Origin of the sequence: Amycolatopsis speibonae, from assembly GCF_042647925.1 — a bacterium.
GTDB lineage: Bacteria > Actinomycetota > Actinomycetes > Mycobacteriales > Pseudonocardiaceae > Amycolatopsis > Amycolatopsis speibonae.
Window position 1 is genome coordinate 1 of the sequence record NZ_JBHRWK010000012.1, and the last position, 111,410, is coordinate 111,410.

Annotated in this window: 112 protein-coding genes (1 of these 112 running past the window's edge); 47 read left to right on the forward strand and 65 right to left on the reverse strand. The window is 69.8% G+C overall.

The features are described 5' to 3' along the window. Nucleotides 1–257 precede the first annotated feature (257 nt). Together ACFOSH_RS05795 and ACFOSH_RS05800 are read right to left on the reverse strand one after the other, a co-directional pair. Nucleotides 258–920, reverse strand: a complete 663-nt coding sequence (locus tag ACFOSH_RS05795) for a response regulator (protein WP_378237633.1) — start codon at nt 918–920, stop codon at nt 258–260. Beyond that, complete coding sequence (locus ACFOSH_RS05800) at nt 917–2,116, reverse strand: sensor histidine kinase (protein ID WP_378237634.1); 1,200 nt, start codon at nt 2,114–2,116, stop codon at nt 917–919. The genes ACFOSH_RS05795 and ACFOSH_RS05800 overlap by 4 nt, the downstream gene beginning before the upstream one ends. A gap of 110 nt (nt 2,117–2,226) precedes the next feature. On the opposite strand from ACFOSH_RS05800, the gene ACFOSH_RS05805 reads away from it, so the two are divergent. Together ACFOSH_RS05805 and ACFOSH_RS05810 are read left to right on the forward strand one after the other, a co-directional pair. After that, nucleotides 2,227–2,814, forward strand: a complete 588-nt coding sequence (locus tag ACFOSH_RS05805) for a hypothetical protein (protein WP_378237635.1) — start codon at nt 2,227–2,229, stop codon at nt 2,812–2,814. Beyond that, complete coding sequence (locus tag ACFOSH_RS05810) at nt 2,811–3,020, forward strand: hypothetical protein (RefSeq protein ID WP_378237636.1); 210 nt, start codon at nt 2,811–2,813, stop codon at nt 3,018–3,020. The genes ACFOSH_RS05805 and ACFOSH_RS05810 overlap by 4 nt, the downstream gene beginning before the upstream one ends. On the opposite strand, the gene ACFOSH_RS05815 is transcribed toward ACFOSH_RS05810, so the two are convergent. Both ACFOSH_RS05815 and ACFOSH_RS05820 read right to left on the reverse strand, forming a co-directional pair. Then, complete coding sequence (locus tag ACFOSH_RS05815) at nt 3,012–4,214, reverse strand: hypothetical protein (RefSeq protein ID WP_378237637.1); 1,203 nt, start codon at nt 4,212–4,214, stop codon at nt 3,012–3,014. The genes ACFOSH_RS05810 and ACFOSH_RS05815 overlap by 9 nt on opposite strands. Beyond that, nucleotides 4,211–5,011 carry a class I SAM-dependent methyltransferase gene (locus ACFOSH_RS05820; RefSeq protein ID WP_378237638.1) on the reverse strand — a complete coding sequence of 267 codons (801 nt, stop codon included), beginning with the start codon at nt 5,009–5,011 and terminating at the stop codon, nt 4,211–4,213. The genes ACFOSH_RS05815 and ACFOSH_RS05820 overlap by 4 nt, the downstream gene beginning before the upstream one ends. Nucleotides 5,012–5,074: 63 nt before the next feature. Between ACFOSH_RS05820 and ACFOSH_RS05825 the strand changes: the two genes are divergently transcribed. Together ACFOSH_RS05825 and ACFOSH_RS05830 are read left to right on the forward strand one after the other, a co-directional pair. Further along, nucleotides 5,075–5,452, forward strand: a complete 378-nt coding sequence (locus tag ACFOSH_RS05825; RefSeq protein ID WP_378237639.1) for a hypothetical protein — start codon at nt 5,075–5,077, stop codon at nt 5,450–5,452. Nucleotides 5,453–5,498: 46 nt separating this feature from the next. Next, a complete protein-coding gene (locus ACFOSH_RS05830; RefSeq protein ID WP_378237640.1) occupies nt 5,499–6,698 on the forward strand; it encodes a hypothetical protein in 1,200 nt (399 codons plus the stop codon). A gap of 30 nt (nt 6,699–6,728) precedes the next feature. On the opposite strand, the gene ACFOSH_RS05835 is transcribed toward ACFOSH_RS05830, so the two are convergent. The 3 genes from ACFOSH_RS05835 to ppgK all read right to left on the reverse strand — a co-directional run bounded on the left by ACFOSH_RS05835 (nt 6,729) and on the right by ppgK (nt 9,750). Beyond that, nucleotides 6,729–7,247: a pyridoxamine 5'-phosphate oxidase family protein gene (locus ACFOSH_RS05835; RefSeq protein ID WP_378237641.1), complete on the reverse strand. Its 519-nt coding sequence runs from the start codon at nt 7,245–7,247 to the stop codon at nt 6,729–6,731. Between the two features lie 94 nt (nt 7,248–7,341). Continuing rightward, entirely contained in the window at nt 7,342–8,742 is a 1,401-nt protein-coding gene (locus ACFOSH_RS05840; RefSeq protein WP_101606600.1) for an RNA polymerase sigma factor, read from the reverse strand. 246 nt (nt 8,743–8,988) lie between these two features. Continuing rightward, on the reverse strand, nt 8,989–9,750 hold the full coding sequence (ppgK, locus tag ACFOSH_RS05845) for a polyphosphate--glucose phosphotransferase (RefSeq protein ID WP_378237898.1): 762 nt from the start codon (nt 9,748–9,750) through the stop codon (nt 8,989–8,991). 67 nt (nt 9,751–9,817) lie between these two features. Here ppgK and ACFOSH_RS05850 point away from each other — a divergent pair, with 67 nt between their 5' ends. Beyond that, on the forward strand, nt 9,818–10,636 hold the full coding sequence (locus tag ACFOSH_RS05850; protein ID WP_378237642.1) for an inositol monophosphatase family protein: 819 nt from the start codon (nt 9,818–9,820) through the stop codon (nt 10,634–10,636). A 5-nt stretch (nt 10,637–10,641) separates the two neighbouring features. Here the strand turns inward: ACFOSH_RS05850 and cei are convergent, their stop codons facing one another. Next, nucleotides 10,642–11,325 (reverse strand): envelope integrity protein Cei, encoded by a 684-nt coding sequence (gene cei, locus ACFOSH_RS05855; RefSeq protein WP_378237643.1) that lies wholly within the window; start codon nt 11,323–11,325, stop codon nt 10,642–10,644. Nucleotides 11,326–11,778: 453 nt separating this feature from the next. Here cei and ACFOSH_RS05860 point away from each other — a divergent pair, with 453 nt between their 5' ends. Continuing rightward, complete coding sequence (locus ACFOSH_RS05860; RefSeq protein ID WP_005164528.1) at nt 11,779–12,087, forward strand: DUF4193 domain-containing protein; 309 nt, start codon at nt 11,779–11,781, stop codon at nt 12,085–12,087. Nucleotides 12,088–12,179: 92 nt separating this feature from the next. Here ACFOSH_RS05860 and ACFOSH_RS05865 read toward each other — a convergent pair whose 3' ends face one another. After that, complete coding sequence (locus tag ACFOSH_RS05865; RefSeq protein WP_378237644.1) at nt 12,180–12,674, reverse strand: DUF3093 domain-containing protein; 495 nt, start codon at nt 12,672–12,674, stop codon at nt 12,180–12,182. Between the two features lie 24 nt (nt 12,675–12,698). On the opposite strand from ACFOSH_RS05865, the gene dut reads away from it, so the two are divergent. Together dut and ACFOSH_RS05875 are read left to right on the forward strand one after the other, a co-directional pair. Next, on the forward strand, nt 12,699–13,181 hold the full coding sequence (dut, locus tag ACFOSH_RS05870) for a dUTP diphosphatase (protein ID WP_378237646.1): 483 nt from the start codon (nt 12,699–12,701) through the stop codon (nt 13,179–13,181). Beyond that, the gene (locus ACFOSH_RS05875) at nt 13,181–13,834 is read left to right on the forward strand and encodes a DUF3710 domain-containing protein (protein ID WP_378237647.1); all 654 of its coding nucleotides are present in this window, start codon (nt 13,181–13,183) and stop codon (nt 13,832–13,834) included. The genes dut and ACFOSH_RS05875 overlap by 1 nt, the downstream gene beginning before the upstream one ends. Here the strand turns inward: ACFOSH_RS05875 and ACFOSH_RS05880 are convergent. Then, nucleotides 13,831–14,538: an alpha/beta fold hydrolase gene (locus tag ACFOSH_RS05880; protein ID WP_378237649.1), complete on the reverse strand. Its 708-nt coding sequence runs from the start codon at nt 14,536–14,538 to the stop codon at nt 13,831–13,833. The genes ACFOSH_RS05875 and ACFOSH_RS05880 overlap by 4 nt on opposite strands. Before the next feature lie 103 nt (nt 14,539–14,641). Here ACFOSH_RS05880 and ACFOSH_RS05885 point away from each other — a divergent pair, with 103 nt between their 5' ends. After that, nucleotides 14,642–15,022, forward strand: a complete 381-nt coding sequence (locus tag ACFOSH_RS05885; RefSeq protein ID WP_020637383.1) for an OB-fold nucleic acid binding domain-containing protein — start codon at nt 14,642–14,644, stop codon at nt 15,020–15,022. 9 nt (nt 15,023–15,031) lie between these two features. Beyond that, nucleotides 15,032–15,772 carry a DUF3159 domain-containing protein gene (locus ACFOSH_RS05890; RefSeq protein WP_378237651.1) on the forward strand — a complete coding sequence of 247 codons (741 nt, stop codon included), beginning with the start codon at nt 15,032–15,034 and terminating at the stop codon, nt 15,770–15,772. Here the strand turns inward: ACFOSH_RS05890 and ACFOSH_RS05895 are convergent. Both ACFOSH_RS05895 and ACFOSH_RS05900 read right to left on the reverse strand, forming a co-directional pair. Beyond that, nucleotides 15,769–16,425 (reverse strand): potassium channel family protein, encoded by a 657-nt coding sequence (locus tag ACFOSH_RS05895; protein WP_007033567.1) that lies wholly within the window; start codon nt 16,423–16,425, stop codon nt 15,769–15,771. The genes ACFOSH_RS05890 and ACFOSH_RS05895 overlap by 4 nt on opposite strands. Next, nucleotides 16,425–17,090, reverse strand: coding sequence for a potassium channel family protein (locus tag ACFOSH_RS05900; protein ID WP_378237652.1), 666 nt, complete (start codon nt 17,088–17,090; stop codon nt 16,425–16,427). The genes ACFOSH_RS05895 and ACFOSH_RS05900 overlap by 1 nt, the downstream gene beginning before the upstream one ends. A 97-nt stretch (nt 17,091–17,187) precedes the next feature. On the opposite strand from ACFOSH_RS05900, the gene ACFOSH_RS05905 reads away from it, so the two are divergent. The 3 genes from ACFOSH_RS05905 to ACFOSH_RS05915 all read left to right on the forward strand — a co-directional run bounded on the left by ACFOSH_RS05905 (nt 17,188) and on the right by ACFOSH_RS05915 (nt 21,085). After that, entirely contained in the window at nt 17,188–19,221 is a 2,034-nt protein-coding gene (locus ACFOSH_RS05905; protein ID WP_378237653.1) for an APC family permease, read from the forward strand. Then, a complete protein-coding gene (locus tag ACFOSH_RS05910; protein ID WP_378237654.1) occupies nt 19,218–20,423 on the forward strand; it encodes a class I SAM-dependent RNA methyltransferase in 1,206 nt (401 codons plus the stop codon). The genes ACFOSH_RS05905 and ACFOSH_RS05910 overlap by 4 nt, the downstream gene beginning before the upstream one ends. Before the next feature lie 317 nt (nt 20,424–20,740). Continuing rightward, nucleotides 20,741–21,085, forward strand: a complete 345-nt coding sequence (locus ACFOSH_RS05915) for a hypothetical protein (protein WP_378237655.1) — start codon at nt 20,741–20,743, stop codon at nt 21,083–21,085. 168 nt (nt 21,086–21,253) lie between these two features. Here the strand turns inward: ACFOSH_RS05915 and ACFOSH_RS05920 are convergent, their stop codons facing one another. From ACFOSH_RS05920 to ACFOSH_RS05935, 4 genes are all read right to left on the reverse strand, one after another. Continuing rightward, nucleotides 21,254–21,775 carry a DUF1062 domain-containing protein gene (locus ACFOSH_RS05920; RefSeq protein ID WP_378237656.1) on the reverse strand — a complete coding sequence of 174 codons (522 nt, stop codon included), beginning with the start codon at nt 21,773–21,775 and terminating at the stop codon, nt 21,254–21,256. A gap of 233 nt (nt 21,776–22,008) precedes the next feature. Then, nucleotides 22,009–23,562 (reverse strand): GMC family oxidoreductase, encoded by a 1,554-nt coding sequence (locus tag ACFOSH_RS05925; RefSeq protein WP_378237657.1) that lies wholly within the window; start codon nt 23,560–23,562, stop codon nt 22,009–22,011. Beyond that, nucleotides 23,559–25,070 (reverse strand): APC family permease, encoded by a 1,512-nt coding sequence (locus ACFOSH_RS05930; protein WP_378237658.1) that lies wholly within the window; start codon nt 25,068–25,070, stop codon nt 23,559–23,561. The genes ACFOSH_RS05925 and ACFOSH_RS05930 overlap by 4 nt, the downstream gene beginning before the upstream one ends. A gap of 16 nt (nt 25,071–25,086) precedes the next feature. Beyond that, a complete protein-coding gene (locus ACFOSH_RS05935) occupies nt 25,087–26,571 on the reverse strand; it encodes an aldehyde dehydrogenase family protein (RefSeq protein ID WP_378237659.1) in 1,485 nt (494 codons plus the stop codon). 217 nt (nt 26,572–26,788) lie between these two features. On the opposite strand from ACFOSH_RS05935, the gene dxs reads away from it, so the two are divergent. Further along, nucleotides 26,789–28,693, forward strand: a complete 1,905-nt coding sequence (dxs, locus tag ACFOSH_RS05940; protein WP_378237660.1) for a 1-deoxy-D-xylulose-5-phosphate synthase — start codon at nt 26,789–26,791, stop codon at nt 28,691–28,693. A 92-nt stretch (nt 28,694–28,785) separates the two neighbouring features. Here the strand turns inward: dxs and ACFOSH_RS05945 are convergent, their stop codons facing one another. Then, the gene (locus ACFOSH_RS05945) at nt 28,786–29,433 is read right to left on the reverse strand and encodes a DJ-1/PfpI family protein (RefSeq protein WP_378237661.1); all 648 of its coding nucleotides are present in this window, start codon (nt 29,431–29,433) and stop codon (nt 28,786–28,788) included. Nucleotides 29,434–29,512: 79 nt separating this feature from the next. Beyond that, complete coding sequence (locus tag ACFOSH_RS05950; protein ID WP_378237662.1) at nt 29,513–30,040, reverse strand: TetR family transcriptional regulator; 528 nt, start codon at nt 30,038–30,040, stop codon at nt 29,513–29,515. A 91-nt stretch (nt 30,041–30,131) separates the two neighbouring features. Here ACFOSH_RS05950 and ACFOSH_RS05955 point away from each other — a divergent pair, with 91 nt between their 5' ends. Further along, nucleotides 30,132–30,947: an oxidoreductase gene (locus tag ACFOSH_RS05955; protein WP_378237663.1), complete on the forward strand. Its 816-nt coding sequence runs from the start codon at nt 30,132–30,134 to the stop codon at nt 30,945–30,947. 142 nt (nt 30,948–31,089) lie between these two features. Here the strand turns inward: ACFOSH_RS05955 and ACFOSH_RS05960 are convergent, their stop codons facing one another. The 5 genes from ACFOSH_RS05960 to ACFOSH_RS05980 form a co-directional block, all read right to left on the reverse strand. Further along, nucleotides 31,090–32,532, reverse strand: coding sequence for a purine-cytosine permease family protein (locus ACFOSH_RS05960; RefSeq protein WP_378237664.1), 1,443 nt, complete (start codon nt 32,530–32,532; stop codon nt 31,090–31,092). An 82-nt stretch (nt 32,533–32,614) separates the two neighbouring features. Then, nucleotides 32,615–34,021, reverse strand: a complete 1,407-nt coding sequence (locus tag ACFOSH_RS05965) for an aminobutyraldehyde dehydrogenase (RefSeq protein WP_378237665.1) — start codon at nt 34,019–34,021, stop codon at nt 32,615–32,617. Next, entirely contained in the window at nt 34,018–35,673 is a 1,656-nt protein-coding gene (locus ACFOSH_RS05970) for a thiamine pyrophosphate-binding protein (protein WP_378237666.1), read from the reverse strand. Before ACFOSH_RS05970 ends, ACFOSH_RS05965 begins: the two co-directional genes overlap by 4 nt. Continuing rightward, complete coding sequence (gene speB, locus ACFOSH_RS05975) at nt 35,670–36,623, reverse strand: agmatinase (RefSeq protein WP_378237667.1); 954 nt, start codon at nt 36,621–36,623, stop codon at nt 35,670–35,672. The genes ACFOSH_RS05970 and speB overlap by 4 nt, the downstream gene beginning before the upstream one ends. A 28-nt stretch (nt 36,624–36,651) precedes the next feature. After that, nucleotides 36,652–38,103: a sodium:solute symporter gene (locus ACFOSH_RS05980; RefSeq protein WP_378237668.1), complete on the reverse strand. Its 1,452-nt coding sequence runs from the start codon at nt 38,101–38,103 to the stop codon at nt 36,652–36,654. Nucleotides 38,104–38,213: 110 nt separating this feature from the next. Between ACFOSH_RS05980 and ACFOSH_RS05985 the strand changes: the two genes are divergently transcribed. The 4 genes from ACFOSH_RS05985 to ACFOSH_RS06000 are packed head-to-tail and all read left to right on the forward strand — an operon-like array spanning nt 38,214 to nt 42,384. Further along, complete coding sequence (locus tag ACFOSH_RS05985) at nt 38,214–39,713, forward strand: PucR family transcriptional regulator (protein WP_378237669.1); 1,500 nt, start codon at nt 38,214–38,216, stop codon at nt 39,711–39,713. Between the two features lie 18 nt (nt 39,714–39,731). Further along, complete coding sequence (locus tag ACFOSH_RS05990; protein ID WP_005156940.1) at nt 39,732–40,409, forward strand: response regulator transcription factor; 678 nt, start codon at nt 39,732–39,734, stop codon at nt 40,407–40,409. Next, the gene (locus ACFOSH_RS05995; protein ID WP_378237670.1) at nt 40,406–41,533 is read left to right on the forward strand and encodes a sensor histidine kinase; all 1,128 of its coding nucleotides are present in this window, start codon (nt 40,406–40,408) and stop codon (nt 41,531–41,533) included. The genes ACFOSH_RS05990 and ACFOSH_RS05995 overlap by 4 nt, the downstream gene beginning before the upstream one ends. 26 nt (nt 41,534–41,559) lie before the next feature. Next, complete coding sequence (locus ACFOSH_RS06000; protein WP_378237671.1) at nt 41,560–42,384, forward strand: aldo/keto reductase; 825 nt, start codon at nt 41,560–41,562, stop codon at nt 42,382–42,384. 79 nt (nt 42,385–42,463) lie between these two features. On the opposite strand, the gene ACFOSH_RS06005 is transcribed toward ACFOSH_RS06000, so the two are convergent. After that, nucleotides 42,464–44,077 carry a histidinol-phosphatase gene (locus ACFOSH_RS06005; protein WP_378237672.1) on the reverse strand — a complete coding sequence of 538 codons (1,614 nt, stop codon included), beginning with the start codon at nt 44,075–44,077 and terminating at the stop codon, nt 42,464–42,466. 90 nt (nt 44,078–44,167) lie between these two features. On the opposite strand from ACFOSH_RS06005, the gene ACFOSH_RS06010 reads away from it, so the two are divergent. Beyond that, nucleotides 44,168–44,701, forward strand: a complete 534-nt coding sequence (locus ACFOSH_RS06010) for a permease-like cell division protein FtsX (RefSeq protein WP_378237673.1) — start codon at nt 44,168–44,170, stop codon at nt 44,699–44,701. 231 nt (nt 44,702–44,932) lie between these two features. Here the strand turns inward: ACFOSH_RS06010 and ACFOSH_RS06015 are convergent, their stop codons facing one another. Both ACFOSH_RS06015 and ACFOSH_RS06020 read right to left on the reverse strand, forming a co-directional pair. Beyond that, on the reverse strand, nt 44,933–47,044 hold the full coding sequence (locus ACFOSH_RS06015) for a 3-hydroxyacyl-CoA dehydrogenase NAD-binding domain-containing protein (RefSeq protein ID WP_378237674.1): 2,112 nt from the start codon (nt 47,042–47,044) through the stop codon (nt 44,933–44,935). Nucleotides 47,045–47,046: 2 nt separating this feature from the next. Continuing rightward, complete coding sequence (locus ACFOSH_RS06020) at nt 47,047–48,279, reverse strand: thiolase family protein (protein ID WP_378237675.1); 1,233 nt, start codon at nt 48,277–48,279, stop codon at nt 47,047–47,049. Nucleotides 48,280–48,465: 186 nt separating this feature from the next. Here ACFOSH_RS06020 and ACFOSH_RS06025 point away from each other — a divergent pair, with 186 nt between their 5' ends. Further along, nucleotides 48,466–48,636: a hypothetical protein gene (locus tag ACFOSH_RS06025; RefSeq protein ID WP_378237677.1), complete on the forward strand. Its 171-nt coding sequence runs from the start codon at nt 48,466–48,468 to the stop codon at nt 48,634–48,636. An 80-nt stretch (nt 48,637–48,716) separates the two neighbouring features. On the opposite strand, the gene ACFOSH_RS06030 is transcribed toward ACFOSH_RS06025, so the two are convergent. From ACFOSH_RS06030 to ACFOSH_RS06055, 6 genes are all read right to left on the reverse strand, one after another. After that, on the reverse strand, nt 48,717–49,304 hold the full coding sequence (locus tag ACFOSH_RS06030) for a D-alanyl-D-alanine carboxypeptidase family protein (RefSeq protein ID WP_378237678.1): 588 nt from the start codon (nt 49,302–49,304) through the stop codon (nt 48,717–48,719). Between the two features lie 367 nt (nt 49,305–49,671). Next, nucleotides 49,672–51,285, reverse strand: coding sequence for an allophanate hydrolase (locus ACFOSH_RS06035; RefSeq protein WP_378237679.1), 1,614 nt, complete (start codon nt 51,283–51,285; stop codon nt 49,672–49,674). Next, nucleotides 51,282–54,848, reverse strand: a complete 3,567-nt coding sequence (uca, locus tag ACFOSH_RS06040) for an urea carboxylase (RefSeq protein WP_378237680.1) — start codon at nt 54,846–54,848, stop codon at nt 51,282–51,284. Before uca ends, ACFOSH_RS06035 begins: the two co-directional genes overlap by 4 nt. After that, entirely contained in the window at nt 54,845–55,456 is a 612-nt protein-coding gene (locus ACFOSH_RS06045) for an urea amidolyase associated protein UAAP2 (protein WP_378237681.1), read from the reverse strand. The genes uca and ACFOSH_RS06045 overlap by 4 nt, the downstream gene beginning before the upstream one ends. Continuing rightward, nucleotides 55,453–56,286 (reverse strand): urea amidolyase associated protein UAAP1, encoded by an 834-nt coding sequence (locus tag ACFOSH_RS06050; RefSeq protein WP_378237682.1) that lies wholly within the window; start codon nt 56,284–56,286, stop codon nt 55,453–55,455. The genes ACFOSH_RS06045 and ACFOSH_RS06050 overlap by 4 nt, the downstream gene beginning before the upstream one ends. 11 nt (nt 56,287–56,297) lie before the next feature. Then, a complete protein-coding gene (locus ACFOSH_RS06055; RefSeq protein WP_378237683.1) occupies nt 56,298–57,764 on the reverse strand; it encodes an amino acid permease in 1,467 nt (488 codons plus the stop codon). Between the two features lie 178 nt (nt 57,765–57,942). On the opposite strand from ACFOSH_RS06055, the gene ACFOSH_RS06060 reads away from it, so the two are divergent. Next, nucleotides 57,943–58,599, forward strand: a complete 657-nt coding sequence (locus ACFOSH_RS06060; RefSeq protein ID WP_378237685.1) for a TetR/AcrR family transcriptional regulator — start codon at nt 57,943–57,945, stop codon at nt 58,597–58,599. A 402-nt stretch (nt 58,600–59,001) separates the two neighbouring features. Here the strand turns inward: ACFOSH_RS06060 and ACFOSH_RS06065 are convergent, their stop codons facing one another. The 3 genes from ACFOSH_RS06065 to ACFOSH_RS06075 all read right to left on the reverse strand — a co-directional run bounded on the left by ACFOSH_RS06065 (nt 59,002) and on the right by ACFOSH_RS06075 (nt 62,478). After that, nucleotides 59,002–60,270: an HRDC domain-containing protein gene (locus ACFOSH_RS06065; protein ID WP_378237686.1), complete on the reverse strand. Its 1,269-nt coding sequence runs from the start codon at nt 60,268–60,270 to the stop codon at nt 59,002–59,004. 68 nt (nt 60,271–60,338) lie between these two features. After that, nucleotides 60,339–61,055: a response regulator transcription factor gene (locus tag ACFOSH_RS06070; RefSeq protein ID WP_034318331.1), complete on the reverse strand. Its 717-nt coding sequence runs from the start codon at nt 61,053–61,055 to the stop codon at nt 60,339–60,341. 859 nt (nt 61,056–61,914) lie between these two features. Next, nucleotides 61,915–62,478, reverse strand: a complete 564-nt coding sequence (locus ACFOSH_RS06075; protein WP_378237687.1) for a DUF3000 domain-containing protein — start codon at nt 62,476–62,478, stop codon at nt 61,915–61,917. 88 nt (nt 62,479–62,566) lie between these two features. Between ACFOSH_RS06075 and hemE the strand changes: the two genes are divergently transcribed. Genes hemE through ACFOSH_RS06100 form a run of 5 tightly spaced genes read left to right on the forward strand, consistent with a single transcriptional unit; the run spans nt 62,567 to nt 67,459 of the window. Further along, nucleotides 62,567–63,640, forward strand: coding sequence for a uroporphyrinogen decarboxylase (gene hemE / locus ACFOSH_RS06080; protein ID WP_378237689.1), 1,074 nt, complete (start codon nt 62,567–62,569; stop codon nt 63,638–63,640). Beyond that, nucleotides 63,637–65,016, forward strand: coding sequence for a protoporphyrinogen oxidase (gene hemG / locus ACFOSH_RS06085; protein ID WP_378237690.1), 1,380 nt, complete (start codon nt 63,637–63,639; stop codon nt 65,014–65,016). Before hemE ends, hemG begins: the two co-directional genes overlap by 4 nt. Before the next feature lie 25 nt (nt 65,017–65,041). After that, the gene (hemQ, locus tag ACFOSH_RS06090) at nt 65,042–65,734 is read left to right on the forward strand and encodes a hydrogen peroxide-dependent heme synthase (RefSeq protein WP_378237691.1); all 693 of its coding nucleotides are present in this window, start codon (nt 65,042–65,044) and stop codon (nt 65,732–65,734) included. A gap of 11 nt (nt 65,735–65,745) precedes the next feature. Beyond that, the gene (locus tag ACFOSH_RS06095) at nt 65,746–67,092 is read left to right on the forward strand and encodes a CoA transferase (RefSeq protein WP_378237692.1); all 1,347 of its coding nucleotides are present in this window, start codon (nt 65,746–65,748) and stop codon (nt 67,090–67,092) included. A gap of 43 nt (nt 67,093–67,135) precedes the next feature. Then, complete coding sequence (locus tag ACFOSH_RS06100) at nt 67,136–67,459, forward strand: hypothetical protein (protein ID WP_378237693.1); 324 nt, start codon at nt 67,136–67,138, stop codon at nt 67,457–67,459. On the opposite strand, the gene ACFOSH_RS06105 is transcribed toward ACFOSH_RS06100, so the two are convergent. The 9 genes from ACFOSH_RS06105 to ACFOSH_RS06145 all read right to left on the reverse strand — a co-directional run bounded on the left by ACFOSH_RS06105 (nt 67,410) and on the right by ACFOSH_RS06145 (nt 74,317). Then, nucleotides 67,410–67,778: a hypothetical protein gene (locus tag ACFOSH_RS06105; protein ID WP_378237694.1), complete on the reverse strand. Its 369-nt coding sequence runs from the start codon at nt 67,776–67,778 to the stop codon at nt 67,410–67,412. The genes ACFOSH_RS06100 and ACFOSH_RS06105 overlap by 50 nt on opposite strands. Next, nucleotides 67,775–68,587 carry a DUF692 domain-containing protein gene (locus ACFOSH_RS06110; RefSeq protein ID WP_378237695.1) on the reverse strand — a complete coding sequence of 271 codons (813 nt, stop codon included), beginning with the start codon at nt 68,585–68,587 and terminating at the stop codon, nt 67,775–67,777. The genes ACFOSH_RS06105 and ACFOSH_RS06110 overlap by 4 nt, the downstream gene beginning before the upstream one ends. Then, a complete protein-coding gene (locus ACFOSH_RS06115) occupies nt 68,580–69,530 on the reverse strand; it encodes a TIGR04222 domain-containing membrane protein (RefSeq protein WP_378237697.1) in 951 nt (316 codons plus the stop codon). The genes ACFOSH_RS06110 and ACFOSH_RS06115 overlap by 8 nt, the downstream gene beginning before the upstream one ends. A 112-nt stretch (nt 69,531–69,642) precedes the next feature. Further along, a complete protein-coding gene (locus ACFOSH_RS06120; protein WP_378237699.1) occupies nt 69,643–70,059 on the reverse strand; it encodes a TIGR04222 domain-containing membrane protein in 417 nt (138 codons plus the stop codon). 2 nt (nt 70,060–70,061) lie between these two features. Beyond that, on the reverse strand, nt 70,062–70,940 hold the full coding sequence (locus ACFOSH_RS06125; protein ID WP_378237700.1) for a TIGR04222 domain-containing membrane protein: 879 nt from the start codon (nt 70,938–70,940) through the stop codon (nt 70,062–70,064). Nucleotides 70,941–71,015: 75 nt separating this feature from the next. Next, nucleotides 71,016–71,444: a peptide-methionine (R)-S-oxide reductase MsrB gene (gene msrB / locus ACFOSH_RS06130; protein ID WP_378237701.1), complete on the reverse strand. Its 429-nt coding sequence runs from the start codon at nt 71,442–71,444 to the stop codon at nt 71,016–71,018. 19 nt (nt 71,445–71,463) lie between these two features. After that, entirely contained in the window at nt 71,464–71,769 is a 306-nt protein-coding gene (locus ACFOSH_RS06135) for a hypothetical protein (protein WP_364038232.1), read from the reverse strand. Nucleotides 71,770–71,842: 73 nt separating this feature from the next. Then, the gene (locus ACFOSH_RS06140) at nt 71,843–73,450 is read right to left on the reverse strand and encodes a serine/threonine-protein kinase (RefSeq protein ID WP_378237899.1); all 1,608 of its coding nucleotides are present in this window, start codon (nt 73,448–73,450) and stop codon (nt 71,843–71,845) included. 180 nt (nt 73,451–73,630) lie between these two features. After that, the gene (locus tag ACFOSH_RS06145) at nt 73,631–74,317 is read right to left on the reverse strand and encodes a TVP38/TMEM64 family protein (RefSeq protein WP_378237702.1); all 687 of its coding nucleotides are present in this window, start codon (nt 74,315–74,317) and stop codon (nt 73,631–73,633) included. 24 nt (nt 74,318–74,341) lie between these two features. On the opposite strand from ACFOSH_RS06145, the gene ACFOSH_RS06150 reads away from it, so the two are divergent. Then, the gene (locus tag ACFOSH_RS06150; protein ID WP_378237703.1) at nt 74,342–74,899 is read left to right on the forward strand and encodes a GNAT family N-acetyltransferase; all 558 of its coding nucleotides are present in this window, start codon (nt 74,342–74,344) and stop codon (nt 74,897–74,899) included. Nucleotides 74,900–74,927: 28 nt separating this feature from the next. Then, nucleotides 74,928–75,947, forward strand: a complete 1,020-nt coding sequence (locus ACFOSH_RS06155; RefSeq protein ID WP_378237704.1) for a DNA polymerase domain-containing protein — start codon at nt 74,928–74,930, stop codon at nt 75,945–75,947. Nucleotides 75,948–76,053: 106 nt separating this feature from the next. Here ACFOSH_RS06155 and ACFOSH_RS06160 read toward each other — a convergent pair whose 3' ends face one another. From ACFOSH_RS06160 to ACFOSH_RS06170, 3 genes are read right to left on the reverse strand one after another with little or no spacing between them, the layout of a single operon-like run. After that, complete coding sequence (locus tag ACFOSH_RS06160) at nt 76,054–77,421, reverse strand: MFS transporter (RefSeq protein ID WP_378237705.1); 1,368 nt, start codon at nt 77,419–77,421, stop codon at nt 76,054–76,056. Then, entirely contained in the window at nt 77,418–77,858 is a 441-nt protein-coding gene (locus ACFOSH_RS06165; RefSeq protein WP_378237706.1) for a MarR family winged helix-turn-helix transcriptional regulator, read from the reverse strand. The genes ACFOSH_RS06160 and ACFOSH_RS06165 overlap by 4 nt, the downstream gene beginning before the upstream one ends. A gap of 50 nt (nt 77,859–77,908) precedes the next feature. Further along, a complete protein-coding gene (locus ACFOSH_RS06170) occupies nt 77,909–78,400 on the reverse strand; it encodes a hypothetical protein (RefSeq protein ID WP_378237707.1) in 492 nt (163 codons plus the stop codon). Between the two features lie 182 nt (nt 78,401–78,582). Between ACFOSH_RS06170 and ACFOSH_RS06175 the strand changes: the two genes are divergently transcribed. From ACFOSH_RS06175 to ACFOSH_RS06185, 3 genes are all read left to right on the forward strand, one after another. Further along, complete coding sequence (locus tag ACFOSH_RS06175; protein WP_378237708.1) at nt 78,583–78,975, forward strand: DUF6221 family protein; 393 nt, start codon at nt 78,583–78,585, stop codon at nt 78,973–78,975. Between the two features lie 40 nt (nt 78,976–79,015). After that, nucleotides 79,016–80,041 carry an LLM class flavin-dependent oxidoreductase gene (locus tag ACFOSH_RS06180; RefSeq protein WP_378237709.1) on the forward strand — a complete coding sequence of 342 codons (1,026 nt, stop codon included), beginning with the start codon at nt 79,016–79,018 and terminating at the stop codon, nt 80,039–80,041. Between the two features lie 151 nt (nt 80,042–80,192). After that, nucleotides 80,193–80,429, forward strand: coding sequence for a S1 RNA-binding domain-containing protein (locus ACFOSH_RS06185; protein ID WP_378237710.1), 237 nt, complete (start codon nt 80,193–80,195; stop codon nt 80,427–80,429). Nucleotides 80,430–80,502: 73 nt separating this feature from the next. Here ACFOSH_RS06185 and ACFOSH_RS06190 read toward each other — a convergent pair whose 3' ends face one another. After that, nucleotides 80,503–82,095: a PucR family transcriptional regulator gene (locus ACFOSH_RS06190; RefSeq protein ID WP_378237711.1), complete on the reverse strand. Its 1,593-nt coding sequence runs from the start codon at nt 82,093–82,095 to the stop codon at nt 80,503–80,505. 129 nt (nt 82,096–82,224) lie between these two features. Here ACFOSH_RS06190 and pruA point away from each other — a divergent pair, with 129 nt between their 5' ends. Next, complete coding sequence (pruA, locus tag ACFOSH_RS06195) at nt 82,225–83,862, forward strand: L-glutamate gamma-semialdehyde dehydrogenase (RefSeq protein WP_378237712.1); 1,638 nt, start codon at nt 82,225–82,227, stop codon at nt 83,860–83,862. A gap of 16 nt (nt 83,863–83,878) precedes the next feature. Beyond that, entirely contained in the window at nt 83,879–84,808 is a 930-nt protein-coding gene (locus ACFOSH_RS06200) for a proline dehydrogenase family protein (RefSeq protein WP_378237713.1), read from the forward strand. Nucleotides 84,809–84,892: 84 nt separating this feature from the next. On the opposite strand, the gene ACFOSH_RS06205 is transcribed toward ACFOSH_RS06200, so the two are convergent. Then, complete coding sequence (locus ACFOSH_RS06205) at nt 84,893–85,249, reverse strand: thioredoxin family protein (RefSeq protein WP_020637318.1); 357 nt, start codon at nt 85,247–85,249, stop codon at nt 84,893–84,895. Between the two features lie 84 nt (nt 85,250–85,333). Here ACFOSH_RS06205 and ACFOSH_RS06210 point away from each other — a divergent pair, with 84 nt between their 5' ends. Continuing rightward, the gene (locus ACFOSH_RS06210) at nt 85,334–85,576 is read left to right on the forward strand and encodes a DUF2630 family protein (protein WP_378237715.1); all 243 of its coding nucleotides are present in this window, start codon (nt 85,334–85,336) and stop codon (nt 85,574–85,576) included. Nucleotides 85,577–85,695: 119 nt separating this feature from the next. Here the strand turns inward: ACFOSH_RS06210 and ACFOSH_RS06215 are convergent, their stop codons facing one another. The 10 genes from ACFOSH_RS06215 to ACFOSH_RS06260 all read right to left on the reverse strand — a co-directional run bounded on the left by ACFOSH_RS06215 (nt 85,696) and on the right by ACFOSH_RS06260 (nt 92,630). Further along, the gene (locus ACFOSH_RS06215) at nt 85,696–87,261 is read right to left on the reverse strand and encodes an alpha/beta hydrolase (protein WP_378237716.1); all 1,566 of its coding nucleotides are present in this window, start codon (nt 87,259–87,261) and stop codon (nt 85,696–85,698) included. Nucleotides 87,262–87,332: 71 nt separating this feature from the next. Continuing rightward, nucleotides 87,333–88,412, reverse strand: a complete 1,080-nt coding sequence (locus ACFOSH_RS06220; RefSeq protein ID WP_378237717.1) for an ATP-dependent DNA ligase — start codon at nt 88,410–88,412, stop codon at nt 87,333–87,335. A 28-nt stretch (nt 88,413–88,440) separates the two neighbouring features. Beyond that, nucleotides 88,441–89,028, reverse strand: coding sequence for an alkaline shock response membrane anchor protein AmaP (locus tag ACFOSH_RS06225; RefSeq protein ID WP_378237718.1), 588 nt, complete (start codon nt 89,026–89,028; stop codon nt 88,441–88,443). Then, a complete protein-coding gene (locus tag ACFOSH_RS06230) occupies nt 89,025–89,561 on the reverse strand; it encodes a DUF6286 domain-containing protein (protein WP_378237719.1) in 537 nt (178 codons plus the stop codon). The genes ACFOSH_RS06225 and ACFOSH_RS06230 overlap by 4 nt, the downstream gene beginning before the upstream one ends. A 14-nt stretch (nt 89,562–89,575) precedes the next feature. Then, nucleotides 89,576–89,932: an Asp23/Gls24 family envelope stress response protein gene (locus ACFOSH_RS06235; RefSeq protein WP_378237720.1), complete on the reverse strand. Its 357-nt coding sequence runs from the start codon at nt 89,930–89,932 to the stop codon at nt 89,576–89,578. Continuing rightward, nucleotides 89,929–90,105: a hypothetical protein gene (locus tag ACFOSH_RS06240; RefSeq protein ID WP_005157087.1), complete on the reverse strand. Its 177-nt coding sequence runs from the start codon at nt 90,103–90,105 to the stop codon at nt 89,929–89,931. Before ACFOSH_RS06240 ends, ACFOSH_RS06235 begins: the two co-directional genes overlap by 4 nt. Next, a complete protein-coding gene (locus tag ACFOSH_RS06245) occupies nt 90,105–90,554 on the reverse strand; it encodes an Asp23/Gls24 family envelope stress response protein (protein ID WP_378237722.1) in 450 nt (149 codons plus the stop codon). Before ACFOSH_RS06245 ends, ACFOSH_RS06240 begins: the two co-directional genes overlap by 1 nt. A 350-nt stretch (nt 90,555–90,904) precedes the next feature. Next, a complete protein-coding gene (locus tag ACFOSH_RS06250) occupies nt 90,905–91,330 on the reverse strand; it encodes a hypothetical protein (RefSeq protein ID WP_378237723.1) in 426 nt (141 codons plus the stop codon). Then, nucleotides 91,330–91,887 carry an RNA polymerase sigma factor gene (locus tag ACFOSH_RS06255; protein ID WP_378237724.1) on the reverse strand — a complete coding sequence of 186 codons (558 nt, stop codon included), beginning with the start codon at nt 91,885–91,887 and terminating at the stop codon, nt 91,330–91,332. The genes ACFOSH_RS06250 and ACFOSH_RS06255 overlap by 1 nt, the downstream gene beginning before the upstream one ends. Beyond that, nucleotides 91,884–92,630: a pyrimidine reductase family protein gene (locus tag ACFOSH_RS06260; RefSeq protein WP_378237725.1), complete on the reverse strand. Its 747-nt coding sequence runs from the start codon at nt 92,628–92,630 to the stop codon at nt 91,884–91,886. The genes ACFOSH_RS06255 and ACFOSH_RS06260 overlap by 4 nt, the downstream gene beginning before the upstream one ends. Nucleotides 92,631–92,728: 98 nt before the next feature. Here ACFOSH_RS06260 and zapE point away from each other — a divergent pair, with 98 nt between their 5' ends. After that, nucleotides 92,729–93,763, forward strand: a complete 1,035-nt coding sequence (gene zapE / locus ACFOSH_RS06265) for a cell division protein ZapE (RefSeq protein WP_378237726.1) — start codon at nt 92,729–92,731, stop codon at nt 93,761–93,763. Here zapE and ACFOSH_RS06270 read toward each other — a convergent pair. From ACFOSH_RS06270 to rocD, 3 genes are read right to left on the reverse strand one after another with little or no spacing between them, the layout of a single operon-like run. After that, nucleotides 93,717–94,325 (reverse strand): phosphatase PAP2 family protein, encoded by a 609-nt coding sequence (locus tag ACFOSH_RS06270; protein WP_378237727.1) that lies wholly within the window; start codon nt 94,323–94,325, stop codon nt 93,717–93,719. The genes zapE and ACFOSH_RS06270 overlap by 47 nt on opposite strands. A gap of 32 nt (nt 94,326–94,357) precedes the next feature. Beyond that, a complete protein-coding gene (locus ACFOSH_RS06275) occupies nt 94,358–95,719 on the reverse strand; it encodes a DUF2252 domain-containing protein (protein ID WP_378237728.1) in 1,362 nt (453 codons plus the stop codon). A gap of 31 nt (nt 95,720–95,750) precedes the next feature. Continuing rightward, nucleotides 95,751–96,953: an ornithine--oxo-acid transaminase gene (rocD, locus tag ACFOSH_RS06280; protein WP_378237729.1), complete on the reverse strand. Its 1,203-nt coding sequence runs from the start codon at nt 96,951–96,953 to the stop codon at nt 95,751–95,753. 157 nt (nt 96,954–97,110) lie between these two features. Here rocD and ACFOSH_RS06285 point away from each other — a divergent pair, with 157 nt between their 5' ends. Genes ACFOSH_RS06285 through ACFOSH_RS06295 form a run of 3 tightly spaced genes read left to right on the forward strand, consistent with a single transcriptional unit; the run spans nt 97,111 to nt 101,047 of the window. After that, a complete protein-coding gene (locus ACFOSH_RS06285; protein WP_378237730.1) occupies nt 97,111–97,965 on the forward strand; it encodes a PPK2 family polyphosphate kinase in 855 nt (284 codons plus the stop codon). Between the two features lie 20 nt (nt 97,966–97,985). Then, entirely contained in the window at nt 97,986–100,100 is a 2,115-nt protein-coding gene (locus ACFOSH_RS06290; RefSeq protein ID WP_378237731.1) for a S9 family peptidase, read from the forward strand. After that, nucleotides 100,097–101,047, forward strand: a complete 951-nt coding sequence (locus ACFOSH_RS06295; RefSeq protein ID WP_378237732.1) for an LLM class F420-dependent oxidoreductase — start codon at nt 100,097–100,099, stop codon at nt 101,045–101,047. Before ACFOSH_RS06290 ends, ACFOSH_RS06295 begins: the two co-directional genes overlap by 4 nt. 238 nt (nt 101,048–101,285) lie before the next feature. Here ACFOSH_RS06295 and ACFOSH_RS06300 read toward each other — a convergent pair whose 3' ends face one another. Then, complete coding sequence (locus tag ACFOSH_RS06300) at nt 101,286–102,371, reverse strand: NAD(P)/FAD-dependent oxidoreductase (protein ID WP_378237733.1); 1,086 nt, start codon at nt 102,369–102,371, stop codon at nt 101,286–101,288. Nucleotides 102,372–102,457: 86 nt separating this feature from the next. Between ACFOSH_RS06300 and ACFOSH_RS06305 the strand changes: the two genes are divergently transcribed. Beyond that, nucleotides 102,458–102,883, forward strand: a complete 426-nt coding sequence (locus ACFOSH_RS06305) for a MarR family winged helix-turn-helix transcriptional regulator (protein ID WP_378237735.1) — start codon at nt 102,458–102,460, stop codon at nt 102,881–102,883. Nucleotide 102,884: 1 nt separating this feature from the next. Here the strand turns inward: ACFOSH_RS06305 and crcB (ACFOSH_RS06310) are convergent, their stop codons facing one another. Continuing rightward, nucleotides 102,885–103,259, reverse strand: coding sequence for a fluoride efflux transporter CrcB (gene crcB / locus ACFOSH_RS06310; RefSeq protein ID WP_378237736.1), 375 nt, complete (start codon nt 103,257–103,259; stop codon nt 102,885–102,887). Beyond that, a complete protein-coding gene (gene crcB / locus ACFOSH_RS06315) occupies nt 103,256–103,666 on the reverse strand; it encodes a fluoride efflux transporter CrcB (RefSeq protein WP_378237737.1) in 411 nt (136 codons plus the stop codon). Before crcB (ACFOSH_RS06315) ends, crcB (ACFOSH_RS06310) begins: the two co-directional genes overlap by 4 nt. A gap of 171 nt (nt 103,667–103,837) precedes the next feature. Here crcB (ACFOSH_RS06315) and ACFOSH_RS06320 point away from each other — a divergent pair, with 171 nt between their 5' ends. From ACFOSH_RS06320 to ACFOSH_RS06350, 7 genes are all read left to right on the forward strand, one after another. Beyond that, nucleotides 103,838–103,969, forward strand: coding sequence for a hypothetical protein (locus tag ACFOSH_RS06320; protein WP_005157133.1), 132 nt, complete (start codon nt 103,838–103,840; stop codon nt 103,967–103,969). Then, on the forward strand, nt 103,970–105,151 hold the full coding sequence (locus ACFOSH_RS06325; RefSeq protein WP_378237738.1) for a cupin domain-containing protein: 1,182 nt from the start codon (nt 103,970–103,972) through the stop codon (nt 105,149–105,151). It abuts the gene before it with no gap. Between the two features lie 85 nt (nt 105,152–105,236). Then, nucleotides 105,237–106,199, forward strand: coding sequence for a sucrase ferredoxin (locus tag ACFOSH_RS06330; RefSeq protein WP_378237739.1), 963 nt, complete (start codon nt 105,237–105,239; stop codon nt 106,197–106,199). 71 nt (nt 106,200–106,270) lie between these two features. Continuing rightward, a complete protein-coding gene (locus tag ACFOSH_RS06335) occupies nt 106,271–108,178 on the forward strand; it encodes an intein-containing Rv2578c family radical SAM protein (RefSeq protein ID WP_378237741.1) in 1,908 nt (635 codons plus the stop codon). A 298-nt stretch (nt 108,179–108,476) separates the two neighbouring features. Beyond that, nucleotides 108,477–109,058: an organomercurial lyase gene (merB, locus tag ACFOSH_RS06340; protein ID WP_378237742.1), complete on the forward strand. Its 582-nt coding sequence runs from the start codon at nt 108,477–108,479 to the stop codon at nt 109,056–109,058. Nucleotides 109,059–109,187: 129 nt separating this feature from the next. Then, a complete protein-coding gene (gene aspS / locus ACFOSH_RS06345) occupies nt 109,188–110,960 on the forward strand; it encodes an aspartate--tRNA ligase (protein WP_378237743.1) in 1,773 nt (590 codons plus the stop codon). Continuing rightward, nucleotides 110,960–111,410, forward strand: the 5' end (the start) of a protein-coding gene (locus ACFOSH_RS06350; protein WP_378237745.1) for a DUF389 domain-containing protein. It continues 491 nt past the right edge of the window; 451 of the gene's 942 nt are visible here — the first part of the coding sequence; it begins with the start codon at nt 110,960–110,962; its stop codon lies off the right edge, out of view. Before aspS ends, ACFOSH_RS06350 begins: the two co-directional genes overlap by 1 nt.

Here is a 111,410-nt window from a genome sequence, read left to right on the forward strand (position 1 = left end):
GCCTTGTACTCCTCAGTAAATCGGCGGCGTGTCGAACCCATACTCGTGTCTCCCGAAGGACCGGGCGACCCTCACCCCGAGTCCACCGAATCGGGAACGGTCCATACAGACCTCACCAACCACGCCATCAACACCGGCATCACCCCACCAACGAAGATCAAACCAGCGAGTTGATTATCGGCGCGCCCTCGACGTCCGGAATCTCCCCCTCGCCCACGTCGACATCCAGCACCAGGCACTGCAGGGGCACCGAGCTTTCAGTCCTCCAGCACGACGCCGTTCTCCTGCGCCAGGATCGCCGCCTGCACCCGCGACCGCAGCTCCAGTTTCGTCAGCACCCGCGAGACGTGCGTCTTCACCGTGGTCTCGCCGATGTGCAGCCGCGTGCCGATCTGCGCGTTGGACAGGCCGCCGCCCAGGCACGCCAGTACTTCGCGCTCCCGTTCGGTCAGGTCGTCGAGCCCGTCGGGGACGAGGGAAGGTTCGCGGGTGCCCGCGGCGAACGCGGCGATCAGCTTCCGCGTGACCTGCGGCGCGAGCACTCCTTCGCCCGCCGCGACCAGCTTCACCGCCTCGATCAGCCGCGACGCCTCCACCGATTTCAGCAGGAACCCGGCCGCGCCCGCGCGCAGCGCGGCGTGGACGTACTCGTCGAGGTCGAAGGTGGTCAGCACGAGGACCTCGCACAGGCCCTCCGCGATCAGTTCCCGCGTGGCCGCGATGCCGTCGACGCCGGGCATCCGGACGTCCATCAGCACGACGTCCGGCTTCAGCGCCTTCGCCTGGCGGACGGCGGTGGCGCCGTCGGCCGCTTCGCCGACCACCTCGATGCCCTCGGCGTTGCCGAGGATCATCATCAACCCGGCGCGGATCGCGCCGTGGTCGTCGGCGACCAGCACTTTGATGTTCCCGTCGCTCAAGACCCCTCCAGAGGCAGTTCGGCGCGGACCAGCCAGCCACCGCCGGACGGCCCGGCGGCGAGAGTGCCGCCCACCGCGGCGGCGCGTTCCCGCATGTTCAGCAGGCCGAGTCCGGTCCCGCCGTCGTCACCCGAGCCGGAGCCGGGACGAAGATCGTTGCGCACTTCGACGGTGAGTATGCCTCCGCCGGCATGGATGTCCAGGACGGCCCGGCCACCCGCGGCGTGTTTGGCCGCGTTGGTGAGGGCCTCCTGCGCGATCCGGTACGCGGTCAGGTCGACGGCGGCGGGAAGGCGAGCGGACTGGTCCGGTACGGAACCGATCTCGACCTCCAGTCCGCTCGCCCGCGCCGATTCGACCAGTTTGGACAGTTCGGCCAGCCGGGCGGGCGCGGTCGGCTCGATCTCGGCGTCCCCTGTGGACGGATCCGCGCGCAGCAGCCCGATCATCGCGCGCATCTCGTCCAGCGCGCTCACACTGTTCTCCCGCACCGATTCCAGGACCTTCCTGGACAGTTCCGGATCCGCGATGGCCATCGACAGCGCGGCCTCGGACTGGATCGCGATCGCCGAAAGATGCCCGGCGATGACGTCGTGCAGATCCCGCGCCATCTTCGACCGTTCGCCCGCCACGGCGACGTTGCGGTCCAGTTCGCCGATCGTGGCCAGCTGCGCCGCGTTCGCCCGTTCGCTGTCGGCGATGTCCCGCTGCTGTCGCACGTTGGCCGCCCACCACACCGGGGTGACCAGGAACGGCAGGAGGGCGAACGCGGCCAGGATCGCCGTGCGCCACTGCGCGGAGAAGATGAGCGCCAGGCAGACCACCGCGATGGTCCCGATCGCGGCGACGCCGATCATCAGCCTGCTGGTGCGCCGCGAACCGTAGAGCGTCGTCGCGTACAGGAAGTCGGTGAAGACGAGGAGGATCGGCAGCGAGGGACCGACGGCGATGTCCACGGCGAGCACGGCCAGCGCGCAGATCAGCGCCAGCGGGATCCTGCGGCGCAGCATGCCGAGCGCGCACATCGCGGTCAGTTCGCTCAGCCGGATCCACAGTGGCGTTTCGTCGGGGCCGGCCAGAAGCACCTGTACCCCGCTCACGTACACCAGCACGCCGAGGACCCACGTGCCGAGGACGATGAAGAGGTCCTGTTTCCATTCGGCGAGGTGGTTCAGGCGCGGGACGAACGTGGGCACCGCCCCATCCCAGCACACCCCGGCGCGCGGCGGGGTCCTACTAACTGATGACGGTGATGTCGATCCGTACGCCGACGCGGGCGACCGGCGGGTTCGGAGAGGCTTGTCCCGTGAACAAGATCTGGGACTTCATCGCGGACAACCCCATGGCGGCCGTGGTCGCCGGAGGGGAGATCGGCTTCTGGATCGCCATCGTCGCCGGCCTGGTGGCCCGCTACCTGCTCAAGCTGAAGCGGACCAGCGTCGCACTGCTGCTCCTGACCCCGGTGATCGACCTGGTCGTGCTGGTCGCGACGGTCATCGACCTGCGCGACGGCGCCACGGCGAACTTCGTGCACGGCCTCGCCGCGGTGTACCTGGGCTTCAGCGTGGTGTTCGGCCACTCGATGATCAAGTGGGCGGACGTGCGTTTCGCCCACCGGTTCGCGGGCGGGCCGCCTCCTGCGCCCAAGCCGAGGGGCCGGGCGAAGCTGCGCGCCGAATGGCGTGACTGGTTCAAATGCGTGCTGGCCTGTGGGCTCGCTTCGGGTGTGCTGCTCCTGCTGATCTTCATGGTCGGCGACACCGAGCAGGTCGCGCCGCTGTGGGACTGGCTGCCGAGGATGGGGGTCGTGACGGCCATCTGGTTCGCCACCGGACCGCTGTGGCAGGAGCTCTCCAAGAACGACGACCGGGTTTCGGAAGGGGCGCGACGATGATCGAACTGCTGGGGATCCTCCTGGTGGTGCAGGGCGGTGGCGGGCTGATCAACCGGCTGCTGGGCAGCACCGAACCGAGCTGGTTCGTGCAGCTCCACCTGCTCCCGCCGGGGATGCACGTGGTGGCGAGCGCGCTGATGGTGGCCGCGGGCGTCGGGCTGCTGTTCGCCGAACGCGCCCGCAAGCAACGCCGTCGCTCAGAGTGACACGAGTACCTGCAGGACCCCGAGGACGATGGTGACGACCGTCAGCACGACGGTCACCACGGTGAGCCGCGTGACCCGCGCGCTCACCGTGTTCTCGTAGGCGTATCTGGTCTCCTCGTCCATCGCCTCGGCCTGGCGGTCGAGCTGGGCGATGATCCGTTCCACGCCCATGCTGGTGACCAGTCGGCGCTCCAGCGAATCGACCTCGGGCGGGAGCACCGAATGCAGCATTTCAAGGATGTCGTCGAGTGAGCCCCGAAGCAGCCGGGTGCGGCTCGTGGAGTTCTTCATCGACACCAGCCACTGATCGGCCAGCGCCATCCGGATCAGGACCCGTTCGAGGATGAAGAGCATCCCGTGGTCGAGCCCGCCGACGTCGCTGTCGATGCCGAAGTACGGTTCGGCCGCGCCGAACGGGCCGCGCATCAGCTCGTCCTGATGCTCGACGTAGTCGGAATCCTTGCTGTTGAGGCAGACGATCCCGCCCGCCATCGTGTAGGCGGCGACGAACGAGCGGGTGCCCCATGACGGGCCGAGCGCCTCCCTGGCGACCTCGCGGGGCACGAACCGCCAGCCCTCGTCGCTGGTCGCCAGCCCGTAGAACGGCCGGGGATCGGCGGCGACCCGCTGGGCGGGCGGATGTCCGTCGTGGGACCGCAGTTCGACGCACCAGCCCTTGCGGCCGAGCCCTTCGGTCAGGCCGCAGCCCTTGGTCAGGTCCTCGAAGATGTGGGTGACGGCCTTGAGTAGCGAGGGGAAGGACTTCTCGCCATAGCCGCCGTGCAGGCCGTTCGCCTCGTTCACCGTTTCGCGGCCCTGAAGGCTCTGCAGGACGGCGATGGCGAGATCGAACTCGGCCGCGGGCCCGTCCGCCGCCGTCCCGGTGATCGTGGTGGCGAGGACCAGCGTCATCGCGTGATAGGACGGATGCCAGGTGACGACGAGTTCACACGGCAGACTGGCCGCGCCGACGCGGATCGACAGCCGGGAGCCGCCGGTGCGTTTGCGCAGCACCCGGCGTCGCGGCGGGGTCGTGTAACTGGCGAGGAAGTTCTCCGCGGCTGTCCACTCGTCGCCGAGTTTCCCGTCGAGGTGGGCCAGGAGGCCGCGGTCCCGGCCGCCGTCCAGCACCTTCCCCGCCTCCTGTTCGGACAGCGGGACCGCCCAGGCGAAGGTGAGGAGCACCGCGGTCATGCGTGTTCGCGGCGCAGCAGGGTGATCAGGTCCCGGCCGAGGTGGCGGCGCAGCGGACCGGAGGCGTTGACCAGTTCGTCGCGGTCGACGTGCTCGTCGGCGGGGCCGAGATCGTCGAGGACGTGGTAGGTCCACTCCCAGTCGGTGCGCCAGCCCGCTTCGGTGGCTTCGGCGGCGACCTCCGAGGGGTCGAGGTAGCGGACCGGGAGCGCCGGGCCTGCGCCGGCACGCAACGCCTTGTCGAACACTTCGCGCGACACGCGGCGGGAGCGGACCTCATCGCCGGCCTCGACGCTGTCGAGGCTGAACGCCTCTCGCCCGACCGGTGACCGGCTGTAGGCCAGCACCAGGGTGCCGCCGGGCGCGGTGATCCCGGCCAGTCGCCGCAGGATCGGCGCGACGTCCGGCGTCGGCACGTGCTGGATGACGTGGCTGCACACCACGAGGTCGTACGGGCCGCCGTCCAGTTCGGTGATCGGCGAGACGGTGAAGGAGAACTCGGTGTCCTCGACGACGGTCTCGCGGGCCTTCGCCAGCCTGTCCGGGTCGGGATCCGCGGCGGTGACGTCGGCGGAGAACCGGGCGAGCCAGGGGAGGAGGCGGCCTTCCCCGCAGCCGGCGTCGAGCGCCTTGACCTCTTCGCGGCGGACGAGGCTCGCGGTGAGGTGTCCGGCGACCTTCCCGAGCGCGCGGTCCTCGCTGGCGGTCCAGTAGCCGTCGTAGGGCTCGTGCCGTCGGATGAACATCCCGGTGACGTGGTCGCCGGTGTCCGGGTAGCGGTAGCTTTCGGTCAGCACAGCCGCGAATATAGCCCGGATTCGCGGCTTCTCCGGTGCTCCGCTCGGGGGTTACCCTGAGCCATGGCCATCGGGCCCGTCGTGCTGTACACCGCTGTCGCCGTGGCGCCGTCGGCCTTCTTCTGGTGCGCGCTGAAAGTGCCCGTCGTCCTGCGCCGGTGGCGCGTCCGGCGCGAGCCGGAAGTCCCGGCCGGGCCGCCCATCGAGAAGCTCGCCGCCGACCTCCGCCGGGTGCACCGGCTGCTGGCGGAGCTTCCTTCCGGGGCTTCGGCCGTCCGCCGGTACGGCACCAGGCAGGCGTACGACGCGCTGCTCGTCCAGGCCTGCCGGGAGGTCGAAGTCGAGCACCGGCTGGGCGAACTGCCGGAGGGCTTCGACCGCGGCATCGAACGGCTGCGCGTCGAGGAATCGTTGGCCGAGCGCGGGTTTTCCGTGTCCTGAAGCGGTTTGTATCGAAAGTATGCGCGCCGCCGGGAGGCTCGCGGGCATGAAGAGGCTGGGACTGCTCGCTTCACTCCTGCTGATGTTCTCGCTCATCCCCGGGGTCGCCTCCGCCGCGGCCGCCTTCCCCCGGATGGACGCGGCCACGGTCGACGGCTTCCGCTGGACGTCCGGGACGACCTTCGACACCTACGGCACGCGGATCGCCGCGCTGGAGAAGCAACTCCCGGCGCGGGGCCTGCCGGAGATCCTGTCGTCGGCGAACCGGAAGGCGCGGCCGCTGTGCCACGGCACGTACCTCGCGGCGGCCCTGAAACCGGCGGGATTCTGCTGGGAAGACGCCGGAGACGACAAGACCAACGACTGGATCCCCCAAGGACTGACCGGTTCCGGCGACGCCGACGCGGCGACCGGGAAGGTCGGCGGCAAACGGGTCGTGGCGACGTCCTGGCACACCCCCGGCGACACCATGGTCCGGCTGTCCTTTGTGGACGCCACCGGGCTGGGATACCGGCACGTGCTGCTCGTCGAACCGACGTCGAACGACAACTTCGCCGTCGTGCAGGGCCACGGGCACGGGATGACCTGGATCGGGAACCGGCTTTTCGTCGCGACCACCGGGGGGCTGGTGCGGGTCTTCGACACCACCCACTTCTGGAAGGTCGACGACAGCTCCGGTGTCGTCGGGAAGGGCCCGGACGGCAAGTACCACGCGGCGTTCTACGACTACGCGATGCCGCAGATCGGCGCGTACTGGTATCCCGGCGGCGGCGCCTGCACCAACGCGCCCGGGCCGCGACCGTGTCTCTCGACGATGTCCTTCGACCACGGTGACGGCTCGATCGTGACCTCCGAACATCTGTCCAACGCGGCCGGGAGCCGGGTGCTGCGGTGGCCGTTCGACCGCGCGACCGGCCTGCCCAAGACCTCGGCCGACGGGACAGTGCACGCGAAGGAAGGGTTCGTGTCGCCGGTGTGGGGCATGCAGGGAGCGGTGGCGCGCAACGGGTACTTCGTGATGACCGGGGTGTGTCCCGAGTACGCCGGAGTGCCGGGCGACCATCCGTCGTGTCTGCACGGCGGGGTCGGCGGCACTTCGACGTCGCGGCTGAGCGGCAAGGCGCCGGTGAACTCGCAGAACCTGTCGTACTGGCCGGCGACGGGGGAGCTGTGGCTGATGAACGAGCAGCTCCGGGAACGGGTGACCGTGCACGTCCCGTGGACCACTTTGACCGGCCGCCCCTAGAACGCATTTAGTCCGCTGAATGCGCTGGGGTCAGGGGGCGAAGTCCCAGCGGGTGGCGCCGTGCGGTTCGGCGCCCGCCACGCCGATGGCGCGCCGCAGGGTGAGGCGGTACAGATGCCAGGGCGGCGGCCCGGCGCTGGGCGCGCTGAACGGGGCCGTGAGCGCGTCGCCCTCCACCGAAGCGGGCCAGCCGCCGGTCCGGTAGACCGCCGCCACCCGCTCCAGCGTCGCCAGGTCGGTGACCCGGTGCGCCTCGCCCTCCATCGTGAGGTCGATTCCCCGCAGGCGCACCGAAACGGCGCACGCCGGGTTCACGGCCAGGTTGCGGGACCGGCGGGTGCCCGGCCCGCCCTTGAAGTACAGGGCGTCGTCCACCCAGACCGCTCCGACCCCCGCCGAGTGCGGCCGCCCGTCGGGCCGCACGGTCGTCACGAAGAAGGTCAGGTCGGCAGTGGGGGTGTCCTCGGCGAGGATGTCGCGCGGGCGGCTCCACGGCAGTTCCGCGGAGCCGTAACGGTCGAGGTTCTCGGTCGCGTGAGGTTTCGTCATACCCACGCGTCGAACGGGCGGGCCGCGAATCGACACCGGACGCGGAAGACCCCGCCACCGAAAAACGGTGACGGGGTCTTCCGTGAGCCTGGGATCAGTCCAGGTAGTCGCGCAGCACCTGCGAACGCGACGGGTGACGCAGCTTCGACATCGTCTTCGACTCGATCTGCCGGATGCGCTCACGGGTCACCCCGTACACCTGGCCGATCTCGTCGAGCGTGCGCGGCTGGCCGTCGGTGAGGCCGAACCGCAGCCGCACCACCCCCGCCTCACGCTCGGACAGCGTCTGCAGCACCGACTGGAGCTGGTCCTGCAGCAGCGTGAACGACACCGCGTCGACCGCGACGACGGCCTCGGAGTCCTCGATGAAGTCACCGAGCTGCGAGTCGCCCTCGTCGCCGATGGTCTGGTCGAGCGAGATCGGCTCGCGGGCGTACTGCTGGATCTCGAGGACCTTCTCCGGGGAGATGTCCATTTCCTTCGCGAGCTCTTCGGGAGTGGGCTCGCGGCCGAGGTCCTGCAACAGCTCACGCTGTATACGGCCGAGCTTGTTGATGACCTCGACCATGTGCACCGGGATACGGATGGTGCGGGCCTGGTCGGCCATCGCGCGGGTGATCGCCTGACGGATCCACCAGGTGGCGTACGTGGAGAACTTGTAGCCCTTGGTGTAGTCGAACTTCTCGACCGCGCGGATCAGACCGAGGTTGCCTTCCTGGATCAGGTCCAGGAACGCCATGCCACGGCCCGTGTAGCGCTTGGCCAGCGAGACCACGAGCCGGAGGTTCGCCTCCAGGAGGTGGTTCTTCGCCCGCTCACCGTCACGCACGATCCACTTGAGGTCGCGCCGCATCTGGGTGACGAGCTTCTCGCCCTCCTCCTCGGCGTTGCGGACGCGCTCGGCGGCGTAGAGCCCGGCCTCGATGCGCTTGGCGAGCTCCACCTCCTCCTCGGCGTTCAGCAGGGCGACCTTGCCGATCTGCTTGAGGTACGCGCGGACCGAGTCGGCCGAAGCGGTGAGCTCGGCGTCCTTGCGGGCCTGGCGCAGCGCCTCGGACTCTTCCTCGTCCCAGACGAAGTCCGGGTTGTCGGAGGTCTTTCCGGCGTTCTTGTCGGTCGACGTGCGGCGACCGCGGGGGGGCGTCTCTTCGACGTCCTCCTCGGACTCCGCGTCCTCTTCCGTCTCCTCGGTGACCGTCGCGTCGACGACGTCGACCTCGACCTCTTCGAGGTCCGACAGATCCGGGGTTTCGAGGTCGGCTTCGTCGAGCTCGCCCGGACCGTCTTCCGGTTCGCCGTCTTCGGTCTTGGCACCCTTGGTGGTGGGTTTCTTGGCCGGAGCCTTCTTCGCCGGGGCCTTCTTCGCGCCTGCCGCCTTGGCGGCGGTCTTGCGCGCAGCGGGCTTCGCCTCGCCGGTGGCTGCCTCGTCGGCCGGCTCGCCGGTTGCGGTCGCTGTCTTCGTCCCGCTTCGGGTTGCGGTTCTTGCGGCTGCCACTTACGCCCTTTCGCAGCGGTCGAACATGACGAGCCGAGGCGTGATGGTCTCGGCTGCCTCAAACTTCGGGGAACACCCCTCGGCCTGCGGTTTCCCTCGTTCTCGTGGGTGCCGCCGCCGTGGGCCGTGTTCCATTGTAACGACGATACGTGACAGCGTCGCGGCGCGGACCACCAACCGGCGGGCGCGACACGCCGTCCGACCCGCCGAAGTGACATCCATGGCGCGGATGTCAGCACGGTCGAGTCAGTGCTCGATGCCTTCGGCGGCGGCCGCCGCCGCGCCGACGATGCCCGCGTTGTTCTGCAAGGAAGCGACGATCACCGGGGTGCGGATGGCCAGCAGCGGCACCCACTTGTGCGACTTCTTGCTGACCCCGCCGCCGACGATGAACAGATCCGGCCAGATCAGGTTTTCCAGCACGGAGAGATACCTGTTCACCCGTTCCGCCCATTCCGGATACGACAGCTCCTCGCTGTCCTTCACCGACGCCGCGGCCTTCTTCTCCGCGTCGAAGCCGTCGACCTCGATGTGGCCGAACTCCGTGTTGGGCACGAGCTTGCCGTCCTGGAAGACCGCGCTGCCGATGCCGGTGCCGAAGGTCAGCAGCGCCGTCACGCCGCGCCGCGCGATCGGGTCGCCCCAGCGGATCTCGGCCATGCCTGCCGCGTCCGCGTCGTTGAGCATCGCGACGTCGTCCACGCCGCGGCCGAGCCGCTTGGCGAACAGGGCGTCGGCGTCGGTGCCGATCCACTTGCGGTCGATGTTGGCCGCGGTGTGCGCGACGCCCTTCTTGACCACCGCGGGAAGCGTGACCCCCACCGGGCCGTCCCAGCCCGCCTGAGCGGTGATCTCCGCGACGACGTCCGCCACCGCCTCGGGCGTCGACGGCTTCGGCGTGTCGATGCGGATCCGGTCGCCGATCAGCTGCCCTTCCGCCAAGTCGACCAGCGCGCCCTTGATCCCGCTGCCGCCGATGTCGATACCGAAACCTCGGGTCGCCTCCACCACGGACGTGGTCCCTTCTCGCACGATTCAGAAGCCTGCCTCGGAGACTTTAACCGGATGTGGTGACATGGCGGACGTGGGAGTTGACGAGACGTTGCTGAAGGGTGTCGCCGAGCGTGTCGCGGGCGAGGCCGCCGAACTGGTCCACGAGGCCTGGACCGGGATGAACGCGGGCCGCGAGGTGCGGGTGGACACCAAATCCGCCGACACCGACGTGGTGACCGCGGTGGACCACGAGTCGGAACGGCTGGTGCGCGCCCGGCTCGCCGAACTGCGCCCGGACGACGCCGTGCTCGGCGAGGAGGGCGGCGGGACCGCCGGCGACGGGGTGACCTGGGTGGTCGACCCGATCGACGGGACGGTGAACTTCCTCTACGGGCTGCCGTGGTTCGCCGTGTCGGTGGCCGCGCAGGTCGGCGGGGTGTCGGTGGCGGGCGCCGTCGTCGAACCGGTCAGCGGGCGCCGCTGGACCGCCGCACGCGGGCAGGGCGCGTTCCTCGACGGGCGGCCGCTGTCGGTCAACGCCCCTTCCCGGCTGGATTTGACGCTCGTCGGCACCGGGTTCGCCTACAAGGTCGAACGGCGGGCGAAGCAGGCCGGGTTCGTCGCCGGACTGGCGACCAGGGTGCGCGACATCCGGCGCAACGGCGCTGCCTCGCTCGACCTGTGCGCGGTCGCGGCGGGCTGGCTGGACGCTTACGTCGAACACGGCCTCGGGCAGTGGGACTGGGCCGCCGGGGCACTCATCGCCGCCGAGGCGGGGGGCCTGGTGTCGCTGCCGGGGGAGGACACCGAACTGGGACCGGACGCGACGTTCGCGGTAGCGCCGTCGATCGCGGTCCCGTTGCGTCAGGCGCTGATCGACTCGGGCGCGGGCTCGATCTGAGCGTCTCAGCAGGGAGTTTCGCGGGCGGCCTTCAGCAGCGCCTGGTCGATGACCGGGGCACCGCCGCCCGCGGACTGCTCGCCGCCGCCGCTGCCCTGCTGCGCCTTCGACCACTGCGTGAGCTGGTCGAGGACCTTGCGGGCCTCCGTCTTCGGGCGGATGTCGCCGAGCAGGGTGCCGGTGGTGAGCGTGACCGACGCGTCCTTGCGGTTGTCCTTGACCAGTTCGGCGCACGGGATCACCAGGCTGAGCGTGCGGGCCGCGGCCGCGCCGTTCTCGCCGAAGCGGATCTGGCCGCGGCACTTGGCCTCGGCGTCCTTGTAGGCCGGGTCGCTGGCGGGCTCGAGGATCTTGGAGAAGCCCAGTTCCCGGAGCGTGTTGGTGGCGATGCCGCCCTGGCCGCGGACCTGCGAGCCGTTGAGCACCTGGACGGCGACCTTGTCCGGCGGTACCGGCGCGCGGTCGTCGAGCCCGTTGTGTGCCAGTGAGGTGTAGGTGACGCCCTGCTGCGGAAGGGGCGGTGGATCACACCGGACCCTGGCGTCGACGTCGGCGCCGCCCGCCACGACGTTCACCCAGACGATGACCGCGCCGAGCGCCAGCACCCCGATCACGATGAGCGCGGGCAGCGGCTTGTGCTTGCGATACGGCCTCGCCCCGCGGTCCCCGATGCCGTTCCCCGACGCCACCTGCCAGTCCCTTCCCCAAAGCCCGGATCCCCGGACGGTGCTTTATCTCACCATCGTGTCCGATCAGCCTAGGCGTTGCGGCGGAGGTGATCGGCGCGGGCCTCCGGATAGCACCACGCGATGGACACTCCGGGCAAGCGGCCGGGCCCATGGGGTGAGGTACCCGACGTGGGGGCAACCCATTCGGACGACGAACGTCTTGAAGGACAGGTTCCCCCTGTTGGGTGACGTAATCACAGCAATGTCTGACTCGTTGCAGAGCCGGTATCGGCGTGAGCTACCCTTCGCGGGCTCAGGCGACAGTAAGAGGCACAAAAGAGAGACCTCGCTCACTGCCCGGCCGGGCACAAACAGGGGCGCTGGGACGTTAACCAGCGGCACGAAGGACTCACGAGCCGCGCGCTCGCGGGTCCGGGCCATCTGACATCGAAGCATCGCAGGGGTGAGGGACTAATGGCGACCGACTACGACGCTCCGCGCCGCAGCGAAGCCGACGAGCTGGCCGAAGACTCGTTGGAAGAGCTGAAGGCACGGCGCAACGAAAACCAGTCCGGCGTCGTGGACGTCGACGAGGACGCGACCGCCGAAAACTTCGAACTGCCGGGCGCGGACCTCTCCGGACTTTCCGGTGAGGACCTGACCGTGAAGGTCGTGCCCAAGCAGGCCGACGAGTTCACCTGCTCCGTCTGCTTCCTGGTGCATCACCGCAGCAGGCTGGCGGAGGAGAGTGGCGGACGGCTCATCTGCCGCGACTGCGCCTGAGCCTACGGGCACAGGGGACGGCGCGACAGGGGTTTCGGGGACTGAACAGGAATAAGGGGGCCGGCCATGGTGGCCGGCCCCCTTTCCGTCGTCTAGGGCTTGGCGGCGGGCTGCCGGAGCAGCGCGGCCACCTTCTCCGGATGCCGGGTGCTGAACAGCCAGTACGGCGTCGGGTCTTCGGGGTCGGTGAGCCAGACCCGCACCACCGGGCCGACCCAGCCCCGGTGCAGCACGAAGGCGGCCGGATCGGCGTCGCGGCCGAGCGCCTTGCGCTTCGCTTCCTTGTCGATGACCTCGACGTCACCGACGAACTTCACCGGAATGTGCGCGTCGCGCAGCCACAGCTCCGGCTCGGCCCCTGCGGTCACCTTCACCTTCGACCGGCCCAGCGAGACCATCAGCGCGATCACCGCGGGGATCAGCACCACGTACGGCAGCCAGCCGCGGAGGCCGGGATAACCCATGTCGATCTCCGCCGACAGCAGCCCGCCGCCCAGCAGCGGCAGCGGCCAGCCCCACCACGGGACGTAGAGCCGCTCTGAATGCTTGACGGCGTCGCCTTCGGCCGCGTTCACGCTTTCACCCACGCGTTCAGGGTAGTCTCGCCGCCCGTGTCCACCGTTCAGGTACTGCTTTCCCGGATCGATCCTTCGGTCCCCCTCCCCGCCTACGCGCGCCCCGGCGACGCGGGCGCCGACCTCGTCACCACCTCGGATCTCGTCCTCGCGCCCGGCGAACGCGGCGTGGTCGGGACGGGCGTCGCGATCGCCCTCCCGCCCGGATACGCGGGCTTCGTCCACCCGCGCTCCGGCCTCGCCGCCCGCGTCGGCCTCTCGGTCGTCAACACCCCGGGCACGATCGATTCCGGGTACCGCGGTGAGATCCGCGTCTGCCTGATCAACCATGATCTCTCCGGGAAGGTCGTGCTCACCCGCGGCGACCGGATCGCGCAGCTGGTCGTGCAACGGGTCGAGGAAGCCGAGTTCGTCGAGGTCGCCGAACTCGAGTCGTCCGAGCGCGGCGAGGGAGGGTATGGCTCCACGGGCGGACACGCCACACTGGGAGCCGGAGCCAGGGAAGGAACGGAGAACTAGTGGGGATTTTCGGACGCAAGCGCGAGGCCAAGCCGAGCGGACGGCACGCCGCGCCCGAGGTCGAGGAGCGCCCCGGCGGCGGCGACGCCGAGGAGATCGAGCCGCAGCTGTCGGAGACCGCCGACGGCCCCTTCGACCTCGCCGACGCCCCCGAGGACGGCATCCCGCGGATCGACCTCGGCTCGGTGAAGGTGCCGGTACCCGACGGTTCCCAGGTCCAGGTCGAGATGGACCCGGAGACCGGCGGCGTCCGCGCGGTACACGTCGTCACCGAACAGGGCCAGATCACCGTCAGCGGCTACGCGGCGCCCCGATCCGGCGGCCTGTGGAAGGACGTCAGCACCGAGCTCACCGAGCAGCTCCGGGCCGACGGCGCCAAGGTCTCCGTCGGCATGGGGGAGTGGGGACTGGAACTGTCCGCGATCGTCGGCGACGTCGCACTGCGGTTCGTCGGCGTCGACGGCCCGCGCTGGATGCTCCGCGGCGTCATCGCCGGACCGCAGTCGCAGGCGTCGCAGGCGCCCGCGGTACTGCGGGAGATCGTGCGGCACACCATCGTCGACCGCGGGGACGCGCCGATGCCGGTCCGCACCCCGCTGACCATCACACTGCCCGACGCCGTCGCGCAGCACATCGCCGAACAGCAGGGTTAGCGGGCCTTCAACCAGGCCAGCACGGTCGCCCGGCCCAGTGATTCCCGGTCCGCGCCGAGGGCGGTGAGCGTCGACTCGCCGACCTCGGCGCGCGGCAGGGCGTCCGCCCACGCTCGCGCGACCTCCGCCGGGTGGATCGGATCGTCCACACACGTGCCGATCCCCGCGGGCACGTCGAGCCCCTTGAGCTCTTCGAGTGCCGGGGCGGGATGGGACGCCGCCGTCCGCAGGCTCGCCGCCAGCCCGTCACCGTGCCGCCGCCACGCGCGGCCGAGTTCCGCGGAGAGCCAGTCCGGGACGCCGTCCGACGATTTCGCCAGCGCGCCGTCGACCCCGTTTTCGGCCACCAGATCCGCTGACAGCCGCGCGGCGAGCGACGCGGGTGCTCGCCCGGCCGGACCGTTCCAGGCCGGGAGCGCGGCCAGCAGGCCGGTGCAGCGGCCGGGATTGCGGACCGCCCACTCCGCCGAGAGGTGCGCGCCGAACGAGATGCCGCCGACGAGCAGCGGGCCGTGCTCGCCGGACAGCCTGTCCAGCTCCGCGAGATAGCCGTCCGCGAGGCTGTCCCCCGCGGGCGGTGGCGGGGCGAGCAGCCGGACGCCGAGTGCCCGCAGCGGGCCCGAAAACACGCTGCGCACGAACACTTCGTCGGACCCGGTGCCGGGGAGTACTACGGCCGTCGTAGGCGGAATAGCGGAGGTCACGTTGCGATCTTCTCCCAAACAGGTTGTCCTGGTCCGAGCACAGTTACGCTGGATTACGCACGGGCCGTTCAAGTCGGGGGCCCCGGAGCACAGGAGCACCGCTATGCCCGCCAAAGACGGCGGCTACTTCAGCCGGTTGGTTCGCAAGCTGACCAGCGACGTCGAGGATCTCGACGCCGACGACCTGTCCGAAAAATCCGAGGCCGGCGGAGCGCAGCGCGCCTGCGACTGCCGGTCGGGCGAAGAGGTGACGGTGCTCGGCAGACTCCGCAGCGTGGAGCTCTGCCCGACCAACGAAGCGGCGACACTGCAGGCCGAGCTGTTCGACGGCACCCAGGGTGTGACGCTAATCTGGCTCGGACGCCGCCGGATCCCCGGAATCGAACCCGGGCGAACCATCAAGGTGCGCGGCCGGATGGCCGAACGTGATGGTCAGAAGGTGCTTTACAACCCTTATTACGAACTTCAGAGCCCTGTGAGTTGATCCCGTATCGTGACTGAACCCGCCGGCGGCGAGCAGAAGAAGACCGGGGAACCGGACGAGGGCGACAAGCCTCAGCCCACCCTGCTGGAACAGATGGGTGGGCTGTCGGGACTGTTCTATTCCTCGCTGCCGGTCATCGTGTTCGTCATCGCGAACGCCATCTTCGGCCTGACGGTCGGCATCTGGGCCGCGGTGGGCAGCGCGGTGGCGATCACCGTGCTGCGGGTCGTGCGCAAGGAGCCGCTGCAGCCCGCCATCTCCGGGTTCTTCGGCGTGGCGATCGCGGCGTTCATCGCCTACCGGACCGGTTCGGCCAAGGGCTTCTTCCTGTTCGGCATCTGGACGAGCCTGGTCTACTTCGGGGTCTTCGTGCTGTCGATCGTCGTGCGCTGGCCGCTCGCCGGGGTCGTGTGGAACGCGCTCAACGGCGGCGGCCACGCCTGGCGCAAGGACAAGAAGTCGCTGGTCGCCTATTCGATCGCGACCGGTGCCATGGCCCTGATCTTCGGCGCCCGGTTCATCGTGCAGCGCTGGCTGTACGACGAGGACTACACCGGCTGGTTGGCCTTCGCGAAGATCGCGATGGGGTACCCGCTGTACGCGCTCGGCCTGCTCGCCGTCGTCTGGGCGGTGCGGCGGTCGGACAAGCACCTCAAGGCGCTGGCCGAAGAGGCCCCGGCCGAGGAGACCGACGAAGAGGCCGAGGCGCGCCTGCGCGCGAAGTACGCGCAGGCGCCCGACACGGCCTAGTAGCCCAAAGCGGTCCGGATCTCCGGCTCCACGTCCGACGTCGCCACGAACAGCAGCTCGTCACCCGGCTCCAGCGGGTCCTCCGGCTGCGGCACGATCACCCGGTCCCCGCGCAGGATCGTCACCAATGCCGCGTCGCGCGGCAGGTTGATCTCGCTGACCGCCTTGCCCGCCAGCGGGGTCTCCTCCGGGAGGGTGAGTTCGACGAGGTTCGCCTGGCTCTGCCGGAACGTCATCAGCCGCACCAGATCGCCGACGCTCACCGCCTCCTCGACCATCGCCGCGAGCATCCGCGGGGTCGACACGGCGACATCGACACCCCAGGCATCGTTGAACAGCCATTCGTTGGCAGGGTTGTTCACCCGCGCCACCACCCGGCGGACCGCGAACTCGGTCTTCGCCAGCAGCGACACCACGAGGTTCGCCTTGTCGTCGCCGGTCGCGGCGATCACGACGTCGCACTGCTCGATCCCGGACTCCTCCAGGATCGACACCTCGCACGCGTCGCCCAGCACCCAGTCCGCCTGCTCCACGGTGTGCGGCTCGAACTGGTCGGCCTCGCGTTCGATGAGCATCACCTGGTGGCGCCCGTCGATCAGCTCCGCGGCGATCGACCGGCCGACCGCGCCGGCCCCGGCAATCGCGACCCGCATCAGTTCTCCTCTTCCGGTTCGCGAGCGGCGACGCTGGTCACGTCGCTGACGGTGCCTGACTTCGCGGCGACGTACACGACGTCGTCCGCCTGGATCACGGCCTTGAGGTCGGGCAGGACAGCGGTGCCGAACCGCATGATGAACGCGACCCGCGCACCGGTGGTGTCCTGCAGGTCGCGCACGCTGTGCCCGACCCAGCCCTCGTGCAGCGGGAGCCGCAGGAGCGCCACGCTGCCCGAGGGGTCCCGCCACTCCGAGGCGACGCCGTCGGGCAGCAGGGTGCGCAGGAACCGGTCGGTCGTCCACGGCACGGTCGCCACGGTCGGGATGCCGAGCCGTTCGTAGACCGCCGCGCGCTTGTGGTCGTAGATCCTGGCGACGACCTTGTCGATGCCGAAGTTCTCCCTGGCCACCCGCGCCGAGATGATGTTGGAGTTGTCGCCGCTGGACACCGCCGCGAAAGCGCCGGCGCGTTCGATCCCGGCTTCGATCAGCACCTGCCGGTCGAATCCGACGCCGACCACCTGCTGACCGTGGAAGTCACTGCCGAGCCGCCGGAACGCCTGCCTGCTCTTGTCGATGACAGCGACGTCGTGCCCCAACCGCCCCAGCGCCGCGGCCAGGGATGCGCCGACCCGGCCGCATCCCATGATCACCACGTGCACGCCCTGCCTCCTTAGTCTTCGGACGTTCACCCGTCCGCAGGTACCCGGACAGACCAGCGCCGAACCTACCGTGGAGGTCGCCCAGTAGTCTTCTGCGGTGTCGAAGTTCCCGACCGTATTGAAGCGGCTCGTCCTCGGACGTCCATTCCGGAGTGACCGCCTCTCGCATACGCTGCTGCCGAAGCGCATCGCGCTGCCGATTTTCGCGTCCGACGCGTTGTCGAGCGTCGCCTACGCGCCTGAGGAAATCTTTCTGACCCTCAGCGTCGCCGGGCTGTCCGCGTACGCGTTCGCGCCCTGGATCGGGGTCGCCGTCGCGCTCGTCATGCTGGTCGTGGTCGCGTCCTACCGTCAGAACGTGCACGCCTATCCCAGCGGCGGCGGTGACTACGAAGTCGCCAACACCAACCTCGGCGGTAAATTCGGGCTCACCGTGGCCAGCGCGCTGCTGGTCGATTACGTGCTCACCGTGGCTGTCTCGACGTCGTCCGGCGTAGCGAACATCGGTTCCGCCATTCCATGGGTGGCCCAGCACAAGGTGATCGCCGCGGTCGTCATCGTGGTCGTCCTGACCGCGCTGAACCTGCGCGGAGTGCGCGAATCGGGCAAAGCGTTCGCGATCCCGACCTACGGATTCATCATCGGCATTCTCGGCATGGTGATCTGGGGACTGATCGAGGCGGCCTCGGGTGCCGACATGCGTGCCGAGAGCGCCGATTTCGGACTGCATGAAGAAGCGTCCTTGACCGGTTTCGCCTTTTTCTTCCTGTTGTTGAGGACGTTCTCCTCCGGTGCCGCCGCGCTGACCGGGGTCGAGGCCATCAGCAACGGCGTCCCGGCGTTCCGGAAGCCGAAGTCGAAGAACGCGGCGACCACACTGCTGATGATGGGCGTGCTCGCGGTCACGATGCTGGTCGGCATCATCACGCTGGCGATCATCACCGAGGTCAAGTTCGCCGAGCATCCGGAGACCCAGCTTTCCGGCACGCCGGCGGGGTACGAGCAGAAGACGATCGTCGCGCAGATCGCGCACGCGGTGTTCGCCGACTTCACCCCGGGCTTCTACTACATCTCCTTCGTCACCGGGATCATCCTGCTGCTGGCCGCGAACACCGCGTTCAACGGCTTCCCGGTGCTCGGCTCGATCCTCGCGCAGGATCGCTACCTGCCGCGCCAGCTGCACACCCGGGGCGACAGGCTGGCCTTCTCCAACGGCATCCTGTTCCTCGCCGCGTTCGCGCTGGTCCTGATCGTCGCGTTCGACGCCGAGGTCACCAAGCTCATCCAGCTCTACATCGTGGGGGTCTTCGTCTCCTTCACGATCAGCCAGGCGGGCATGATCCGGCACTGGAACCGCCTGCTGGCCAGGGAAACCGATCCGACGGTGCGGCGGCGGATGCGGCGCTCGCAGACGGTCAACGCGATCGGCCTCACGATGACCGGCACCGTGCTGGTCATCGTGCTGGTCACGAAGTTCCTGCTCGGTGCCTGGATCGCCATCGCGGCCATGGTGGCGATCTACGCGCTGATGACCGCGATCCGCAAGCACTACGACCGGGTCGCCGAGGAATTGCGCGAGATGGACCGGAAACCGGCCGTCTTGCCTTCGCGCAACCACGCGATCGTGCTGATTTCGAAACTGCACCTGCCGACCATGCGCGCGCTTTCCTACGCCAAGGCCGTGCGGCCGGACGTCCTCGAAGCAGTCACGGTGAACGTCGACGACATCGAGACGCGCAAACTCGTCCAGGAATGGGACGACCGCAATTTCAAGGTGCCGCTGAAGGTGATCGAGTCGCCGTACCGGGAGATCACGAAACCCGTGCTGGACTACGTGAAACGCGTCCGCGGCGACAACCCGCGCAACGTGGTGACCGTGTTCATCCCCGAATACGTGGTCGGGCACTGGTGGGAGCAGGTCCTGCACAACCAGAGCGCGCTGCGGCTCAAGGGACGGCTCCTGTTCCAGCCCGGTGTCATGGTGACCAGCGTGCCCTGGCAGCTCGAATCGTCGGAAAAGGCGATCAAACGTGACCGGAAGGCACGTCCGGCGGCAGGCGACGTGCGCCGCGGGTTCTCCCCGGTGGTCAAGCAAACCGAAAAAACGAAGGACAAGGAAAAATCAGAATGAGTGTGGACGCGTCGACCGGTACGTGGCTCGGACGGACGATCGAGCTGGAGGTCGGCGCGGTCGCGCACGGCGGGCACTGTGTCGCGCGGACCGAGGGCAGGGTCGTCTTCGTGCGGCACGCGCTGCCCGGTGAGCGGGTGCTGGCCTCGGTCACCGAGGACAAGGGCGGCTCGTTCTGCCGCGCCGACGCGATCGAGGTCCTGGAGGCGTCCCCGGAACGTGTGGAGGCGCCGTGCGCGCTCGCGGCGCCGGGGGAGTGCGGCGGCTGCGACTGGCAGCACGCCGCGCCGAAATACCAGCGTGAACTCAAGGCCGCGGTGGTCATGGAGCAGCTGAAGAGGCTGGCCGGGATCGACCGCGAGGTCGTCGTCGAGGCGCTCGACGGTGGCCCGCTGGACTGGCGCAGCCGCGTCCGGCTCGTCGCGGGCAAGGACGGCCGCGCGGGCTTCCGGGCTCACCACAGCCACCGCGTGATCCCCATCGACGACTGCCCGATCACCGTCCCTGGCGCGCTCGACGACGTCGTTTCGCGGAACTGGCGGCCCGGCAGCGAAATCGAGGTCACCAAGGACGGCGAGGGGCAGGTGCACCTGCGCGACCTCTCGACGGTCCACGGGAAGACCCGGCCGCGGCAGCTGACGGGCGGGCTCGCCGTGCAGCACGCCGCCGGCCGTGACTGGCGGTTCGACGCCCACGGTTTCTGGCAGGTCCACCCGGCCGCCGCGGACACGCTCGCCGCCGTCGTCGCGGAATGGGCCGAGGCGCCGCGTGACGGCGTCGCGTGGGACCTCTATGCCGGTGTCGGTCTCTTCGCGTCGGTGCTCGCTTCGCAGGTCGGCCCGCGCGGGCGCGTCCTGGCCATCGAATCCGGCCGCCGCGCTGTCAGCGACGGCGAGGAGAACCTGGCCGACCTCCCGCAGGTCCGCTGGCGCTCCGGCCGCGTCGAGCACCTGCTGGCCGATGCCCCGAAACCCGTCGACGTCGTCGTCCTCGACCCGCCGCGCAAGGGCGCGGGCAAGGCCGTCGTCGAGTCCATTGTGGAGGGTTCGCCGGACCGGGTCGTCTACGTGGCCTGCGACCCGGCGGCGCTGGCCAGGGACATCGCCCTGTTCGCGGAACATGGCTACCGGCTGGTGGATTTGCGCGCTTTCGACGCTTTCCCGATGACGCACCACGTCGAATGTGTTGCATTGTTGCAATAACGGTGTCTTTGTAGACCGTCGGACTGGATTGGCTTCGTTCGCCTTGTCCGGGTGCCGGAGTACTCGCTAACTTGAGTTTCGTGTTCACGGGGCTGCGCGGGTACTTCGGACACTTTTCCTGAGGGCGTGGAATTTCTTTGACCTTGGTTGTTTCCGAGGTCTGTTTCGCGACCCTTGACGGGCTTTCGACGCGAATGGGTTTCGACTTATGGACTATCTTACTTCAGTCTGTGGTGACTGTGACGGAAAAGGCTGTGCCGGCTGCGACGGGCACGGCACGATCACCATTGTGGAGGACTGACCGGGTGCTCCCCTCAATGCTTCCGCCCGGTGTCACGGCGCAGGAAATCAGTTATCGCAACGGCCGGAAACAAATCATCTACACGGCGCCGTACCAGTCCGAAGGGCCGGTGCTGGTACGGGACGCGATGGGCAGGCAGGCGTGGATGTTCATGTACGCCCATTTCGTCTTCACCTGGGTGGAAGGCGCGGTCCGGGTGCAGGTCAGCCACGGAACGCTGAACGGACCGAAAATGCCGCTGTGGCCGGGTATCAGGATTCCCGCCTACTGGTCGGGGCCCGCGCTGGCCGAGTTCGGGCAGGCGTGGGCGCTGGAGCAGATGACCGGGAGCCGGGGCACCCCGGCCGTCGTTTCCATTTGAGGCCTGCTCGGGTGCGGTAGCCGGTGGTGCGGGGCCAGTCGGGCTGTGAGGCATCGGATCGCGGTGGGCTGAGTGGGGCAAGTGTGTCGTGAGTGGCAAGTAGCGTTAGAACGACACCTGCCACTCACGACCACCCCGAGGCACGCGGCCCGCCACCCTGAAGCTCACCTATGAGACGGAGAGCTTCCCGCTCAACCGAACCGCCGAAACGATCTTCCCCTCCTCGATCAGTCTCTCGACCTCGCCCCGCGAAAGGCCGCAACCTTCGGCGATCAGCCGTACCGGCCGCACCGGGATCCGCGCCGCGAACCGCACGGAGACGTCGCGAAAGTCCTGGTGCCCCAAGGGTTCGGTCTCGAGCCGCCAGGCGCCGTCCCAGTCGAGGGCGACCCGGTTACGGCGCCGCACGACAGGGTCCTGGAGCAGTTCGGCGGCCAGGCCGAGGTCGTTCTCGTGCAGCAGGTTCAGCAGTTCGGGCCGGACGGAGCGCACGTTCACCCGCTCCAGGATCGTGAGCTTCACGGTGTCCCCGCACCCGACCCAGCGCACGAGGAGCCAGACGTCGATGAGTTCGTGGTCGGCGTTGACGCGGAATTTGCCGTTCGTCCGGAACCGGCCGGACGCGCAGGCGTGGCAACGGCGCCGGACCAGCGGCAGGCAGGTGGGTACGACCACCCGGTTTTCGAGCACAGGAGTACACCCGTTTCAGTGAGAAAGTCCGCAGCAAAAGGAAGCGCGGCGCAGAGGCGCGACGCGCGACGAAATCAGCGCTCGGGGGTTCTCACAGGGTGTACAACGGCAGGCTCTCGGCTCGACGACGTGGTCCGGCAGCACGGTAATGGCGCCGGAGGAACCGATCCACCGATTTTCGGGCAAAGAAGAAGGCCCCCTGGCCGAAGCCAAGGGGCCTTCTCAAGCAAACGCTAAGAGCGCGCGTCCTCCTTGAGCATGTCCGCGCACTTCTCGCCGATCGCCATCGTCGTGATGCACGGGTTCACCGCGACCAGGAACGGCATCGCCGAACCGTCGGCGACCCGCAGGCCTTCGACGCCGCGCACTCGCAGCCGCGCGTCCAATACGGCGGACGGATCCCCGTCACCGCCCATTTTCGCGGTGCACGAGGGGTGATAGACCGTGTTGTGCGTCTTGCGCAGGTAGTCCGCGATCTCGTCGTCGGTCTTGACGTCCTTGCCGGGCGCCAGCTCGATCCCGGCCCATTCGTCCAGGGCGGGCTGTTCGGCGATCTTGCGGGCCAGTTTGATGCCGTAGGTCATCACGCGCATGTCATGCGGATCGCTGAAGTAGCGCGGGTCCACCTTCGGCTTGTCCCGGTAGTCGCGGCTGCGCAGCCGCACGGTGCCGGTCGACCGCGACCGGGTGACGTTCGGCGTCAGGCAGAAGCCGTTCTCCGTCGTCGGGTAGCCGTGCCGCAGGGTGTTCATGTCGAACGGCACGGAACCGTAGTGGAACATCAGGTCCGGCCGGTCGAGTCCGTCCTCCGTGCTGGTGAAGATGCCGATTTCCCACCATTGAGTGGACTCGGTGGTCATCGGCTGCAGCGCGTCCCACTGGATGACACCTTCCGGGTGATCCTGCAGGTTCTCGCCGACGCCGGGGGAGTCCACCAGCACGTCCACCCCGACCTCACGCAGATGCGCGGCGGGGCCGATTCCCGACAGCATCAGGAGTTTCGGGGTGTCGATCGCTCCCGAGGACAGGATGACCTCGCGCCGCGCGCGCAGCTTCACGCCGTGGATCAGGTCGTCGGCCAGGTATTCCGCGCCGGTACAGCGTTTGCCGTCGAACAGCAGCCGCCGGACCCGGGCGCCGGTGATGATCTCCAGATTCGGCCGCTTGCCGATGATCGGGTGCAGGTAGGACACCGAAGCGGACGACCGCGTGCCGTCTTCGCGCGCGTTGATCTGGAACCAGTTCGCGCCGTGCGTCACGGTCTTGCCCGAGTTGAACTCCGTCCTCGGGATGCCCGCCTGCTCGCACGCCTGCAGCAGCGCGACGCCGGTCGGGTCGTTCGGCGGCACCGAGCGGATGGTCACCGGACCCGAGCGGCCGTGGTGCTCGCCGGGGCCGTCGTTGGTCTCAAGACGCTTGTACAGCGGGAAGACGTCCTGAGCCGACCAGCCGGGCAGGCCGAGCGACGACCATTCGTCGAGATCCTCGGCGGGCGCCCAGAACGCGATGCACGAGTTGTGCGACGAGCAGCCGCCGAGCACCCGGGCGCGGGCATGGCGCAGGAAGGAGTTCCCGGAGTCCTGCGGCTCGACCAGGTAGTCCCAGTCGTAGCCGGATTCCAGCAGACCCATCCACTTCGTCAGTTCCAGCACCGCCGGGTCGTCCACATCGGACGGTCCGGCCTCCAGGAGCGCCACGGTGACGTCCGGGTCTTCCGAGAGTCTCGCCGCGACCACCGAGCCCGCCGTCCCGCCGCCGACGACGATGTAGTCGAACTCTCCGGTCACTGTGCTGCCTCCTCGGGATGTGCTTCCGCGGCGTGATCGGCCAGGACGCCGCTCTTGTGCCGCAGGACGAACCAGTAATACGCGAAACCGAGGACGGCCACCGCGCCGACGAACAGCACGGCCCCCCATTCGAGGTACCAGTGATACGGCTCGGTCGCGTTGTAGACCTCGCGCCGCGGCCACGCCAGGTTCACCACGATCGCGCCGCCCCACAGCACGCCGACGATGTTGACCGGCAGCCCCAGTTTGCCGAGGGAGAAGTACTTGGTGCCCTCCACCTTCGGCGGCGGCCACTGCCCGCGGAAGCGCTTGACCAGCATCGGGATGGTGACCAGCAGGTACGCCAGGTAGATCATGATGATGCCGATGCTGGTGATCACCGTGAAGATCTGCGGCTGGCCGACGTTGACCACCAGGATCAGCACCGCGATCACCCCGGACACGATCGCGGGGACGACCGGCGTCTTCGTCTTCGGTGAGACTCGCGCGAGGTGCTTTCCGGCGGGCAGGTTGTTGTCCCGGCCCATCGCGAACATCATCCGGATCGCCGCGGACTGCACGGCCAGGTTGCAGACGGTGATCGCGATGACCACGGCCAGCAGGAAGATCGTGCCGACGGTGCTGCCGAACACGTCGAGGACGATGAATTGCAGGCCGCCCGTGGCGATCTGCGGATCGTTGATGTCGCCGACGGCCATCAGCGCGAGAAGGAGGATGAGCCCGCCGATGACGAACGACGCGATCAGCGCCCGCAGGATCGCCTTGGGCGCGTTCTTGCGCGGGTCGTGGGATTCCTCGCCGAGCGAACTGGCGGTGTCGAAGCCGTACATGACGTAGGTCGACGCGAGCGAGGCGACCAGGAACGCCCCGAAGTAGCCCCACGGCTGGTCGGCGCCGGTGTTGTTGGTCTGCATGACGACCTCGGGGCCGCGCGTGATGTTCACCGCGAGCGCGACGATCAGCAGGACCGCGGCGACCAGTTCGATGAACACCCCGGCGCTGTTGATCCGCGCCATCAGCTTGACGCCCCAGGCGTTCACCAGCGTGGTGAACACGATCAGCCCGGCGCCGAGGATGACCGCGTTGACAGCGCTGTCACCGGAGAAGGAGAAGAACGACGAGATCTGGGGGAGCGTGATCTGGTACGCCAGCGCGACGGCGGCGATGCTGACGATCGAGGCGGTCAGCATCATCCAGCCGGCCAGCCAGGCCACGTGCGGACTGCCGAGCCGTTTCGACCAGTTGTAGATCGAGCCGGCCACCGGGTAGTGCGCGGCCAGTTCGGCGAACGACAGCGCGACCATCAGCTGGCCGACGAACACCATCGGCCACGACCACCAGTAGGCGGGACCGCCGAAGCTGAAGCCGAAGTAGAACAGCTGGAAAGTGCCTGTCAGGATCGAGATGTAGCTGATCCCGGCGGCGAAGGTGTGGAAGTTGCCGAGCGTTCTTTCGAGTTCCTGTTTGTAGCCGAAACCGGCGAGGCCGTCGTCGGAAGGATTACTCATCGGCACTTTCCCATCTTTAGTTGGACGCTGACTCCCCTGAGAACCAGCGCTGTGGTTCGGGCCGGAGGTTCTGGTAGATGTGCTTCGCCTCCACGTACTCGGCGAGCCCGGTCGGGCCGAGCTCGCGTCCGAACCCGGATTGCTTGTAGCCGCCCCATTCCGCCTGCGGCAGGTACGGGTGGAAGTCGTTGATCCAGATCGTGCCGTGCCGCAGCCGGTTCGCGACCCGCTGCGCGCGCGAGGCGTCGGAGGTGAACACCGCGCCCGCGAGGCCGTAGTGCGTGTCGTTGGCGATGCGGACGGCGTCGTCCTCGTCGGTGAAGGTCTCGACGGTGAGCACCGGGCCGAACGATTCGTCGACGACGGCGCTGCTGCCCTGCTTCACGTTGTCGAGGATGGTCGGCAGGTAGTAGTGCCCCTTCGCGAGGTCGCGATCGTCGGGGCGTTTGCCGCCGGTGCGCAGGACGGCGCCCTCTTCCAGTGCCGCGGCGACGTACCGTTCGATTTTTTCCAAATGGGCGGCCGAGATCAAAGGACCGGTTTCAGCCTTCGGGTCGAAAGGTCCACCCAGTCGGATCAATTCGGCGCGCCGGACGAGTTCGCCGACGAACTCGTCGTGCCACTCCTCCTGGACGATCAGCCGCGCGCCCGCCGAGCAGACCTGCCCGGAGTGCAGGAAGACCGCGGTCAGCGCGTAGTCGACGGCGGTGTCGAAGTCCGAGTCGGCGAAGACGACGTTCGGGTTCTTGCCGCCCAGTTCCAGCGCGACCTTCTTGATCGTGGCGGCGGCGGAGGCGGCGATGACCTTGCCGGTCGCGAGACCACCGGTGAACGAGACGAGGTCGACGTCCGGATGTTCGGACAGCGGCGCCCCGGCCTGCGCGCCGGCGCCGAGCACCAGGTTCGCGACGCCATCGGGCAGCCCGGCCTCGGTCAGCAGCTTCATCAGCAGGATCGAGGTGTGCGGGGTCAGCTCGCTGGGCTTGAGGACGAACGTGTTGCCCGCCGCGAGCGCGGGGGCCACCTTCCAGATGGTCTGCAGGAGCGGGTAGTTCCACGGCGTGATCAGCCCGCAGACCCCGACCGGCTCGTGCACGATCCGGCTGAACGCGTCCGGGTTGCCGGTGTCGACCACGCGGCCGGCGTCGTTGGCGGCGAGCTTGCCGAAGTAGCGCAGGCAGGCGGCGATGTCGGCCATGTCGTACTCGCTCTCGACCAGCCGTTTCCCGGTGTCGAGCGACTCGGCGCGGGCGAAGGCCGCGGCGTCGCGGTCGAGCAGGTCGGCGGCCTTCAGCAGCAGGTCACCGCGTTCGGGAGCGGGCGTGGCGGGCCACGGGCCGGTGTCGAACGCCTTCCTCGCGGCGGCGATGGCCGCTTCGGTGTCTTCGCGGGTGCCTTCGGCGACCTCCGCGACCAGCGACCCGTCAGCGGGGCAGCGGATCTCCCGGCGGCCACCGCCGACCGCGTCGACCCATTCGCCACCGATGAAAAAGTCCGCCATCAAGCCCTCCGGATCCGGCTCCTGCTCAACCGTCGATCAGCGATTATCGCGGGCACCCGACGTGACCGCTACTTGGCAAAAGAGACCATGTTCACACTGTCGGGTGCGGTGTGGTGATTTTCTGACATGTGACCCGTGACGCGGGGGACGGAAGACTCTCAGGCGCCCTCCGTAGACTGGCCGGAACGGCGGAAGAGGAACCAGGCGAGGTGGGAGAGTGACGTTGCTCGAGTCCGTGCACGGACCGGCCGACTTGAAGCGGATGGACCAGGAACAGCTCGGCGAGCTGGCCGCGGAGATCCGGGACTTCCTCGTCGAGAAGGTGCGGCTCGCCGGTGGTCACCTCGGCCCGAACCTGGGTGTGGTCGAGCTGACGATGGCGCTGCACCGGGTCTTCGACTCGCCGAGCGACGCCATCGTGTGGGACGTCGGCCATCAGGCGTACGTGCACAAGATCGTCACCGGCCGTCATGACGGCTTCGGCAAGCTGCGCCAGCTCGGCGGCCTCACCGGCTACCCGGCGCGCGGCGAGAGCGAGCACGACCTCGTCGAGAACAGTCACGCGTCGACAGCGCTGTCCTATGTGGACGGTCTGGCGAAGGCGTTCGAGCTCGGCGGTGGCGGCAGGCACGCGATCGCGGTCGTCGGCGACGGCGCGCTGACCGGTGGCATGTGCTGGGAGGCGCTCAACAACATCGCCGCGAACCCGCGCCGCCCGGTCGTCATCGTCATCAACGACAACGGGCGTTCGTACTCGCCGACCATCGGCGGCGTCGCGGATCACCTCGCGTCGCTGCGGCTCAAGCCGGGCTACGAGCGCGTTCTGGACCGCGGTAAGGAACTGCTGCGGCACACGCCCGTCATCGGCAAGCCGATCTACGCGGCGCTGCACGCGGCGAAGGCCGGGCTCAAGGACGCGCTGAGCCCGCAGATGATGTTCTCCGACCTGGGCCTGAAGTACCTCGGCCCGGTCGACGGGCACGACCTCGTGGCGCTGGAGAAGGCGTTCCAGAGCGCCCGCGACTTCGGCGGCGCGGTCATCGTGCACGTGGTCACCGAGAAGGGGCACGGTTACGAGCCCGCGGTGACCAACCAGGCCGACCAGATGCATCAGACCGATCCGATCGACCCGGAAACCGGCCTGCCGCCGGTCAAGGGCCCGAGCTGGACCGGCGTCTTCGCCGACGAACTGGTCAAGATCGGCGCCGACCGCGAAGACGTCGTCGCGATCACCGCGGCCATGCTGCGCTCGACCGGGCTGCACAAGTTCGCCGAGGCGTACCCGGATCGCTGGTACGACGTCGGCATCGCCGAGCAGCACGCGGTGACCTCGGCCGCCGGTCTCGCGATGGGCGGCAAGCACCCCGTCGTCGCCGTCTACTCGACGTTCCTGAACCGGGCTTTCGACCAGCTCCTGATGGACGTCGCGCTGCATCGCCAGCCGGTGACGCTGGTGCTGGACCGGGCGGGCATCACCGGACCGGACGGGCCGAGCCACCACGGCATGTGGGACCTGTCGCTGCTCGGCATGGTGCCGGGCATGCGGGTCGCCGCGCCGCGCGACGCCGGCACGCTGCGCGAGGAACTGCGCGAGGCCGTCGCGGTCGAGGACGGGCCGACGGCGCTGCGGTTCTCCAAGGGTGGCGTGATCGACTCCGTGCCCGCCGTGGAACGCGTCGGCGTGGTGGACGTGCTGCGCAAACCCGCCGGTGACGCCGACGTCCTGCTCGTCGCGGTCGGCGCGTTCGCGACGCTCGGGCTCGCCGTCGCGGACAGGCTGGCCGACCAGGGCATCGGCGTGACCGTGGTGGACCCGCGCTGGGTCGTCCCGGCACCCGCCGAACTGGTCGCGCTGGCCGAGCAGCACAAGCTCGTCGTGACCGTCGAGGACAGTGGCCGCCACGGTGGTTTCGGGTCCGCGCTGGCCGCGTTGTTCCGCGACGCCGAATGCGACGTGCCGCTGCGCGACCTCGCGGTGCCGCAGGTGTTCCACGACCACGGCTCCCGCGAGGAGGTGCTGGCCCGCATCGGGCTCACCGCGCAGGACGTGGCGCGGCGGGTGACCGAGTGGTCCGCGAACCTGTCCAGCCGGACGCCGGCACCGGAGGACACGCGCCGCTGAGGTCCGCGGCTCCGCTTCCCGTATGTCATGAAAGGGTCGTTCAGGACATTTTTGTCCTGAACGACCCTTTCATGACACTCGCGCCGGATCGGTCACGCCCGCCAGACGGTGCCCCGCCGCTCGTACTCCAGCACCACTTCGGCCCGCTGAGCCGCCTTCGCGCCCAAGAAGCGCTCCACGAGCCAGAGCGAGACCTCAAGCCCTGCGGTGATCCCACCGCCGGTGATCAGGTCGCCGTCGTCGACCACGCGCGCGTCGATCACCTTCGCGCCTTGAGACGCCAGATCGGCCTTCGCGCCGTTGTGCGTCGTCGCGTTGCGGCCCTTCGTCAGGCCCGCGGCGGAAAGCACCATCGTCCCGGTGCAGATCCCGACCGGCAGCGCCCGTGACGCCTTCAAACGGCGCAGGAACCCCTGATCCGCGTTGAGCCTGTGCACGCCAGGGCCGTTCCGGTCGGTGTAACCGCCGCCGGGCACCACGAGGACGTCGGCCTCGCCGGGTGACCAGGCGCGGGGGACGTCGACGGTCGTGCCGTAGGTGCACCGCACCGGACCCGGCCGTATCCCCACGAGTGACGAGACCACGGCGCCGCCGGTGAGTTTCCCCGCCAGCCCGAGTACCTCGACGGGCGCGATGAAGTCCTGTTCCTCCACGCCGTCGAACATCAGGATCTGTACCCGCAACGGGGACGCGGCCGTGGCGGCGGGCACGGTGACTCCGGCGGCCAGACCGGCGGACAAGGCTGAAGCACGCAGAAAAGTTCGGCGCTGCAAGACGACCTCCCAGGTGATGTATCCCAGTGGTCGTGTGAAAACCGCCTCAGGTTCCCGTGAGCCGGGCGACCGAGCGGACGACGAGGTCACGGGTCGCGGCGGGGGAGGAGAACCCCAGGATCGACAGGTGCACGACGAGGCTCAGCAGTTCCTCGGCGTCGAAGTGGTCGGGCACGGAACCCGAACGTTGCGCCTCGCGGATCGCGGCGACTTTGTCCGCGTGTGCCCGGATCTCCGCTTCGGGCGCGGCGTCGAAGCCGTTCTCCAGCCGCAGCCAGCCCATGAGCCGCAGGACTTCGGGGTGTTCGAGGTACCGGTCGAACAGTCGTCCCGCGTAGCCGGGCAGGTCGTCGGGGGTGATCGGCACGGCCTTGATCGCCGCCTCCACCTGCTCCCGCACGACCGTCTCGAAGAGGTACTCCTTGCTGCAGAAGTAGGCGTAGATCAGCGCCTTGTTGGCACCGGCGTTCTTCGCGATGCGATCCACCCGCGCGCCCGCGATGCCGTACGTCGCGAACTCGGTCGTCGCCGCGTCCAGCAGCTTCCGCTTGGTCGCTTCCTTGTCCCTGACCATGTGACCCAGTCTAACTAACTGGTTGGTTGACAGCCAGCCTGGGACCGTGGCAACCTGAGTTGGCAACCAACCAGTTAGTTAGGAGCGGGACATGAAGGTCGCACTGGTCACGGGCGCTTCGGCAGGAATCGGCGAAGCCACGGCCCTCGCACTCCAGGAAGCGGGTTACATGGTCTACGGCGCCGCGAGGCGGGTCGAGCGGATGGCGGGACTCGCCGAACGCGGGATCAAGGTCCTCGAGATGGACGTCACCGACGACGCGTCGATGGTCTCGGGCGTCGAGCGGATCATCGAGGAGTCCGGCCGCATCGACGTCCTGGTCAACAACGCGGGCTACGGCTCGTACGGCGCCTTCGAGGACGTGCCGCTCTCGGAAGGGAAGTACCAGTTCGAGGTCAACCTGTTCGGCCTCGCGCGGCTCGTCCAGCTGACCACGCCGCAGATGCGCGCCCAAGGCTCCGGCAAGATCGTGAATATTTCGTCGATCGGCGGCAAGATCTACGAACCGCTCGGCGGCTGGTACCACTCGACCAAGTTCGCGGTCGAAGGCCTGAGCGACTCACTGCGGCTGGAACTCAAGCCGTTCGGCATCGACGTCGTGGTGATCGAACCCGGCGCCATCAAGACCGAATGGGGCGGCATCGCCGTCGAGAACCTGCTCAAGACTTCGGGGGACACCGCCTACGCGCCGCAGGCGAAGGCGCTGGCGAAGTTCTTCGGACAGGCCGTGCGCGGCTCCCATCCGAAGGTGATCGCCGACGTCATCCTGAAGGCCGTCCGGGCCCGGCGCCCGAAGACCCGCTACGCCGCGGGGCTCGGGGCGAAGCCGATCCTGTTCGTGCGCCGGGTGCTCCCGGACCGTGCCTTCGACGCGCTGTTCCTCGGGGCGCTGCGCCGCTTCGCCTAGACTGTGCCCTTCAAAGCGCGCGCTTTCGGATTTTCGTAGCCGGGCCTCCGGCCCGCCTCCGTAAATCCGAGGCCTCCGGCCGAGAAGAAACGCGCGCGTGCCCTCGCCCGACGTGCCAAACCGGCGGTTCGGGCGACACGTCCTAGACGGCGACAGCCGGTTCCGTGACGGGCTCCGCGTACGCGTAGACCTCCCGCGGCTCAGGGAAAAGCTTCACCAGCACGGGATACGCGATCGCCGCCGTGCACAGCGTCACCACCATACTGATGTCGACGCCGCCCGCGACGTCCTTGAACGGCCCGGCGATCATCGGGGTGTTGGCGGTCAGCAGGCCCAGCGTCGTCGCCGGGATCCACGCGGCCATCGCGCGCCAGTTCACGCCGCGGGTGAACCAGTAGCGCCCGCCCTTGCGGCCCTGGTTGAACACCTGGAGATCGTCCGGGTCGTAGAACCCGCGCCGCAGCACGAACCCGATCATCATGATCACCATCCACGGCGAGGTGCACAGCACGATCAGCGTGGCGAAGGCGTTGATGCTGGAGACCATGTCCAGCACGAAGTTCCCGACGAAGATGAACACCACGCTGAGCGAGCCGATCAGCAGCGTCGCCTGGACCCGGCTCAGCTTCACGAAGATCGAACTGAAGTCCAGCCCGGTCCCGTAGAGCGACGTCGTTCCCGTCGACAGCCCGCCGATCAGCGCGACCACGATCAGCGGGATCGCGTACCAGAGCGGGGAGATCGCGGTCAGGCCGGTGATGTAGTCGGCCGGATCCGCGACCAGGGTCGCGGTGGCGATGCCGAACCCGAACGGCAGCAACGTCGCCACCTGCGCCAGGAACGGCGCGGCCAGCAGGGAACGGCGGCTGTGGCGCGCGGGGATGTAGCGCGTCCAGTCGCCGAGGAACGCGCCGAACGAGATCGGGTTCGCCATCGTGGTGAGCGCGGCGAGGATCCAGGTCGGCCAGAAGTCGCCGAGCGCGTAGGTGCCGGTGCCGGCGAACCCGGGGTCGAAGGTGCCGCCGTAGGCGATGATCCCGAGCATCATGATCGCCGTGCCCAGCACCACGGCGACCCGGTTCACCAGCAGCATGAACCGGTAGCCGTAGATGCACACCACCAGCGTCGCGATCGCGATGACGCCGTACGCGACGCCGCGCAGCACTTCGCCGCCGTCGAAACCGAAGAGCCGTTGTGCCGCACCGGCGACGGCGTCGCCGCTCACCCAGACCGAGATGGCGAAGAACGTGATCGCCGTCAGCAGGGAGAGGAAGGAGCCGACACAACGGCCGACGACGCCGAAGTGCGCGCCGGAGGAGACCGCGTTGTTGGTCCGGGTGAGCGGGCCGAACAACGACATCGGCGAGAGCACCAGCGCGCCGACGACCACGCCCGCGACGGTGGCCGCCACCGCCGCCCGGAAACTCAGGCCGAAGGCGATCGGGAGCGTCCCGAGGATGATGGTGGCGAAGGTGTTCGCGCCACCGAACGCCATCCGGAACAGGTCGCGCGGTCGCGAAGTCTGTTCCTCCGGTGGGATCGGCGCGATGCCGTGCTGCTCGACTTCGGTGACCTTGTCACCCATGGGGACCTCCAAGTACGCAATTCGGCACCAGCTTGCGGTCGTTGGCTTCGCGAACTATCGCAAGGTGGTGCCGAATTGCGGGTCAGGCGAAGCGGGTCATGACGTGCTTGACGCGGGTGTACTCGGCAAAGGAGTAGGACGAGAGGTCCTTCCCGTGGCCCGAGTGCCCGAAGCCGCCATGGGGCATTTCCGAGACCAGCGGCCCGTGGGTGTTGACCCAGACGCAGCCGAAGTCGAGTTCGCCCGAAACGCGGGTCGCGCGTGACAGGTCGTGGGTCCAGATCGACGACGCCAGCCCGTACGGGACGCCGTTGGCCAGGCGCACCGCTTCGTCTTCATCCACAAAGGACTGGACGGTGATGACCGGGCCGAAGACCTCCTCCTGCACGATCTCGTCGTCCTGCTTCAGGCCGGAGATCACAGTGGGGGAGAAGAAGAACCCGCGGTCACCGGCGGGGGCGCCGCCGGTCTCCACGCGGGCGTGCGACGGCAGCCGCTCGACGAGCCCGCGGACCCGGCCGAACTGCGCCTCGCTGTTGAGCGGGCCGAAGTCCGCGCCGGGCTTCCGCGCGGCGGCGACCTTGGTCAGTTCCGTGACGAACTCGTCGTGGATCGCCGCGTCCACCAGCACCCGGCTACCCGCGGTGCAGTCCTGCCCGGCGTTGTAGAACGCCGCGCCGACGATGCCCTCGGCCGCCTCGGCGAGGTTCACGTCGCCGAAGACCAGCAGCGGCGCGTTCCCGCCGAGTTCCAAATGCGTGCGCTTGAGGTCGGCCGCCGCGACGGTGGCGACGTCGATACCGGCGCGGGTCGACCCGGTGATCGACACCAGTTCGGTGATCGGGTGCTTCACCAGCGCGCGGCCGGTGTCGCGGTCGCCGCAAAGTACGTTGAAGGCGCCCTGCGGCAAGAACTCCGCCGCGACCTTCGCCAGCAGCACGGCCGTCGACGGCGTGGTCTCCGCGGGCTTCAGCACGACCGTATTGCCCGCCGCCAGCGCCGGGGCGATCTTCCAGACACCCATCATCAGCGGGTAGTTCCACGGCGCGATCTGCGCGCAGACACCGACCGGCTCGCGGCGGATCGCCGAGGTGTGCCCCTCCAGGTATTCCCCGGACGCGGTGCCTTCGAGCTGCCGCGCCGCACCGGCGAAGAACCGCAGCGCGCTGACGCACTCCGGGATCTCCTCCTCCAGCACGACGGCGCGGATCTTGCCGGTCTCGCGGATTTCGAGCTCGGTGAACTCCTCCGCGCGGGACTCCACGGCGTCGGCGATCTTCAGCAGCGCGAGCTGACGCTGGGCGGGCGTGCTCTTGCGCCACACCTTGAACGCCCGTTCGGCGGCGGCCAGCGCGGTGTCCACATCGGACTGCTCGGACAGGACGCTGGTGCCGAAGACCTCGCCGGTGGCGGGATCCACCAGGTCGAGCGTCCGCGAGCCCGCCGCCGATACTTCGGCGCCGTCGACGAAATTGAGGACCTGAGTCATTTCTTCTCCAGGTGGGTCGGCTCGAACATCTTCAGCAGAGCGGGAAGGACGACCACGGACGGGCCGGGTGTGCCCAGCGCCTCGGCCAGATCCTTCCCGATGGTGTCCGAAGAGGACACCGTCGCGCTGACGCCGAACGCTTGCGCCAGCGCGGCGAAATCGGGCCGCGCGAGTTCGGTGGCGGTGGACTGGCCGAAGGTGCCCGTCAGATACTCGCGCAGGATGCCGTAGCCACCGTCGTCGATGACGAGCCACGTGACGTCCAGCCCGTGCTGGACCGCCGTGGCCAGTTCCGCGATGCCGTACATCGCGCCGCCGTCGCCGGACACCGCGAGCACCGGGCCACCGGTCGCCGCGGCGCCGCCGAGCGCTCCGGGCAGGCCGTAGCCGAGCCCGCCCGCGCCCTGCGCGGTGTGGATCGGCGCGCCCTCGGGATTCCACGCCGACCATGCCCAGTAGGCCGCGATCGTCATGTCCCAGAACGTCTGCGTGCCTTCGGGCACCGCCGCGCGGATGTCGTCGATGAGCTTGCGCTCGGCTTCGAGGGGCTGGCCGTCGAGGCGTTCGCGCACCTTGGCCAGCAGGTCCGCCACCGCGGCTTCGGCGACGCCGTCGGCCTGGCGGAACGGCACCTGCTCCAGAAGCTCCTGCAGGGCGAGCCGGACGTCGGCGTGGATGCCCAGCGCCGGGTAGTTCGACTCCAGCTTCCCGAGATCGGCCTCCACCTGGATCATCCGGCCGCGCGGGGCGAACTCGCGGTAGTTGCTGGACAGCTCGCCGAGCCCGGAACCCAGCACCAGCAGCACGTCCGCGTCCGACAGGAACTCGGTGCTGTGCCAGTCTTCGAGCCAGGACCGCCCGGAGAGTTCGTGATCCCAGCCGAAGGCGCCCTTGCCGCCGAACGTCGACAGCACCGGCGCGCGCAACGCCTCCGCGAGGGCCTTCAGCTCCGCTCGTGCGCCCGAACGCAGCGCGCCGCCACCGGCGAGGATCACCGGTTTCTTCGCGGTACCAAGGAGATTCGCGGCTTCGGTGATGAGTTCCGGCAAGGGGGTGAGCGGCGCGGGCCGCGCCGTCACCGAGGTGATCCGCGGCAGCTCCGTCGGCGCCAGCAGGATGTCCTGCGGGATCTCGACCCACACCGGGCCGTACGGCGCTGTCGCCGCCGATTCCCAGGCTTCGCGCAGCGCCGTCGGGATCTGGCTGACGGTGCGCACCACGTGCACCGACTTCACCACATCGCGGAAGCTGGCCTGCTGATCGGGCAGTTCGTGCAGGTAGCCGTGCCGTCCGCCGCCGAGTCCGGCGACCGGGATCTGGCTGGAGATCCCGAGCACCGGGACCGACGCCGCCCGGGATTCCTGCAGTGAAGCCAAAGTCAGCAGCGCGCCGGGGCCGGTCGACACGATCATCGGCGTCACCGGGACCGGGCCCTCGGGATCCGCCGCGAGCCGGGCACGGGCGTGCCCGTCGGCCGCGAACGCCAGGTTGTTCTCCACCCGCGAGCTGATCACGCGCAGGTCGTCCGTGCGCCGCAGCGCTTCGAACAGGCCGAGCGCGTGCTGGCCGGGCAGGCCGAACACGGTGTCCGCGCCGAGCGCGTGGAGGGTTTCGACGACTACGTCGCCGCCTATCCGTTCAGTGCTGGTCATGCGCCCTTCCCCAAACTGAGCAGGCTCACCAGGTCGTAGGCGACGTGGGAAGCCGCGATGGCGGTGATCTCGGCATGATCGTAAGCCGGGGCCAGTTCGACGACATCCGCTCCGATGAGGTTGCAGTCGCGCAGCCCGCGCAGGATCTCCAGCAGTTCGCGGCTGGTCATCCCGCCCGCTTCGGGGGTGCCGGTGCCGGGCGCGTGCGCCGGGTCGAGCACGTCGATGTCGACCGAGATGTAGAGCGGGCGGCCGCCGATGCGCTGGCGCAGCGCGTCGACCGTCTCGGCGACCCCGCGGCGCATGACGTCGCCGGAGGTGACGATGCCGAAGCCGAGGCGGCGGTCCTCTTCCAGGTCACGCTTGCCGTACAGCGGGCCGCGGGTGCCGACGTGGGACAGCGCTTCGGTGTCGAGGAGGCCTTCCTCGGACGCCCGCCGGAACGGGGTGCCGTGCGTGTACGGCTCGCCGAAGTAGGTGTCCCAGGTGTCGAGGTGCGCGTCGAAGTGCAGCAGCGCCACCGGACCGTGTTTCTTCGCCGCCGCCCGCAGCAGCGGCAGCGCGATCGTGTGATCGCCGCCGACGGTCACCAGCCGCGTCCCGCCCGCGGTCAGCGCCTCGGCCTCGTCCTGCAGGGTCTCGATCGCCTCGCCGATGTTGAACGGGTTGAGCGCGATGTCGCCGGCGTCGACGACCTGCGTCTCGGCGAACGGTGAAACGTCGAGTTCCGGGTGATACGGGCGAAGGAGCCGGCTGGCCTCACGGAGCGCGGAGGGGCCGAAGCGCGCGCCGGGGCGGTAGGACACCCCGGCGTCGAACGGCACCCCGACGACGGCGACGTCGGCGCGCTCGACCTGATCGAGCCGCGGCAGCCTCGCGAAGGTCGCGAACCCGGCGAACCGGGGCACCCTCGACGAGTCGACGGGTCCGATCGGGGTCTGCTCAGGCACGGTGTCTCCTTCTTGGGGTGAAAGGGTTTCAGGACTTCGAAGCGGCGAGTTTCGCCGCTTCTTCTTCGGCGACCGCGCTGCCGTTCAGGCGGCGGGTCCACACGGTGAGGATTTCGTCCGAGGTGCGCGGGGTGAGGAAGCTGACGAGCAGGTACACCGCGAGGCTGGAGCCGAGGCCCCAGTAGATCGGGCTGTTGGCCTCGACGCCGTCCACGAACATGAACGTGATGACCACGACGGTACCGACGACCATCGACGCGAGCGCTCCTTGACGGGTGCCGCGCTTCCACGCCAGTCCGCCGATGATCGCGACCAGCAGGCCGCCGACGAGGATGTCGTAGGCGATGGTCAGCGCGTTGACGACGTCGTCCACGATCATCGCGATGCCGATCGCGACGATGCCGAGGACCAGCGTGGTGACCCGGTTCCTGGTGACCTCGTCGGCCGCCTTCTTGAGGCCCAGCTTGGAAAGCAGGTCCGAGGTGCTGACCGTGGAGCAGGCGATGAGAGCGCCGCTCGCGGTCGACATCATCGCCGAGAGCGCCGCCGCGAGCACCAGACCGCGGATCCCGGCGGGCAGCTGGTCCTCGACGATGGTCGCGAACGCGTCCTGCGCGCTGGCGAGGTTCGGGTACAGCGCCTTGGCCGCGGTGCCGATCAGCGCGCCGGCGAGGCCGTAGACCAGGCAGTAGACGCCGGAGATGACGCCGCCGCCGGTGGCGATGCCCGGGGTGCGGGCGGTGAACACGCGCTGCCAGATGTCCTGGCCGATCAGCAGCCCGAAGCTGTAGATGAGGAAGTAGGTGAAGATCGTGTCGCCGCCGATGGCGGTCAGTTCGAAGTAGCTCTCGTCGAGCCGCGCGGCCATCCCGTCGAAACCGCCGGCCGAGGCGAGCGAGACCGGCAGCAGGATGAACAGGATGCCGATGGTCTTGATGACGAACTGGACGATGTCGGTCAGCGTGATCGACCACATGCCGCCGAGCACCGAGTAGAGCACCACGATCGACCCGCCGATGGCGATGCCCGCCCAGCTCGGGACGTTGAAGAGGACCTTGAAGATGGTGGCGAACGCCAGCGTCGAGGTGACCGTCAGCATCAGCGTGTAGCCCCACATGACGACGCCGGAGATGGCGCTGGTGGAGCCGCCGTAGCGCAGGTCGAGCATCTCGCCGACGGTGTAGACGCGCAGCTTCACCAGCCGCCGCGCGAACAGCGTGTGCAGGACCAGGATGCCGACGCCGATCGCGATCACGAGCCAGGCGCCGGAGATGCCGTAGGTGTAGCCGAGCTTCACGCCGCCGACGGTCGAAGCGCCGCCGAGGACGACCGCGGACATCGTGCCCGAGTACATGAACCAGCCGAGGCGACGGCCCGCGACCAGGTAGTCGGCTTTGGTCTTGGCGAGCCGCAGCCCGAACCAGCCGACCCCGATCATGCCCGCTATGTAGAGCGCGATCACCGCGTAGTCACCGGCCACGGTGTCCTCCTTGCCTTGGGCTGTTCGCTTCGTTCGGGTCACCGTAGGTTCGTTCGCACCTTGAACGACATGGGATGATCCATCCAAACTCCGGTGTGAATGAGGATGGAATGACCCGAACCCACGATCCACTCGACTCGGAGGTGAATGTCCCGTTACGGGCCGTGGTCGGCAACCCGGAACTGGCACTCGACCCGGTCGTGGAGACCCTGCGGCCGGGCGCGCTCGACGCCCCGGTGCGCTGGGCGCACGTCAGCGAGCTGCGGGACCCCGCGCCGTACCTGCTCGGGGCGGAACTGCTGCTCACCGCCGGGGTGAACCTGCCGGAGGAGCCGCCCGAGATCGACCGCTACGTCCGGCGGCTCGCCGACAGCGGGATCTCCGCACTGGGGTTCGGGCTCACCCCCGGCGCCTACGAGACGCTGCCGCCGTCACTGCGGACGGCGTGTATCCGGCACGGCCTCCCGCTGCTGATCGTCCAGCCGCGGACGCCGTTCCTGGCGATCAGCCGGGCGGTGTCGGTCGCGCTCGCCGAGGCCGGGCAGCGGGAACAACGGCGGATCGCGGTCGCGCGCGAGGCGCTGACCAGGGCGGCCGGTGACGGGCTCGGCGAACTGGCGGGAGCGCTGGCCGGACGGCTGCGGGCGTGGGTGGCGCTGGTCGGCGTCGGCGACGTCCTCGCCGCCGAGCACGGCGCGCCGTCGCCGCTGCCCGCCGAGGTGCGGGAACTGGTCGCCACGCTGCGGGCGGGCCGGGGGATCCGCAGCGCGACGACGGAACTGGCCGACGGCACGCACGTCTTCGCGCAGCCGGTGTACCCGCAGGCGACGGCGTCGCATCTGGTCGTGGTCGGCCGCGTCGCGCGGTTCGACGGCGCGGACCGCGCGATCCTGTCGGTCGGGGCGGCACTGCTCGGGCTGGCGGGCCGCGCCGGTTCGGACGCGGCCGGGCTGGGCGCCACCGCCACGGCGTTGCTGCTGGGGGAGACCGACGTGATCGGCGGGGACGAACGCCGCCTGGTCGCCGGGATCGCCTACCGCCGCGGCCCGACCGAGGCCGCCGCGCGCTACGACTGGCTGCGCGCCCGGCTCGACACCCCGTTGGTGCGGCTGCTGCCCGGACCGCGGTTCACCGCGATCGTCCGCGAGTCCCCCGAGATCGGCGACCTCGACCGGCTTCGCGCCGACGGCTGGCTCGCGGTGGTGGGCTCGCCCGTGTCACCCGATCGGCTTCCCGACGCGGCGGGCGAAGCCGAATTGCTGCTGGCGCGGGCCGCCGCGCTGGAACGGCCGGTGGTGGCGGAAGCCACTTCGGGGCTTGATGCGCTGATCGCGCCGGACGCGGCGGCCGGGTTCGCCGCCCAGGCGCTGGCGCCGCTGCGCGAACTCGACCGGAAGGGCGACCGCGAACTGGTCGAGACGCTGCGGACCTGGCTCGCGCACCACGGCGGCTGGGACCGGACGGCCGTCGAACTGGGCGTGCACCGCAACAGCGTCCGGCACCGGATCGGGCAGATCGAACGGGCGCTGGAGGTGGATCTGGCGGATCCGGAGATCCGGATGCGGCTGTGGTTCGCCCTCCGCTGGTCCAATCAGGTCACTCTCAGGTAAATGTGGCAACGTAGGGTCGTGCGAATTCTGGTAGTCGAAGACGAAGAACCCCTCGCCGACGCGATCGCACGCGGCCTGCGGCGCGAGGGGATGGCGGTGGACATCGCGCTCACCGGTGACGACGGGCACGAGAAGGCCGCCGTCACCCGGTACGACGTCGTGCTGCTCGACCGCGACCTCCCCGGGATGTCCGGTGACGACCTGTGCCGCGAGATCGTCGCGTCCGGCGAGCTGACCCGCGTGCTGATGCTCACCGCGAGCAGTTCCGTTTCGGACCGCGTGGACGGGCTTTCCCTCGGCGCCGACGACTATCTCGCCAAGCCGTTCGCCTTCCCCGAACTCGTCGCGCGGGTGCGGGCGCTGGGCCGCCGCGCGACCCCGGCCGCGCCGCCGCTGCTGACTTCGGGTGACGTCGAACTGGACCCGGCGAGGCGGACCGTCCGCCGCGCCAGTGGCCCGGTCGAGCTGACCCGCAAGGAGTTCGGGGTGCTGGAGGTGCTGCTGTCGGCCGCCGGTTCGGTGGTCAGCAGCGAGGAACTGCTCGAACGCGTGTGGGACGAGAACGCCGACCCGTTCACCACCACCGTCCGGGTCACCGTGATGACGCTGCGGAAGAAGCTCGGCGAGCCGGGGATCATCGAAACCGTCGTCGGCTCCGGCTACCGGGTGCCGGAGCAGGGGAACGCGCGGGGGTGAACCTGTCCGGTGCCCGCAGCCTGCGCGGGCGGGTCACGTTGCTCGCGACCGGGCTGGTGGCACTGGTCAGTGTCCTGTTGCTCTGGCTGACCTGGAACCTGGTCGGGGACGCCGTTTCCGCCGTTCCGCAGCTGCCGCCGGGCACCACGGTGCGGGTCGACGGCGTCGACGTCGACGCTTCCGCCGTCACCGAGCATCTGCGGATCTACGCCCGGAACAGGGTGCTGCTGTTCGGCGCGGTCGCGTTCTGTTTCGTCGTGCTGGCGGCGGGGATCCTCGCGTGGACGTTCACCGCGCGGGTCCTGCAGCCGCTGCGCGAGATCACCGGGACGGCACGGCGCCTGTCGATCGAATCGATGGGCGAGCGGATCGGCGAGGTCCGCACCAAGGACGAGCTCGCCGAACTGGCCGAGACCTTCGACGACATGCTCGACAGGCTGCAGGCCGCTTTCGACGCGCAACGGCACTTCGTCGCGAACGCCAGCCACGAACTGCGGACTCCGCTCGCGGTCATCCGCACCGAACTCGACGTCACCCTGGCCGACGAGCACGCCGACGAGACCGAACTGCGGCGCATGGCGGCCGTGGTCCGCGACGCGACCGAACGGGCCGAGCGGCTGGTCGGTTCGCTGCTGCTGCTCGCGCGCACGGACGGCGCCGGACTGGTCGCCAGGGAGCCCGTCGATCTCGCGGTGATCGTCGCGAGCGCGTGGCGCGCGGCCCGGCCGGACGCGGAGAAACGCGGCCTCCGCGTCGAATTCGCGACCCCGGGGGCGCCGACGTTCGGTGATCCCGCACTGCTGGAACGGATCGCGGGCAACCTGCTGGAGAACGCCGTGCGGCACAACGTCGACGGCGGCTGGCTGGACGTCGTCACGCAGGCCGGTCCACAGTGGTCGGTGCTGCGGGTGCGCTCGTCCGGCGGGCTGCTCGACCCGGCGGCCGTCCCCGAACTGTTCGAACCGTTCCGCCGTGCCGGGGTCGCCAGGACCGCCCGCACCGGTGCCGGGCTGGGCCTCTCGATCGTGCGGGCCGCCGTCCAGGCCCACGGCGGCACGGTGTCGGCGGAACCCGTTGTGGGCGGCGGTCTTTCGGTGACCGTCCACCTCCCCGCGCTGCCCTGACCCATCGCCGGCGTTACGGTTCAAGGATGGTTCCCAGTATTCGGCTGAACAACGGAACGTCCCTGCCCCAGCTCGGGTTCGGGGTGTACAAGATCGGCGACGACGAGGTCACCGGCGCGGTCCGCACCGCCATCGAAGCGGGCTACCGCGCCATCGACACGGCGACCCTGTACGCCAACGAACGCGGTGTCGGCGAGGCCGTCCGCACCAGCGGTCTGCCGCGTGAGGACCTGTTCGTCACCACGAAACTGTGGAACACCGAGCACGGCTACGACTCGGCGTTGCGCGCCTTCGACACCAGCATGAGCGAACTCGGCCTCTCCTACGTCGACCTGTACCTGATCCACTGGCCGTTGCCGTCGCAGGACAAGTACGTGGAAACGTGGCGGGCGCTGGAAAAGATCGCCTCCGACGGCCGGGCGAAGGCGATCGGCGTCTCGAACTTCCAGATCCCGCATCTGGAACGGCTGATCGAGGAGACCGGGACCGTCCCCGCGGTGAACCAGATCGAGTGCCACCCGTGGCTGCAGCAGCCACTGCTGCGGGAATTCCACGACAAGCACGAGATCCTCACCGAGGCGTGGAGCCCGCTGGCGCGCGGCGGGGATCTGCTCGCCGACGAGAAGATCACCACGATCGCGGAGAAGCACGGCAAGACGCCGGCGCAGATCGTGCTGCGGTGGCACATCGAGATGAACCATCTGGTGATCCCGAAGTCCGTCACGCCGGAACGGATCAAGGCGAACATGGACGTCTTCGACTTCGCGCTCGACGCGCACGACGGCGCCGCCATCGCGACCCTGGAGCAGGGGAAGCGGCTGGGCCCGGATCCGGACACCCTCGGCTCGTAGCGCTTCCGGAAGTGTCATGAAAGGGGCGTTCAGGACGTTTTTCGTCCTGAACGCCCCTTTCATGACATCCGCGAGACGGCTACCGGACGTCCACGAAGATCGGGTTCCCGTACAGCCACAGGTCTTCGAACGGGTTCGACTGTCCGATCACGTCCGCGCTCGGCTCGATCCCGCCGGCTACGTGCTCCCTGCCGTCGGTCCCGCGCGTCCGCACGAAGAACGGCTCGCGCACGTTGCGGAAGGTGTGCCGGAAGGCGACCCGCCGCCCCGGCGCCCACCGCGGTTCGAAGGACCGCACCACCCGTGTGCCCGGAGCGGTCTGCGCGTCACGGTCGGCGGCCGGGCCGGTCACCGGTCCCGAAACGAGGTCGAGCCGTGCGAGCCGGGGGATCGTGCCGCCGCCGTTCGGCCGGGCGGCCAGCTTCGCCGAGACGACCACGGTGACGTCGTCCCCGCGCCGGACCCGCAGCCTGCCGCCCATCGTCGCCGAGCTCCAGCCGCTGTACGCGCCGAATTCCAGCTCCTGCGCGAGCCCGCCGTGCACCGCCCAGACGCGTCCCGCGCGCAGGCCTTCCAGCACACCTTCGTGGCTCCGGCGGGTCACACCGACGACCGTCCGGCTGAACTCGGCGGGCGCGAAGTCCGCGTACGGGGGCAGAGTCTGCGGGGCGCCGGTGTCGATCGGGTCCGGGTAGCCGCCGTGCTCGTCGTAGTAGCCGTCGGGGACGCCCGGCCGGACGTGGGTGTCGCCCCGGTTGTAGTGCGAGTCGGAGTTGCTGGTGATCCACCACGGCTTTCCTTCGGCCAGCAGGGAATCCCACAGTCCGCCGACGGTCGCGGTGCTCCAGTCGAAGCCCCCGTAGGTGCGGTAGGCCGACTCCGGGAAGCCCGGCCACGAGTTCGAACCGGGGGAGTTGCCGTACCCGCCGCGCGCGCCACCGCCGCTCCCGAGCGGTTTCGGGAAGCCGTCGGCCTGCGCGCCCGGCGCGCCTTCCATGCCGATGACGATCCCGGGCGCGGCATCGCGCAGCGCGCGGATCTCGTGCGGGGCGACCCGGCCGTTGCGCAGCGGATGGTTGATCACCACCACCGGCGCGTGGATCCGGCGCGCCCGCTCTTCGGCGGCCAGCCAGCGGATCGCCTTGACGGCCAGCGCCTCGTTGTCCGGGGTGCCCGGTTCGGTCCCGGTCAGCCGCCAGTCGAAGGCGCGCTCGAATTCGCGCAGCTTCGCGGACTGGTTCGCGCCCGCCTGGAAGAACAGCGTCGCGTGCTCGGCGCCCGGCACGTTCCACTCCATGCCTTGCCACAGCAGGAGATCACGGTGTTCGCGCTGCGCCGCCTTGATCGCGGCGTTCGTCCGCTCCACCGACGACTTCTCGTGCGTGGCGTGGCCGTGGTCGGTGATCACCGCCCAGTCCGCCCCGTGCCGCCGGGCGCCGTCGGCGATTCCGTCCACCGTGTACATCGCGTCGTACGAGTACTGCGTGTGGATGTGGTGATCGCCCACCAGCCACTGGTAGCGGTCCCGGCCGAAGAGCCAGGAGAGATCGATGCCGAGATCGAGGTCGAGGTTCAGATCGAGGGCTTCCGCCGGGGCGCCGGCGGCGAGCGGCGCGCCCGCGGCCACCGCGGACACGAGGCCTGCCCGCTTGAGGAATCCGCGGCGGTCGACGCCCGGTTTTTCGCTGTTCACCGGCGGCACGCTAAAGAGCCTCGTTGAACGAACGGTGTCCGGACGGCCAACGAACCGCGCTGTGTGATGATCGTCCCTGTGGAAGAAGACGTGAGCAAACCCAGAGCGTCTCACCGATTGCTCTGGGTACTCGGTGCCGTCGCCGTTCTGGTCGTCGCGGCCGCCGTGACCACGGCCGTCGTCGTCCTGGGCAAGGTCGCCGACCCGCCCGCCCCGGCGGCGTTGCCCCGGGACACGGTGCCGGCGCCGCTGGGGGAGCGGGAACTCTGCGGGATCGAGTTGGTCGTCTACATCGAGACCGACGAGGGCATGACCCGCGCCGCTCAGGCGCTCCGGGACGACCCGAAGGCTCGCCGTGTGCTGACCGAAACCAAGGCGGAGGCTTACGAGCGGTTCAAGAAGATCTTCGCGGACAGGCCGGAACTGGTGAAGCTGACGACGCCGGACGCGCTCCCCGCGGTGCTGCATCTCGTACCCGTCGCCGGTACCGATCCCGAAGCGTGGGCGAATGAGCTGCGGCAGCGATTCCCCGAGGCGAAGAAGGTCGACGTCCTCGACCCCGCGACGGTCGCGGCCAAGCTGAACACCACGCCGCCGCCCTGCCCGCCCGAAGGCGAGCGCTGAAAGCCAGGCTCCTCCGAGGATGGCAGAGGAGCCTGACCTCCCTGCTAGAAGTCCCGGTTCTTCTTCATCGGGTCGCCTCCCAGTTCTCTTCAGTTGTTCCCCAGCGCCCGGAAAACCAGGCGTAGGCAGAGTGTTCCGGAAATCGCAGCACGGCGCCACAAAACTGGCGAAAAACGCAAAAGGCCACCGTCGGCGATCACGAGATCGCCGACGGTGGCCTTTCGTCGAACCTCAGGAGAGCGGCACGCTCGCCACACCCGGGGCCAGGAACGGCTTTCCGTTGACCTTCTCGGACACTCCGGCCCGGTCCAGATACGGCGTGATGCCGCCCAGCCAGAACGGCCAGCCCGCGCCGAGGATCAGGCACAGGTCGATGTCCTGCGCCTCGGCGACCACGCCCTCGTCGAGCATGATCCGGATCTCCTCGGCGATCGCCGCCAGCGCGCGATCACGCACCTGCTCGGACGTCGACGGCGAGTCGCCGCGCTGCCAGAGCTCGTCGACCTCGGGATCGACGGTGGCGTTGCCCTTGTCATCCCACTGCCAGACGCCCTTCTTGCCCGCCTTGACGAAGCGGCCGAGGTTCTCGCTGACGGTGAATCGGTCCGGGAACGCCCCGTGCAGGGTTTCCCCGACGTGCAGGGCGATCGCCGGGCCGACCAGCTGCATCAGCGTCAGCGGGGTCATCGGCAGGCCCAGCGGTTCCAGCGCCTTGTCCGCGACCTCGAACGGTGTGCCCTCGTCCACGGTCACCAGCACCTCGCCGAGGAACCGCAGCAGCAGCCGGTTGACCACGAACGCGGACGCGTCCTTGACCAGCACGCTCGACTTCTTGAGCTGCTTGCCGAGCGCGAACGCGGTGGCCAGCGCGGCGTCGTCGGTCTTCTCCGCGCGGACGATCTCCAGCAGCGGCATCACCGCGACCGGGTTGAAGAAGTGGAACCCGACCACGCGCTCCGGGTGCTTCAGCTGCGACGCCATCGCGGTGATCGACAGCGACGAGGTGTTCGTCGCCAGGATCGCCTCGGGGGAGACGTACTGCTCCAGGTCGGCGAAGACCTTCTGCTTGACGCCCAGCTCCTCGAACACCGCCTCGATCACGAAGTCGGCGTCGGCGAACGCCGACTTGTCGAGCGAGCCGGTGACGAGCGCCTTCAGCCGGTTCGCGCCGTCCGGCGAAACCCGCTTCTTGGCCAGCAGCTTGTCGATCTCACCGTGCACATAGGACACACCCTTGTCGACCCGTTCCTGGTCGACGTCGGTGAGTACCACGGGCACCTTGAGCCGGCGCACGAACAGCAGCGCCATCTGGCTGGCCATCAGGCCCGCGCCGACGACGCCGATCTTGTTCACCTTGCGCGCCAACGACTTGTCCGGCGCGCCTGCCGGGCGCTTGGCCCGCTTGTTGACCAGGTTGAACGAGTACAGCCCGGCGCGCAGCGTGTCGTCCATGAGCAGTTCGGCGAGCCCGTCGGTCTCGGCCGCGTAGCCGCGGTCCAGATCGTTCTCGCGGGCCAGCTCCAGCAGCTCGACGGCCTTGGTCGCGCCGGGGGACGCGCCCTTGGTCCGTCCGTCCACAATGGCCTTGGCGCGGCCGATCGCGGCGTCCCAGCCCGCGCCGCGGTCGATCTCGCGGCGAGGAGGGGTGATCTCGCCGTTGACGACCTTCGCCAGCCACAGCAGGGACTGTTCGAGGTAGTCGGCCGAACCGAAGACCTCGTCGACGATGCCGAGCTCCGCCGCCTGCGCGACCTTCAGCATCTTGTTCTGCGCCAGCGCGTTCTCGATGATCACGGTGACCGCGGCGTCCGGCCCGATCAGGTTCGGCAGCAGCTGCGTGCCGCCCCAGCCCGGGAACAGGCCGAGGAAGACCTCGGGGAACGCGATCGCGGGGGTGTTCTCCGAAAGCGTGCGGTAGTGGCAGGAGAGCGCGAGTTCGAGCCCGCCGCCCATCACCGCGCCGTTGACGAACCCGAACGTCGGGATCTCGGTCTCGGTGAGGCGCCGGAAGACGTCGTGCCCGGTCTGCGCGATTTCCCGCGCCAGCGCCGGATCCGCGACGGCTTCGACACCGGAAAGGTCGGCGCCGACGGCGAAGATGAACGGCTTGCCGGTGACCGCGATCGCGGCGGGCTCCGCGGCGAAGGCGGTGTCGATCGCGGCGTTGAGGCTCACCAGGCCCTGCGGACCGAAAGTGCTCGGCCGGGTGTGGTCGTGGCCGTTGTCGAGGGTGATCAGCGCGACGGGCTTGTCGAGGCCGGGCACCTTCACCAGCCGCGTGACCGCGTTCGTGACGACCTCGTCGGGGAAGGCGGCTTTCGCCTGTTCAGCGGTGAAAGTCATGGTTACTTGGCCCCCTCGAAAGCCGGGTTCTCCCAGATGACGGTGCCGCCCATGCCGATGCCGATGCACATGGTGGTCAGGCCGTAGCGCACGTCGGGGCGCTCGGCGAACTGACGCGAAAGCTGCGTCATCAGCCGGACACCGGAGGACGCGAGCGGGTGACCGCAGGCGATCGCGCCACCCCACTGGTTGACGCGCGGGTCGTCGTCGGCGATGCCGAAGTGGTCGAGGAAGGCGAGCACCTGGACGGCGAACGCCTCGTTGATCTCGAACAGGCCGATGTCGTCGATCGACAGGCCGGTGCGCTTGAACAGCTTCTCGGTGGCGGGTACCGGGCCGATGCCCATGACCTCCGGCTCGACCCCGGCGAACGAGTAGCCGACGAGCCGCATGCCGATCGGCAGGCCGAGTTCGCGGGCGGTGTCCTCGTCGGCGAGCAGTGCCGCGGTGGCGCCGTCGTTGAGACCGGCCGCGTTGCCCGCGGTGATCCGGCCGTGCGGGCGGAACGGCGTCTTCAACCCGGCGAGCGTCTCGAGCGTGGTGCCCGGGCGCGGCGGCTCGTCTTCGGTCGCGAGACCCCAGCCCAATTCCTTCGACCGGGTGGCGACCGGGACCAGCTCGGGCCCGATCTTGCCGGTCTTCACGGCCTCGGCGTACTTCTCCTGGCTGCGCGCGGCGAAGGCGTCGGTGCGCTGCTTGGTGATCGCCGGGAACCGGTCGTGCAGGTTCTCCGCGGTCTGGCCCATCACGAGCGCAGTCGGGTCGACGAGCTTGTCGGCGATGATGCGCGGGTTCGGGTCGACGCCCTCGCCCATCGGGTGGCGGCCCATGTGCTCGACGCCGCCGGCGATGGCGATGTCGTAGGCGCCGAAACCGATGCCGCTCGCGGTCGTGGTGACCGCGGTCATCGCGCCCGCGCACATGCGGTCCAGCGCGAACCCGGGCACCGACTTCGGCAGGCCCGCCAGCAGCGCGGCGGTGCGGCCGATGGTCAGGCCCTGGTCCCCGATCTGGGTGGTGGCGGCGATCGCCACCTCGTCGACGCGTTCCGGCGGCAGCTCGGGATGCCGCCGCAGCAGTTCACGGATGGCGTTGACGACGAGGTCGTCGGCACGGGTGCCGGCGTACATGCCCTTTTCGCCTGCCTTGCCGAAGGGCGTTCGCACCCCTTCGACGAAGGCGACATTGCGTACCGACCGCGCGTTCGGCGCGAGCGGTGTTGCTCCTGCGGCCACGAATGCTCCTGAAGTAGAGGTAGTCCTGACCGCACCCTAGCCCTGGTTACCCGTCGGTAACCAGGATGGTGGCCCGGTCGAGTGGGGGAAGGCACACTCCCGGGTCAGGCGCGGGTCGGCCGCTTGGCCGATCCGGGGGGCGTGGAGAAGTTGCTATGTTCGAAGTGATCAGGGGGAGGGATCACGATGACTACGCCGGGGAGGGCCGTCACCCGTCGTGTGCTTCTGGGGCTGGCGGTTCTCGTGCCGCTGGCCGCCTGCACTCGCGGGGCTTCGCCGCCGTCGTCGTCCGTCCCCGTGCCGCCGCCACCGCCGCCTTCGCCCACGCGGCAGTTCCACGACCGGTTGCTGGCCTAGATTGGACGAGTTCCGCCTTCAATCACGCGAGATCGGTCTTCAAACACGCGAGATCCGTGTCCGATCACGTGAATCTCGTTCTAGTTACCGGTGGCGCTGGGGAGCAGGGCGGGACAGCCACCGGTGACGTAGGCCGGGTCGTACTCGAAGTGCCACTTCTCGTTGTCGTAGCGGCGGCACCAGCCGAGCGCGCCGCCGTTCTTGTCCACCCACGAGGCGGAGTTCAGCGGCTGGATGTCGACGGCGATTCCCTTGACGTGCATGGACGTCTCCGGCTGCAGCGCCCACTTCTTGGCCTGCTCCACCGAGCCGAACCGCTTGACGGCCTTGTCGAACTCCTGCTGCTGCTGGGCCCGGCTGCGCTTGCCGTCGTTCACGCACAGCTCGACGTTCTGCGCTTTGGCCTTGGCGCGCACGGCTTTCCATGCCTCGATCACGTCCGGGCGCATGCCGGAGGTCTCCTCGTCGACATAACGCTTGTCGACGGCGCACGTCGGTCCGGTGTCGGGGCCGGGGACCTCTTCGAGGATCGCGAGCGGCTGCCCGTTCACCTGCTTGACGGCCACGCCGGTGGCTCCCATCGCCACCATCGCGATCCCGACGAGTCCCAGCGCCACGAGCACGCTGATCGCGGTCCGGCGGCCGGGAGTCACTGTGGTGGGCACCACTCCGAAGCTACCTCGCGCATGGCGGGCCGCCAGGGTTTGTGACCTTCTTCCCAGAATGCCGCAGGAAGCCAACCAAACCGGAAACGCCCTGGTCAGGTTGGTCGTGAGTGGCGTTTCGGGTGAGAGCCAACAGTGTCTTAGGTACCCACAGTCTGGCGGTTTCGCGTGATTGGAGGGGCGACACACGTGACTGGGTGGGCGACTCGCGGTGAGACCCCAGACCGCGGCGTGTCGCCCGTCCAGTCACGCGTGTCGCCCGTCCAATCACGCGTGTCGCCCACCCAGTCACGCGAAGCACCGACTCGGTCCAGGTAGTCGTGAGTGGCGATTCGGGTGAGAACCCGAATCGCCACTCACGAGACGTAACTCAACGGCTCAGGTAACCGAGCCACCCTCCGTACCCCGTGATGTCCTCTGCCCCCTCCACCGCAAAGGGTTCACAGACGAACCCGGACACCTCGCTCCCGTCGGCCAGCCGCACCTTCCCGATCGCCAGCGGCGCGGGAATGCCCGCCACGAACGCACCGAACCCGTCCAAAGGCAGGTCCCACACCTCGGCCGCGATCGCCGCGCCACCCGACGCGACCCGGACGAGGCCGGGTTTGGGCGGCACGGTGTCCAGCGCGTAGAACCGGTACTCGGCCGCCGTCGGCCCCGCGGAAACGAACCGGCCGCCCCGCGACGTCAGTTCGTGGTTCAGCGGCTGCCCGCGCAGATGCGCGCCGACGACGGCGATCCGTGTCCGCTTCGGCACCAGGCGGGCGACGTCGGCGAGGATCCGGTCGGCGTTCGCGGCCCCGACCAGCATCACCCCGAACGGCAGCCCGCCGACGGTTCCGGCGGGCACGGCCAGCGACGACAGGCCCAGCAGGTTCGTCGAGTTCGTGAACCGTCCCAGCCGGGCGTTCACGCCCAGCGGGTCGGCCTCGACTTCGGCGATCGTCGGGTGTTCCGTCGTCGTGGGCAGCAGCAGGCAGTCCACAGTGGACAGAACCCTCGACGCTTCCAGCGAAAGGCCGTCGAGCGTCGCGAGGTCACTGAACACCCGGTGCGCCGGGATGTCCTTGGCGCCGCTGATGATCTGCCGCACCGCCGGATCGACGGCGTCCGGATGCGCGTCGATGAACTCGCCGACCGCCGAATACCGTTCGGCCACGAAGGCGCCTTCGTACAGCAGACTCGCCGCGGCCGAGAACGCCGATATGTCGACAGTGACCAGCTCGGCACCCGCCTCGCGGAACGACTCAGCCGCGGCGGAGAACGCTTCGGCCCACCCGTCCTGAAGAGGGCCCACCTCGGAAGGCACACCGATCCGGAAGGGACGGTGCACCACCGGAAGGTCCCGCGGCTCGCTCAGGCAGGCGAACGCCGCCGTCGCCTCGTCGACCGTCCGCGCGAACACGGTCACGCAGTCGATGCTCGCGCACGCGGGCACGACACCGGTCGTCGGCAGCAGCCCCCGCGTCGGCTTCAGCCCGACGATCCCGTTGAACGCGGCCGGCACCCGGCCGGAGCCCGCGGTGTCGGTGCCCAGCGCGAGATCCGCGATGCCGAGCGCCACCGCGACCGCCGATCCCGAACTCGACCCGCCCGAAACGTATGCCGGATCGATCGCGTTCCGGACCGCGCCGTGCGGACTGCGCGTGCCGACCAGCCCGGTCGCGAACTGGTCCAGATTGGTCGTGCCCAGGATGAGCGCCCCGGCCGCGCGCAGCCGCGCCACCACGGGCGCGTCCTCGTCCGGCAGGGAGCCGTACTCGGGGCAGGCCGCCGTCGTCGGCAGCCCGGCGACGTCGATGTTGCCCTTGATCGCGGCGAGCTTCCCGTACAGCGGCAGGGCTTCCCCTGCCGCGCGACGGGCCTCCAGCTTCTCCGCGTCGGCGAGCACCTCCGCTTCGGGACGCAGGTCGATCCAGATCTCGGGCCGGTCGACCCGCGCGATCCGGTGGTACGCGGCGCGCACCCGTTCCAGCACGCTCATCCCGCGCTCCTTCCCAGCACCACCAGCGGCGTGCCGGGGGCGACCTGGTCACCGGGGGAGACGAGCACTTCGACGACCTCCCCGCTCGCGGGCGCGGGGATCCGCGCCTCGGTCTTCATCGCTTCGAGGATCACCAGCGTCTCCGCCGGATCGACCTGCTTGCCGGGTTCGACGTCCACCCGCCACACGGTCGCGGCGAACGGCGCCTCGACGACGTGCCCGCCGGGCGGGGCCGCGACCTTCGTGGTCGGGACCTTCGCCCCGGCCGGTTCCGGGCGCGGATCGAATTCGCCCGCGGCCGCCCAGGCCTGGCGTTCCGCTTCGAACGCCGCGCTCTGCTTCGCCCGGAACGTGGCGATGTCGGCGGCGTTGTCGGCCAGGAACCGCTCGTGGTCGGCCAGCGCGAACTCGCCGTCGGTGATGTCGAGTTCCAGTTCCCCCGCCGAACTCCGCGCCCGCAGGTCCAGCAGTTCCTCGGCGGTCACCGGGTACCACGAGATCCGGTCGAAGAACCGCAGCAGCCACGGCGAACCCGGCTCGAAGGACCCTCGTTGCCGCCAGCCGCTCCACACCTGCACGGTCCGCCCGACGAACTGGTAGCCGCCGGGGCCTTCCATCCCGTAGATGCACAGGTACGAACCGCCGATGCCGACCGAGTTCTCCGCGGTCCACGTGCGCGCCGGGTTGTACTTCGTGGTGACCAGCCGGTGCCGCGGGTCCAGGGGCGTGGCCACCGGTGCGCCGAGATAGACGTCGCCGAGGCCGAGCACCAGGTACTCCGCGTCGAACACCGTGCGGTAGACGTCGTCCACACTGGACAGACCGTTGACCCGCCGGATGAACTCGATGTTCCACGGGCACCACGGCGCGTCGTCGCGCACGCCCGCCATGTACCGCTCGATCGCCTCGCGCGTCGCCGGGTCGTCCCACGACAACGGCATCCGCACGGTCCGGCTCGGCACCACCAGATCGCCGGTGCGCGGCAGGTCGTGCTCCACCTCCTGGACGAGCCCGAGCAGTTTCGGGACCGGCAGCACGTCCGGGTCGACGTGGACCTGCAGCGAGCGGATGCCCGGCGTCAGATCGACGACGCCGTCGAGGCCTTCCGCGCCCAGCCTGTCGGCCAGGGCGTGGACCCGCATCCGCAGGGCCAGGTCGAGTTTCATCGGCCCGTACTCGATCAGCAGGTTGTCGTCGCCGCTGCGCCGGTAGGTGACCTCGGGGTTCTCGTCCGATGTGGACAGACGGCCGAGGATCCCGCCGTCGTCGATCGGCTTCCGCGTCGCCTTGACAGCCGCGCTCGGCGAGACACGCAGGGACCCGGCGTGCTCGGTGGTGATCGGCACGAACCGCACGGTGTCACCCGGCCGCAACTGGCCGAGCTTCCACCGCTGCCCGGTCACCACGGTCGCCGGGCAGACGAAGCCGCCGAGGCTCGGCCCGTCCGGGCCCAGCAGGATCGGCAGGTCGCCGGTGTAGTCCACGGCGCCGATCGCGTACGGCGTGTCGTGGATGTTCGACGGGTGCAGCCCCGCCTCGCCGCCGTCTTCCCGCGCCCATCGCGGCCGGGGCCCGACGAGCCGTACGCCGGTCCGCGCGGAGTTGAAGTGCACCTCCCAGTCGGTGGCGTAGAACGTCTCGACGTCGTCCGGGGTGAAGAACTCCGGCGCGGCGTGCGGTCCCTCGGACGCGCCGATCTCCCAGTGCGTCGCGAACACCGGCCGCTCGGCTTCGGCCACCTGTCCCAGGATCTCGTCCTCGGGTTCCGGCCCGGGGGAGAGGACGTCGCCGGTCGCCAGCGCGCGACCGCCGTGCCCGCCGAAGCCGCCGAGTGTGAACGTCGCCGCGCTGCCGAGGAAGTCCGGTACGTCGATCCCGCCGCGGACGAGGACGTACGCGCGGAGTCCGGCGGTGCCGGTGCCCACGTCGAGCACGCTGCCGGCGGGGACCTCGATCGGCGTCCACTGTGGAACGGCATGGCCGTCGACAGTGACCGGAGACGGCGATCCCGTGACGCAAACGCTTGCGTCGTGGGTGAACCTCAGCGAGACACCGTCCACAGTGCACTCCAGGCCGGAAGCGCCTTCGGGATTGCCCAGCGCGCGGTTGCCCAGGCGCAACGACAGATCGTCCATCGGCCCGTTCGGTGGGACACCCACGTGCCAGAACCCCAGCCGCCCCGGCCAGTCCTGGACGGTGGTCATCGTGCCGCCCCGCAGGACCTCGATCCGCGGTTCGGGATCGGTGATCGTGTCGAGCGTCGCGGTGTCGTGCGTGACGTCGTGCAGCCGCCGATCCGCGGCGACCGCGCGCAGCTGCCCGAGGTTCGTGCGCACCCCGTCCACCCGGCTTTCGCCGAGCGCGGCGCCCAGCGCGGCCAGGGCTTCGGCGCGGTCCGCGCCGACGGTGATCACCTTGGCGAGCAGGGGGTCGTAATGCGTGGTCACCTTCGCACCGGCTTCGACCCAGGTGTCGACCCTGACGCGAGCGGGGAAGTCGGCGCGGGTCAGCAGTCCCGCGCTCGGCCGGTGCCCGGCTGCCGGATCCTCGGCGTAGACCCGGGCCTCGACGGCGTGCCCGCGCGGCTCCGGCGAGGTGGTGAACATCCCGGTGTCGCCGTCGGCCAGCCGGAGCATCCACGCGACGAGGTCGATGCGGTAGACCGCCTCGGTGACCGGATGCTCGACCTGGAGCCGGGTGTTCACTTCGAGGAACGCGGCCTCTTCGCGAACCGGGTCGTAGATGAACTCGACCGTCCCGGCCGACCGGTAGCGCACCGAAGCGCAGAGGTCGACCGCCGCCGAGACCAGTTTCTCGCGCACCGCGTCGGGAAGTCCCGGGGCGGGGCATTCTTCGAGCACCTTCTGGTTGCGCCGCTGCAGCGTGCAGTCCCGCGTGCCCAGCGCCAGCACCTCACCCGCGCCGTCGCCGAACACCTGGACCTCGACGTGCCGCGCGTGGGTCACGAGCCGTTCGAGGAAGACGCCCGAGGTCGAGAAGCTCTTGGCCGCGATGCTCTGCACCGCGTCCCAGGCGTCGCGGAGTTCTTCGGCGGACGCGCAGGCGCGCATGCCGATCCCGCCGCCGCCGCCGGTGGCCTTGAGCATCACCGGGTAGCCGATCCCGGCGGCCGCGGTTTCGGCGTCCGCGAGGGTGTCCAGCAGCCCGGTGCCCGGCAGCAGCGGGACACCGGCTTCGACGGCCTTCTCCCGTGCGGTGTGCTTGCTGCCGAAGACGTCGAGGTGGTCCGCGGCGGGGCCGGCGAACCGGATCCCGGCCGTTTCCGCCGCCCTGGCGAAAGCGGCGTCCTCGGACAGGAACCCGTAGCCGGGATGGATCGTGTCCGCCCCGGTCTTCAGCGCCGCTTCGATGATCGCGTCGGCGATGAGGTAGCTCTCCCTCGCCGGCGCGGGACCGAGCCGGACGGCTTCGTCGGCAAGCCGTACGTGCGCGGCCGTGCGGTCGGCGTCGGAATAGACGGCGACCGTCGGAATGCCCATCTCCTGTGCGGTCCGGATGATCCGGACCGCGATTTCCCCCCGGTTGGCGACGAGCAGTTTCACACGTCACCGCCGGTGACGACCATGCGGACGGCGGTCGGGTCGAAACCGTTGCACGGGTTGTTGATCTGCGGGCAGTTCGAAACCAGCACCAGAACGTCGGTCTCCGCGCGCAGTTTGACCTCCATGCCGGGCGCGGAGATACCGTCGACGATGCCGAGTGTGCCGTCCTGTTCGACCGGCACGTTCATGTACCAGTTGACGTTGCCCACCAGGTCTCGTTTGCCGAGACCCCATTTGGCGCCCTCGGTCAGGAAGTTTTCGACGCAGGCGTGCTGGTACCGCGTGTGCTGGCCGTAGCGGAGGCTGTTCGATTCCTTGCTGCAGGCGCCGCCGATCGTGTCGTGCCGCCCGCAGGTGTCCGCGACGACGGTCAGCAGCGGGGCGCCCTCGCCGGTGCGCAGCACGCTGCCGGTGGTGAGGAAGATGTTGCGCTGCGCGGAGATCGTGGCGGCCGCGCTGTATCTGCTCGCCGTGTCGGCGGCGTCGTAGCAGAGGAAGTCGACGGCCTGGTTGCCGCCGAGATCGATGATCGCCAGTGTCTCACCCTCGCGCAGCACGGTGGAGTACGGCGCCCGCGCGGCCACTTCGGTGTCGGAGATGATGGTCATGCCAGGCCCCTAGCGGTGAGGTAGTCGGCGGTGTTCTCGAACGCGCGCTGCGCCTCCGGTGACGCTGTCCACTCAGGACTGTCCGGGGTGGACGGTGTGCTCCGCTGGGCGAAAACGCGCAGCGGGGTCGCCGTGTAGTCCGGACGCGGGTCGAGCGGATGCGCCACGTTGGTGATCAGCACGACGACCGGGAGTTCGGTGCGCAGGACCACGGACTTGCCGGGGCCCGCCGACCCGGTGAACGTCAGCCCGCCGTCGGCCTCCACGTGGACACCCTGGAAGAAGGACAGGCTCGGGGGCAGGTCACGCGGGGTGAGGCCGTGTTTCGCCGCGGCGAGGGTGAACAGCGCGTTCCCGGAAGGCGAGCCGCCCTGCGGGCCGCCGTCGCCGTAGCGCTCGGCGTTCGCGTCCACAGTGGACGTTCCGCAGAGGGCGTCGTGCTTGCCGCTCTCGTCGGTGACGACGGTGGCGAGAACCCGGGCCTGGTCCGAAAGCAGTGCGATCGATTCGCCGAGATAGGCGTTCCACTGGACCTTCACCGTGTCCGCGACGTTCAGCCGTTCCCACGGCTGGTCGGCGTTGAACAGCAGCAGATGCGCGCAGGCGTCGCCCTCGACGTCGGTCAGCCGCAGTTCGGTGCCGCGGGCGAGGACCTTGTGGGTGTAGCCGCCGCCGGCGACGGTCTCGGCCCAGACCAGCTTCGCCGGGTCGATCCCGGACGGCGGATCCGGCCAGGTGGAGGCGGGGATGGCGGGCATCGCTTCGGTCACCGTGCCCGCTTGGGCGCGGGCGTGGTCGCGTGCGCCGTACGTGGTCGATGTCGTGCTCATGGAACCTTCCTTCAGATCGCGGGGACGGGAACCGTGGTGAGCGCGGAGCGGCGGCGCCAGCAGAGATAGCCGGTGAGCAGCGCGGCGCCGACGAACTCGATCGGGAACAACAGGACCCAGACGGAGCCGGTGCCCGCCAGGTCGTAGATGTCGGCTCGTGGCCAGGCGATGTTGACGATCATCATCGCGCCGTACCCTACTGCCGCCACGTTGACCGGAATAGCCCATCGCCCCAGGGAGAAATGGCCCGGTTCGGCGGCGAAACGGCCTTGACGCCGCCGGAGCAGCAGTGGTCCGGTCACCAGGAGATAGGCGAGGTAGACCACGACCACCGAAGTGCCGGTGATGGTGCTGAAAATGGTCGGATTGCCGAGATTGAGCAGGAGCAGCCCGATCGCGAGCAGACCGGACAACACCGCGGGCGCGATCGGCGTGCCGGTGCGGGCGCTGACCGCGGAAAGGCGTTTGGCACCGGGAAGCGCGCCGTCGCGGGCCATCGCGTAGATCAGCCGGACCGTGCCGGTCTGGATGGTCAGCGTGCAGACGACGACCGCGATCGCCACGTCGGCGAGGAACACCCGGCCGAGCGTGTCCCCGAAGACGGCCGTGATCACATACGGCAGGCCTTTCCCGGCCAGCTGCCCGTCGGTCAGGCTCGGGGCGGCCATCAGGGCGGTGATGACGACGGCGAGCCCGCCGACCCCGGAGACCAGCAGCGCGCGGAGCACGGCACGCGGTGCGGTGCGGCGCGCGTTCTTGGTCTCTTCGGCCACGGAGGCGGCCGTGTCGAAGCCGTACAGGACGTACGCGGCCATCAGTGCCGAAGCGAGGACGCCGCCGACACCGGGGCTTTCGCCCGCGGGCTGGAGCACGACCTGCGGACCCCGGACCGCGAACAGCGCGAGACCGATGACCAGCACGAGGACGCCGACGAGTTCGGCGGCGACCCCGATGTCGTTGATCCGTGCCATGAGCCGCACGCCGCCCGCGTTGATCGCGGTGGTGACGACGATCAGCAAGGTGCCGAGCAGGACGGCGTTGCTGGCGCCGGTAGGCGACGTGATCGCCGGATCCCCGCCGACGAGCTGGAAGCCACTCCAGACCGAGGGGAGGACGACCTGCAACGCGATCGCCGCACCCGCGAGTGCGACGACGCAACCCACCAGCATCATCCAGCCGGCGAGCCACCCCGCGAATCCCGGGGAGAGGTGTTTCGCCCACTGGTAAACCGATCCTGCCAGCGGGAATCGGGCGGCGAGTTCGGCGAAGGTGAGCGCGACGAGCAATTGCCCGGCGATCACCAGCGGCCATGTCCAGAAGAAGAGGGTGTCACCGAAGGAATAGCCGAAGGCGAACAGCTGAAAGACCGTGGTCAGGATGGAAACGAAGGAGAAACCTGCGGCGAAGGCGGAGAAACCGCCCAGCGTCCGGCGAAGTTCTTGGCGGTAACCGAAGGCGGAAAGGTCTTCGGAGGGCATTTGCGGGGGCTCCTGTCTGAAGGGCCGAATTTCGATCGGTTGACCGAAATTAAGCGCGTGCGGGGTCCTTCCGATCTCCGCCCGGTAAGCGCGGTGTTAAGAGATACCGGATTCGGTAACCTGGGCCGACCACCGGACGTAACAAAGATCTTCGCGGAGAAATGGCAGGATCGGATAAATGACGAAAACGACCGGGGTGGGCAGGCCGAGAGCCAGCGGCGCCGCGGCGAGCAAGCGGGAAGCGCGGCTCGCCGTATTGGACGCCGCGGGGGAGCTGTTCACCGGCGCCGGATACGCGGCGACGACCACCCGAGCCATCGCCGAACGCGCCGGGCTGCGCCAGGCGTCGCTCTACTACCACTTTCCGTCCAAAGAGGACATTCTCGCGGCGCTGCTTGAGGACACCGTCCGGCCGTCGCTGGACGTCGCGGGCGGGCTGTCGGCCCAGCTCGCGCCGGTCGGCGCGCGGCTGTGGGCGCTGGCCTACGCGGACATCCACCTGCTCGGCAGCGCGCGGCACAACCTCGGCGCGCTGTACCTGCTGCCGGAGATCTCCTCGCCGAGGCTGGCGCGGTTCCGGGCCGAGCGGGCGGAACTCAAACGCGTCTACGGCTCGCTCGTCGCGGCGGCCGGAGTCCCGGGCGCGCTGCTCGGCATCCGGACCGACCTCGTGTTCGGCCTCGTCGAGAGCATCGCGATCGTCCGGCGTGACCAGCCGGAGCTGGACGTCGAGGCGCACGCCGTCGAAGGTGCCGACAGCGTGCTGAGGCTCGCCGGTCTCGGGGAACCGGACGCCGCGCTGCGCGACTCGGCGCGGGCGCTACTGGACGACTGAAACCGGCTCAGGCGGCCGCGGTGGCGTCGTGCGGGGATCGTGAGTGGTAAGTCGCGTTAGAACGACACTCGCCACTCACGAGGCGGCACGGAAGTGATGGTTCGACGGGCGTCGGGGTTGACGTTGAAGGATTTGGGACGTTGAGTGCCCCAGTTCTTCCCCCGTCGACACACCTGCATCCAGCACAAGCTCCGCCCGGCACCGAGACGAAGCAGGCCGAGTGTGGAGGATCCAGGACGTTGAACGCCCCAAATCCTTCACACTCGATCGCCAGTCACACCAGCGGGTGAGTAAATACGAGTTCGTTAGAACGACACTCGCCGCTCACGACCCTTCGGGCAGACCACCCACTGCCGCCGTTCAGCGCAGCGGATCTCGCCCGTCTTCGACCTCAGCCCCCGGTCAGGCGGCCGCGGTGGCGTGGAGCGCTTTGCTCAGCGCCGCCACGGTCAGCTCGACCTGCCACGGCCGGGCCCCGGCGTCGCCGAGAACAGTGGCGACGGCGTCTTCGCTCAGGTCCGCGGGCGGACGCCAGCAGGTGCGGCGCACCAGTTCCGGCAGCAGCAGGTTCTCCACCGGCAGCCGACGGTCCTCCGCGATGGCGGCCAGCGCCGCGCGGGCGGCCGCGAGCCGGGCGGCGGCGTCGGGGTCCTTGTCCGACCAGCGGTTCACCGGCGGCGGGCCGTCGGTCTGCTGCGCGGGGGTGGGCAGCTCCTCGGCGGGGAGCGCGCGGGCGGCCTGCAGATGCCGCAGCCAGCTCGCGGTGTACTTGCGCTGGACCCGGCCGCTGAACACCGGCAGCGCCTGCAGCTGCTCGACGGTCTTCGGATCCACGGTGACGGCGTTGATGATCGCGCTGTCGGGCAGGATCCGGCTCGGCGCGCGGTCGCGTTTGCGGGCGAGTTCGTCCCGCGCCTGCCACAGCTCGCGCACGGCGGCGAGGCCGCGGGCACTCCGGATCTTGTGCACCCCGGACGTCCGGCGCCACGGCTCGGCCCGCGGTGCGGGCGGCGGCGCGGTGCGGACGGCCTCGAATTCCTGCTGGGCCCATTCGAGCTTGCCCTGGGCGGCCAAGTCGGCTTCGAGCTTCTCGCGCAGTTCGATGAGCAGCTCGACGTCGAGGGCGGCGTAGTTCAGCCAGTCGACGGGAAGCGGGCGCTTCGACCAGTCGGCGGCACTGTGCCCCTTCTCCAGCTGGTAGCCGAGGAGGAGTTCGACGAGGGTGCCGAGGGCGACGCGTTCGTACCCGGCGAGCCGTCCGGCGAGTTCGGTGTCGAACAGGCTCTTCGGGTGCAGGTCGAGTTCGGCGAGGCACGGCAGGTCCTGAGAGGCCGCGTGCAACACCCATTCGGCGTCGTTGAGAACTTCCGCGAGGGGCGCGAGCTGCCCTTCGAGCGGAATGGGGTCGATGAGGAAGGAGCCGGCGCCTTCGCGGCGCAACTGCACCAAGTAGGCCTTCGGCCAGTATCTATAGCCGGAGGCCCGTTCGGTGTCCACGGCGATGGCCCCGCTGCCGCCTGCGATCTTCACACAGGCTTCGGCGAGAGCTGTCGCGTCGGCGATCACCGGCGGAGTGCCCTCTGCGGGCTCGCGCAGCAGAACCGCTCCACCGGTGTCATCAGTGCCGGTGTCGGGGTCTGCCTGTGAATCTCCGGGTCGGTCGCCTTCCATAGGTGAAGACCCTACGGGACGAGCGGGCCGCGCCTGGTCCGCCCGCCCCGCAGGGCAGTTCGCCTTTGTCAGCGGATCACGCCGGCACGCATGGCCAGCGCAACCATCTGAGCCCGGTCACCCGTGCCGAGCTTGCGCCCGATGCGGGAGAGGTGGGATTTCACCGTGAGAGCGGAGAGGCTGAGTTCCTCACCGATCTCCTTGTTGCTCTGGCCGTCGGCGACGAGCTGCAGCACCTCGACCTCGCGCGCGGAAAGCTCGCGCGGGGTGTTGTCGGTGCCGGCGACTCGGGTGCCGGTGGCCAGGACCGGTGCGACGCTCGGGTCCGCGTAGACGCCGCCCTCGAGCACCCTGCGGACGCCGTCGGTCACTACGACCGGCGATGCCGACTTGAGCAGGTATGCCTGGGCGCCGGCCTGGAACGCAGACCTGACCGCGTACGGATCGTCTGACGAAGCGAGCACCACGACACGAGGCCAGCCATGGCTACGGAGTTCCGTAACCAGCTCGATGCCGCTGCCATCCGGCAGTCCGAGATCGAGGATCGCCAGATCACAAGGCCCAGTGGCCTGTGCTCGCGCCCTCGCCTCGGCCACCGTGGCGGCCTCGTGGACGGTGCCCGCACCCATCTGTGCGAGTCTTGCTGAGATTGCCTCCCTCAACAATGGGTGGTCATCGACCACCAACACGGAAAAAAGCTCTTCCCGCGGGTGCGGAACCATGCTCGCCGGCAATGAACCGGCTGGCGTGGATCGGACGGCCTGAGAAATGCCGACGGTAGCCACGTCACTACCTCCCTGGAGTCGGTCGTGCCCCCCGACCGGCACCGGGACTTTCGGCCGTTTAGCCGCGCCAGCTTTAGACCGAAAGTGGTGTCGTCGATGGCACTGTAGCCGTCCTGGGGCCTTCACGGGGGGATCGAATGGGTATCTATCTCAAACGAGTAGTTACTCAGGGAGTTCGTTGTAACACGATCGGGCTAGTACACAGCCGGTGGCTAACAGATCGCCGAAAGAACACGATGCACTGGGGTTACCGGGGTCCATCCGACTGTGCAGATGGGTCGTGCACCTGCCGGTGCCTCTGCTCGGGAGCCTGGGAGAAGGGTACGCCGGAGGCCGGAAACCGCCTCCGGCATGGGGCTTGATCAACTTCGCGGAGGGTCATGATCGCTTCGCTGGGTGATCGTGACGGTAACGCTCCGGAGGCGTCGCGAGGGGTCCGCGGGGGTGTTTCCGGTCGACTTGATCTTGTTGCGGACGGTGACACTGCGCGTAGCACGAACGGGGTGGTCCAGACCTCCGAGTGGTCGGCTCCGCGCTGGTCGGCGCTGGTCTAGTCCATCTGGCCCTGAAGCGCCCTTCGGTGGCGTACGGACGCCCTGGGAGCCTCGCGAATGGGGTAAGCGAAGGCGCTCTCGACCGCTTCGCGAATCCTTCGCGCATCGGGCGGCGATCCGTGAAGGCCTCCTTCCCTACTTTGAGGGTAGGGAAGGAGGCCTTCACGGATCCGCGGGCGGGAGCAAGGGACCTTTAGTATCGGCAGCAATCCTAGCGGCGCTAGATGGCCGGGAATCGCAGAATAACCCGAATGCTATGTCTCGATTGGTGGGATTCCGGCGTGTCGGGACGGATCAGCGGCGCTTCAGGAGGACTGACGTTGCTCGAAGAGGGTCACGCCGACCGGCGGCAGCCCCACGACACTCGCCATCACCTGACAGAAGGCCTGCCCGTGCGACCGCAGCGCGGCGTCCGTCGGCGTCCAGGACGCCCGCAGCTCCAGATCATCGGTGCGGGACGGGCCGGAGATGTCGCCGAAGCGGGCCGACGACGTCTCGGTGACCGTGCCGCCCAGCGCCGTCCACTCCGCGCCGGAGCTTTCCAGCGCGTCGGTCAGCCAAGACCACCCCACCGCGGGAAGGAAGGGGTCGGTCGCCAGTTCCCGGTCGAGTTCCGCGCGGACGTACATGACCAGCCGCAGGACCCCGTCCCAGCCTTCCTGGCCGTCCGGATCGTGCAGCAGTACCAGCCGCCCCGACGCCAGTACGTCCGCCGGTCCTTCCACTTCGCAGCTCACCGCGTAGGACCACGGCGCCAGGCGCTGCGGCGGGCGCATCGTCTCCAGCTGCACTTCGGGGCGGGGCCGGACCGATTGCAACGCCGCGACGGCTTCACGGAAGAGATCGGGTACTGACGTCATCGCGGTCACCAACCGACTGTAAGACGCGATAGTCCGGTTCGGGGCGCAGACGCGCCGAGAGTAAGGCCTTGGAGCGCCCATGGCACCATGAACCGTGATGTCTCCTTCACCTGCTTCTCCCGCGCAGACCGTTCCCGCGGCCCGTCGTGTCCTGCCCGGCGCGCCGTTCCTGGCCGCCGCGCGCGGCGAACGCCCGGCCCGCACCCCCGTGTGGTTCATGCGCCAGGCCGGGCGGTCGCTGCCCGAGTACCGGGCGCTGCGCGAGGGCACCTCGATGTTCGACGCGTGCTTCGACCCCGAGATGCTCGCGGAGATCACGCTCCAGCCGGTCCGCCGTCACGGCGTCGACGCGGCCATCCTCTTCAGCGACATAGTCGTCCCGCTCAAGGCGGCGGGCCTCGACATCGACATCGTCGCGGGCACCGGCCCGGTGGTCGCCGAGCCGATCCGCGACGCCGCGGGCGTGCGCGCGCTGCCGGTGCTGGACCCGGAGCAGGTGGAGCGGGTCGCCGACGGGGTCCGGCTGCTGGTCGGGTCGCTGGGCGAGACGCCGCTGATCGGCTTCGCGGGCGCGCCGTTCACCCTGGCCTCCTATCTCATCGAGGGCGGGCCGAGCCGCAACCACGAGCACACCAAGGCGCTCATGCACTCCGAGCCGGCGCTGTGGCACGAGCTGGCGGGGCGCCTGGCGGACATGGCGATCACCTTCCTGTCCGCGCAGCTGGACGCCGGAGCCGACGCGATCCAGCTGTTCGACTCGTGGGCGGGCGCGCTCTCTGAGCGGGACTACCGCGAGTTCGTCCTGCCGCATTCGGCGAAGGTGCTGGACGCGGTCGCGGGCTACGGCGTGCCGCGGATCCACTTCGGCGTCGGCACCGGCGAGCTGCTGGTGGCCATGCGCGACGCGGGCGCCGACGTGGTCGGCGTCGACTGGCGCATCCCGCTCGACGAGGCCGTCCGTCGGCTCGGCGGCGGGGCCGTCCAGGGCAACCTCGACCCGGCGCTGCTGCACGCGTCCTGGCCGGTGCTCGAAGCGGAGGTCCGGCGGATCCTCGCGGAGGGCCGCGCGGCAGACGGCCACATCTTCAACCTCGGCCACGGGGTGCTTCCCGGCGTCGACCCGGACGTCCTGACGCGCGTGGTCGGGCTGGTGCACGAGCTTCAGCCGTGAAGACGGTCGCCGTCGTCGGCGGCGGTATCTCCGGCCTGACCGCGGCCTACCGTCTGCGGACGCTGCTCGGCGAGGACGCGCGGATCGTCGTCTTCGAGGCGACGGACTCCCTCGGCGGGAAACTCCGCACGATCGAACTCGCCGGTGAGCGCTACGACGTCGGCGCCGAGGCCTTCCTCGCCCGGCGCCCCGAGGCGCTCGCCCTGGTCCGCGAGGTCGGGCTGGGCGAAAGCCTCGTCCACCCCACCAAGGCCCGCGCGAAGATCCACGCCGGCGGCTCCGTGCTCGGCCTGCCGCCGGGCACGGTCATGGGCGTTCCCGCCTCGGCCGACGCGATCGCCGGGGTGCTGTCGGAGAAGGGCCGCGCCCTGGTCGAGGCCGAGTCGTCGCTGCCGCCGGTGGACCTGCCCGCCGGTGACGTGCCGCTCGGCCCGCTGCTGCGCGAGCGCTTCGGCGACGAGCTCGTGGACAGGCTCGTCGACCCGCTGCTGGGCGGGGTCTACGCCGGGGGAGCCGACGGGCTCGGGCTGCGCGCGACGATGCCCGGTCTCGCGTCCGCGGTGGACCGCGGCGCGCGTTCGCTCACCGAAGGCGCCGCCTCGCTCATGCCCGCTTCGCCGAGCACGGCGCCGGTCTTCGGCACCCTGCTGGGCGGTCTCGGCACGCTGATCCACCGGCTCGCGGAGCTGTCGCGCGCCGAGATCCGGACCGGGACCACGGTGACGGCGCTCGTGCGCACCGCCACCGGCTGGAAGGTCGACGACCTCGACGCCGACTCCGTCCTGCTCGCCGTCCCGGCGCCTTCCGCACGACGGCTGCTGGACGGCGTCGCGGGAGTGGCGTCGTCGGCTTTCGCGGAGGTCGAACTCGCGTCGATGGCGGTGGTCGCGCTCGCGCTCCCGCCGGGGACCGCGCTGCCGGAGTCGTCCGGCGTGCTGATCGGCGCGGGGGAGCAGGACGCGGCCGGGAAGCCGTTCGCCGCCAAGGCGTTCACCTTCTCCTCCCGCAAGTGGGCGCAGTACGGCGAAGGCCCGGTGCTGGTGCGCGGCTCTGTCGGCCGCTTCGGCGAACCGGGCGCGCTGCACGCGGACGACGACGAACTCGTGCGCGTGGTCCGCGACGATCTCGCCCGGCTGACCGGCGTCACCACCGCGCCGATCGAGACGCTGGTGACCCGGTGGGGCGGCGGGCTCCCGCAGTACGGCACCGGCCACCTCGAACTCGTCGAGCGGATCGAGCGCGCCGTCGCGGACGTCGGAGGGCTCGCCGTGGCGGGCGCGACACTGCACGGCGTCGGGCTCCCCGCCTGCATCGCCACCGCCGGCGCGGCCGCCCGCCGCATCGCCGGGATCACACCGACCCACGAGGGCTCCTGAGCACCGGCAGTGCCAAGATGGCGGTATGGCGCGGCTGAACTACAACGAGCTCAATGACAGCATCCGTTACACCGCCTGGTCGGTCTTCCGGGTCGAGCAGGGCAAGCTCGGCGAAGACCGCGCACAGGCGACCGCGGAGACCACCGAATACCTTGACGCGCTGGAGGCCAAGGGCGTCGTCGTCCGCGGTGTCTACGACCTTTCGGGACTGCGGGCCGACGCCGACTACATGGTCTGGTGGCACGCCGAGGAGATCGAACAGGTCCAGGCGGCCTACAGCGGTTTCCGGCACACCCCGCTCGGCCGCGCCTCGGTTCCGGTGTGGAGCCAGGTCGCGCTGCACCGCCCGGCAGAGTTCAACAAGAGCCACATCCCGGCGTTCCTCGCCGGTGAAGAGGCCCGCAAGTTCATCTGCGTCTATCCGTTCGTGCGCTCCTACGAGTGGTACCTGCTGCCGGACGACGAGCGCCGCAAGATGCTCGCCGACCACGGCAAGGAAGCCCGCGACTACCCGGACGTCCGCGCGAACACGGTCGCGTCGTTCGCGCTGGGCGACTACGAGTGGATCCTGGCCTTCGAGGCCGACGAACTGCACCGCATCGTCGACCTGATGCGTCACCTGCGCGGCACCGAGGCCCGCCTCCACGTGCGCGAGGAGATCCCGTTCTACACCGGGACCAAGGTGGAACCCGCCGAGCTGATCGCCCTGCTTCCCTAGTGAAAGCCTCAGTGGACACCCGCGTCTGGACCACGCTCACCGGTGAGAAGCTCGCCGAAGACGCCGTCGAGGTCACCGGGCCCGAGTCCGTGCTGCCCGGGACCTTCCGGGTCGAAGAGGCCGCGACGACGAGTATCGCCGCGGCGACGCTGGCCGCCGGGGAACTGCTGCGGCTGCGGGGAATCGAGCCCGGCGAGGTCTCGGTCGACACCCGGCACGCCGCGGCGTCGTTCCACAGCGAGCAGTACATCCGCGTCGACGGGGAGCCGGTGCCGTTCAGCGCGCCGCTGTCCGGCGACTACCGCGCGAACGACGGCTGGGTGCGGCTGCACTGCAATTACCCGCGCCACGTCTCCGCCGTGTGCTGGGGCTTGGGCGTGCCCGCGACCCGTGCGGCGTTCGAGAAGGTCGTCGCGGCCAAGTCGAAGTTCGAGGTCGAGTCGGCGGTGATCGGCGCCGGCGGTGCGGCCGCGGTGCTGCGCAGTCGCGAGGAATGGCTGGCGCACAAGCAAGGACAGGCCTCCAGCGCGCTGCCGGTCGCCGAGATCCGCTCGCTCGGGCCGTCGGAGCCCGTGCGGCTGTTCGAATCCGACCGGCCGCTGGGCGGGGTGCGGATCCTGGACCTGACCCACGTCATCGCCGGGCCGGTCGCGGGCCGCGTGCTCGCCGCGCACGGTGCCACCGTCATGCACATCGGGTCGGACCGGTTGCCGACGGTGCCGCCGCTGGCCGTCGACACCGGGATGGGCAAGCTCTCGGCGTACGTCGATCTGGAGTCCGAGGCCGGGCGTTCGCGGCTGCGCAAGCTGGTCGCCCGCGCCGATGTCGTGCTCCAGGGTTTCCGGCCGGGATCGCTGGTGGCCAAGGGTTTCTCGCCCGAGGCGATCGCCGAGCTCCGGCCGGGGATCGTGATCGCGGACCTGTCCGCCTACGGCTGGGAAGGTCCGTGGGCGCGCAGGCGCGGGTTCGACAGCCTGGTGCAGATGGTGTCCGGGATCGCCGACGAAGGCGGCCAGACCGCCGGGCTCGACGGTCCGGGACCGCTTCCGGTGCAGGCGCTCGACCACGCGACCGGCTGGCTCACCGCGGCGGCGATCATGACGGCCGTCCGCCGGGCGGCCACCGAAGGCGGCAGTCAGCATGTCCGCACGTCACTCGCTGGGACCGCGGAGTGGCTGAACTCCTTGGGGCGCAAGGAAGCCGGACCCGACGGCTTCGACGGCGCCGAATTCCTGGAGGACGCCGACAGCCCGCTCGGACGGCTGACCCGGGTCAAGATGGCGGGCACGCTGCCGGGCTCGAATCCCTTCTGGGTGGAGGGGACGCGCGTACCCGGAAGCGACCGCGCGGTCTGGTAGCCGCTTCATCGGATTTTCATCTCCCCGACCTAACTTCGGCGGGATGAAACGAAAGACTGTGAAGCTGACCTTGATCGCGGCGTCCGCGCTGGTCCTGTGCGCGTGCGGGGTCGACGGGAAGATCGGCGACTACGGCGACACGACGGTCTACTCGGAGCCGAAGCCCAACTCGAACGGCGGGGTGAGCAACGACCCGGTGGGCACGCTGACCACCTTGTCCAAGGTGACCGTTTCCTGCTACGAGAAGGTCAACGGGTTCGGGTTCTACAAGATCTCGTACTCGGGCGGTTCGGGCTACATCGACGACTCGACCTCGATCATGAGCGACGACGGCGAAGTCCGCCCCGCCAAGGTGCCCAAGTGCTGAGCCCGCGCTTCGGTTTCGGTACCTCGCCGCGCTCGACGAGCCACGTGCCGAAAGCGTCCGCGTAGGCCCGCGCGCGGATCGCTTCGGTCTTCGGACGCGCTGTCGCGTACTCGCGGAACAGCGCGGCGAACCGTTCGCCGAGGGCCTCGGCGAGGTCCGGGCGCAGGTACGCGGCCAGCCTGCTTTGCTTGTTCCGCAACACGTTCGCCTCGATGCGGAGCCTGTCCGCGTCGAACCCCGCCGGGGCGTCGCCGCCGGCGAGGAGCGCCTTGAGCAGCTCGGCCTGCTGCCCGGCGAGCCGCTCCCGGGGCGAGGTCACAGCGAGACCGCTTCCCGGAGCGCGGCCAGCTCCGCCGCCAGTTCGGCGTCGGCCGGGTAGTCGTCGTCGCGTTCCAGCAGGACACCCGGCGGCTCGAAACGCTTCCGGAGCTCCCTCAGCAGGTCCAGCACCTCCGGGACCACCGGATGGGCGTGCGTGTCGTGGTAGACGCCGTCGCGTTCGACACCGCCCGCCATATGGGTGTACGCCAGCCGCTCCCACGGGACCTCGTCGAGGAACCGTTCGGGATCGGTGCCCAGGTTACGGGCGTTGGCGTACAGGTTGGCGACGTCGATGATCAGCAGGCAACCGGTCCGATCGGTCAGTTCCCGCAGGAATTCCGACTCGGTGAACTCCGCGTCCGGCCACTCCAGCACCGCCGCGATGTTCTCCAGCGCGAACGGGACCTCCACGATGGACTGGGCCAGTTTGACGTTGTCCACCAGGACGTCGAGCGCTTCCCGGGTGCGGGGGAGCGGCATCAGATGCCCGGAGTCGAGGCCGCCCGCGCGCACGAAACACACGTGGTCGCTGGCCATCGGCGCGCCGAGTTCGCGGGTGACCTCCGCGAGATGCTCGACGCGCGCGGTGTCCAGTGGGTCGGCCCCGCCCAGCGACAGCGAGACCGCGTGCGGCAGGACCGGCATTCCCTTGTCGCGCAAAGCGATCAAGGTCTCGGGAAGATGCCCGGCGTGCAGGTTCTCGGCCACGACCTCGACCCAGTCGACACCGGGCAGCCGCGCGATCGACAGGTCCAGCTCGTGCCGCCAGCCGATCCCTATCCCGAGGCGGCCCGGCCGGTCAGCCACCGCAGCCGCCGCCACCGCAGGAACTGCCACCGCCGCAGGAGGAGGAACTTCCGCTGCTGCACGAGGAACCCGTGCTGCAGGTGCTGCCGCCGCCGGACGAACCGCCGCCGCCGAAAGCGCCGGGGATCGGCGGCGGGATCAGCGCCGCGCTGAGCTCCTCGTCCGGGTAGAAGGCGAGCCCGCCGAGCGCGACCGCCGCCGCGGCGCCGCCCAGTAGAGCGCCACCGGCGACACCACCCATCGCGGGCGTGTTGGGGATCCCGCGCTTGCGCTCCCGCGCCAGCGCGCTGTTGGCACTGCCGAGAATCCGGTTGCCTTCGCCGGTCGGGCGTGGTCCGACGGCCTTGTTCTTGACCGCACGGGAGACCAGCGTCGCGAACCCGGCCGCGATCAGCAGCGGGATCAGGAAACCGACGGCGTGGTCGGCGGAGATCCCGGAGAACAGGCGCACCACGCCGAGGACGAACACGGCGAGGTACAGGAAGAACACGACCCGGCGGATCCGCGGCGCCTGGTTGACGACCACGAGCCCCCGCTCCTCCAGATCCTTGGCGAGTGCCTGCATCGGCCCGGACATCCGCAGCCTGTCGCGGATGCCGCGGGTCGTGGCGTTGTAGCCCGGCTTGGCGCCCTTCGCGACGGCCCTTTCGATCGGGTCCGCGGGCTCGGCGCCCGTCAGCTGGAGCTGCTTCGAGCTGCTGACCCGCAGCGTCCCGCGATCGACCAGGGCCGCGATGGCCGTGTCGACCACCCTGTCCGGGCCGCCGGCGAGATAGGCGAGTTCGTACACCGTCGGCTGCGGTCCGCTCACGGCGGCGCGCGGCGCCTTGCGTCCCAGCTTGACCGCGATCGTCCACAGAAGACCGACGGCCAGCGGAAACACCAGAAGGACGGCGTAGATCGCCAGGAAAGTGGGTCCGGGGATGCCCCAGGTGTCTTCCATCGCACGGGCCTTTCACGAGCAGGTGCACTTACCGTAGTCGGACGCTTGTTCGTCCGGTCGTGGTTCCCTCGAACCTCAGTCGATCAGCCGGGCGAACCGTCCACGACGGCCGTTAGACCGTCAGGGGGGTGGGTCCGGTGACGAGACGCGGATCTTCCCTCGCCCGGGAAAGCAGCCGTTCGCCCGCTTTGGTCGCCCACACCTCGCGCCGCGTTACGGCGTGCCAGGCCCGTCGCCAGTGATTCGCCGGGACGACCAGTCCGCCTGCCAGGAGTTCCGCCCGCAGCGAGTGCATCGGTTCCGAGTCGCACAAGGGTTCGCGCACTCGCGCGATCCGCACTTTGGGCAGGGTCTCCACCACCGCCAGCACGAACGGATCGGCGGGCTTGACGGAGGTTCGGCGCAGGACACCGGAACTGTCGAGCCGGGCCGCTTTCCGTTCGAGCGCACCCGCGACGGCGGTGTCCGTGACCCGGTCGGGGCCGTCGGCGAGGTACGCGACCTGGTAGATCGTTTCGAGCCGGTCCATGGTCATCCTCCACACCCGCCCCCGCCACAAGAGGATCCGCTTCCGCCGCAGGAAGAGCCGCCGCCACACGAGGAACCGACGAAGGAGGACGCGCTCCCGCCGCACGTGCTCGTCGTGCTGGAGAACAACCTGCCCTTCGTTCCGCCGGTCTTGATCAGCGTGACCGCCACGACCTTGTCGGGGAAGGCCTGCAACCCGTAGAGGGCCACCTGCCCGGTCGTGGTCTTCGCCAGACCGCGGTCCCAGTCGCCGTACCCGAGCGCCAGTTTGCCCGCGGTGGTCGCGAGGCCGGACCGGTCCGGCCCTTGCCGCCACGCGGTCAGTCCGAGGGCGCCGGCCACGCAGACGAGGGAAAAGACGAGGATGTCGGCCGGACGCTCAAGCGGTACCGCTTGAGCCAGCCGCGCGATGCCCAGCGCGAAGACGGCGACGTAAACGGCCAGCGCGCACTGCCAGCCGGCCCGGCGCCGGTTCTCGGCGACTTGCAGACCTCTCCGCTGCAGGTCGGCGCGCAGCTCCTGGACGACCTCGTGCCGTGCCATCCTGGAGCGCAGCTCGCGCAAGCCGATTCCGCTGCCGTGCACGAGCGACACGACCGCGCGCTCGAACGGATCGGCAGGGACCGGCCTGATCGGGTGCAGGATCCCTCGGCTGTCGGGCCGGAGGGAGTGCCGTTCGAGCAGACCTGCGACGGCGGTGTCGGTGACCCGTTCCGTGCCGCCCGCCAGCGCGGCCAGGTGGTAGAGACCGGGCACCGTCCTGACGCCGTTGTCACGGCGCAGCCACAGTTCGTTCGCCACGGCGAGTGCCAGTGGCAGTACGGCGCAGACACCGTAGAGCCAGGCGAAAGCCGGTCCGGAGATTCCCCAGGGTTCGTTCACAAAACACCGCCCTCCCCGACGCTGTTCCAGTACTACGAGAACGCGTCGGAGAGGGCGGTGGTTCGCTGGGTTCGGTTACGACTCGGACTCGGGAACGAGCTTCAGCGAGATCGAGTTGATGCAGTACCGCTGATCCGTCGGCGTGGCGTAGCCCTCGCCTTCGAAAACGTGCCCGAGGTGGCTGTGGCACGACTTGCACAGCACCTCGATCCGGCGCATCCCCATCGCGGTGTCCTCGCGGAGGAGGACGGCGTCGGTTTCGGCGGGGTCGTAGAACGACGGCCAGCCGCAATGGCTCTCGAATTTCGTGTCGCTGCGGAACAGCTCGGCGCCACAGGCGCGGCACTGGTAGACACCGGTGGTCTTCTCGTCGGTGTACTCCCCGGTGAAGGGGCGCTCGGTGCCCGCCTGGCGGAGCACGGCGTACTCGTCGGAGCTGAGCTGCTCCCGCCATTCCTGCTCGGACTTGACCACGCGCGGCGTGGCTCCGACAACGGGTTTCATACCTTTCACTGGTTCCACGTTACCCCGCGAGCCACGCGATGGCCCGGCCGATGATGTCCCATGCGGTGACCATCACGCCGAGCACGATGAGGATCACGACCAGTGCCGAAATCCACCAGCGCAGACCGCCGAGACGGTTGCTGGAGTCGGCGAAATCGGAGACACCGTCGAGACAGGCTTCCACGGTGAAGTTGGGGCCGCAGCGTTCGATGCGGTCCAGATGCTCGGCGAAGGCACGGGCTTCGGGGTCGTACGGGTCGAGGCCTACCAGGTCCTCGTCGAAACGAGGATTCTGGCCAGGTCCGAAAGGTCCGCTATCGGCCATACCGGCAACAGTAAGCCAAGAGCGGCGATTGGCCTACCACCAGCGAGGCGGGTCTCACCACCGCCACGCTGCGTCAGTTGCCGAGTACTCGCGTGTCGGCGTCGATGAAGTACTGCCCGCCCACCTGGACGACGCGCAGTGCCGGGCGAGGGCCGTCGTTGATCGTCACGTTCATGTCGATCGAACCGTCGGGGTTCCCGCCGCCGCTGTCCGCGTGCGCCGACCTGGAGCCGGTGACCTTGTGCGTGGTCCAGTAGTCGGCGAAAGCCTGCTCCGAGCCGTACACCGCTTTCGCGGCGTCGGTGAGCTTGTTCCAGCTTTCGGTCGTCCCGATCTTGCCGGTGTCGAAGAAGCCGAGGACGAACTGACCGACGCCGGAGAAGTTCGTGACTTTCTCGCTCTCGGTCTTCCCCAAGCCCGCCGGGGGCGGCTTCGAGGACGACGGGGCGCTCGACTTGGGCGCCGAGGTGCCGGGCAGCGGGTTCGTCCCGCTGTTGTCGCCGCCCTGGTTGTTGCTCGCCCCGTTGCCCGAATTCAGCACCAGGAACACGATCACGGCGATCACCACGACCGCGGCGCCGGCACCCGCGAACAGGACGGCCTTGCGCTTGCCGTCGGACTGCTTGGCCGGGGACGGCCGCATCGGGGCGGCCGCGGACGGCGGCGGGGTCACCGCGGCGACCGGACGCGGCGGCGTGTTCGGCGGGGCGGCCTGCGAGCGCATCGGGATGAACGCGGCCGTCGGCGTGTGCTGCTTGGCGGGGGGCGGGGGAGGTGCCGCGGTGGACTGGGCCGGTTTGTCGGTCCGTTGCCACGGCGGCCGGTCACCGCTCGGAACGCCGTGACCCGGGGTGTCGGGCACGGCGGGCTGTCTGCCGCCGCCCGCTCCGAAGAGCCGCGGCGACGCCGCCATGCCCGAGCCGGATTCGTTCGCCGCCAGCGCGGCGAGGCGCTCCCGCGCTTCGGCCATGGTCGGGCGCTCGGTCGGTTCGGTACGCAGGAGGCTCATCAGCAGCGCCGTCGCGCCGCCCGCCTGCTGCGGCGGGTTGATCTGCCCGTTCGCGGCCGCGTAAAGCAGCGCGAGCTGGTTGGAGCTGTTCCCGTACGGCGTCTGGCCTTCGATGGCCTGGTAGAGCGTCGCGCCGAGCGCGAAGACGTCGGAGCTGGGCACCGGATCCGAGCCGCGCGCCAGTTCGGGCGCGAGATAGGCGGGGGTGCCGCCGATCAGGCCGGTCTGGGTGAGCGTCATGTCGCCGGCCGCGCGCGAGATCCCGAAGTCGGTGATCTTCGCGGTGCCGGCCTCGTCGATCAGGATGTTCCCCGGCTTGACGTCGCGGTGCACGATCCCGGCGCGGTGCGCGGCGACCAGCGCCGACGCGACCTGCTCGCCGATCTTCGCGACGCGGCCCAGCGGCAGCGTGCCCTCGTCGGAGATGATCGCCGAGAGACTCGGGCCGTTCAGGTACTCCATCACCAGGCAGGGGTCGCCGCCGTGCTCGGCGATGTCGAACACGACGATCGCGTTCGGATGCTGGAACCGGGCCGCGTTCTTCGCCTCGCGCATGGCGCGCTGGCGCATGTTGTCGCGCTCCGCTTCGGAGACACCGGGCTGCGGGAGGATCTGCTTGACCGCCACCGAGCGCTCGAGGCGGACATCGATGGCACGCCAGACCACCCCCATGGCACCGCTACCAATTTGCTCGACCAGGCGGTAGTGCCCAGCGATCAGCTGACCGGTGTCGATGGCGACTGCTCCTGACACATTCTTTGACGAACACATCCCGGGTGATGGTGGCGTTACGCGGCCTGAAAGGTCCCGCGCACCCGATCGAGTGTAGCGGTCGGCGGATTCGGCTCCCCGTCAGCTCGCCGGTGCGGAGGCGGGCAGTTCTTCCTCGCCGCTCGATTCGGGCTCCGGACGGGCTTTCCGCCGGAAGACCTTGAGCAGCCCGACGGCCCCCGCCGCGGCGAACACGGCGTAACAGATCAGCAGGGCGGGAGGGGTTTCCCCGGTCAGCGCGTCCCCGAGGACGACGACCGCGACCGTGCCGGGGAGGCTGCCGAGCGCGGTCCCGATCAGATACGGGGCGAAACGGACCGATGACACTCCGCACAGATAACTGAACGGAGCGAAGGGCACCATCGGGATCAGCCGTAAGGAGGTGATCGCCAGCACCCCGCCGTCCGAAAGGCGGTCGTTGACCGCGCGGACCTTGGCCCGGTGCAGGTGCCGGGTCACCAGATCGCGGCCGAGTGCTCTCGAAAGGGCGAACGAGAGCCCGGAGGCGACCGTGGTCGCCAGGATGCCGACGACGATGCCCGTCGTGGCGCCCAGCAACAGCCCGCCCGCGAGGTTGAACACGGTGCGCGGGATCGGTGCCACGGTGAGGACCGAATAGACCAGGAAGAACACCAGCGGCGTGGCCGGGCCGGTTTCGGCGGCCCAGGCCCGCAGCCCGGCAGGGCTCGGGATCGGCAGCAGCGCCGCGGCCGTCACGAAGAGGGCGAGCACGGTGAGCGCGAGGATTAATTTGGTACGGCCGGACACTGCGTCCACCGTACGGTATTCGCCGTGATCGATACCGAGGCGCTGCGGACGCAGCCCGAACTCACCGGCGAGACCGTCGTGCTCACGCAGCTCGACGAGTCGTACTTCGAGACCTCGTGGAAAGCCCTGCAGGAGCCGGAAACCACCCGGCTGACCGGGACGCACACCAAGTTCACCGAGGAACAGGTCCGCCGGTACCTTGCCGCGCGCCCGGGTCTCGACGACAGGGCGGACTACGCGATCCTCGGCAAGGAAGACCGCGCACACCTCGGCGATGTGGTGCTCTCCGAAATCGACGCGGACAACCGCTCCGGATCGTTCCGTATCGCGCTGAACGGCCCGGAGTTCTTCGGCAAGGGCTACGGCACGGAGGCGACCAAGCTGCTGCTGGGCTACGCGTTCGACGTCGTCGGCCTGCACCGCGTCTCGCTGGAGGTCTTCGACTACAACCCGCGGGCCCAGCGCGCCTACGAGAAGGCCGGGTTCCTCCGGGAGGGGCTCCAGCGGCAAGCGCTGCGGTGGGAGGGCGAGTGGCACGACGTCATCACCATGGCAATTTTGAAGAACGATCCGCGGCCCTGACCGGTGCCGGACTGGCTACGGTGGGCGCATGCCCAAGAACGGTGAGCCGATCGAGGTCGAAGTAGGCGAGCGCAAGGTCCGGGTGTCCAGCCCGGACAAGGTGTACTTCCCGGCCCGGGGGATCACGAAGCGCCAGGTCGTGGAGCACTACGTCGCGGTCGGTGTGCCGCTGCTGCGCGCGATCGGTGAGCGGCCGACGACGCTGAAGCGCTACGTCGACGGTGTCGAGGGCGAGTGGTTCTACGCCAAGCGCGTGCCGAAGGGCGCGCCGGAATGGGTGGAGACCGCGAAGATCACCTTCCCGTCGGGCCGGACCGCGGAAGAGGTCTGCCCGACCGAGCCCGCCGTGTTCGCCTGGGCGGCGAACCTGGGCACCTTCGATTTCCACCCGTGGCCGGTGCGGAGGCCCGACGTCGACCATCCGGACGAACTCCGCATCGACGTCGACCCGCCGGACGAAGCGGGCTTCTCCGACGCTGTCGAGGTCGCCGGTGTGGTGCGCGAGGTCCTCGACTCCGCAGGACTCGTCGGCTACCCGAAGACCTCGGGCGGTCGTGGCGTGCACGTCCTCGTGCGGATCCGGCCGGAGTGGGACTTCATCGACGTCCGGCACGCGGTGATCGCGCTGGGCCGCGAGGTCGAGCGCCGGATCCCGGAGAAGGCGACCATCGCGTGGTGGAAGGAAGAGCGCGGCGGCCGGGTCTTCATCGACTACAACCAGGCCGCGCGCGATCGCACGGTGGCGTCGGCCTGGTCGGTGCGCGGCACCGCGCGTGCCACCGTGTCGACCCCGCTGACCTGGGATCTGCTGACCGAGGTCGACCCGGACGACTTCGACGTCCTCACCGCGGGCGCCTTCTACGCCGAGCGGGGCGACCTGCACACGCCGATGGACGAGCAGGCTTTCGGCATCGAGACCCTGCTGGAGTGGTACGCGCGGGACGAGCGCGACCACGGCCTCGGCGAGATGCCGTATCCGCCGGACTACCCGAAAATGCCTGGTGAGCCGAAGCGGGTCCAGCCCAGCAAAGCGCGCGACGACACTTAGGCGCGGTCTCTGCCCGGGGGCGCAGGTCCCGAGTGGGCTGGGTTGGTCGTGAGTGGTAAGTGGGGTTAGTACGACACTTACCACTCACGACCAGCCGCACCGCGCTTTAGGTCCGGCCGACGCGGGAAAGCGAGCGGTCGGCGACGGTCAGGACGAGGAACAGCACACTGACCACCAGCATGAACGCGGCCAGGTGGTGCAGCCCGGCACTGTCGGCGCGCCGTCCGAAGAAGGCGCCGTTGGCCGCGGACGCGACGATGGCGCCGAGGTAGCCGAAGGTGCGCAGCAACCCGGCCGACGAGCCCATGCGTTCGGCGTGGGCCTGGTGGTACACGGAGTTTTGCAGCGCGAGGTTGTTCAGCCCCTGCGGCACCCCGAGGACGATCACGACGGCCAGCAGCATCCACACCGGGCTGCCGTCGTTCAGGAACAGCAGCAGGGCACACGCGGCGACCTGCCCGAGCGAGCCGATCAGCAGCTTCCCGCGGACGGCCTTGCTGCGTCCGGTGACGGTGGAGGCGATGATCCCGACGCCGAACAGCGGAAGCAGCACCAGCCCGGCTTCCGACGCGGACAACCCGTGCCCCTGCTCCATCCACTGCGTGTAGCCGTAGAGGAAGGCGTAGCTGACGACGAAGCTGAGCAGGGCCCGGCCGTAGGTGGCCAGTAGCGGCAGGTTGCCGCCGAGCAGGCGCACGTCGATGAACGGCTGCCGGGTCCGCAGCTCGCGCCAGGTGAAACCGGCGCCCGCCGCGACGGTCACGGCGAGCAGCCACCAGTCGCCGCCCCGCACGTCCATCAGGAACAGCAGCAGGCAGACGAGGGCCGCGGCGAACAGGCCCATACCGGGCAGGTCGAGTTCGCGGACGAGGCGGCCGTCGCGGCGGGTGGCCGGTGTCGCGGGGAGGCGGCGGAAGCCGAGATACAGGCCGGCCAGGGCGAGCGGGATGTTGATCGCCAGGGTGGCGCGCCAGCCGCCGATCCCGATCAGCAGACCGCCGAGGCTGGGCCCGACGACGGCGATGGTCTGCGTGGTGATGGCGAGCGCGGTGAGGACTCCGGCGGGGCTGTCCTTCCCGGTGCGCCGGGCCTCGCTCCGGATGAGGTGCATCGCCGCCGGATAACCGGCGCAGGTGCCGAAACCGAGGAGGACCCGGGAGGCGACGAGCACGCCGAAGCCGGGGGCGAGCATGCCGACGACGCCGGAGATCCCGGTCAGCGCGGCGCCCGCCAGGAAGAGGTCGCGGGGGCCGAAGAGGTCGATGAGCCGTCCCACCACGGGCTGGCCGATCGCGGTGGCCAGGTACAGGGCGGAGACCAGCCAGGCGGTTTCGGCGGGCGGGGCCCCGAAGGCCGCGCCGATCGGCACCAGCGACACGGAGATGATCGACGAGTTGACCGGGTTGAGGGCCGCGCCCAGCAGCATCGGGGGCAGGAGCCGCCGGTCGAAGCCCGTTTCCGTCGCGGTGCTCATCGGCGCACGACCCGTTCCAGGAGCGCCGCCGCTTCGATCAGCGTGCGGCGTTCCGCCTCGGTGCACCGAGTCTCCAGGACCTGGGCGAGCCAGCCCTCCCCGGCGCGGCGGCGCTCTTCGAGGAAGGCGTGGCCGCTCTCGGTGACGAAGACCAGCTGGCGCCGTCCGTCCTCGGGGTCGGGGCGGCGGGTTACCAGTCCCCGCTCGACCAGGACACCGACCGTGGTCGCCACCGACTGGTGCCGGATGCCTTCGATGGCCGCCAGGTCGCTGACCGACGCTTCGCCGTCCTTGTCGAGCCTGCTGAGTACGGACGTCTGGGACGGCGTGAGGTCGCCGCTGCCGTAGTTCTCCCGCAGGCGGCGCCGGAGCCTGCTGAAAGCCAAGCGGATCTCGTGGGCCGCGCGGGCGCTCGACGCGGCGGCGTTCTCGGTCATGCCCGCAGGCTAACTTCCGCAGTTCAAACTGCGCAACTAAGACTGTATATCTACTGGCTCCGGGCAAACTCGCAGCCCGCGACCTGCACGTACTCGCCCTTGCGGGTGGTGAACCGGGCGGCGCCGGTGGTCAGCTGGTCGGCCACGATCTTCGACACGCCGTCGGTGCGCAGCCGCGCCCAGTAGCAGTGCCCGTTGCCGCCGGACACCGGTCCGGGGGAGCGGTACGAGCCCGCTTCGACCTCGGTGCCGACCAGATAGGTCCCGTCGGCGAACCGGTCCGCCGGGGTGACGACGGCGGCGCGTCCCGAAGTGACCGGGGGCGCCGGGACGGTCACGGTCGGCGCGGGCGCGGCTTCCGCCGTGACGGTCACCGTCGCGGGGACCGGCGGCACCGCGTTCGCCCCGAGCGCCCTCGGGTAAGTGGCCGCCACCACGCCGACGCCCGCGCCCAAAGTGAGCGCGACGGCGAGCCCTGCCACGAGCGGGAACGCATTTCGTGACGACGCGTGCGGTATCGGTGACCAATTCGTGCTCGTCATCCGTCTCTTCTTCGTTTTGCTCGCGGAGTGATTGCGCTTTCGTGTCGATCTAGAAACCTGTTACCGCTCCGCGGCGGGCCGATACAAGACTGTGTGACGCACGGGACCTTGCCGTAACGGCAAGCTTCCTGCCAGCGACAGTTCCCTCCGAACACTAGGCTGGGGGAGACGAAGGAGTACCTGTGGACGACTTGATCGCCTTTCTCGCCGCGCGTGTCGGGCAACGCCAGGCGTTGATCATGCAGGCGGTCAAGAAAACCGAGATCAGTGAATCGCTCAATCGTGGTGAGACCAAGGTCGTCATCGAAAAGAAGATCCGTTCGCTGAACGACATCGAACTCGACGCGATCAATCAGATGATCAACGAGATCGAGGCGACCCGGCGGCTCCTGCAGGCGCACCGCACCACGGTTTCGGAGAAGGTCCCGGGGTTCCCCCTGTACGGCAACGAGTACTGGTGCGAGACGTGCCATGTGCCCGCCGACGAGGCCGGGACGAACTGGTGCCTCACCCTGCGGCTGCTGGCCCTGCCCTTCGCCGACCACTCGGACTACAGCGAGCGCTGGCGCCCCTGACCGGGGAATGCCCGCCGGGTCCGCACGCGTTGACCCGGAGGTGATCACGCTTTCGGTACTGGACCGGTCCCCGACCCGTCGCGGGGGCGACGCGCCCCGCGCACTGCGGGACACGGTCGCGTTCGCGCGGGACATCGAAGCGCTGGGCTATCACCGGTTCTGGGTCTCCGAACATCACAGCGTGCCCGGCGTCGCCGGATCGGCCCCCACGGTGCTGGCGGCCGCTGTCGCCTCGTCCACCGAGCGGATCCGCGTCGGCACCGGCGGCGTGATGCTGCCGAACCACCGGCCGCTGGTGGTCGCGGAACAGTTCGGCGTGCTCGAATCGCTCTTCCCCGGCCGGATCGACATGGGGCTGGGCCGGTCGGTCGGGTTCACCGGCGGGGTCCGGCAGGCGCTCGGGCACGAGAAGGACGACGCCGACCGCTTCGGCGACCAGGTCCGGGAGCTGCTGGGCTTCCTCACGGGCGACCAGACGGCGTATCCGGGGGTGCACGCCATCCCCGCGGAAGGGCTGAGCGTGCCCGCGTTCCTGCTGGCCACCGGCGCCGGCGCGCGGCTGGCGGCGGAACTGGGGCTGCCGCTGGTGATCGCGCCGGTCCGCGGTGAGGGCCCGCTGCTCGAAGCCATCGAGGGCTATCGCACCGGTTTCCGCCCTTCCGCGCAGGCTTCGCGGCCGTACGTCGTGGTGTCCACGGCGATCGCGGTCGCCGAGACGGCCGAACGGGCCCGGCGGCTGCTGGTCCCCGAAGCGTGGTCGACGGTCTACTCGCGGGCGCACGGCGTCTTCCCGCCGCTGTCGCCGGTGGAGGAGATCCTCGCCGGGCCGCTTTCGGAACGCGATCGGGAGCGGCTGGACCGGGCGCTCGACGGTCAGATCGCCGGCACCCCGGACGAAGTGGGTGGCAGGCTGGCCGACCTCGTCGCCAAAACCGGCGCCGACGAGATCCTGGTGACCACCAGCACCTTCGACCAGGCCGAGCGGCTGGACTCCTATCGCGGGCTGGCCGAAATCGCCGGAATGCTCAAGGTCGCCGGAAAGCAGAGTCTCGCCGCGGTGTCGTGACTTTGCTAACGTCACGGCCATGACTGCCGGGTCGGCCTTGTGCCGTGAGCGGACGGGTTCCCCGGCCGCCGCTTGATCTCCGGGCGGGCCCGCAGCCCGCCTCCGCGCGAGTGTTCTGTTGTGGACCATGCGCGGAGAGGAGGTGAATCGCATGTCCCCCAACGAAAACTGGCGTGAGTTCGTCGTGGCCCACGTCGATGGCGGCGTCCTGGACGGTGTCGTCACGCGGGTGCTGCCGTTCGGCGCGTTCGTCGAAGTGGCCCAAGGGATGGAGGGGCTGCTGCCGACCGTCGGCGGAACCGGCCCGCTCACCGCGGGTGCGGCCGTGGCCGTGCGGCTGGACAAGCTGGACGTCCAGAACCGGCGGTTCAGCCTGACCCTGGCCTGACCGTCCCGGAAGTGTCATGAAAGGGGCGTTCAAGACGTTTTTCGTCCTGAACGCCCCTTTCATGACATCGGGCTCAGAGTCGCAGCAGAAGCTGGGTCAGGACGCGCTGCGCGGGGTCGTCCAGGTCGATCCCGGACACCTCGCCGGCGCGGCGCACCCGGTAGCGCACCGTGTTCGGGTGGATGTTCAGCTCGCGCGCCGCGCGCCGGACGTCGCCGAAAGCGTCGAGGTAGGCGAGCACCGCGGGCACCAGGATGCCGCCGTGCTCGGCGTCGTGCGCGACCAGCTGGGTCAGCCGCGGATCGCGGATCCTCGGCTGCTCCCCGAGGAAGGCGAGGACCTCCGAAAGCAGGACCTCGGCGCGGACGTCGGCCAGCGAGGCGACGTCCGCGGTCCCGTGCCCGCGCGCCATCGTCGCCAGCACCCGGTCCGCGTCGCCACGCGAGGCCGCCGCGTCGGAGAGCCGGGGCACGACACCGCCCAGCGCCGCGCGCACCCGGACGTCGAGATGCCGTTGCGCGGTGCCGACGATCTCCTTGGCCAGCGCCAGGATCCGCGGTTCGGCGTGCTCGGGGAGGTCGGGAAGGAGCGCGTAGACCCGGCCGCCGATCACGCTCACCAGCGCGCTCCGCCGGTACGCGGCGGTGTGCACGGTGATCAGGTGCACCAGTTCCGCGCGGCGCAGTTGCCGGTCGGTCGCCGCCCGGTCGCGGGGGAGCGAGAACGCCAGCACCATGGCCGGTTTCCCGGGATCCGCGCCGATGTCGTCGGCGACGGATTCGACGTCGAGACGGTCGTCGAGCAGCCCCGCCAGCAGGTCTTCGCGCAGCCGGAGTTCGGGGCTGGGCAGGGTCCGGTGCCGGATCAGCTGCGGCGCGAGCGCCCGGCTCGCGCCGAGCAACGCGACTTCCGCGCTTTCGGTGAGCGGATGCGCGCCCTCCTGGACCCAGATCGTGCCCAGCGGCTGCGATCCGGCGTGGATCCCGGCCGCGATCCGCCGCCGGATGCCGAGATCGGGCCGCTCGTCGATGCGGACGATGCCTTCCCCGGCGCGAAGCCGCTGGTAGACGCCCCATTCGCGGAGCATCGCGAGGTATCGCTCCGGGCCTTCACGGCCGAGGATCGACAGCCTGCGCAGTTCGTCCACCTCGTCGCCCGCCCGCGAATAGGCCAGCACGCGGCTCGCGGTGTCCTCGATGCTGACCAGGCCGCCGGTGAGCGTCGCGATGGTCTGCGCGAGCGAGAACAGGTCGCCCAGCACCTCGCCGCTGTCCGCCTCGCCGCCCGCGCGCGCCGCGTCGACGACGCCCCTGGCCAGCGCCTCGACCTGCTCCCAGCGGGCCTCGTGGCCGACCTCGATCAGCGCGATCCCGGCGTCGGCCGCGACGTTCACGACAGCCATGCCGTTCTTGACCGCGACGGCGGCCGCGCCGGAGCGTCCCGCGGCCCGGATCGCCCCGGCGGCCGACCGCCCGCGGGCTCCGATCACCAGGACGAGATCACCCGGATGGGCGTCGGGCGGATCCTCCGGATCGTGGATGACGACGTCCTCCACCTGGACGCCGAGCCCGCCTGGCGCCGCGAGCACTCTGACCAGCGGTTCCCCGAGCGTGGCGAGGACATGCCGCAAGGAAGCGCCGGTGCCTGTTTCAGTAGTCGCGGTCATCACCGAATTAAGCCGATCGGACAAGATGGTCACCCTGATTCTAGCCAGTCGGACAAGCCGCAGGGGAGCCGTCCGGTCTACCGTTCGGGGTGAGACCTCTATCCGGCGACGTGAAGTCAGGAGCAGTCAGTGGACGCCGTGACCCAGACCCCCGCCCCGAAGAACGAGCCGGTGCTGAACTACGCACCGGGTAGCGCCGAGCGCGCTGAACTCGAGGGCGCGCTCAAGTCGCTGGGTGGCGCCGACCCCATCGACATCACCGCGACGATCGGTGGTGAGCAGCGCAAGGGCGGCGGCGAGAAGATCGAGGTCGTCCAGCCGCACAACCACAAGGCCGTGCTGGGCGTCATCCACAGCGCGACCGCGCAGGACACCCACGACGCGATCGCCGCGGCCAAGGCCGCCGCTCCCGGCTGGCGCGCGCTGTCCTACGACGACCGCGCCGCGATCATCCTGCGTGCCGCCGACCTGCTGGCAGGCCCCTGGCGTGCCCGGATGAACGCCGCCACCATGCTCGGCCAGTCGAAGACCGCCTTCCAGGCCGAGATCGACTCCGCCTGCGAACTGATCGACTTCTGGCGCTTCAACGTCGCCTTCGGCCGTCAGATCCTCGCCGAGCAGCCGGTCAGCTCGCCCGGCATCTGGAACCGGATGGAGCACCGCCCGCTCGAGGGCTTCGTGTATGCCATCACCCCGTTCAACTTCACCGCGATCGCCGGCAACCTGCCGACCGCGCCCGCGCTGATGGGCAACGTCGTGCTGTGGAAGCCGTCGCCGTCGCAGAGCTTCGCCGCGCACCTGCTGATGCGCCTGCTCGAAGAGGCCGGTATGCCGCCGGGCGTGATCAACCTGCTGCCGGGGCACGGCAAGGCCATCTCCGACGTGGCACTGACCCACCGCGACCTGGCCGGGATCCACTTCACCGGATCCACCGCGACCTTCCAGCACCTGTGGGGCACCGTCGGCGCCAACATCTCCGGCTACCGCACGTACCCGCGCCTGGTCGGAGAGACCGGCGGCAAGGACTTCGTGCTCGCGCACTCGTCGGCCGACGTCGACATCCTGCGCACCGCGCTGATCCGCGGCGCCTTCGAGTACCAGGGCCAGAAGTGCTCGGCCGCGTCCCGCGCCTACGTCCCGCGCTCGCTCTGGGCGAGCCTGAAGGACAAGTTGGTCTCGGAGACCGAGGCCATCACCTATGGCGACGTCAACGACCTGAGCAACTTCGGTGGCGCCGTGATCGACCGCCGCGCCTTCGACAAGCACGCCGCCGTGCTGAAGAGCGCCGCTGAAGACGCCGAGGTCGAGGTCATCGCCGGCGGTACCGCGGACGACAGCGTCGGCTACTTCGTGCGCCCGACGATCCTGGTTTCGGACAACCCGAAGCACGAGATCTTCCGCACCGAGTACTTCGGTCCGATCCTCTCGATCCACGTTTACGAAGACGGCACCGACGCGGACTTCGACAACGTCTTGAAGCTGATCGACGAGACCGCCGACTACGCGCTCACCGGTGCGGTCATCGCCAACGACCGCACCGCCGTGGCGAAGGCGTCCGAGGCGCTGCGCTTCGCCGCCGGCAACTTCTACGTCAACGACAAGCCGACCGGCGCTGTCGTCGGTCAGCAGCCGTTCGGTGGCGCCCGCGCGTCGGGCACCAACGACAAGGCCGGTTCGGTGCTCAACCTGCTCCGCTGGACGAGCCCGCGCTCGATCAAGGAGACGTTCGTAGCGCCCACCAGCGTCCGTTACCCCCACCAGGGCTGAGATCCAGGAGTTCGTGATGTTGCGTGCCCCGTTGCTCGCCGCCGCCCGATCCCGGCGGATGCGCAAGCTGGTCGAGGTCGTTCCCGCCACCCGATCGGTGGTGAGCCGGTTCGTCGCCGGCTCGGGGACTCCCGACGCCGCACGGGTGGTCCGCGAGTTGGCCGATGACGGCCTCCGGGTCACCCTCGACCACCTCGGCGAGGACACCACCGACGCCGAGCAGGCCGCGACGACCGTCCGCGCCTACGAGGAACTGCTGTCCGCGCTGGCGGCCGACGGCCTCGCGTTCGGCGCGGACGTCTCGGTGAAGCTGTCCGCTGTCGGCCAGTTCCTGCCCGCCGAGGGCGAGAAGGTCGCGCTGGAGAACGCCCGCAAGATCTGCGCGGCGGCCGAAGCGGTCGGTGCCACGGTGACCCTCGACATGGAGGACCACACCACCACCGACTCGACGCTGGGCATCCTGCGGGAACTGCGCACCGAGTACCCGTGGGTCGGCGCGGTGCTGCAGGCCTACCTGCGGCGCACCGAGCAGGACTGCCGCGACCTCGCCGGCGAGGGTTCCCGCGTCCGGCTGTGCAAGGGCGCGTACGCCGAGCCCGAAGAGGTCGCGTTCCAGGACAAGTCCGAAGTGGACAAGTCCTATGTGCGCTGCCTGAAGATCCTCATGCAGGGCAAGGGTTATCCGATGGTCGCCTCGCACGATCCCCGGATGATCGCGATCGCCGAGAAGCTCGTCATGGACGCGGACCGCAAGCCCGGCGACCACGAATTCCAGATGCTGTACGGGATCCGTCCCGAGGAGCAGCGCCGGATCGCGGGCGACGGCAAGACGATGCGTGTCTACGTCCCCTACGGCGACGAATGGTACGGCTATTTCATGCGCAGGCTGGCGGAACGCCCGGCGAACCTGGCGTTCTTCCTGCGCGGACTCGCCACCCGGGGCTGACCCGGTCCCTGGTGGCACGGTTCCGCTGAAGTACAAAGGGGCCCTTCGAGACGAAATCCGTCTCGAAGGGCCCCTTCTTTCGCGTCAGGCTTCCTGCGCTTCTTCCTTGAGCTTGTCCATGTCGATGTCGCGCGCCTGCTGGATGAGGTCTTCGAGCGTCTTCTCCGGGAGCGCGCCCGGCTGCGCGTAGATGACCGTCTTGTCGCGGATCACCGCGAGCGTGGGGATCGAGCGCACGTCGAAGGCGGCGGCCAGCTGCTGCTCGGCCTCGGTGTCGACGCTCGCGAACACGATGTCGTCATGGTTGCCCGACACCTTTTCGTAGGTCGGCGCGAACTGACGGCACGGCATGCACCAGCCCGCCCAGAAGTCGATGATCACGAAGTCGTTCTCGGATACGACCTGGTCGAAGTTCGCGGCGGTCAGCTCCACAGTGCTCATGCCCGGCGTAACGAATCGGGTGGGACGCACATTCCCTCGAGTGCGCGTAGCGTCTCGGACGGAGCAATCCAGAAGGAGGTCCGCATGGCCGACGGGGACATTCTCAGCCGGATCGACGAACTGGTCAGCGAGGAGCACGAGCTCCGCGCGCGGGCGGTCGGCACCGGATTGAGCTCGGACGACAGGTCCCGGCTCGCGACTGTGGAGCAGCACCTGGACCAGTGCTGGGACCTGCTGCGGCAGCGGCGGGCGCGGGTGGAGTTCGACGAGGACCCGGACGGGGCTTCGGCGCGGCCGATCTCCGAAGTGGAATCTTACCGGCAGTAGTGGTTTCGGGCCCGGCCGATGCTATGAAAGGTCCTTTCCTTGCAAAATTTGCAAGGAAAGGACCTTTCATAGCGCGCGTGGCGACCGGCCGAGGCCCAAAACGCGGACACGGCGAGTGATCAAGCCGGGCAGAGGGTCCCGTCGACGGGGATCTTCCCGTCGATCAGGAAGGCCCGTGTCGCGTCGGCGACGCAGGGGGAGAGGCTCAGCGCGCCGTGCCCGGCACCCTGCCAGGTGATCGCCACCGCGCTCGGCATCTGGTCGGCGGCCCGGCCGGTGCCCTGTTCCGGCGTGACCGGGTCGGTCGCGGTGCCCGCGACGAGGATCGGCGGGGCACCGGGGGCGCCGGCGGGCGGGAGCGGTTCGCGGCGCACGGGCCACGGGCTGCACCACGCCAGCTGCTGGGCGGCGAACACCCCGAACTGCGGATACTTGTCGCGCAGGGTCGTGGTCACGCGGGTGAGTTCTTCGGCCGAGAGCCGGGTCGCGCTGTCGTTGCACTTGGTCGCGAGCGTGCCGTCCAGTCGCGACGGCCGTGCTCGCGAGTCTTTCAGCACCGGTTCGGCGAAAGCGGCCAGCGGTGTGACGTCGCCGGTCTGCGCGACCTTGAGCGCTTCGGCGAGTTCCACCCAGCGTGAGCGCTGTGCGAGGCCGGAGTAGACGGCGTACAGCGCGATCCCCGGCGTGATCTCCGCGCCGTCGGTGGTCGTCGCGGAGGCGGAGCGGAGCCTGTCGGCGACGGCTGTCACGGCCGAACGGGCGTCGCCGATCGGGCAGCCCCTGGCGATGCAGTCGGCGCCGAAAGCGTCGAGGGTGGCCTGCGCGCTCGCGGCGACGGACTCCTGCACGGCGGCGGCGTCGGGCGCGGGGTCGGGCAGGCCGTCGAGCATGACCCGGCCGACCTGCGCCGGGAACCGCACGGCGTATTCGGCGAGGACCTTCGAACCGTCACCGCGCCCCAGCGCGTGCAGTTTGTCCAGCCCCAGCTGCTTCCGGAGTTCTTCGAGATCGCCCGCGGCCCGCCAGCTGTCCATCGCGACCTGCGAGTCGTCCAGTTCGATGGCGCACTGCTGACCCGCCTTGCGCGCCGCGTCGACGACGCTTTCGAGATCGCCGCCCGCCGGGTCGCCGCCGAGCAGGTCGGTGCGGATCTCCGCCGGGACGCACTGCACCGGCGCGGACGACCCGGTCCCGCGCCGGTCCACGCCGATCAGCGAGAACTTCTGCAGGAACTCGGGCGGCAGCGTCGCGGCCAGCCGCGCGGCGTACAGCGAGCCCGGCTCACCGTCGACGTCGTTGACCACGACGAGCGGGATCGGCCCGCCCCCGGTCTTGACCACCGACAGCCGCGAGAGCCCGCGGCCGGGCAGGTCCGGCGCGTCGAGCGTCGTGGGCACCCTGGCGCAGGAGAACTTCAGCGTGTCCGGCACGGACGGCCGGCCCAGCCGCTGCCGGGTCGCCTCGTCGCAGTCCTCCCATTTGATCGACGGCGACTGCGGTTCGGTGAGCGGCGGCAGCGGTACCTGCTGCGCCGTCGTCGACGAGCCGGGATCGGGCTTGCCGTCGTTGTCGATCACCGCCGGTCGTACCGACGGTCCGGCGGTGCAGCCCGCGAGCACGGCCGTGACCACGGTCGTCATCAGGATCAGCCGTGGCCTGCGGCGGACGGTGCTGGCGGGGCGCACGGGCTGGTCCTCACTTTCCGGGCATGACAAAAGCTCGTGGTGAGCTTCGCAGGTGACGTGTCAGGCCCCGGTTAGCGGGTGCGTTTCACCTCGCCGCGGAACACCGCGTCCAGGTCGTAGCGGGCGACCTCGTCGAGCTGGGCGTAGGTGCAGGAGTCCGGCTCGCGGTCGGGACGCCAGCGCTTGAACTGCGCGGTGTGGCGGAACCGCGACGGATATCCGCCCTCGGTGTGCTCGTAGCCGACCTCGACCACCTTTTCCAGCTTCAGCGGCACCCACGGGGCTTCCTTGGACTTCCACCGGGTGATGCCGCCGGGGATCCGCTGCTTCTCCCGCACGTTGTCGCCCAGCCAGGGGTGGTCGGCTCCGTCGGTGATCAGCGGTGCCAGCTCCTCGGCCAGTTCACGCCGCCGGGTGACCGGGAACGATCCGACGACGCCGGGGTGGTGCAGCACGCCGTCCTCGTCGTAGAGCCCGAGCAGGAACGAGCCGACCATCTCGCCCTCCTCACCGTCGACATGCCAGCGCAGTCCCGCGAGCACGCAGTCGGCGGTGCGCGAGTGCTTGTACTTCAGCAGCACGCGTTTGCCGGGGGTGTACGGCTCGTCGAGCGGTTTGCCGATCACGCCGTCGAGCCCCGCGCCCTCGAACAGCTCGAACCAGTGCCGCGCGATCGCCGGGTCCGAGGTGGCCGGGGTCAGGTGGATGCCGTCCGAGGCCAGCTTCTCCAGCCGCTCCCGACGGCTCGACGTCGGCTCGTCCAGATAGGACTCGTCGCCGAGCGCCAGCAGGTCGAACGCCACGAACTCCGCCGGGGTCTGCTCCGCCAGAAGCTTGATCCGGCTTTCGGCGGGGTGGATCCGGTCGGTGAGCGCGTCGAAGTCCAGTTTCCCGTCCCGGCCGACCACCAGCTCGCCGTCGAGCACGATCCGCTCGGGCAGCGTCGCCTTCAGTCGCTCGACGACCTCGGGGAAGTACCGGTTGAGCGGCTTTTCCGACCGCGACTGCAGGGTCAGCTCGTCACCGTCGCGGAACACCAGGCAGCGGTACCCGTCCCACTTCGGCTCGAACAACAGCCCGCCGGAGTCGGGGATCGCCTTCGCCGGTTTGGCGAGCATCGGTTTGACCGGCGGCGTCAAGGGAAGCGACATGACGGCCATTCTTGCCTCATCGGCGCTGTCAGCGCACCCGTTGCGGTGCTGCCGTGTCGAGTTCGATCCGGACGGCGGTGGGCAGCACACTCACCCCGAGCGATTCCCGCGCGCGGGCCAGCACGGTGAGATCGAGCTGTTCCCAGACCCGTTTCAGGTCGGTGCCCTCGCCCAGCCAGAGCGTGACCCGCAGCGCCGGGTTCTCACTGTCGCCGACCGCGCGGACCCTGGCACGCCCGACGCCGTCGATCGTCTCGGCGTCGAGGCGGACGGCTTCGGAGATGGCCGAGGAGGTCACCACGAGGTCGTCGTCGAGTTCGAGGTCCGGGCGGCCTTCCGGGCGCAGCGACCGGAAGAACCACCACAGGCCGAGCCACAGCAGGAGGACACCGAGCACGATCGCGCCTATCCGGGAGGCGAGCGCGTTCGCGGCGAGCCAGTCGAGCGCGATCGGGTCCATGAGCGCACGTCCGGCGCGGTACGTGCCGAGCCAGCCCGCGCCGACCACGATCACCGCGGCCCCGCCGAGTACCGCGAGGAGTCCGATGAGGACGGTCAGGGTGCGTTCCGTGCCGGTGGACCGGCCGAGTGCCTTGGCGGAGACCGAACGGGTCATCGGCGGTCCTTCGGGGAGTCGACGACGACGGACACCTTCGGCCGCCGCACCAGGGGGACGTCGTCGAGCAGGCCGGACACCGTCTCCAGCAGCCGCGGCCGCAGCTCGCCTTCGGTTTCCAGCCTGCTCGTCGCGCGGACACGGATCTTCTTGGCGGTGGCTGTGACCTTCGCGCCCGCGACGTTGTCCTGCGCGCGCACGGTCACCCCGACCAGCCTCGCCAGCGAACGCGGCGACGTGGTCACGCTGACCTCGTTCGCCGGATCGGTCAGCCGGATGGCGCGCCGCCCGGCCGAGGCCGACGCCAGGATCAGCAGCAGCCCCACGACCGCGACGGCGATCGCGAGGTACCGGACCTCGTCGGACTTCCAGGACAGCTCCGCGAGCCTGTCGCGCCAGTCGTCCCAGGGGAGGAACAGCGGCCCCCGCCCCGGCCGCCACCAGCCCCAGCCGACCTCCAACGCCAGCAGGACGCCGGCGGCGGCCAGCGCCAGCCCGATCAGGGCGGACAGCAGGCGGACGAACAAACGCATGCCAGTTGCTCCTTCTAGCGGACGCGGGGCGCGAGGTCGGGCAGGAGCGCGGAAACCGTCACCGAGATGTCCCGGACCTGGTACGAGGTGATCCGCTCGACCTCTTCGGTGACCCGGGTGCGCAGATCGCCGACGATCCGCCGCACCGGTGCCGGGTAGTGCAAAGCCACGTCGAGCACGAGGTCGACGTCGTTGCCCTCACCGCCGACCTTCGCGCTCGCGCCGTGTGTCCCCAGCCCGAGTCCGGCGATCCGGCGCTCGGCGCGCGTGGTCCCGTCGACCTGGTCCGCGGCGTGCTGCGCGATCTTGCGGACCACGGACGGTGCGATGGTGAGGGTGCCGCGGTCCTCCGGTTCGGGCGGGAGGGTCATTTGTCGCGGCCCCGGCCGAACAGGTCGCCGAGGTCGAGTTCGCCGTCGAGCACGCGGCCGAGGACGAGGCCGATGACGCCGACGGCCAGCGTCACCAGGAACGCGGTGAAGCCCTGGGTCGCGGCGAGGCCGAGGATGAGGCCGGCGAGCAGGCCGGTCTGGGTCCCGTTCATCACTCGACCCGCGAGGACTCGGTCTCGCCGCCGTTTTCGTCGGGCAGGTGGATGTCGTTGACCGCGATGTTGACCTCGATCACCTCGAGGCCGGTGATCTGCTCGACCTGGCCGATCACGTTGCGGCGCACCGCGCGCGCCACGTCGACGATGCGCGCGCCGTACTCGACGACGACGTCGAGGTCGATCGCCGCCTGCTTCTCGCCGACCTCGACCGAGACACCGGACGTGGTGACCGTGCCGGAACCGGGGATGCGCTCGCGGATCGCGCCGAAGGCCCGCGAGACCCCGCCGCCCAGCGCGTGGATCCCGGTGACCTCACGGGTGGCGAGACCCGCCACCTTCTGCACCACCACCGACGAGATCGTGGTCTTGCCGGCGGCTCCTTCCTCGTTGAGCGACGACCCCGCGACCGGGGTGTCGGGCTTGCTCGCGCTCGGCTGTGCCATGAAGTTCGCTCCTTCTCGCACCTGTGCCGCGCGACCTGCGCGCGCGGCGGTCCCTACGCTCTCACCGACCAGGACACGCGCGCATGCCGAGTCGTCACGCGATGTCCCCCGGATGGGGTAATCAATTCCGGGTTCATCTCGATGAGGCGAGGCGGGGGTGGTCGTGAGTGGCGATCTGACGCTGGACGGGTTTTGAATCCGTTGCCTCAGGACCAGGTCCGTGAAGGCCTCCTTGCCTACCCTGAAGGTAGCGAAGGAGGCCTTCGCTACCTTGGTGATCGTCACGTTCGCATCAGGTGCATCAGCCGCCGCATTCGGGGCGAAAGTAGCGATCGCGACCGGACCGGGGCTCAGTCGGGATGCACGTCGACGACGTGGACGTTGATCGCCGGCGGGGCCGACCCGAGCTGTCCCGCCAACGCCACGCTGACCCGGTGGCGCACCAGCTCCGCGGCCGCCGCTTCGACGCCGAACCGGATCGTCACCAGCACCTGGAGCACGTCGTCTTCGAGGGCGACGGCCGAGACGTGGACCCCGCCGAGCTCGCGGCCGATTTCGGCGACGAGCTTCCTGGTCATGAGTACCAGCGCCCGTTCCGACACCTGGGTCTTCCCGCCTGCCGAGGGCAGGTCGAGCGGGGCCGTGGTGTGCCGCCCGCGGACGCCGCCGACCGAGCGGAGCACGCGTTCGACGAGCCCGGGCGGCGTCGGCACCGGACGGCTCGCGGCGGCGCGCACCTGCTCCCACCGGGGGTCGTCGCGCGGATCCTCGCTCATCACCGTTCCCCGGGTCGGAAGTTGTCGCCGAGTTTCGCCAGCAGCGCCACCCTCGCGCGGTGCAGGCGGGCGCGTAAAGCGGGCACGCTGACCTCCAGCACCTCGGCCACCTCGTCGTAGGTCAACCCTTCGAATTCTCGCAGAATCAGCGGGATCCGCTGGCCGACGTCGAGTTCCGAGATCGCGCGCAGCACCGTGCCGACCTGTTCGGCGCTCACCACGTGCCCCTCCGGACCAGGCACGACACCCGCGTCGCCCTCGTCGAGCGGCACGGTCGGTTTCCGGCGCCGGACCTGGCCGAGCGCGCCGTTCGTCGTCACCCGGTAGAGCCAGGTGGACACCGCGGACTCGAACCGGAACCCGGGCAGCGCGCGCCACGCGGAAAGCCAGGCCTCCTGGACGACGTCCTCGGCTTCCGACGCGCTCCCGGTGATCCGCAGCGCCACGCGGTACATCCTGGCCGTGTGCCGCCGCACCAAGGTGTCGAAGGCACCGTGGTCCCCGGCGGCGGCCCGGGCCGCCAGCTCCTCGTCCGGAACCGGCGCGGGCTCGTTCACCCGCCCTCCCGGCGGCGGTAGCGCAGCATGGTGAAGCCGTCTTCGAAGAGCACGGACGCGAGGTCCATCCGCCGGGGTTCCGGGGACGGGCGGCCGTGGGCGATCCGGCGTTCGCCCGCGCCCGCCAGCAGCGGGGCGACGGTCAGGCACAGCTGGTCGACGAGGTCGGCCGCGATCAGGTCGGCGAACAGCGCGGGTCCGCCCTCACAGTCGACGCGGCGCAGCCCGCGCTCACCCAGCAGTTCGAGCGCCCGGTGGAGGTCGACGTCGTCGGTCCCCGCGACGAGCACCTCGGCCCCCGCGCGCTCCAGCGCGGCCCGCGGCGCCGTCTCGGTGGTGATGACGATCGGCGGGACCTTGGTGTCGGTGAACAACGGGCCCGCGGGGTCGAGTTCACCGGAACGGGTCACCACCGCGATCGGCGGGACCTCCGACAGCCCGAGCGAGATCCGGCGGGCGGCGCGTCCGGGAGTGATCCGCGCGCCGCGGTAGCCCTCGGCTCGGGCGGTACCGGCGCCGACCAGGATCACGTCGGAAAGCAGCCGTCCCGTAAGGAAGATCCGCTTGTCGGCGGGGTGCGAAAGCCCTTCGGACAGCTCGTCGACCGCCACGGCGCCGTCGGCGGAGCTGACGAAGTTGACCTGGACCCAGGCGCGGGTCAGGTTTTCGGGATACCCATAGAGCCGTTCGAGGTCGGCATCGGAGACGGGATCCGCCGGTGTCGTTGGCCACAAAAGCTGCACACGACCATCCCAGCATGGGCCCGGCGGCACCGCTGAGCGGGGGATACGCCCGGTCAGGGAGGGTGAACGGGCGACGCCGGTGCCGTTACTCTCGGCGCATGCCCGCCCGCCTGATCGATCGCCGTCCGGAGCTGTCCGCCGACGAGCTGATCACCGCGCTCGTCCCGCCGCCCCGGTTCGACGCGGTCCGGTTCTCCACCTACGTGCCCAACCCGGACGAGCCCAGCCAGGCCGAGGCCGTCGTCGGCTGTGGCGCGTTCGCGAAGCGCGTGGCGGAAGCCGCGAACCGGAAGCCGAAGTCGAAGCTGCGCGCGCTGTTCATCGGCGGGGACGAGGCACCGTCCGGGCCGAGCGGGCTCTACCTCGACGGCGGTTTCGGCGTCGGCAAGACGCACCTGCTCGCCTCGACGTGGCACGAGACGCCGTCCCCCAAGGCGTACGGGACGTTCGTGGAGCTGACCCACCTCGTCGGCGCCCTGGGATTCGCCGAGGCGGTCCGGCGGCTTTCCGAACACCGGTTCCTGGCGATCGACGAGTTCGAACTCGACGACCCCGGCGACACCATGCTCGTCACCCGCCTGCTGCAAGAGCTCATCTCGGCCGGGGTCTTCGTGGCGGCGACCTCCAACACGCTGCCGGACAAACTCGGCGAGGGCCGGTTCGCCGCCGCGGACTTCCTGCGCGAGATCCAGTCGCTGTCCGCCAAGTTCGGCGTCTGCCGGGTCGACGGCCCGGACTACCGTCACCGCGGCCTGCCGGACGCGCCGCCGCCCGCGAGCCTCCAGGAGCTGGAAGCCTCCGCCGCCGCGCATCCCGAGTCCACTGTGGACGATTTCGACGCGTTGTGCGACCACCTCGGCGGGCTGCACCCTTCGCGCTACGGCAGGCTTCTCGACGGCGTGACCCGGGTGCACCTGCGCGACATCCACCCGGTCCCCGACCAGAACGTCGGGCTGCGGATGGTCGCCTTCGCCGACCGGCTCTACGACCGCGCTATCCCGCTGGTGGTCTCGGGCGATCCGGTGCCGCTGCTGTTCACCGAGGAGATGGTGAACGGCGGCTACCGCAAGAAGTACCTGCGCGCTGTCAGCCGTCTGACGGCACTGGCGCGCGACGCCGTGCTGCCCAGCTGAGCAGCTCCCACGTCGCGCACACGGTCGCGATGGCGAACAGCGTGCCGCCCACGACGTCGGTCAGGTAGTGGTAGCCGAGGCCGATCATGCCGATCGTGACCCCGGCGAGCACCACCGCGCCCACGACCGAGATGACGGCCGTCGCGACCCCGGGTCGGGCCAGCAGGACGAGCACGGTCAGCACCGCGACCAGCGCGACGGTATGCCCGCTGGGGTAGGCGAGGTAGGTGTTCTTCCAGCGGTCGAAGAGCGGTTTGAGCACCCAGGTGTTCGCGAAGATCGCGACGAGCGGGCCCGCGACGGTCAGGGCCGCTTCGGGCTTGCGCCGTGCCGCCAGGCAGAGGGCGACGGTCACCGCCGCGACCGGGATGAGGACGTAGGCCTCGGTCGGCAGCACGAGCAGCCGCAGAAGGCCGGTGTCGGAGCCGAAGGCGCGCTCCACCCACTTGACGGCGAGCTCGTCGGGGCCGGAAACGCTCGTGCCCGACACCAGCATCCCGAGTACGGCCATGATCACCGCGCAAGTCACCGCGACCAGGCCGTACGGCGCTCTTCCGCTCATCCGGCGAGATTACGTGATCACCGACGGGGGCGTCAGAGGGCGGCGAAGGCTTCGTGGTCCGCTTCGGTCTGATCCGCGTACCGCACCGCGTACGCCCCGATCGCCTCGTCGAGGTCTTCGTCGTCCTCGAAGTACCCCGCGAGCATCCGCGGATGCAGCGACCGCGCGTGCGCCCGCGCCAGCAACGCGCCCGCCAAGCGGCCGTAGTCGTCGAGGTGGTCCTTCTTCAGCTCCGCCGGGTCGATGTCGCCCTTGAGGTTGCGGAACTGCCGCACGATGTAGGGCAATCCGTCGATGGTCGTCCAGCCGAGCAGGATGTCGGTCTCGGCCTGCACGAGCCGCGCGCCTTCGACGATCCGGCGGCCTTCGTGCTCCGGCGCGGCCAGGCCGAGGAACGGCGCGAGCGCCGACGGATTGGCCTGTTTCACCTGCAGCACAAGGTCTTCGCCGCTGTTTCCGTGCAGCAGCGCGACATAGCTCCGGAGCCCGACACTTCCGGTGCCGACCACCCGGAAGGCCACGTCGGAAACCCGGTACCGCGAGATCAGCGTCCGCCGCGACTCGCGCAGGGTGTCCACATAGGACACCAGTCCGGTGACGACGGCTTCGGCCGTCGCGTCGTCGACGTGGGTGAGCACCGGCGGGTCTTCGACGAACCGGTGCCGTTCGAGGCCGGTCTCGCGGTCGTCGATCCGCCTGGTCCACTTCGCGGTGACCTTGGCGCTGGTGTTCTTCCGCGCCTTCTCGGCCGCTTCCTCGAAGTCGTCGATCAGGTCGTGCGCGCGGACCTTGCTCAGCACCGACGCGTCCGGCAGCGCGTTCCACGACCGCAGGAACGGCAGTTCCGCGAGCCCCCGGATGGTGCGCCGGTAGGACTTCGCCGCGTCTTCGGCGGCCTCCCGGCAGCCCGATTCGCCGATGCCGCCCTCGCGCCCGGCCAGCACGAGACTCGCGGCGAGCCGTTTGAGGTCCCACTCCCACGGGCCCGGCACGGATTCGTCGAAGTCGTTGATGTCCATGACGATCCGGCCCTCGGGCGTGCCGTACAGCCCGAAATTCGCGGCGTGCGCGTCCCCGCACAGCTGGGTCGTCAGCCCGGACACCGGGGAGCCCGCCAGATCGGCGGCCATCAGCCCGGCGGCCCCGCGGTAGAAGGTGAACGGCGACGCGAGCATGCGCTCGCGCCGCAGTTCCACCAGCTCCGGCAGGCGGCCCTCGTTGGTCCGCGCGAAGAACTCCGCCACGCTTGGACGGCCGTCGCCCGCCGCGGCGTGATCGTGCGCGGACGACGGCACCTTGTCCCGCAGTGCCTTGCCTTTCGCGAACCAGTCCTCCGGCGTCACCGTTTCGGTGCCGACCAGCGGCCGTTCCACCCACTCCCGCGCGTCTCCCATGGACAGCCAACGTACCGGCCGCCCGAAAGGTTCACCGGGTCTTGACGACCTCCGTGATCGCGTCGATACCCCGGTCGAGTTCCTCACGGGTGATCACCAGCGGCGGCGCGATCCGCAGCGTGCGGTCGTGCGTCTCCTTGCACAGCACGCCGCGTTCGGCCAGCGCGGTGGACGCCTCCCGGCCGGTCGGCCCGCCGGGCGCGATGTCGATCCCCGCCCAGAGCCCGCGGCCGCGGACCTCGGCCAGCCCGTTCCCGACCAGTTCGCCGAGCCGCGAGTGTAGGTGGGCGCCCAGCTCCCGCGAGCGCTCCTGGAACTCGCCGGTCTTGAGCAGCCCGACCACGGCCCGGCCGATCGCGCAGGCGACCGGGTTCCCGCCGAAGGTGGAGCCGTGTTCACCCGGTCGCAGCACGCCGAGCACGTCCTGGCTGCCGACGACGGCCGAGACCGGCATGATCCCGCCGCCGAGCGCTTTGCCCAGGGTGTAGACGTCGGCGCGGACGCCTTCGTGGTCGAGCGCGAGGACGGTGCCGGTGCGGGCGAGACCGGACTGGATCTCGTCGGCGATCAGCAGGACGTTGTGCTCATCGCACAGCCGGCGCGCCTCGGCGAAGTAGCCGGCGGGCGGCACGATCACGCCCGCCTCGCCCTGCACCGGCTCCAGCAGGATCGCGGCGGTGCGTTCGGTGATGGCGTCGCGCAGCGCTTCGGCGTCGCCGTACTTGACCGTGACGAAGCCCGGGGTGAACGGCCCGAAGTCGGCGCGCGCGGTCTCGTCGGTGGAGAAGGACACGATGGTCGTCGTGCGGCCGTGGAAGTTCGAGCCGGCGACGATGATCTCGGCCGTCCCGTCGGGAACGCCCTTGACCTGGTACGCCCACTTCCTGGCGATCTTCACCGCGGACTCGACGGCTTCCGCGCCCGAGTTCATCGGAAGGGTCATCTCGGTACCGGTCAGCTCGGCGAGCTCCCGGCAGAACAGCCCGAGCTGGTCGTGGTGGAAGGCGCGCGAGGTCAGCGTCACCCGGCCGAACTGCTCGACCGCGGCGGCGATCAGCCCGGGGTGGCGGTGCCCGAAGTTCAGCGCCGAGTAGCCGGAGAGGAAGTCGAGGTAGGTCTTGCCCTCCACGTCGGTGACCGAAGCGGCCTCGGCGGTGGCGATCACCACGGGCAGCGGGTGGTAGTTGTGCGTGCTCCACTGCTCGTCGAGCGCGATGAAGTCGGCGGTCGTCATGCGTTCAGGTTAGATGCCCCAGTGGTGGACTTCATCCGGGAAACGTTGCTTTGACCCGTTGTTCGTTGCGTATCGACTCCATTGGGTGGCGATATCGTGCAGACGAGTACTTGATCACCGTCAGGCGCGGAAGGCGGACCGCGGTTATCGTCGCCGGATGGCGAAAAAGGACACCGTGTCCGTCCGGGACGCGCTGAGGATCGGCAAGGGAACCGAACGGCCCGATCCGGGCAAGTTCCCGATCGGGCCGCAGAAGAAGCCCAAGGCGCTGGAAGACCTCGCCGATGCCGGGGCCAAGCTCGCGAAGCTGCAGGAGGCCCTCTACGCGGAGGGCGTCGGCGGGGGCAACCGCAGCCTCCTGCTGGTCCTGCAGGGGATGGACACCTCCGGCAAGGGCGGCACGGTGGGGCACGTCCTCGGCCTGGTCAACCCGATGGGTGTGCGGTACGCGGGGTTCAAGAAGCCGACCGCCGCCGAGGCACGCCACCACTATCTTTGGCGGATCCGCAAACAGCTCCCCGTGCCGGGGCAGGTCGGCGTCTTCGACCGCTCCCACTACGAGGACATCCTGGTCCCGCGGGTGCAGAAACTCGTGCCCGCCGCCGAGTGGCGCAAGCGCTACGCCGAGATCAACGAGTTCGAGAAGGAGCTGACCGAGGCGGGCACGACGATCGTGAAGGTCTTCCTCGACATCTCGCCGGAGGAGCAGCTGAAGCGGCTCAAGGCGAGATTGGAGACCCCGGCGAAGTGGTGGAAGTACAACCCCGCCGACCTCGAAGCGCGTGCCCAGTGGGGCGACTACCAGAAGGCCTACGCCGACATCTTCGCCAAGACCTCGACGGCGGACGCGCCCTGGTACTCGGTCCCCGCCGACCACAAGTGGTACCGCAACTGGCTGGTCGCGCGGATCCTGATCGAGACGATCGAGGAGATGGACCCGAAGTTCCCCCAGCCCGACTTCGATCCCGAGGCGGAGCTGAAGAAGCTGGAAGGCGTTGGCGTCCCGGGTTGATCGTCTGAGAGAGTTCGGACGTGACCGACACCAGCTTCGAAGACCTCCCGTTCCTCCGTCGTCAGGCCCGTACCCAGCGCTTCACCCTCGGCGCGCCGAAAGAGTTCAAGGTCGCCCCGGACGGTGCCCGGGTGCTGTTCCTGCGGTCCGAGTCCGGTACGGATCCGCGGCACAGCCTGTGGTCGCTCGACGTCGCGTCGGGCGAGGAGACGAAGCTGGTCGACGCGGCCGAACTGCTGCCCGGTGAAGAGGACCTGCCGCCCGAGGAGCGTGCCCGCCGCGAGCGCAGCCGGGAGACCGGCGGCGGCGTGGTCGGCTACGCGGTCGACGACGCCTTCACCGTCGCCGCGTTCTCGCTCTCGGGCAAGCTCCACACCCTCGACCTGGTCACCGGCGAGGTGTCCGTGCTGGTCGAGGGGTCGGTCGTCGACCCGCGGCCCAGCCCGGACGGGTCCCGGGTCGCCTACGTCCGCGACCGGCGGCTGCGGGTGATCGACCGGGCCACCGGCGCGGACAGCGTTCTCGTCGAGGAAGACGGCGAAGACATCGCCTGGGGGCTCGCGGAGTTCATCGCGGCCGAGGAGATGGGCCGCACGCGGGGCTACTGGTGGGCCCCGGACGGGCAGAGCCTGCTGGCCGAGCGCTCCGACCGGGCGAACGTGCCGCGCTGGACGATCGCCGACCCGGCCAACCCGCAGTCGGCGGCCAACGTCGTCGCGTACCCGGCGGCGGGGTCGACGAACGCGGACGTGACGCTGGCGATCCTCGGCCTCGACGGCTCGCGCGTCGACGTCGCGAAGACCGACTGGGAGTACCTGGCCGCGGTGCACTGGTCGGCGGCGGGCAAGCCGCTGCTGTCCGTGCAGTCGCGCGACCAGCGCACACTGGAGATCCAGGCGGTCGATCCGGCGACCGGTGCGATCGAGGTGCTGCACACCGAGACCGACGAGCACTGGGTCGAACTCGCCGCGGGTGTCCCGGCGTGGACCGCCGGCGGCCGTCTGGTGCGCGAAAGCGCCGCCGACGGCGACCATCGGCTGGTCGTCGACGGGATCGCGGTCACCCCGCCCGGACTGCAGGTGCGGTCGATCCTGCACGTCGGCGACGAGGTGCTGTTCAGTGCTTCGGAAGCCGACCCGACGCAGATCCACGTCTTCCGCACCGAAGGCGGCGAGCTCCGTCGTCTGTCCACTGAGGACGGTGTGCACGTCGGCTCCGGGAACGCTTCGCTGACCGTGCTTTCCTCGTGGAGCCTGGACCGCAGCGGCCCGGTGGTGACCGTCGTCTCCGGCGAGAAGCCGGTGGCCCGCATCGGTTCCCGCACCGTGGATCCCGAAGTCGTGCCGAACCTGACCTGGCTGACGCTGGGGGAGCGGGGCCTGCGCGCCGCGCTGGTCCTGCCGACAGGCTACGAGGAGAGCGAAGGCAAGCTTCCGGTGCTGCTCGACCCGTACGGCGGCCCGCACGCCCAGCGTGTCCTGCAGACCCGCAACGCCTTCCTGACCCCGCAGTGGCTGGCGGACCAGGGTTTCGCGGTGCTGGTCGCCGACGGGCGCGGGACGCCCGGCCGGGGTTCGGCGTGGGAGAAGGAGATCGCGGGCAAGCTCGCCGACGTCACCCTCGCCGACCAGGTCGACGCCCTGCACACGGCGGCCGCGCTGCGTCCGGAACTGGACCTGGACCGGGTCGCGATCCGCGGCTGGTCCTACGGCGGGTACCTGTCCGCGCTGGCCGTGCTGCGCCGCCCCGACGTCTTCCACGCCGGTGTCGCGGGCGCCCCGGTGACCGACTGGTCCTTGTACGACACGCACTACACCGAGCGCTACCTCGGGCTTCCGCAGAAGGACACGGCCGCGTACGAGCACAACTCGCTGATCGCCGGCGCCGGTGACCTCTCGCGGGCGCTGCTGATCGTCCACGGACTGGCCGACGACAACGTTTTCGTCGCCCACTCGTTGCGCCTTTCGTCGGCACTGCTGGCCAAGGGACGTCCGCACGTGTTCCTGCCGCTGGCCGGCGCGACGCATATGACGCCGCAAGCCGAAGAGGTCGCGGAGAACCTGATGCGCACGCAGGTGGACTGGATCGTGCGCGAGCTTTCCGGTGACGCGGCCAAGAGCGAGGAGAACGCATGAAACGGTGGGGCATCACCATTCCGCTGACCGGGGTGCCGCTCGCGGCGCACAAGGAGATGGTGCAGGAGCTGCCGGATCTCGGCTACACCGACGCGTGGTCGGCCGAGACGGCGGGCAACGACGCCTTCACCCCGCTGGTGCTGGCCTCGCAATGGGCGCCGCAGTTGAGGCTGGGCACCGCGATCGTGCCGGTGTACACCCGCGGCCCCGGTCTGCTGGCGATGAGCGCGGCCACGGTGGCGGAACTGGCGCCCGGCCGGTTCGTGCTCGGTATCGGCGCGTCGTCGCCGGTGATCGTGAAGAACTGGAACGCCGCCGAGTTCGAAGCCCCGTTCGCGCGCTCCCGGGACACCCTGCGGTTCCTGCGGTCGGCGCTGGCGGGGGAGAAGGTCACCGAGACCTACGAGTCCTTCTCCGTCAGCAAGTTCCGGCTGGAACGGCCCGCCGACCCGCCGCCGTCGATCATGCTCGCCGCGCTGCGGCCGGGGATGCTGCGGCTGGCCGCGAAGGAGGCCGACGGCGCCATCACCAACTGGCTCGCCGCCTCCGACGTGCCGAAGGTGCGCGCGGAGATCGGGCCGGACGCCGAACTGGCCGCGCGGATCTTCGTCTGCCCCACCGAGGACAAGGCCGCCGCGCGCGGACTCGGCCGGATGCTCATCTCGAGCTACCTGACCGTGCCGGTGTACGCGGCGTTCCACGACTGGCTCGGCCGCGGCGAGGCGCTCGCGCCGATGCACGAGGCGTGGGCCGCGGGCGACCGGCAGAAGGCGAACCAGGTCATCCCGGACGAGGTCGTCGACGACCTGATCGTCCACGGAAGCCTCGATTCCTGTCGCGAGCAGGTGCGGTCCTATGTGGACAACGGGCTGACGACGCCGATCATCGCGCTGCTGCCGACGGGTGAGGATCCTTTCGCGCACGTGCGGGGTCTCGCTCCGCGGTAGCCCTCTCGTGCGTGGTGGCGTTTCGGGTTAGAGCCAACAGTGTCTCAGGTACCCACAGTCTGGCGGTTTCGCGTGATTGGAGGGGCAACACGCGTGACTGGGTGGGCGACTCGCGGTGAGACCCCGGCCGCGCGGTGTGGCCCGTCCAATCACGCGTGTCGCCCACCCAGTCACGCGAAGTACCGACTCGGCCGAACTGGTCGTGAGTGGCGGTTCGGGTTAGAGCACGAAACGCCACTCACGAGCCCTGTACGCCCCCGAACAGCTCCTCGTACCGCGACACCATCATGTGCGACCCCTTGATCTCCGCGGTCGTCGCCGCGTCCAGGATCCCCACCTCCTCGGCGTAGGTCGCGCCCCCGGACGGCCCGAGCGGCAGCGAGATCATCGGCCCGCCCGGGGTGTGGGTCCGCAGGTCGCCGCCCTCGATCAGCGCCCGGATGTTGGCGACCACGACCTCCGCGTGGTCACCGGCCACCTTCGCCAGTTTCCCCTCCGGCAGCGCGGTGATGTCGCCGAGCGCGAACACCCGCGGCTGTCCCGGTAGCCGCAGGTCGGCGGTCACCTCCACCTGACCGTTCGGCTGCCGCGCGGAGGCGAGGGAGCCGTCGAGGTACGCGGTGTGCGGCGCGCCGCCGTAGCACTGGAACCACAGGTCGGCGGTCACCTCGCCGCCGCCGGTGAGACCCGAGGTGAACGTCTTCGTCTGTCCCGGTTCCGAGGCCGGCGGCTCGGTCAGCGAAGTGCCGAGCAGGAGTTCGACGCCCAGTTCGCCGAGCTGGCGCCGGATCTCCTCGCGAAACTCGTCCGGGAAGCCGTCCAGGATCTCCTTCGCCGGGTCGACGATCGTCACGGCCTTCTCCGGCCACACCGCCTTGATCTCGCCCGCCAGTTCGAGGCCGACAGGGCCCGCGCCGAGCAGCAGCACCTTCCCCGCTCCCGCGAGTTCTTCCCGGGTGGCGCGGATCTTCGCCTTCGCCGAAGCGCTGTCCTGGAAGTCGATCTTCGCCGGGAACGGGTACGCCGAGCCTGTCGCCAGGACGACGTAATCCGGCGTGAGCCGTTCGCCCGACGCGAGCGTGACGCCGTCCTGGTCCACGCTCACTGCGCGATCGCGCAGCACCCGCCCCCGCTCGAGAAGCCGGGCGTACGGGTAGAACAGCCGATCCGTCCACTCGGGATCGACGAGGCCGCGCAACGCGGCGACGTGGTGGACGAAGTCCTCGCGCGGTTCGACGAGGACGACGTCGGTGAACGAGTCCAGTTCCTTGGCGACGGTCGTGCCGCCGTATCCCCCGCCGATGACGGCCACGGTCGTGCTCATGAGTTCCCCTAGTTCGTAATACGTAATGTTGGTACTGCGAACTATAGTAGTTCGTACTCCGAACCATCGTCAAGTAGACTGAGGACATGACCACGGCCGAAGACCTCGGATTCGCGACCGCGCTGGTGCGGCTTTCGCATCTGGTGCAGCGGGCTTTCATCGACGTCGGCCGGTCCCACGACCTCACGCCGCAGCAGGCGCAGCTGCTCTGCGTGCTCGCGCAGGGGGAGACGGGCGTCGGGATGACCGAGCTCGGCAAGATGCTGAACCTGGAGAAATCCAGCGTCACCGGCCTGGTGGACCGGGTGCAGCGGCGTGCGCTCGTCGAGCGGGTCGCGGATTCCTGCGATCGGCGCGCCCTCAAGATCACGCTGACGGAAGAGGGGCTCCGGCTCGCGAAAGCCGCTCACGAAGGCGTCGTCGAGAAGCTGGAGGAGATGGCGGCCGGTCTTCCGGACGAGCAGCGCGAGGCGATCGCGGCGGCCGTGTGGCGGATGACGCCCGAAGACTGATTCAGTGCCAGACGGCGGCGGCGAGCAGGAGCCCGGCCGCCGCGGCGCCGATCCCGGCGACCATCGTGACGCCGACGTTCAGCACGGCGCGTGCCCGCGCCTTCTCGGTGAACAGGCGCAGCGTTTCGTACCCGAAGGTCGAGAACGTCGTGAGCCCGCCGCAGAACCCGACGGCCAGCAGTGAGCGGACACTGTCCGGTTCGCCGCCGTGCAGCGCCCAGCCGGTGAGCACCCCGAGGATCGCCGAGCCCGCGATGTTGACCGTCAGCGTGCCCCACGGGAAGGCGGCACCGCGCCACGCCCGCACCCGCAGATCGGTCACGAAGCGCAGGATCGCGCCGAGGCCGCCACCCAGTGCGACGAAAAGGGCGGTCATTTCGTCACCGCCCGGGTGATCTCGTGCCCGGCGTAGACCGCTACCAGCGCGGCCGCCACCGTGCCGAAGGCGTACCCCAACCCGGTGAACGGACGCCCGTTCGTCACGAGATCGAGTGTGTCCGTCGCATAGGTCGAGAACGTGGTGTAGCCGCCCAGGATCCCGACCCCGAGGAACGGCCGCAGCAGCCGGTGCGGGTCGGCCGTAGCGCCCAGCACGGCCATCAGGACACCGATCAGCAGGCAGCCGGAAACGTTGGTGGCGAAGGTCGAAAGCGCGAATTGGCCCCGGGAATGGGGGAGTGCGACCGACAGGCCGTAGCGGGCGAGGCTGCCCAGCGCGCCACCCGCACCGACGGCCGCGAGCACGTCCCATCGCGGTCGGGTGAAGGATGCCGCATCAGCCATGGATGGCAGCTTAGAACCGCTGTCCGGGTGAACTACCGCCACGGTGTCGAAGATCGCTCACCGGGCCGTTTTTCCCTGCTGGGCAGTGAATTTTCTCGAAACGTGTCGTACGCTTGGCGGCGCTCCAGGCCGATTTTCGGTCCGTCCGCTCGTCTGAGAAAAGGTGGCAGGATGGCACAGGAACAGTCAGGTACGCAGGCTCCCGACAGCGGTTTGCTGCTGGAGGTCGAGAAGATCCCGACCGCGGTGGATCGCGGGAAGGCCAACGGCGCGGCCGCCGACAACGACGGTAACGACGGCTGAGTGCCCGAAACGCCGACGCTGGCTGACCTCGTGGCTCCGCTCGGGGTCAGCCAGTTCTTCCAAGACGTCCAGGGCGAGACTTACCGCCGTTTCGAAGGCCGCGCGGGCCGGTTCGCCGACCTGCTGCCGTGGCCGGCGCTGAACGCGATCCTCCGGCAGCATCGCCTGGAGTTCCCGAGGCTGCGCCTGGCTCTCGACGGCACCCCGGTGCCCATGGAGAGCTACACCGATCTCGTCCCCACGCGCCGCAGTGGCACCGTCCCCCGCCTGCGGGCCGCTCCGTTCACCGAGCACCTCCGCGGCGGCGCGACGATGGTGCTCGACGCCATCCAGGAACTCAGCGACCCGATCGGCGATCTCGCCAGGGGCCTCGAACACGACCTCCGCGAGAGCGTCCAGGTCAACCTGTACGCGGGCTGGGGTGTGACCCACGGCTTCGACGTGCACTGGGACGACCACGACGCGTTCATCATCCAGGTCGCCGGCCGCAAACGCTGGCGGATGCACGGCCCGACCAGGCCCGCTCCGCTGCACCGCGACGTCGAGCAGCCCGAGCGGCCCGGCGAGCCGATCGACGACTTCGTCCTCGAAGACGGCGACGTCCTCTATGTCCCGCGCGGGCACTGGCACGACGTCACCGCGGTGGGGGAGATGTCGCTGCACCTCACGCTCGGGTTCAGCCCGGCCACCGGGATCGACCTGGTGTCCTGGCTCGCCGACAAGCTGCGGTCGAGTACCGCGTTCCGCCAGGACCTCCCGAGGTTCGGGACGGAGGAGGACCGCTCGGCCCGTGCCGCCGCCCTGCGCGCGGAACTGGAATCCGCGCTGACCGGCGACGTCGTCGACAGGTTCCTCGCCGAACGTGACTCGTCGGCTCCGGCGCATCCGCGGGTCGGGCTGCCCTGGGCGGCGACGCGCGGCCTGCTGCCGGACGGCGACGAGACCGAGGTCCGGTTCCTCGTCCCGCGGGCGGTGCTCGAAGAAGCCGACGACCGGGTGACCCTGCTCGCGGACGGTAAGCGGTTCGTTTTCGCGGGCGCGGCGGCCCCGCTGCTGAAGACGCTGCTCGACGGCACGCCGCAGGCGGTCAAGCGACTCGCCGAGCTGTCCGAACTCGATGGGGGGACCGTGCGGGCCTTCCTCGGTGAGCTCACCACGCAGGGGCTTCTCTCTATCGGCTGAATCTCACAGGGGAGGACAAGTGTGAAGGGAGCCTGGACGGGGTAAGCTAAGGCATGCCTAAGGTCAAGTCCGGAGGGGTCAGCCGATGACCGCTCAGCTCTCGGACACCTCCGCGTCTGATGGTTCGGCGCAGCCCGCCGCGTTGCCGGGCTGCGCGACCGTCGCGCGCATGCTGGGCGCGAGTCCCGCCGGCACCGCGGCCGACATGCGCTGCTGGCTGCTCATCGAGCAGCCGGGCCCCTGGCCCGCGGACGCGCTGGAGAACCTGCTCGACGAGGCCTTCCCCGCCGAGCGCCGCGAGCCGCTCGAGAACTTGAGACGGTCCCATGGGCTCCGTCCGCTGCTGATCCGCCGCCCCGGCAAGCACCAGCGAGACCCGGATCGCCCCCGCTCCGTGTACGTCGGCGGGGGCGAACCGGGCAACCGCTGGCTGGAACGCCTGGAGATCCACGACCTGAGCGAACTGGCCGAGCTGGACCTCGAAGCGGTCGCGGACGGTGTCGGCGGGCTCGGCACGCGAGTGGACGGACCGCTGTTCCTGGTCTGCACGCACGGCACCAAGGACATGTGCTGCGCGGTGCTCGGCCGTCCGCTGGCTTCGGCGCTCAACGCCAACCATCCGGGCCGCTCCTGGGAGGTCAGCCACGTCGGCGGCGACCGCTGGGCGGGAAACCTCCTCGTCGTCCCGGACGGCTTCCTGCACGGCCAGCTCAATCCGGCCGAGGCGGCGCTGGTCGCCAAGGCGGCCCTGCGCGGCCAGGTCGAGCCGGAGCGGCTTCGCGGCCGGACCTCCGCCCGGACGGCGTGGGCGCAGTTCGCGGAGATCGCGATCCGGCGGCAGCTCGATCTGTCCGGTTTGGACGACGTGCTCGCCGTCCAGGAGGAGCCGATGCTCGAATCCGACGCCCGGGTGGTCACCGTGCGCGGCGGCGAGGACTTCTACTCGGTGACGGTGCGCCGCCGGTCGGCGACACCGCGCGGGGACAGCCGCTGCGCGGGTCTCATCCAGCCTGCCGGGTATGTCACGGACGAGATCGAAAAGCTCTAGCTCGCCCCGAAGATCACCCGCGTTCGAACACCTGTTTGACACTTGTCTAGAACATGTGTTCGACTGGCCGGGTGCGATGGGAACGACAGCGGGCGGACGGCGGCGAGCCGGTGCTGCCCGGAATGGACGGGGTGCCGCGTTCGGTGCGCACCCCGGGGTTCGACGGCGTCACTTTTCACGAGGTGCACGCCAAATCGGTGCTGAACAAGGTGCCCGAGGGTTCGGGTGTCCCGTTCGGATGGACCGTGAACCCGTACCGCGGCTGCTCGCACGCGTGTACGTACTGCCTCGAAGGCGGGACGCCGGTCTTGATGGCCGACGGCCGGACGAAGGCACTGGTGGACCTGGCGCCCGGCGACACGATCTACGGGACGCGCGGCCGCGGCGCGGGCAGGCGCCTGGTGCCGACGGAGGTGCTGGCGCACTGGTCGACGCTGAAACCGGCCTACCGCGTGACCCTCGACGACGGAACGTCCATCGTGGCCAGTGGCGACCACCGGTTCCTGACCGGCCGCGGGTGGAAACACGTCACCGGCACCCGTTTCGGCGCGGCGCAGCGGCCGCATCTGGTCGGGGGCACCGAACTCGTCGGCGTCGGGAAGCTCGCCCGCACCCCGGACGACACTCTCGGCTACCGCGCCGGGTTCCTCTGCGGGATGTTGCGCTCCGGCGGGTTCTCGGCCGAGAAGGACGCCGCGGACCGCGCGCTCAAGTACCTGCCGGACTTCGGCGCGTCGGTCGGCTTCGTCCAGGTGCCGCCCTCGCCGGATTCCCACTGGCAGCGGGGATTCCTGGCCGGGTTGTTCGACCTCGCCGGGAGCTACCGGCACGGCGCGCTGCGCGTCACCCACGACGAGCAGGACATCGTCTCGACCTTCTGCGCCGCTCTCGACAACTTCGGCTTCCGCTACGTCAAAACCGAAAACGTCAAGTTTCGTCCGTTGTGGACGGTCCAGCTGCTCGGCGGGCCGTCGGAGGAGCTGCGGTTCTTCCATCTCGCGGACCCCGCCGTCGCCTGGAAAAGGTCGCTCGACGGGCTCGCCATCGGCCGGACCAGACGGAAGGTGTCGTCCATCGAAGCGCTCGGCATCGAGCTGCCGCTGTTCGACATCACCACCGGCACCGGCGACTTCATCGCCGACGGCATGGTCACGCACAACTGCTTCGCCCGGAACACCCACACGTACCTGGATTTCGACGCCGGACACGATTTCGACACGCAGGTGATCGTCAAGGTCAACGCGCCCGAGGTGCTGGCCGCGCAGCTGCGGCGGCCGAGCTGGACGCGCGAGCACGTCGCGATGGGCACGAACACCGACCCGTATCAGCGCGCCGAAGGCCGGTACGAGCTGATGCCGCGCATCATCACCGCGCTCGCGGATTCGGGCACACCGCTGTCCATCCTGACCAAGGGGACCGTGCTGGCCAGGGATCTGCCGCTGCTGGAGTCGGTGTCGAAGGACGTGCCCGCCGGGCTGGCGATCTCGCTCGCGCTGCTGGACGAGGACCTGCGACACCGCCTCGAACCGGGGACGCCGAGCCCGCGGGCCAGGCTCGACCTGATCCGCAAGGCGCGGGACGCCGGGCTCCCGTGTTCGGTGCTGGTCGCCCCGGTGCTGCCGTACCTGACCGACTCGGTGGCGGCGCTCGACGCCCTGTTCTCGCGGCTGGCCGAGGCCGGCGCCACGCGGGTCACCGTCATCCCGTTGCATTTGCGGCCGGGCGCGCGGGAATGGTTCGCCCGCTGGCTCGGCCGGGAACATCCGGAACTGGTGCCGAAATACCGCGAGCTGTACTCGCGCGGCGCCTATCTCCCGAAGTCCTATCGGGAGCGGCTGGGGGCCCGCGTCGGCCCGTTGTTGCGCCGTCACGGCTTCGGTTCCCGTGCCGATGACGGGGAGCGAACGCAGGTGACGATGCCCGTGCAACGGTCGGCGGAGGAGGCGGCCCCAGCGGCCGAACAGCTCAAGCTGCTGTGAGGAGCCGGTCCGGTGGGTCGTGAGTGGTAAGTGACGTTCTAACGCGACTTGCCACTCACGACCACCTTGACCTCTGGTGCCGTCGGGACGGCCGGAATCCAGTAGGCGCCGGAGTCACTTTTGCCTCATCCGACCAAAAGATCGTCTCTTTTCGTGCACCACGGAAAACGTCTTCCCGGTTCGCGGCGCGCACTGTGAATCTTCTTACCGCACAACGGATTCGGCCGTTCGGCGCAGTCACTTGGCGGAAATCCTTTTCATGCCTAATCTCGGAGTGACGAAGGCGAGGAGGTGCCTGTTGACCACCCGGACGGATCGCACCGCCGCTGTCCGCATCGCCTGGGCCGCGACCAAGCTGACCAGAGCGGGCAGACACCCCATCGCCATCGGCAGGCTCGCCGCCACCGTCGGCATGGACCCCGCCGAAGCCCACCGGCTGATGGACCTGATGGGGTTCGCCATCCGGGACGGCCTGGTCGTGATGGACCGCGGCTCACGGCCCGGCCCGGTCGGCAAGGCCGCCTCCGACCGGTACCAGATGGACCTGTTCCTGCTGGCTGTCGCCACCGGTGAACCCGTGCACGCCGACTCGTTCTGCCCGGCGACCGGTGCACGCGTCCGTGTCCACTTCACTCGCGACAGGGTTTTGAGCGTCGACCCGCCGCACGCCGTCGTCGCCGCGTCACGGCTGCCCGGCATCGATCTCACCCTCGGCCAGGACTACGTCGAGGCGCTGGTCTGCACGCAGTTCTTCGCGTCGAAGGAGGCGGCCGCGGGCTGGCTGCTGGAGAACATCGACGGCCGGGTCCTGTCGGTGCCCGATTACCTCGTGCACACGCGGCGGATGGCCGCGGCGCTGGAGGCCTGGCCGTCGATCTGAGCGGCGCCCGGTTCGTACCTGGTCGCGAGGCATCCGGGGCGGTTCGTTAGCCTTTGACGTCGGCGCAGAGCAGTCGAACCGCAGCGCCGTCGAATCGCAGAATCGTGATGCCGAAGGAGAGCACCCGCAGTGCTTCGCACCCACAAAGCCGGCACCTTGCGTGCCGAGCACGCCGGTCAGACGGTCACCCTCACCGGATGGGTGGCCCGGCGGCGCGATCACGGCGGCGTCATCTTCATCGACCTGCGCGACGCCAGCGGCGTGAGTCAGATCGTCTTCCGCGAGGGCGAGATGGCCGAGCGCGCCCACCTGCTGCGCTCCGAATACTGCGTCCGCGTCGTCGGCGAGGTCTCGAAGCGGCCGGACGGCAACGCCAACACCGAGATCCCCACCGGCGAGATCGAGGTGCTGGTCACCGAGCTCGAGGTGCTGTCCGAGGCCGCCGTGCTGCCGTTCCCGATCGACGACCGGGTCGACGTCGGCGAGGAGGTGCGCCTCAAGCACCGCTACCTCGACCTGCGCCGCAGTGGCCCCGCCGCCGCGATGCGCCTGCGCAGCGAGGTCAACCGCGCCGCCCGCGAGGTGCTGCACGCGCAGGAGTTCGTCGAGGTCGAGACCCCGACCATGACCCGCTCCACTCCTGAGGGCGCCCGCGACTTCGTGGTCCCGGCCCGGCTCAAGCCCGGCTCCTGGTACGCGCTCCCGCAGTCGCCGCAGCTGTTCAAGCAGCTGCTCATGGTCGGCGGGCTCGAGCGGTACTACCAGATCGCGCGCTGCTACCGGGACGAGGACTTCCGCGCCGACAGGCAGCCCGAGTTCACCCAGCTCGACATCGAGATGAGCTTCGTCGAGCAGGACGACGTGATCGCCCTCGGCGAGGACATCGTCACCTCGCTGTGGAAGCTGATCGGCGCCGAGATCCCCCGGCCGTTCCAGCGCATCACCTACGCCGAGGCGATGGAGAAGTACGGCTCGGACAAGCCGGACCTGCGCTTCGACCTCGAGCTCACCGACATGACGGCGTTCTTCGCCGACACCCCGTTCCGGGTGTTCCAGGCGCCGTACGTCGGTGCCGTCGTCATGGCGGGCGGGGCCGACCAGCCGCGCCGCACCCTCGACGCCTGGCAGGACTTCGCCAAGCAGCGCGGGCACCGCGGGCTCGCCTACATCCTGGTGAACGAGGACGGCACGCTCGGCGGGCCGGTCGCGAAGAACCTGTCGGAGAAGGAGCGCGAGACGGTCGCCGAAGCCGTCGGCGCCAAGCCCGGCGACTGCGTCTTCTTCGCCGCCGGCAAGCCCGCCGACGCGCGTTCGCTGCTCGGCGCCACCCGGCTCGAAATCGGCAGCCGTCTCGGCCTGATCGACGAGAACGCCTGGTCGTTCGTCTGGGTCGTCGACTTCCCGATGTTCATCTCGGCCGAGGAGTCCGACGACGTCGCCGTCGGCGGTGGCAAGTGGAAGGCCCTGCACCACGCCTTCACCTCGCCGACCCCGGAGTGGATCGGCAAACTCGCCGACGACCCCGGCGGCGCGCTGGCCTACGCCTACGACATCGTCTGCAACGGCAACGAGATCGGCGGCGGCTCGATCCGTATCCACCAGCAGGAACTGCAGAAGCAGGTCTTCGAGCTGATGGGCCTCGGCGAGGAGGAGGCGCAGGAGAAGTTCGGCTTCCTGCTCGACGCCTTCGCCTTCGGCCCGCCGCCGCACGGCGGCATCGCGTTCGGCTGGGACCGGATCGTCATGCTGCTGGCCAAGGCCGATTCGCTGCGTGACGTGATCGCGTTCCCGAAGACCGGCGGCGGGTTCGACCCGCTGACCGCGGCCCCGGCGCCGATCACGCCGGAACAGCGCAAGGAGGCGGGCATCGACGCCAAGCCCGCGCCGCCCGCCAAGAACTGATGCTCCACCTCAGGGCCGTGTGCCCGCCGGACCGGACCGACGAAGCGATCCGGATCCTGCGGGCCCACCCCGGGACCGCGCACCTCGTCGTGCATCACGGGGTGGCTGTCGCGCCCGAGGGTGACCTGATCGAGGCGGACATCGCCCGCGAGGCGACCGACGAGATCATCGAGTCGCTGTGCGGGCTCGACCTCGACCACACCGGCGGGATCACGCTGGAAGCCCTCGACACAGCGGTGTCCGACGCCGCGGACAGGGCCGAGGAGGACGCGCCGGGTGAGGCCGCGGACGCGGTGGTGTGGCAGGAACTCGTCGGCCGCTCCGGGGAAGAGTCCCGGCTCACCTGGACGTTTCAGGCGTTCCTGACCATCGCGTGCCTGCTGGCGTCGGTCGGCGTGATCACGAACTCGGCGGTCACCATCGTCGGCGCGATGGTGGTGGGGCCGGAAT

Bases quoted from the DNA above. Each gene is read 5' to 3' on its own strand.
- ACFOSH_RS05810 (WP_378237636.1), top strand. From the start codon at position 2,811: ATGATCGAACTGCTGGGGATCCTCCTGGTGGTGCAGGGCGGTGGCGGG.
- ACFOSH_RS05815 (WP_378237637.1), bottom strand. From the start codon at position 4,214: ATGACCGCGGTGCTCCTCACCTTCGCCTGGGCGGTCCCGCTGTCCGAA.
- ACFOSH_RS05825 (WP_378237639.1), top strand. From the start codon at position 5,075: ATGGCCATCGGGCCCGTCGTGCTGTACACCGCTGTCGCCGTGGCGCCG.
- ACFOSH_RS05830 (WP_378237640.1), top strand. From the start codon at position 5,499: ATGAAGAGGCTGGGACTGCTCGCTTCACTCCTGCTGATGTTCTCGCTC.
- ACFOSH_RS05835 (WP_378237641.1), bottom strand. From the start codon at position 7,247: ATGACGAAACCTCACGCGACCGAGAACCTCGACCGTTACGGCTCCGCG.
- ACFOSH_RS05850 (WP_378237642.1), top strand. From the start codon at position 9,818: ATGGCGGACGTGGGAGTTGACGAGACGTTGCTGAAGGGTGTCGCCGAG.
- ACFOSH_RS05860 (WP_005164528.1), top strand. From the start codon at position 11,779: ATGGCGACCGACTACGACGCTCCGCGCCGCAGCGAAGCCGACGAGCTG.
- ACFOSH_RS05885 (WP_020637383.1), top strand. From the start codon at position 14,642: ATGCCCGCCAAAGACGGCGGCTACTTCAGCCGGTTGGTTCGCAAGCTG.
- ACFOSH_RS05895 (WP_007033567.1), bottom strand. From the start codon at position 16,425: ATGCGGGTCGCGATTGCCGGGGCCGGCGCGGTCGGCCGGTCGATCGCC.
- ACFOSH_RS05910 (WP_378237654.1), top strand. From the start codon at position 19,218: ATGAGTGTGGACGCGTCGACCGGTACGTGGCTCGGACGGACGATCGAG.
- ACFOSH_RS05915 (WP_378237655.1), top strand. From the start codon at position 20,741: ATGCTTCCGCCCGGTGTCACGGCGCAGGAAATCAGTTATCGCAACGGC.
- ACFOSH_RS05930 (WP_378237658.1), bottom strand. From the start codon at position 25,070: ATGAGTAATCCTTCCGACGACGGCCTCGCCGGTTTCGGCTACAAACAG.
- ACFOSH_RS05935 (WP_378237659.1), bottom strand. From the start codon at position 26,571: ATGGCGGACTTTTTCATCGGTGGCGAATGGGTCGACGCGGTCGGCGGT.
- ACFOSH_RS05950 (WP_378237662.1), bottom strand. From the start codon at position 30,040: ATGGTCAGGGACAAGGAAGCGACCAAGCGGAAGCTGCTGGACGCGGCG.
- ACFOSH_RS05955 (WP_378237663.1), top strand. From the start codon at position 30,132: ATGAAGGTCGCACTGGTCACGGGCGCTTCGGCAGGAATCGGCGAAGCC.
- ACFOSH_RS05960 (WP_378237664.1), bottom strand. From the start codon at position 32,532: ATGGGTGACAAGGTCACCGAAGTCGAGCAGCACGGCATCGCGCCGATC.
- ACFOSH_RS05965 (WP_378237665.1), bottom strand. From the start codon at position 34,021: ATGACTCAGGTCCTCAATTTCGTCGACGGCGCCGAAGTATCGGCGGCG.
- ACFOSH_RS05970 (WP_378237666.1), bottom strand. From the start codon at position 35,673: ATGACCAGCACTGAACGGATAGGCGGCGACGTAGTCGTCGAAACCCTC.
- ACFOSH_RS05985 (WP_378237669.1), top strand. From the start codon at position 38,214: ATGACCCGAACCCACGATCCACTCGACTCGGAGGTGAATGTCCCGTTA.
- ACFOSH_RS06000 (WP_378237671.1), top strand. From the start codon at position 41,560: ATGGTTCCCAGTATTCGGCTGAACAACGGAACGTCCCTGCCCCAGCTC.
- ACFOSH_RS06015 (WP_378237674.1), bottom strand. From the start codon at position 47,044: ATGACTTTCACCGCTGAACAGGCGAAAGCCGCCTTCCCCGACGAGGTC.
- ACFOSH_RS06025 (WP_378237677.1), top strand. From the start codon at position 48,466: ATGACTACGCCGGGGAGGGCCGTCACCCGTCGTGTGCTTCTGGGGCTG.
- ACFOSH_RS06035 (WP_378237679.1), bottom strand. From the start codon at position 51,285: ATGAGCGTGCTGGAACGGGTGCGCGCCGCGTACCACCGGATCGCGCGG.
- ACFOSH_RS06045 (WP_378237681.1), bottom strand. From the start codon at position 55,456: ATGACCATCATCTCCGACACCGAAGTGGCCGCGCGGGCGCCGTACTCC.
- ACFOSH_RS06050 (WP_378237682.1), bottom strand. From the start codon at position 56,286: ATGAGCACGACATCGACCACGTACGGCGCACGCGACCACGCCCGCGCC.
- ACFOSH_RS06055 (WP_378237683.1), bottom strand. From the start codon at position 57,764: ATGCCCTCCGAAGACCTTTCCGCCTTCGGTTACCGCCAAGAACTTCGC.
- ACFOSH_RS06060 (WP_378237685.1), top strand. From the start codon at position 57,943: ATGACGAAAACGACCGGGGTGGGCAGGCCGAGAGCCAGCGGCGCCGCG.
- ACFOSH_RS06065 (WP_378237686.1), bottom strand. From the start codon at position 60,270: ATGGAAGGCGACCGACCCGGAGATTCACAGGCAGACCCCGACACCGGC.
- hemE (WP_378237689.1), top strand. From the start codon at position 62,567: ATGTCTCCTTCACCTGCTTCTCCCGCGCAGACCGTTCCCGCGGCCCGT.
- hemQ (WP_378237691.1), top strand. From the start codon at position 65,042: ATGGCGCGGCTGAACTACAACGAGCTCAATGACAGCATCCGTTACACC.
- ACFOSH_RS06100 (WP_378237693.1), top strand. From the start codon at position 67,136: ATGAAACGAAAGACTGTGAAGCTGACCTTGATCGCGGCGTCCGCGCTG.
- ACFOSH_RS06115 (WP_378237697.1), bottom strand. From the start codon at position 69,530: ATGGAAGACACCTGGGGCATCCCCGGACCCACTTTCCTGGCGATCTAC.
- ACFOSH_RS06120 (WP_378237699.1), bottom strand. From the start codon at position 70,059: ATGGACCGGCTCGAAACGATCTACCAGGTCGCGTACCTCGCCGACGGC.
- msrB (WP_378237701.1), bottom strand. From the start codon at position 71,444: ATGAAACCCGTTGTCGGAGCCACGCCGCGCGTGGTCAAGTCCGAGCAG.
- ACFOSH_RS06135 (WP_364038232.1), bottom strand. From the start codon at position 71,769: ATGGCCGATAGCGGACCTTTCGGACCTGGCCAGAATCCTCGTTTCGAC.
- ACFOSH_RS06140 (WP_378237899.1), bottom strand. From the start codon at position 73,450: ATGGGGGTGGTCTGGCGTGCCATCGATGTCCGCCTCGAGCGCTCGGTG.
- ACFOSH_RS06155 (WP_378237704.1), top strand. From the start codon at position 74,928: ATGCCCAAGAACGGTGAGCCGATCGAGGTCGAAGTAGGCGAGCGCAAG.
- ACFOSH_RS06160 (WP_378237705.1), bottom strand. From the start codon at position 77,421: ATGAGCACCGCGACGGAAACGGGCTTCGACCGGCGGCTCCTGCCCCCG.
- ACFOSH_RS06165 (WP_378237706.1), bottom strand. From the start codon at position 77,858: ATGACCGAGAACGCCGCCGCGTCGAGCGCCCGCGCGGCCCACGAGATC.
- ACFOSH_RS06170 (WP_378237707.1), bottom strand. From the start codon at position 78,400: ATGACGAGCACGAATTGGTCACCGATACCGCACGCGTCGTCACGAAAT.
- ACFOSH_RS06185 (WP_378237710.1), top strand. From the start codon at position 80,193: ATGTCCCCCAACGAAAACTGGCGTGAGTTCGTCGTGGCCCACGTCGAT.
- ACFOSH_RS06190 (WP_378237711.1), bottom strand. From the start codon at position 82,095: ATGACCGCGACTACTGAAACAGGCACCGGCGCTTCCTTGCGGCATGTC.
- ACFOSH_RS06200 (WP_378237713.1), top strand. From the start codon at position 83,879: ATGTTGCGTGCCCCGTTGCTCGCCGCCGCCCGATCCCGGCGGATGCGC.
- ACFOSH_RS06205 (WP_020637318.1), bottom strand. From the start codon at position 85,249: ATGAGCACTGTGGAGCTGACCGCCGCGAACTTCGACCAGGTCGTATCC.
- ACFOSH_RS06210 (WP_378237715.1), top strand. From the start codon at position 85,334: ATGGCCGACGGGGACATTCTCAGCCGGATCGACGAACTGGTCAGCGAG.
- ACFOSH_RS06220 (WP_378237717.1), bottom strand. From the start codon at position 88,412: ATGTCGCTTCCCTTGACGCCGCCGGTCAAACCGATGCTCGCCAAACCG.
- ACFOSH_RS06225 (WP_378237718.1), bottom strand. From the start codon at position 89,028: ATGACCCGTTCGGTCTCCGCCAAGGCACTCGGCCGGTCCACCGGCACG.
- ACFOSH_RS06230 (WP_378237719.1), bottom strand. From the start codon at position 89,561: ATGCGTTTGTTCGTCCGCCTGCTGTCCGCCCTGATCGGGCTGGCGCTG.
- ACFOSH_RS06235 (WP_378237720.1), bottom strand. From the start codon at position 89,932: ATGACCCTCCCGCCCGAACCGGAGGACCGCGGCACCCTCACCATCGCA.
- ACFOSH_RS06240 (WP_005157087.1), bottom strand. From the start codon at position 90,105: ATGAACGGGACCCAGACCGGCCTGCTCGCCGGCCTCATCCTCGGCCTC.
- ACFOSH_RS06245 (WP_378237722.1), bottom strand. From the start codon at position 90,554: ATGGCACAGCCGAGCGCGAGCAAGCCCGACACCCCGGTCGCGGGGTCG.
- ACFOSH_RS06250 (WP_378237723.1), bottom strand. From the start codon at position 91,330: ATGAGCGAGGATCCGCGCGACGACCCCCGGTGGGAGCAGGTGCGCGCC.
- zapE (WP_378237726.1), top strand. From the start codon at position 92,729: ATGCCCGCCCGCCTGATCGATCGCCGTCCGGAGCTGTCCGCCGACGAG.
- ACFOSH_RS06270 (WP_378237727.1), bottom strand. From the start codon at position 94,325: ATGAGCGGAAGAGCGCCGTACGGCCTGGTCGCGGTGACTTGCGCGGTG.
- ACFOSH_RS06275 (WP_378237728.1), bottom strand. From the start codon at position 95,719: ATGGGAGACGCGCGGGAGTGGGTGGAACGGCCGCTGGTCGGCACCGAA.
- rocD (WP_378237729.1), bottom strand. From the start codon at position 96,953: ATGACGACCGCCGACTTCATCGCGCTCGACGAGCAGTGGAGCACGCAC.
- ACFOSH_RS06285 (WP_378237730.1), top strand. From the start codon at position 97,111: ATGGCGAAAAAGGACACCGTGTCCGTCCGGGACGCGCTGAGGATCGGC.
- ACFOSH_RS06295 (WP_378237732.1), top strand. From the start codon at position 100,097: ATGAAACGGTGGGGCATCACCATTCCGCTGACCGGGGTGCCGCTCGCG.
- ACFOSH_RS06300 (WP_378237733.1), bottom strand. From the start codon at position 102,371: ATGAGCACGACCGTGGCCGTCATCGGCGGGGGATACGGCGGCACGACC.
- ACFOSH_RS06305 (WP_378237735.1), top strand. From the start codon at position 102,458: ATGACCACGGCCGAAGACCTCGGATTCGCGACCGCGCTGGTGCGGCTT.
- crcB (WP_378237736.1), bottom strand. From the start codon at position 103,259: ATGACCGCCCTTTTCGTCGCACTGGGTGGCGGCCTCGGCGCGATCCTG.
- crcB (WP_378237737.1), bottom strand. From the start codon at position 103,666: ATGGCTGATGCGGCATCCTTCACCCGACCGCGATGGGACGTGCTCGCG.
- ACFOSH_RS06320 (WP_005157133.1), top strand. From the start codon at position 103,838: ATGGCACAGGAACAGTCAGGTACGCAGGCTCCCGACAGCGGTTTGCTG.
- ACFOSH_RS06330 (WP_378237739.1), top strand. From the start codon at position 105,237: ATGACCGCTCAGCTCTCGGACACCTCCGCGTCTGATGGTTCGGCGCAG.